The organism is Streptomyces sp. TN58 (genome assembly GCF_001941845.1).
Taxonomy (GTDB): domain Bacteria; phylum Actinomycetota; class Actinomycetes; order Streptomycetales; family Streptomycetaceae; genus Streptomyces.
On sequence record NZ_CP018870.1, the window covers coordinates 3134811 to 3250153 of the forward strand.

Annotated in this window: 99 protein-coding genes, 1 tRNA gene and 1 pseudogene (2 of these 101 cut by a window edge); 47 read left to right on the plus strand and 54 right to left on the minus strand. The window is 72.8% G+C overall.

The features are described 5' to 3' along the window. On the minus strand, positions 1-167 hold the start of the coding sequence (locus BSL84_RS14120) for an acyltransferase family protein (protein ID WP_075970461.1). 1210 nt of this gene lie to the left of the window's left edge; the window shows 167 of its 1377 coding nt (coding positions 1-167); the start codon lies at positions 165-167; the stop codon falls past the left edge of the window. Positions 168-265: 98 nt separating this feature from the next. Then, positions 266-3754 (minus strand): HelD family protein, encoded by a 3489-nt coding sequence (locus BSL84_RS14125; protein ID WP_075970462.1) that lies wholly within the window; start codon positions 3752-3754, stop codon positions 266-268. Between the two features lie 362 nt (positions 3755-4116). Here BSL84_RS14125 and BSL84_RS14130 point away from each other — a divergent pair. Next, positions 4117-4189, plus strand: a tRNA-Arg gene (locus tag BSL84_RS14130). A 76-nt stretch (positions 4190-4265) separates the two neighbouring features. Here BSL84_RS14130 and BSL84_RS14135 read toward each other — a convergent pair. From BSL84_RS14135 to BSL84_RS34740, 4 genes are all read right to left on the minus strand, one after another. Continuing rightward, positions 4266-5609, minus strand: coding sequence for an ATP-binding protein (locus BSL84_RS14135; protein ID WP_075970463.1), 1344 nt, complete (start codon positions 5607-5609; stop codon positions 4266-4268). 477 nt (positions 5610-6086) lie between these two features. Next, complete coding sequence (locus BSL84_RS14145; RefSeq protein ID WP_234308355.1) at positions 6087-6293, minus strand: hypothetical protein; 207 nt, start codon at positions 6291-6293, stop codon at positions 6087-6089. A 127-nt stretch (positions 6294-6420) separates the two neighbouring features. Then, entirely contained in the window at positions 6421-8322 is a 1902-nt protein-coding gene (locus BSL84_RS14150) for an MFS transporter (RefSeq protein WP_420718781.1), read from the minus strand. A 409-nt stretch (positions 8323-8731) separates the two neighbouring features. Then, entirely contained in the window at positions 8732-10402 is a 1671-nt protein-coding gene (locus BSL84_RS34740) for a D-alanyl-D-alanine carboxypeptidase family protein (protein WP_234363464.1), read from the minus strand. A gap of 1361 nt (positions 10403-11763) precedes the next feature. On the opposite strand from BSL84_RS34740, the gene BSL84_RS14160 reads away from it, so the two are divergent. The 3 genes from BSL84_RS14160 (at position 11764) to BSL84_RS14170 (ending at position 14108) form a co-directional block, all read left to right on the plus strand. Further along, positions 11764-12498: a GOLPH3/VPS74 family protein gene (locus BSL84_RS14160; RefSeq protein WP_030029640.1), complete on the plus strand. Its 735-nt coding sequence runs from the start codon at positions 11764-11766 to the stop codon at positions 12496-12498. A gap of 317 nt (positions 12499-12815) precedes the next feature. Beyond that, positions 12816-13700: a helix-turn-helix domain-containing protein gene (locus tag BSL84_RS14165; RefSeq protein WP_045322702.1), complete on the plus strand. Its 885-nt coding sequence runs from the start codon at positions 12816-12818 to the stop codon at positions 13698-13700. Positions 13701-13898: 198 nt separating this feature from the next. Beyond that, positions 13899-14108 carry a DUF397 domain-containing protein gene (locus BSL84_RS14170; RefSeq protein ID WP_030029643.1) on the plus strand — a complete coding sequence of 70 codons (210 nt, stop codon included), beginning with the start codon at positions 13899-13901 and terminating at the stop codon, positions 14106-14108. 156 nt (positions 14109-14264) lie between these two features. Here the strand turns inward: BSL84_RS14170 and BSL84_RS14175 are convergent, their stop codons facing one another. Next, entirely contained in the window at positions 14265-15116 is an 852-nt protein-coding gene (locus tag BSL84_RS14175) for a hypothetical protein (protein WP_030029644.1), read from the minus strand. Between the two features lie 73 nt (positions 15117-15189). Between BSL84_RS14175 and BSL84_RS14180 the strand changes: the two genes are divergently transcribed. After that, the gene (locus BSL84_RS14180; protein ID WP_107484797.1) at positions 15190-16581 is read left to right on the plus strand and encodes a PLP-dependent aminotransferase family protein; all 1392 of its coding nucleotides are present in this window, start codon (positions 15190-15192) and stop codon (positions 16579-16581) included. Here the strand turns inward: BSL84_RS14180 and BSL84_RS36985 are convergent. From BSL84_RS36985 to BSL84_RS14200, 3 genes are all read right to left on the minus strand, one after another. Next, positions 16559-17077 carry a hypothetical protein gene (locus tag BSL84_RS36985; RefSeq protein ID WP_045322716.1) on the minus strand — a complete coding sequence of 173 codons (519 nt, stop codon included), beginning with the start codon at positions 17075-17077 and terminating at the stop codon, positions 16559-16561. The two genes, BSL84_RS14180 and BSL84_RS36985, sit on opposite strands and share 23 nt — an antisense overlap. Before the next feature lie 635 nt (positions 17078-17712). Further along, entirely contained in the window at positions 17713-17976 is a 264-nt protein-coding gene (locus BSL84_RS14195) for an amphi-Trp domain-containing protein (RefSeq protein ID WP_030033284.1), read from the minus strand. A gap of 181 nt (positions 17977-18157) precedes the next feature. After that, a complete protein-coding gene (locus BSL84_RS14200; protein WP_075970465.1) occupies positions 18158-19495 on the minus strand; it encodes a diacylglycerol/lipid kinase family protein in 1338 nt (445 codons plus the stop codon). Positions 19496-19802: 307 nt separating this feature from the next. Here BSL84_RS14200 and BSL84_RS14205 point away from each other — a divergent pair, with 307 nt between their 5' ends. From BSL84_RS14205 to BSL84_RS14240, 8 genes are all read left to right on the plus strand, one after another. Beyond that, on the plus strand, positions 19803-20264 hold the full coding sequence (locus BSL84_RS14205; protein WP_075970466.1) for a hypothetical protein: 462 nt from the start codon (positions 19803-19805) through the stop codon (positions 20262-20264). Beyond that, positions 20261-20923 (plus strand): hypothetical protein, encoded by a 663-nt coding sequence (locus tag BSL84_RS14210; RefSeq protein ID WP_030027586.1) that lies wholly within the window; start codon positions 20261-20263, stop codon positions 20921-20923. The genes BSL84_RS14205 and BSL84_RS14210 overlap by 4 nt, the downstream gene beginning before the upstream one ends. Further along, positions 20920-25464: a putative T7SS-secreted protein gene (locus BSL84_RS14215; protein ID WP_075970467.1), complete on the plus strand. Its 4545-nt coding sequence runs from the start codon at positions 20920-20922 to the stop codon at positions 25462-25464. The genes BSL84_RS14210 and BSL84_RS14215 overlap by 4 nt, the downstream gene beginning before the upstream one ends. Next, positions 25461-25901, plus strand: coding sequence for a hypothetical protein (locus tag BSL84_RS14220; protein ID WP_075970468.1), 441 nt, complete (start codon positions 25461-25463; stop codon positions 25899-25901). Before BSL84_RS14215 ends, BSL84_RS14220 begins: the two co-directional genes overlap by 4 nt. Positions 25902-26040: 139 nt before the next feature. After that, on the plus strand, positions 26041-26823 hold the full coding sequence (locus BSL84_RS14225; protein WP_030027592.1) for an SDR family oxidoreductase: 783 nt from the start codon (positions 26041-26043) through the stop codon (positions 26821-26823). A 40-nt stretch (positions 26824-26863) separates the two neighbouring features. Beyond that, the gene (locus tag BSL84_RS14230) at positions 26864-29461 is read left to right on the plus strand and encodes a bifunctional FO biosynthesis protein CofGH (protein ID WP_030027594.1); all 2598 of its coding nucleotides are present in this window, start codon (positions 26864-26866) and stop codon (positions 29459-29461) included. Positions 29462-29795: 334 nt separating this feature from the next. Further along, the gene (locus tag BSL84_RS14235; RefSeq protein WP_075972095.1) at positions 29796-30920 is read left to right on the plus strand and encodes an ADP-ribosylglycohydrolase family protein; all 1125 of its coding nucleotides are present in this window, start codon (positions 29796-29798) and stop codon (positions 30918-30920) included. A gap of 96 nt (positions 30921-31016) precedes the next feature. Further along, positions 31017-31877 carry an LLM class F420-dependent oxidoreductase gene (locus BSL84_RS14240; protein ID WP_075970469.1) on the plus strand — a complete coding sequence of 287 codons (861 nt, stop codon included), beginning with the start codon at positions 31017-31019 and terminating at the stop codon, positions 31875-31877. 87 nt (positions 31878-31964) lie between these two features. Here the strand turns inward: BSL84_RS14240 and BSL84_RS36990 are convergent, their stop codons facing one another. Then, positions 31965-35927, minus strand: coding sequence for a hypothetical protein (locus tag BSL84_RS36990; protein ID WP_075970470.1), 3963 nt, complete (start codon positions 35925-35927; stop codon positions 31965-31967). A gap of 69 nt (positions 35928-35996) precedes the next feature. Then, positions 35997-36446 carry an ATP-binding protein gene (locus BSL84_RS14250; RefSeq protein WP_037660926.1) on the minus strand — a complete coding sequence of 150 codons (450 nt, stop codon included), beginning with the start codon at positions 36444-36446 and terminating at the stop codon, positions 35997-35999. Positions 36447-36574: 128 nt separating this feature from the next. Here BSL84_RS14250 and BSL84_RS14255 point away from each other — a divergent pair, with 128 nt between their 5' ends. Both BSL84_RS14255 and BSL84_RS14260 read left to right on the plus strand, forming a co-directional pair. Next, complete coding sequence (locus tag BSL84_RS14255) at positions 36575-37411, plus strand: helix-turn-helix domain-containing protein (RefSeq protein ID WP_075972096.1); 837 nt, start codon at positions 36575-36577, stop codon at positions 37409-37411. Next, complete coding sequence (locus BSL84_RS14260; RefSeq protein WP_075970471.1) at positions 37408-37656, plus strand: DUF397 domain-containing protein; 249 nt, start codon at positions 37408-37410, stop codon at positions 37654-37656. Before BSL84_RS14255 ends, BSL84_RS14260 begins: the two co-directional genes overlap by 4 nt. A gap of 12 nt (positions 37657-37668) precedes the next feature. Here the strand turns inward: BSL84_RS14260 and BSL84_RS14265 are convergent, their stop codons facing one another. Further along, on the minus strand, positions 37669-38286 hold the full coding sequence (locus tag BSL84_RS14265; protein ID WP_045322707.1) for a flavodoxin family protein: 618 nt from the start codon (positions 38284-38286) through the stop codon (positions 37669-37671). A 135-nt stretch (positions 38287-38421) separates the two neighbouring features. Between BSL84_RS14265 and BSL84_RS14270 the strand changes: the two genes are divergently transcribed. Together BSL84_RS14270 and BSL84_RS14275 are read left to right on the plus strand one after the other, a co-directional pair. After that, complete coding sequence (locus BSL84_RS14270) at positions 38422-38937, plus strand: hypothetical protein (RefSeq protein WP_075970472.1); 516 nt, start codon at positions 38422-38424, stop codon at positions 38935-38937. Positions 38938-38950: 13 nt separating this feature from the next. Continuing rightward, a complete protein-coding gene (locus BSL84_RS14275; RefSeq protein ID WP_030026875.1) occupies positions 38951-39205 on the plus strand; it encodes a hypothetical protein in 255 nt (84 codons plus the stop codon). Positions 39206-39299: 94 nt separating this feature from the next. Here the strand turns inward: BSL84_RS14275 and BSL84_RS14280 are convergent, their stop codons facing one another. Next, positions 39300-39596, minus strand: a complete 297-nt coding sequence (locus BSL84_RS14280) for a hypothetical protein (RefSeq protein WP_045322709.1) — start codon at positions 39594-39596, stop codon at positions 39300-39302. A gap of 156 nt (positions 39597-39752) precedes the next feature. Beyond that, positions 39753-41312 carry an APC family permease gene (locus BSL84_RS14285; RefSeq protein ID WP_075970473.1) on the minus strand — a complete coding sequence of 520 codons (1560 nt, stop codon included), beginning with the start codon at positions 41310-41312 and terminating at the stop codon, positions 39753-39755. Between the two features lie 346 nt (positions 41313-41658). On the opposite strand from BSL84_RS14285, the gene BSL84_RS14290 reads away from it, so the two are divergent. Further along, positions 41659-42747, plus strand: a complete 1089-nt coding sequence (locus BSL84_RS14290; RefSeq protein ID WP_075970474.1) for a DNA alkylation repair protein — start codon at positions 41659-41661, stop codon at positions 42745-42747. A gap of 31 nt (positions 42748-42778) precedes the next feature. Here the strand turns inward: BSL84_RS14290 and BSL84_RS14295 are convergent, their stop codons facing one another. From BSL84_RS14295 to BSL84_RS14320, 6 genes are all read right to left on the minus strand, one after another. Next, positions 42779-44242, minus strand: coding sequence for an aldehyde dehydrogenase family protein (locus BSL84_RS14295; protein ID WP_030026879.1), 1464 nt, complete (start codon positions 44240-44242; stop codon positions 42779-42781). Then, a complete protein-coding gene (locus BSL84_RS14300; protein ID WP_267894041.1) occupies positions 44239-46113 on the minus strand; it encodes a D-aminoacylase in 1875 nt (624 codons plus the stop codon). Before BSL84_RS14300 ends, BSL84_RS14295 begins: the two co-directional genes overlap by 4 nt. 123 nt (positions 46114-46236) lie before the next feature. Further along, complete coding sequence (locus BSL84_RS14305) at positions 46237-47358, minus strand: LLM class flavin-dependent oxidoreductase (RefSeq protein ID WP_045322712.1); 1122 nt, start codon at positions 47356-47358, stop codon at positions 46237-46239. Between the two features lie 109 nt (positions 47359-47467). Next, positions 47468-48253 carry an SDR family NAD(P)-dependent oxidoreductase gene (locus tag BSL84_RS14310; RefSeq protein ID WP_075970475.1) on the minus strand — a complete coding sequence of 262 codons (786 nt, stop codon included), beginning with the start codon at positions 48251-48253 and terminating at the stop codon, positions 47468-47470. Between the two features lie 10 nt (positions 48254-48263). Next, entirely contained in the window at positions 48264-49211 is a 948-nt protein-coding gene (locus tag BSL84_RS14315) for an LLM class F420-dependent oxidoreductase (protein WP_199838723.1), read from the minus strand. A 286-nt stretch (positions 49212-49497) separates the two neighbouring features. Then, positions 49498-50319 (minus strand): hypothetical protein, encoded by an 822-nt coding sequence (locus tag BSL84_RS14320; protein WP_075970476.1) that lies wholly within the window; start codon positions 50317-50319, stop codon positions 49498-49500. 196 nt (positions 50320-50515) lie between these two features. Between BSL84_RS14320 and BSL84_RS14325 the strand changes: the two genes are divergently transcribed. The 3 genes from BSL84_RS14325 (at position 50516) to BSL84_RS14335 (ending at position 51935) form a co-directional block, all read left to right on the plus strand. Next, complete coding sequence (locus BSL84_RS14325) at positions 50516-50959, plus strand: NUDIX hydrolase (RefSeq protein ID WP_030030377.1); 444 nt, start codon at positions 50516-50518, stop codon at positions 50957-50959. Positions 50960-51288: 329 nt separating this feature from the next. Further along, positions 51289-51471, plus strand: a complete 183-nt coding sequence (locus BSL84_RS37640) for a hypothetical protein (RefSeq protein ID WP_324616527.1) — start codon at positions 51289-51291, stop codon at positions 51469-51471. Positions 51472-51629: 158 nt separating this feature from the next. Next, positions 51630-51935: a hypothetical protein gene (locus BSL84_RS14335; RefSeq protein ID WP_075970477.1), complete on the plus strand. Its 306-nt coding sequence runs from the start codon at positions 51630-51632 to the stop codon at positions 51933-51935. Here BSL84_RS14335 and BSL84_RS14340 read toward each other — a convergent pair. Beyond that, positions 51893-52750: a trypsin-like serine peptidase gene (locus tag BSL84_RS14340; RefSeq protein WP_234308420.1), complete on the minus strand. Its 858-nt coding sequence runs from the start codon at positions 52748-52750 to the stop codon at positions 51893-51895. The two genes, BSL84_RS14335 and BSL84_RS14340, sit on opposite strands and share 43 nt — an antisense overlap. A 255-nt stretch (positions 52751-53005) precedes the next feature. Continuing rightward, complete coding sequence (locus BSL84_RS14345; protein ID WP_030033177.1) at positions 53006-54238, minus strand: amidohydrolase family protein; 1233 nt, start codon at positions 54236-54238, stop codon at positions 53006-53008. Positions 54239-54370: 132 nt separating this feature from the next. Here BSL84_RS14345 and BSL84_RS14350 point away from each other — a divergent pair, with 132 nt between their 5' ends. The 4 genes from BSL84_RS14350 to BSL84_RS14365 all read left to right on the plus strand — a co-directional run bounded on the left by BSL84_RS14350 (position 54371) and on the right by BSL84_RS14365 (position 59703). Further along, positions 54371-57529, plus strand: coding sequence for an AfsR/SARP family transcriptional regulator (locus tag BSL84_RS14350; protein WP_075970478.1), 3159 nt, complete (start codon positions 54371-54373; stop codon positions 57527-57529). A 173-nt stretch (positions 57530-57702) separates the two neighbouring features. After that, entirely contained in the window at positions 57703-57924 is a 222-nt protein-coding gene (locus BSL84_RS14355; protein ID WP_045322209.1) for a hypothetical protein, read from the plus strand. A 154-nt stretch (positions 57925-58078) separates the two neighbouring features. After that, complete coding sequence (locus tag BSL84_RS14360) at positions 58079-58810, plus strand: class I SAM-dependent DNA methyltransferase (RefSeq protein WP_075970479.1); 732 nt, start codon at positions 58079-58081, stop codon at positions 58808-58810. A 110-nt stretch (positions 58811-58920) separates the two neighbouring features. Beyond that, positions 58921-59703, plus strand: coding sequence for an LppU/SCO3897 family protein (locus tag BSL84_RS14365; RefSeq protein ID WP_075970480.1), 783 nt, complete (start codon positions 58921-58923; stop codon positions 59701-59703). A gap of 148 nt (positions 59704-59851) precedes the next feature. On the opposite strand, the gene BSL84_RS14370 is transcribed toward BSL84_RS14365, so the two are convergent. Further along, a complete protein-coding gene (locus BSL84_RS14370; protein WP_079273198.1) occupies positions 59852-61531 on the minus strand; it encodes a FadD3 family acyl-CoA ligase in 1680 nt (559 codons plus the stop codon). A gap of 96 nt (positions 61532-61627) precedes the next feature. Between BSL84_RS14370 and BSL84_RS14375 the strand changes: the two genes are divergently transcribed. Genes BSL84_RS14375 through BSL84_RS14385 form a run of 3 tightly spaced genes read left to right on the plus strand, consistent with a single transcriptional unit; the run spans position 61628 to position 64026 of the window. Then, positions 61628-62779, plus strand: coding sequence for a lipid-transfer protein (locus BSL84_RS14375; protein WP_030028813.1), 1152 nt, complete (start codon positions 61628-61630; stop codon positions 62777-62779). Positions 62780-62782: 3 nt separating this feature from the next. Further along, the gene (locus tag BSL84_RS14380) at positions 62783-63253 is read left to right on the plus strand and encodes a Zn-ribbon domain-containing OB-fold protein (protein ID WP_045322212.1); all 471 of its coding nucleotides are present in this window, start codon (positions 62783-62785) and stop codon (positions 63251-63253) included. After that, a complete protein-coding gene (locus BSL84_RS14385) occupies positions 63250-64026 on the plus strand; it encodes an enoyl-CoA hydratase/isomerase family protein (RefSeq protein WP_075970481.1) in 777 nt (258 codons plus the stop codon). The genes BSL84_RS14380 and BSL84_RS14385 overlap by 4 nt, the downstream gene beginning before the upstream one ends. An 8-nt stretch (positions 64027-64034) precedes the next feature. Here the strand turns inward: BSL84_RS14385 and BSL84_RS14390 are convergent, their stop codons facing one another. From BSL84_RS14390 to BSL84_RS14405, 4 genes are all read right to left on the minus strand, one after another. Next, the gene (locus tag BSL84_RS14390; RefSeq protein WP_075970482.1) at positions 64035-64649 is read right to left on the minus strand and encodes a hypothetical protein; all 615 of its coding nucleotides are present in this window, start codon (positions 64647-64649) and stop codon (positions 64035-64037) included. Positions 64650-64783: 134 nt separating this feature from the next. After that, positions 64784-65281: a peptidylprolyl isomerase gene (locus BSL84_RS14395; RefSeq protein WP_037662132.1), complete on the minus strand. Its 498-nt coding sequence runs from the start codon at positions 65279-65281 to the stop codon at positions 64784-64786. A 66-nt stretch (positions 65282-65347) separates the two neighbouring features. Beyond that, positions 65348-67762 (minus strand): serine/threonine-protein kinase, encoded by a 2415-nt coding sequence (locus BSL84_RS14400; RefSeq protein WP_199838724.1) that lies wholly within the window; start codon positions 67760-67762, stop codon positions 65348-65350. A 193-nt stretch (positions 67763-67955) separates the two neighbouring features. Next, positions 67956-68750, minus strand: a complete 795-nt coding sequence (locus BSL84_RS14405; RefSeq protein ID WP_030031189.1) for a VOC family protein — start codon at positions 68748-68750, stop codon at positions 67956-67958. Between the two features lie 321 nt (positions 68751-69071). Between BSL84_RS14405 and BSL84_RS14410 the strand changes: the two genes are divergently transcribed. Then, the gene (locus BSL84_RS14410; protein ID WP_030031188.1) at positions 69072-69719 is read left to right on the plus strand and encodes a TetR family transcriptional regulator; all 648 of its coding nucleotides are present in this window, start codon (positions 69072-69074) and stop codon (positions 69717-69719) included. 69 nt (positions 69720-69788) lie between these two features. Here the strand turns inward: BSL84_RS14410 and BSL84_RS14415 are convergent, their stop codons facing one another. After that, positions 69789-70271 carry a nitroreductase family deazaflavin-dependent oxidoreductase gene (locus BSL84_RS14415; protein ID WP_075970484.1) on the minus strand — a complete coding sequence of 161 codons (483 nt, stop codon included), beginning with the start codon at positions 70269-70271 and terminating at the stop codon, positions 69789-69791. After that, positions 70271-71515: an acyl-CoA dehydrogenase family protein gene (locus BSL84_RS14420; RefSeq protein WP_045322215.1), complete on the minus strand. Its 1245-nt coding sequence runs from the start codon at positions 71513-71515 to the stop codon at positions 70271-70273. Before BSL84_RS14420 ends, BSL84_RS14415 begins: the two co-directional genes overlap by 1 nt. A 154-nt stretch (positions 71516-71669) precedes the next feature. Between BSL84_RS14420 and BSL84_RS14425 the strand changes: the two genes are divergently transcribed. Further along, on the plus strand, positions 71670-72863 hold the full coding sequence (locus tag BSL84_RS14425) for a thiolase C-terminal domain-containing protein (protein ID WP_075970485.1): 1194 nt from the start codon (positions 71670-71672) through the stop codon (positions 72861-72863). A gap of 94 nt (positions 72864-72957) precedes the next feature. On the opposite strand, the gene BSL84_RS14430 is transcribed toward BSL84_RS14425, so the two are convergent. The 3 genes from BSL84_RS14430 to BSL84_RS14440 all read right to left on the minus strand — a co-directional run bounded on the left by BSL84_RS14430 (position 72958) and on the right by BSL84_RS14440 (position 74843). Continuing rightward, a complete protein-coding gene (locus BSL84_RS14430) occupies positions 72958-73176 on the minus strand; it encodes a DUF4287 domain-containing protein (RefSeq protein WP_075970486.1) in 219 nt (72 codons plus the stop codon). Between the two features lie 149 nt (positions 73177-73325). Beyond that, a complete protein-coding gene (locus tag BSL84_RS14435; RefSeq protein ID WP_075970487.1) occupies positions 73326-74252 on the minus strand; it encodes an RNA polymerase sigma-70 factor in 927 nt (308 codons plus the stop codon). Positions 74253-74369: 117 nt separating this feature from the next. Further along, on the minus strand, positions 74370-74843 hold the full coding sequence (locus tag BSL84_RS14440) for a carboxymuconolactone decarboxylase family protein (RefSeq protein WP_045322218.1): 474 nt from the start codon (positions 74841-74843) through the stop codon (positions 74370-74372). A 145-nt stretch (positions 74844-74988) separates the two neighbouring features. Between BSL84_RS14440 and BSL84_RS14445 the strand changes: the two genes are divergently transcribed. Then, positions 74989-75690, plus strand: coding sequence for a pyridoxine/pyridoxamine 5'-phosphate oxidase (locus BSL84_RS14445; protein WP_075970488.1), 702 nt, complete (start codon positions 74989-74991; stop codon positions 75688-75690). A gap of 13 nt (positions 75691-75703) precedes the next feature. Here the strand turns inward: BSL84_RS14445 and BSL84_RS14450 are convergent, their stop codons facing one another. Continuing rightward, the gene (locus tag BSL84_RS14450) at positions 75704-76141 is read right to left on the minus strand and encodes a Zn-ribbon domain-containing OB-fold protein (protein WP_075970489.1); all 438 of its coding nucleotides are present in this window, start codon (positions 76139-76141) and stop codon (positions 75704-75706) included. Continuing rightward, the gene (locus BSL84_RS14455; protein WP_030030948.1) at positions 76138-76590 is read right to left on the minus strand and encodes a hypothetical protein; all 453 of its coding nucleotides are present in this window, start codon (positions 76588-76590) and stop codon (positions 76138-76140) included. The genes BSL84_RS14450 and BSL84_RS14455 overlap by 4 nt, the downstream gene beginning before the upstream one ends. Positions 76591-76782: 192 nt before the next feature. Here BSL84_RS14455 and BSL84_RS14460 point away from each other — a divergent pair, with 192 nt between their 5' ends. The 3 genes from BSL84_RS14460 (at position 76783) to BSL84_RS14470 (ending at position 81422) form a co-directional block, all read left to right on the plus strand. Beyond that, on the plus strand, positions 76783-77964 hold the full coding sequence (locus tag BSL84_RS14460) for a flavin-containing monooxygenase (RefSeq protein WP_075970490.1): 1182 nt from the start codon (positions 76783-76785) through the stop codon (positions 77962-77964). A 215-nt stretch (positions 77965-78179) separates the two neighbouring features. After that, a complete protein-coding gene (locus tag BSL84_RS14465) occupies positions 78180-80414 on the plus strand; it encodes an acetate--CoA ligase family protein (RefSeq protein ID WP_045322222.1) in 2235 nt (744 codons plus the stop codon). A 168-nt stretch (positions 80415-80582) separates the two neighbouring features. Then, positions 80583-81422, plus strand: a complete 840-nt coding sequence (locus BSL84_RS14470; protein ID WP_075970491.1) for an enoyl-CoA hydratase/isomerase family protein — start codon at positions 80583-80585, stop codon at positions 81420-81422. Between the two features lie 8 nt (positions 81423-81430). Here the strand turns inward: BSL84_RS14470 and BSL84_RS14475 are convergent, their stop codons facing one another. Beyond that, positions 81431-82249, minus strand: a complete 819-nt coding sequence (locus tag BSL84_RS14475; protein WP_045322224.1) for a VOC family protein — start codon at positions 82247-82249, stop codon at positions 81431-81433. A gap of 217 nt (positions 82250-82466) precedes the next feature. On the opposite strand from BSL84_RS14475, the gene BSL84_RS14480 reads away from it, so the two are divergent. After that, positions 82467-83099, plus strand: coding sequence for a flavin reductase family protein (locus tag BSL84_RS14480; RefSeq protein ID WP_420718801.1), 633 nt, complete (start codon positions 82467-82469; stop codon positions 83097-83099). 101 nt (positions 83100-83200) lie between these two features. Here the strand turns inward: BSL84_RS14480 and BSL84_RS14485 are convergent, their stop codons facing one another. From BSL84_RS14485 to BSL84_RS14495, 3 genes are read right to left on the minus strand one after another with little or no spacing between them, the layout of a single operon-like run. After that, the gene (locus BSL84_RS14485) at positions 83201-84268 is read right to left on the minus strand and encodes a Zn-dependent alcohol dehydrogenase (protein WP_045322226.1); all 1068 of its coding nucleotides are present in this window, start codon (positions 84266-84268) and stop codon (positions 83201-83203) included. Continuing rightward, positions 84265-85518, minus strand: coding sequence for an acyl-CoA dehydrogenase family protein (locus BSL84_RS14490; protein ID WP_075970492.1), 1254 nt, complete (start codon positions 85516-85518; stop codon positions 84265-84267). The genes BSL84_RS14485 and BSL84_RS14490 overlap by 4 nt, the downstream gene beginning before the upstream one ends. Before the next feature lie 13 nt (positions 85519-85531). After that, positions 85532-86452, minus strand: coding sequence for an SDR family NAD(P)-dependent oxidoreductase (locus BSL84_RS14495; RefSeq protein ID WP_075970493.1), 921 nt, complete (start codon positions 86450-86452; stop codon positions 85532-85534). 132 nt (positions 86453-86584) lie between these two features. Between BSL84_RS14495 and BSL84_RS14500 the strand changes: the two genes are divergently transcribed. Then, a complete protein-coding gene (locus BSL84_RS14500) occupies positions 86585-87511 on the plus strand; it encodes a cyclase family protein (protein ID WP_045322228.1) in 927 nt (308 codons plus the stop codon). Between the two features lie 142 nt (positions 87512-87653). After that, positions 87654-88370: a hypothetical protein gene (locus BSL84_RS14505; protein WP_075970494.1), complete on the plus strand. Its 717-nt coding sequence runs from the start codon at positions 87654-87656 to the stop codon at positions 88368-88370. Positions 88371-88640: 270 nt separating this feature from the next. Here the strand turns inward: BSL84_RS14505 and BSL84_RS14510 are convergent, their stop codons facing one another. The 4 genes from BSL84_RS14510 to BSL84_RS14525 form a co-directional block, all read right to left on the minus strand. Next, entirely contained in the window at positions 88641-89129 is a 489-nt protein-coding gene (locus BSL84_RS14510; protein WP_030033341.1) for an ATP-binding protein, read from the minus strand. 325 nt (positions 89130-89454) lie between these two features. Next, a complete protein-coding gene (locus BSL84_RS14515) occupies positions 89455-90351 on the minus strand; it encodes an acyl-CoA dehydrogenase family protein (protein ID WP_075970495.1) in 897 nt (298 codons plus the stop codon). Between the two features lie 5 nt (positions 90352-90356). After that, positions 90357-91523 (minus strand): acyl-CoA dehydrogenase, encoded by a 1167-nt coding sequence (locus BSL84_RS14520; protein ID WP_030029580.1) that lies wholly within the window; start codon positions 91521-91523, stop codon positions 90357-90359. Further along, the gene (locus tag BSL84_RS14525; protein ID WP_075970496.1) at positions 91523-92761 is read right to left on the minus strand and encodes an amidohydrolase family protein; all 1239 of its coding nucleotides are present in this window, start codon (positions 92759-92761) and stop codon (positions 91523-91525) included. Before BSL84_RS14525 ends, BSL84_RS14520 begins: the two co-directional genes overlap by 1 nt. 169 nt (positions 92762-92930) lie before the next feature. Here BSL84_RS14525 and BSL84_RS14530 point away from each other — a divergent pair, with 169 nt between their 5' ends. Together BSL84_RS14530 and BSL84_RS14535 are read left to right on the plus strand one after the other, a co-directional pair. After that, the gene (locus BSL84_RS14530; protein WP_075970497.1) at positions 92931-94484 is read left to right on the plus strand and encodes a class I adenylate-forming enzyme family protein; all 1554 of its coding nucleotides are present in this window, start codon (positions 92931-92933) and stop codon (positions 94482-94484) included. 548 nt (positions 94485-95032) lie between these two features. After that, positions 95033-95500, plus strand: a complete 468-nt coding sequence (locus BSL84_RS14535; protein WP_075970498.1) for a hypothetical protein — start codon at positions 95033-95035, stop codon at positions 95498-95500. 9 nt (positions 95501-95509) lie between these two features. On the opposite strand, the pseudogene BSL84_RS36995 reads toward BSL84_RS14535, so the two are convergent. Further along, positions 95510-95716 (minus strand): annotated as a pseudogene (locus BSL84_RS36995) (NUDIX hydrolase); the annotation flags it as partial. 19 nt (positions 95717-95735) lie between these two features. Between BSL84_RS36995 and BSL84_RS14545 the strand changes: the two are divergent. Next, entirely contained in the window at positions 95736-95945 is a 210-nt protein-coding gene (locus BSL84_RS14545; RefSeq protein ID WP_053613801.1) for a hypothetical protein, read from the plus strand. 632 nt (positions 95946-96577) lie between these two features. Here BSL84_RS14545 and BSL84_RS14555 read toward each other — a convergent pair. Both BSL84_RS14555 and BSL84_RS14560 read right to left on the minus strand, forming a co-directional pair. Next, positions 96578-97831 carry a zf-HC2 domain-containing protein gene (locus tag BSL84_RS14555; RefSeq protein WP_075970500.1) on the minus strand — a complete coding sequence of 418 codons (1254 nt, stop codon included), beginning with the start codon at positions 97829-97831 and terminating at the stop codon, positions 96578-96580. Beyond that, a complete protein-coding gene (locus BSL84_RS14560; RefSeq protein ID WP_030031200.1) occupies positions 97828-98406 on the minus strand; it encodes a sigma factor in 579 nt (192 codons plus the stop codon). The genes BSL84_RS14555 and BSL84_RS14560 overlap by 4 nt, the downstream gene beginning before the upstream one ends. 301 nt (positions 98407-98707) lie before the next feature. Here BSL84_RS14560 and BSL84_RS14565 point away from each other — a divergent pair, with 301 nt between their 5' ends. Beyond that, a complete protein-coding gene (locus tag BSL84_RS14565; RefSeq protein WP_030031201.1) occupies positions 98708-99226 on the plus strand; it encodes an EF-hand domain-containing protein in 519 nt (172 codons plus the stop codon). A 361-nt stretch (positions 99227-99587) separates the two neighbouring features. Here BSL84_RS14565 and purU read toward each other — a convergent pair whose 3' ends face one another. Both purU and BSL84_RS14575 read right to left on the minus strand, forming a co-directional pair. Next, positions 99588-100472, minus strand: coding sequence for a formyltetrahydrofolate deformylase (purU, locus tag BSL84_RS14570; protein WP_030031202.1), 885 nt, complete (start codon positions 100470-100472; stop codon positions 99588-99590). 14 nt (positions 100473-100486) lie between these two features. Next, a complete protein-coding gene (locus tag BSL84_RS14575) occupies positions 100487-100933 on the minus strand; it encodes an SCO4402 family protein (RefSeq protein ID WP_030031203.1) in 447 nt (148 codons plus the stop codon). 195 nt (positions 100934-101128) lie between these two features. Here BSL84_RS14575 and BSL84_RS14580 point away from each other — a divergent pair, with 195 nt between their 5' ends. Further along, on the plus strand, positions 101129-102454 hold the full coding sequence (locus BSL84_RS14580) for an ABC transporter substrate-binding protein (RefSeq protein WP_075972099.1): 1326 nt from the start codon (positions 101129-101131) through the stop codon (positions 102452-102454). A 21-nt stretch (positions 102455-102475) separates the two neighbouring features. On the opposite strand, the gene BSL84_RS14585 is transcribed toward BSL84_RS14580, so the two are convergent. Beyond that, positions 102476-103759: a hypothetical protein gene (locus BSL84_RS14585; RefSeq protein WP_234363465.1), complete on the minus strand. Its 1284-nt coding sequence runs from the start codon at positions 103757-103759 to the stop codon at positions 102476-102478. 379 nt (positions 103760-104138) lie between these two features. After that, complete coding sequence (locus tag BSL84_RS14590; RefSeq protein WP_075970502.1) at positions 104139-105509, minus strand: transcriptional regulator; 1371 nt, start codon at positions 105507-105509, stop codon at positions 104139-104141. A 236-nt stretch (positions 105510-105745) separates the two neighbouring features. Between BSL84_RS14590 and BSL84_RS14595 the strand changes: the two genes are divergently transcribed. From BSL84_RS14595 to BSL84_RS14605, 3 genes are all read left to right on the plus strand, one after another. Next, entirely contained in the window at positions 105746-106414 is a 669-nt protein-coding gene (locus BSL84_RS14595) for a bifunctional DNA primase/polymerase (RefSeq protein WP_234308569.1), read from the plus strand. A 148-nt stretch (positions 106415-106562) separates the two neighbouring features. Then, positions 106563-107405 (plus strand): ABC transporter ATP-binding protein, encoded by an 843-nt coding sequence (locus BSL84_RS14600; protein WP_030031280.1) that lies wholly within the window; start codon positions 106563-106565, stop codon positions 107403-107405. Further along, positions 107402-109099, plus strand: a complete 1698-nt coding sequence (locus tag BSL84_RS14605) for a transporter (RefSeq protein ID WP_234308570.1) — start codon at positions 107402-107404, stop codon at positions 109097-109099. The genes BSL84_RS14600 and BSL84_RS14605 overlap by 4 nt, the downstream gene beginning before the upstream one ends. Before the next feature lie 104 nt (positions 109100-109203). Here BSL84_RS14605 and BSL84_RS14610 read toward each other — a convergent pair whose 3' ends face one another. Further along, the gene (locus BSL84_RS14610; RefSeq protein ID WP_030031613.1) at positions 109204-110079 is read right to left on the minus strand and encodes an alpha/beta fold hydrolase; all 876 of its coding nucleotides are present in this window, start codon (positions 110077-110079) and stop codon (positions 109204-109206) included. A 294-nt stretch (positions 110080-110373) separates the two neighbouring features. Then, complete coding sequence (locus tag BSL84_RS14615) at positions 110374-111066, minus strand: metal-dependent transcriptional regulator (protein ID WP_030031614.1); 693 nt, start codon at positions 111064-111066, stop codon at positions 110374-110376. 209 nt (positions 111067-111275) lie between these two features. On the opposite strand from BSL84_RS14615, the gene BSL84_RS14620 reads away from it, so the two are divergent. Then, positions 111276-112031: an SIS domain-containing protein gene (locus tag BSL84_RS14620; protein ID WP_030031615.1), complete on the plus strand. Its 756-nt coding sequence runs from the start codon at positions 111276-111278 to the stop codon at positions 112029-112031. Here the strand turns inward: BSL84_RS14620 and BSL84_RS14625 are convergent. Together BSL84_RS14625 and pdxH are read right to left on the minus strand one after the other, a co-directional pair. Further along, positions 112025-113401 (minus strand): PAS domain-containing protein, encoded by a 1377-nt coding sequence (locus BSL84_RS14625; protein ID WP_075970503.1) that lies wholly within the window; start codon positions 113399-113401, stop codon positions 112025-112027. The genes BSL84_RS14620 and BSL84_RS14625 overlap by 7 nt on opposite strands. Before the next feature lie 439 nt (positions 113402-113840). After that, positions 113841-114503, minus strand: a complete 663-nt coding sequence (gene pdxH, locus BSL84_RS14630; protein ID WP_030027764.1) for a pyridoxamine 5'-phosphate oxidase — start codon at positions 114501-114503, stop codon at positions 113841-113843. Positions 114504-114703: 200 nt separating this feature from the next. On the opposite strand from pdxH, the gene BSL84_RS14635 reads away from it, so the two are divergent. Further along, positions 114704-115343 carry the 5' portion of a citrate synthase 2 gene (locus BSL84_RS14635; RefSeq protein WP_030027765.1) on the plus strand. Its footprint extends 467 nt past the window's final position, so 640 of the gene's 1107 nt are visible here — the first part of the coding sequence; the start codon lies at positions 114704-114706; its stop codon lies beyond the right edge, outside the window.

Genomic DNA, 115343 nt, shown 5'->3' on the forward strand with positions numbered 1-115343 from the left:
CCGAAGGGCAGCATCCGCAGCACGTCGAAGTGGTGCAGTGCCACGACCAGGGCGGCGATGCCGCGCAGCGCGTCCAGCCAGCCGAGCCGGGCCGCCGGCGCGCCGGCGGCCTTGGGCGCGGCCGACGCCTCGGACGTCCGCCGGGTGAGTTGGGGTATGAGCTTCACCGCAGGGACGATATCCGACGCCCGACAGCGGGCTGCCACGTGTGGGCCGGCATCGCGGGCCGACCGGTGTCGGCCCCAGGTCCCCGCCGCCGGGTCGCTCAGTCGGAGGAGCCGAACGCGGTGGCCACGTTCTCGCCGGCCCAGCCGGCCGGAATGCGCCAGATGACATGGACGCGGAAGACGTCACGGATCGTGTCCGCGGTCCAGTCCTCGGCGGGCGGCTCGGACAGGACGAGGAAGAGCCCGTCGGCCGGCGTGGACAGCGTGTGGTTGATTTCGAGCAGCCTGGTCGCGCCCGACCGCAGGTCCGCGTAGCCGGAGCGGCCCGCGCCCAGCGCCTCGTAGAGGAAGAGGCCCTGCGGGGTGGCGCAGCTGACGTCCACGACCGGCGAGTCGGCCGGCTGGAGGTCCGCCCAGAGCAGCGACGCCTTCAGCTCGTGGCGCACCGCTTCGTGCTTGCGGCACGCGCGGTCGGTCGCGGCGGCGGCCTCCAGTGCGCGGAGGAAGCCGTCCTTCGTGGCCGCGGCCGGCGTTGCGGTGCGGCGGGTGGTGGTGTCCGCGGTGGTCATCTGCGCTTCTTCCTTCGGTTCGGGTTGCGTCGTGGCGGCGGGCACCGCTGCGGTGGAGGTCGGCGCCGCGGCCGTGCCGAAGCGCTCCGCGAGCTCCCGCCGCGCTGCCGCGAGGGGGCCCGCCCAGCCGGAAGCGGCGAGCGCAGCCGCGAGCCGGCCCCGGTCGAACGTGCCGTCCTTGAGCGCACGGTTCGTCGTCGCGGCGAGATCGCGGAGAGCTCCGAGCCGTTCCCTGTCCGGATCGCCGAACAGGTGGAGTACGTCGACCCAGTCGGCCTGGTCCCGTCGGAGGATGCGGTTGGCCATCCCCTGGAGTTCGGAGAGCCGGATCCGGGCCTCGGGCACGTCGCCGTCGCTCTCGGCCAGTTCTGCCAGCACGTCGACTGCCGCGAGGTAGCGCCCTGCCATCCGCTCCGAGACGGGCGAGCGACCGCGCTGGTCGGCGGCGAGCACCGTCTGCGTCGTCTCGTTCGCGAACACCCAGCAGTCCAGCTTCTCGCCCCGTACCGGCGGAGCCGTCCCATGGCGGACGGTGAGCACCAGCGGCCGGTCGATCACCGGGGACAGGGGCCTGACCTTGTAGCGGCCTCCCGGAGCCCGGTCCACGACCTCGACCCGGACCTCGCTGCCGATCCGGGGGAGCCCTGCGGTGCCCGCGCCTTCCGGCCGGCCGGCGGGCCCGGTCGGCGCCTGGGCGTCCCCGACGCCAGTACCGGCGCCGGCACCGGTGAGCGCGTCCGGCAGCGGCGCGGTGTGCAGGACGGTCAGGCTCTGGGTGCTGCGGGTGAGGGCCACGTACAACTGGCGGAGCCCGGCGGGACCGCGGTCGGCGATGGTGGCGGGTTCGACGACCAGGACGTGGTCGTACTCCATTCCCTTGGCCTGGGTGGCGGCCAGCACGTGCACGGCCCGGCGGTCCTGCTCCGCGATGTCGCCGCCCCCGTCGATCCGGCGGCTGATGGCGTCCAGCCAGTCCGAGTCGTCGGGGACGAGGACGGCCACGGAGCGCGGTGTGCTCCCGTCGCTGGTGTGCACGAGGCGCGCCACGTGGGCGACGGTGTCGTCGAGCAGCTTCCACGGCTCGGTCGCCACGGTCCGTACGGCGTCCGCCCCCGCCTCACGGACCGCCCGCGGATACGGCAGGGCCGGGGCGATCACCCGGGCGAGCGGGGCGACGAAGTCCATGATCTCGGCGGGGACGCGGTAGCTGGTGTCGAGCGGGGCGACGCTCCAGTCGCCGTGATCGGAGAGGAGCGCGCCGAGCAGGTCCCAGCTCGTGGGGATGTGGGCGCCCGTCGCCTGCGCGAGGTCGCCGAGGACGGTCATGGAGCCGCCCACGGCGCAGCGCCGCCGCAGGGAGCGGGCCTGCATGGGCGTGAGGTCCTGTGCCTCGTCGACGACGATGTGCCCGTAGCGCGGCGGGGTGTCGCCGCTGATCAGCACGCCGAGTTCTTCGAGGCAGACGTGGTCCTCAAGGGTCCACGGATCGGCGTCGGCGCTGACGGCGCGGGCGCGCAGCAGGGACGCCTGCTCGTCCTCGTCGAGGATGCCGTCGGCGCAGGTCCGCAGCAGGTCGGCCGAGTCGTAGAGGCTGCGCAGGGCCTCTCGGGGGCCGGGGGACGGCCAGACGCGTTCGACGAGGCGCTCGACCCGGCGGTTGCGTTCCAGGTCGCGGCGGATGTTGCCGGCCTGCCCGCGGCGCGGCGCGATGTCGGCGAGCTCCTGGAGGAGGCGGTCGACGAAGAGCCCGCGCAGGCGCTCGCGCCGCTCCCGGAAGGGGCCGTCGCCGGCGTGGGCGCGGTCGAGGAGGGCGAGCACCTCGGACTTGGGTACGCGCAGGGTCGTACTGCCCGCGGTGACGACGACGGCGGGTTCGTCGCCCTCGAAGGAGGGAGCGACGGTGAGGGCGTCGAGGGCGTCGGGACGGTAGTCGCTCTCGACGCGGCGCCGCAGCACGGCCGCCATGCGGTCGTCCGACTTCACCAGGCGCGCCTTCGGGGAGTCGGTGCCGAGGATCTCGCCCTCCCACAGCCGGTCCAGTTGGACGGCGTTGACGTCGCGGGTGCCGAGGGTGGGGAGGACCTGTCCGACGTAGTCGAGGAACCGCTGGTGGGGGCCGATGACGAGGATGTCCTGGGCTTTGAAGTGCTCGTTGTTGACGAGCCAGGTAACGCGGTGGAGGCCGACCGCCGACTTGCCGGTACCGGGGCCGCCCTGCACGACGAGGATGTCCGAGGGCGAGCCGGTGACCAGCTCCATCTGGTCACGCCGGATGGTCTCGACGATGTCGCGCATCCGTCCGCCGCGCGACCGCTGGAGTTCGCGCAGCAGGAAGTCGTCCGGCTGGAGGGCCTTGCGCCGCTGCCGCCGGACGACGTCGCCGGGGCTGGGCGCCGCCGTACGCTCCGGGGCGCGGCGCGCGTCCGCTTCCTCCGCTTCCCCCGCCGCGTCGTCGTCGGGGGCCCGCCGGGGCTCGGGCACGGCGGCGGGCACGGGCTCCGGCACGGCGGCGGCATCGGGTACGGACGAAGGCGCGGGAGCGGGCGTCGGCACGGGAGCGGGCACGGTCTCAGGCGTCGCCGGGGAGATCTCGTCGAAGTAGCTCTCCACGATCCGCTGCACGCAGCGGAGTTGACGACGCAGGACCACCTCGCCCGGCTCCTCGGGCCGGGTCTCGATCCACCGCTTCGCCAGGGGGCTGGTCCACAGCAGGACCACCGGATCGTGCTTGGCGTCGTGCACACCGCGCCGCCCGATGTACCACGGCCGGGGAGCCTCACCCGGGTCCTCCGGGGCGTCTACGCGGGAGAAGACCAGGGCTTCGTCGCCGAGCCCTCCGTACGCCTCCGCACGAGCCTCCGCCTCGGCCCGGTTGGCGATCCCGTCCTTGCCGCTCGCCGAGGCCGTCGCGGCCGAAGTCCCGTTCAGCTCGGCCAGTTTCGCGGTGTAGCAGTCGTACGCGTGGTCCACCGCCCGCTGCTCGCCGGCGAGGATCTCGTCCCGAGTGGTGGTGCTCATGTGCGTCCTCCCTGCGGTGCCGGGGGACACCGCCACGGGCGTGCGCCCGTGCCCCGCTGAAACAACTATCAGAAACCGGACGGTAACGAACGGTCAGTGGATCAGTTCCCGGTCGGGAACCCGGACGAGGCACCGCCCCCGGTCCACCGGCCCCGTACCTGCCCGTATGCGCGTACGAGCCGTTCGAACGGTCCCGGGGCCGGACCCGCTCCACCGCCGCGAAGGCGCGCCGGCCCTTCCCCGGCGCGGGGCCGGCGCCGCGATCACCGACCCGACCCGCTCCCACGGCAATCCGGGCGACCGCCACCAGCACGATCCGCTAGGCTGTCAGCGGTCACACGGCGGTTCTCGCCGAGGCCCCCGCCTTCGTAGCTCAGGGGATAGAGCACGGCTCTCCTAAAGCCGGTGTCGCAGGTTCGAATCCTGCCGAGGGCACAGTCGAGGACCCCCTGCCGGTGAACGGCAGGGGGTCCTCTGCGCGTTCGTCGCGTTCGTCGCGTTGTGCCGGGCTTCAGCGGGCGCGGCTCGTGCAGGGGCCGGGGGCCGGGGGCGTGTCCCGGCGGGCGTCGTCCCGGTCGGGGTGGGGTTCGGGCGCCGGGGGTGAGACGGGGCCCGGGAGCACGACGCGGGCCTCGGCGCCGCCCTCCGGCCGGTTGCGGAAGGCGAGGGCGGCGCCGAGGACCCGGGCCTGGCCGACGGCGATGGTCAGGCCCAGTCCGTGGCCCTTGTTCGTGCCCTCCGTGCGGAAGCGCTGCGGGCCGGTCGTGATCAGGTACTCCGGATAGCCCGGCCCGGCGTCCGTCACCGTCAGGACCGGGCCGTCCACCGTGACCGTGACCGGCGCTGCGCCGTGGCTGTGCGCGTTGGCGACGAGGTTGCCCAGGATCCGCTCCAGGCGGCGCCGGTCGGTCTCCACCCGCGGCGAGGAGAGCACCCGCAGGGCGGTGTCGGTGCCGGACGCGCGGATCGTGCGGGCCGCCAGGTCGGCCAGGTCGTACGAGTCCAGCTCCACGCGCTCGCTGCGCGTCTCCAGCCGGGAGATCTCCAGCAGGTCCTCGGTGAGCGAGCGCATCGCCTGGACCCGGTCCCGTACGAGTTCGGCCGGGCGGCCCGGCGGCAGGAGCTCGGCGGCCGCGTTCAGGCCGGTCAGCGGGGTGCGGAGCTCGTGGGCGACGTCCGCCGTGAACCGCTGTTCCGCCTCCAGCTTGCCCTGGAGGGACGAGGCCATGGTGTCCAGGGCCCGGGAGACCGCCGCGACCTCGTCCTTGTTGCGGGGCCTGTCCGCGACCCGGGCGTCCAGGTCGCCGGCGCTGATCCGGCGGGCCACCTGCGCGGTCACGTGCAGGCGCCGGGTGATCCGGGTGACGCCGGCCGCCCCGATGAGCAGGGTGGCGCCGATGGCGAGTCCCGAGGAGCCGAGGATGGCCCGGTCGAGGTCCTCGATGGTGCGCTCGGCCCCGCGGAAGTCCACGAAGACGGCGATCGCGCTGCCGTGCTCGGCGGGCGCTGCCGCCCACATCACAGGGCGCCCGCGGTGACTGCCCACGGTCGTGCCGCGCTTGCCGGCCAGCGCGAGGGCGCGCAGCTCGGGCGGGAGGCCCGAGGGGTCGATGCCCTCGCCGCGCGGCATGCGTGCGCCGTCCTCGTACGCCTCGATGGACCGCTCCAGCTTCAGCAGCGCCTTCTCGCGCGCCGTGCCCACGGTCTGGCGGGTCATGGCGCCGTGCACGAGGCAGCCGAGCAGGGCGGCGAGGCCGCAGCACATCAGGGTGATGAAGACCGTGGCCTTCCAGGTCAGGGTCGAGGTCCAGGCGGGCAGCCGCGGGCGCGGCCGCAGCCGCGCTCTGCGCTGCATTTCGTTCATGGTCAGGTCACGGTAATGCGCCCGCCCTGGCGGGCGACCGGCGGGATCCGGCCGGATCCCGCGAGATCCAGCCGGATCGCGGCCGGCCCCGCGGGCGGTGTGCGCGCCGGTGCGGGCGTCCGCGGGGGCGGGAGCCGAACGCCACCGAGGCCGCGGCCGGGACCGGCACAGGGGTCGCGGCCGGGAACGGAACCGGAAACGGAAGTGGAAACCGAGGTGGAAACGGAACCGGAACCGGCACCGGCACCGGCACCGGCACCGGCACCGGCACCGGCACCGGGAGGATAGGGGGACGGGCAGCCGGCCCGGAACAGGGCCCGGAGCAGGGCCCGGAACAGGGGCGCAACGGGAAGTCCCCGCGGGCGCCGGAAGCCCGCACGCCGCCGGGAAGGGCGTCAGGCCGCACGAAGCCCTCCCGGCCTGAGCCGGAAGGGCCGCGCCACCACGTGTGCGCCTTCCCGCGAGGGATCAGCTCAGGCCACTGCTGCGTTCGCCGATGCGGTCGCCCTGCGGAGTGCCGGCCCGCTTGAGCGCGGCCTTCGTGTGCAGTCCGCCCTTGACCTTGCTCCGTACAGGACCGTCGAAGCCGTGACCCGGGGAGCGCGGCGGCTGTGAAGCCGACTCCTGCGCCTTGGCGATGGCCGCCCGGACGTCCCGCTTCTGCTCTTTGTTCATCCCGTCGTCAACTCCCTCAGGAAGCACCCAATCGGACTACTGGGATCGTATGCAGATATACGGAGCAACGCACCCGGACCGGAACGTAAAGAATTCGGTCACCCGCACGCGACCGGCGGTCACCGGCTCAAGGAGTCGAGCCGGTCGCAGGGGCAGGGCTCTCCGGCACCCCCACCGTCGCCTCGATGACCTCCTCGGGACAGGGCGTGCCGCGGGGCAGCTGGTACTTGGCCGCCACCCGGTACTCCCCCGGCGCCGGCACCAGCAGCTCCGTCCACACGTCGCCCTCGGCGTCCGGCACCGCCTTGAACAGGCATCCGGCGGTGTTCGCGAACTCCTTCGGCACGGCCCCCCGCGCCTTCGAGTCCGCGGTCTCCTGCGGCGGCGGCACCGGCTTGCCGGCCCCGTCCACCAGCCCCAGCCACGGCGAGTGCGGGATCCGCACCAGCACCCGGCCCGCCTGCCTGACGTCGACGACGAGCTGGTCGGCGCCCGCCCGCACCACGGTCGCGGGTCCCGCCACCAGGTTCGTCGGATCGTCGACCTTGAAGAGCTGCCAGTTCGCGTCGCCCCACACCTGCTTCAGGTACGGGAGACCCGCCCGCACCAGCTTCGCCTCGTCCTCCCCGCCCGAATCGGGTTTGTCGGCCGGCAGCACCACGTAGTGCACGGCCCAGCGCTCCAGCCAGGCCCGGTAGCTGTCGGCGCTGAGCGTGTCGTCGTAGAAGAGCGGGTTGCGCTCCAGGTCGGCCTGCCGGTTCCAGCCGCGCGCGAGGTTCACGTACGAGGGGAAGGCGGAGGACTCGCGGTGGCTGCTGACGGGGACCACCTCGACCCGGCCGCGGTCGGCGCCCGCCTTCTGGAGCTGGTCCACGAGCGGGGCCAGCTCGCGGTTCCAGGCGGCCACCGGGGTGGTGCGGACGATGTCCGTGATGCTGTTGGTGGTGATCCAGGCGTTCAGGCCGACGAACGCCAGCAGCACCCCGTACCAGCGCCGCGACCGCGGGACCTCGTACGGGAGGGCCGCGAGCAGCACGGCGCCGCCGAAGAGCATCACCATCCTGGTGACGTTCGAGCCGACCTGGGAGTCGATCACCCAGGTCAGGAAGACCCCGAGGGCGTAGACGGCGGCGGCGATCCGTACCGTCTTCCAGCGCCGCGGCACCAGGAAGAAGATCAGCAGCCCGAACACGAACGGCAGCCCGGCCGAACCGATCTTCATCGGCTGCGTCCCGGAGAAGGGGAAGAGCCAGGCCGACAGCCCGACAACGGCCACCGGGGCCAGCCCCAGCGCGTACGCACCCGGGCGCCGCCGGCTCAGGAACAGCGCGGCCGCGACCACCCCGAGGAAGAGGCCCGCGACGGGGCTGGCGGCGGTCGCGAGCCCGGCGAGCGGGGCCGCCACCGCGGCCTTGCCCCAGCGCCGGTGCGCCCACTTGCGGGGCCAGCAGAAGACCGCCGCGACCGCGCCGAGGGCGAACATGGCGCCGAGCCCGAAGGTCACCCGGCCCGAGAGCGCGTTGCAGAACAGCCCGTACGCCCCGGCCAGGGCGGGCCACACCGGCTCCCGCACGGCCCCGCGGCAGCGGGTCAGGATCAGGGCGAGCAACCCGGCCGAGACGGTGCCCGCGATCATCATCGTGGTCCGTACGCCGAGCATGTGCATGAGGTACGGGGACACCACGCTGTACGAGACGGGGTGCATGCCGCCGTACCAGGCGAGGTTGTACGCCGAGTCGGGATGCCGGCCCACGAACTCGGCCCAGGCGTCCTGCGCGGCGAGGTCGCCGCCGCTGTTGGCGAAGCTGAAGAACCAGACGACGTGCAGGACGGCGGCGAACAGGGTGGCGACGGCCACCGGGTGCCGGCGGAGCGGATCGAGCACGCCGGTGCGCGTACCGGTCCGGGAAGGGGTGGCGGTACGGGTGTCCTGCTGCGGCGGCAGGGCATCGGCGCCGCGGCCCGGGCCGCCGCCGTCGGCCGACGGGATGGCTGCCTGGCGCCGGCCCTGCTGCTCAGCGGTGGTCACTGCCGCACTCCCCACACATGGATCCGCACCGGCACGCCCTGCGCGTCCCGGTCCACCCTGCCGTCAAAGTCTCTCCGAGGCCGCCTGCGGCCGCGCGGCCGCCCCGGTGGCCCTGGCCGCGCGCCCGCACCGCGGGTCGCAGCACTAGGGTCCGTATCGAGTTGCCCCGCGGCGTCGCCACGCCCGGCACGCACCCTCGGCGCACGAGCCGAATGTCCTGGTAGCTCCGCTACGAGCGGCATTCGTCCCGCACGCCGAGGGCACGCACCGAATGCCGCTCCTTGCTCCACGGGGCAACTCGATACAGACCTGCAGACGCGGACCGGCGCCCCGGGGTTGCCCGGGGCGCCGGATCAGCGCTTTCGGCGACTGCCGCGTCAGGCGGTACGCCCGTCACGCGGCACGCGCGTCAGCCGATGCGGGTCAGCTTGCTGCCGATGCCCGGCGAGGCCAGGTCGCTCTGCAGTGCCACCGGCACCTTGACCTGGCTGGCGCCCTCGCCGACGGTCAGCAGGCCCACCTCGGTACCGGCCTTCGCGGTCTGCGGCACCTTGCTGCCACCGTCCGCGAGCTTCACGTCCACGGTCAGCGATGCCCACCCGATCGCCTGCACGTCGGCGGTGGCGACGACCGGCGTCCGGCCGCCGAGCCCGTCGTCGACGTACCCCACGACCTGGCCCTTCTTCACGACGACCGCTCCGTCGAGGGCCTTCTGCGTGGCGGTCATCAGCTGCTTGCTCGCGGCGAGCACGGTGTCGATGATCGCCGGCTTGTGCTGGCCGAGGACGGCTCCGACGATCAGCTGGTTGGTGTTGCCGATCTTCTTCTGCGCGGCGAAGAGGAGGTTTCCGCCGGCCTTCGTCGTCGTACCGGTCTTGATCCCGAGCGCGCCGCTGGGCCCTGTCAGACCGTTCCAGTTGCGCCAGTTCTTCCCGGACGGGTCGACCCAGAACGGCTTCTTGGTGATGTCGAGCAACGTCTCGATCTCGACCAGCTTCAGGCCCAGCTTCACCTGGTCCTCGGCGGTGCTGACCGTGGTCGCGTCCAGACCCGAGGGGTCCGTGTACGTGGTGTTGGTCATGCCGAGTTCCTTGGCGGTGTCGTTCATCTTCTTGACGAACGCCTCCTGGGAACCGGAGTCCCAGCGCGCCAGCAGCCGCGCGATGTTGTTGGCCGACGGGATCATGAGGGCCGCGATCGCGTCGTACTCGGAGATCTTGTCGCCTTCCTTGACCGTGTCGAGCGTGGACTCGTTGTTGACGGAGTCGTTCTTCTTGCCCTCCGTCTCGGCCGTCTTGTCGACGTCGATCATCGCGCCCTGCTCACCCTTCTTGATGGGGTGGTCGCGCAGGATGATGTACGCCGTCATCGACTTGGTGACGCTGGCGATCGGCACCGGCTTCTGCTCGCCGGACTGGCCGAGCGTGCCGAGGCCGGCGGCCGCCATGTACGCCTGGCCCTCGGTGGGCCAGGGCAGCTGCGGCGCGGCGCCCTCGAAGGTGTACGAGGACTTCGCCGTCATCACGAGCTTCGGCTCGGGCAGCGGGCGTACGAGCTGCACGACGGACAGGATGACCGCCAGGAGCACGACGAGCGGTGCGTAGATCTTGATCCGGCGGACGGCGGTGCGCAGGGGGCTCGGCGGCGGGGGCGGGTTGTTCGTGAGGTCCGCCAGCATGTCGAGCGGAGGCTTCGGCGGCAGCGGCTGCTGGGTGGTCCGCTCGCTCCGGTCGCTGTGGTCGAACCGCTCGGTGGTGGTCGCCGCGGATGCCTTTGCCGGCGGGGCCGGCGGAACCGGGGCCTTCGGCGCCGCCCCGCCGTCGGCGCGCAGCGGCACGAAGGTACTGGCCTTGGGCGCGTCGGGCCGGGGCGCCGCCGGCTTCGGGGCGCGGAAGACGGCGGTGCGCTCGCTGTCTTCGGTGGATGCCCCGTCGGCAGGAGCGGAAGCGGAGGTGGAAGCGGAGGTGGAAGGGGAGGCCGGCCTCGCGGCTGCGGGCTTCGGCTTCTGCTTGTCCCCGCTGTCGGGCTTCAGCGCGTCCACCTTCGGCACGCGGAACACGGCGGTGCGCTCGCTGTCCACGGGTTCCTCGGCAGCGGGCTTCGAGGGCGCGGCCGGCGCCGGCCCCTTCGGCAGCCGCACGCCGCGGGACTTCGCCTCCCCGGACCCGGACCCGGACCCGGACCCGGTCCCGGCGGAGTCCGGCTTCACGGCACGGAACACCGCGGTGCGCTCACTGTCCGCCGACTCGTCGGCGGGAGTCTCCGCAGGCTTCGGGCTACCGGTCCCGGCGGAGCCGGGCTTCACGGCACGGAACACCGCGGTGCGCTCACTGTCCTCGACCGCGGACTTCCCCTCGCCGGAAGCGGAACCATCGCCGGACGCCCGGCCCGCGCCGCCAGAACCCAACCCGCCGGAGCCGGGACGGTCACCGTCCACATCGCCCTCGCCGGAACCGGAACCAGCCACACGGGCCTCGGCAGGGCCCCCGTCGGCCTCGCCCGACGACTCGCCCGCGTCGGCGGAGCCAGAGCGGGCGCCGTCCGCGACAGCGGACTTCGCCGCGCCGGAAGCGGAACCATTCGCCCGGGCCGCAGCAGAACCGGCACGCTCACCGGCCACCGACCCAGCAGCCGCAGGCTTCGACTCACCGGAAGCGGTATCGGCCGCACTGGACGCAGCAGCACCTGCGTCGGAGCGGACGCCGTCCGCGGCCGCGGACTTCCCTTCGCCCGAACCGGAGCCGGAACCGCCGCCGGCGGACTTCGACTCACCCGAAGCGGAACCGGGACGCTCGCCGGCCGCCGACCCGGCAGCCGCAGGCTTCGAACCGGCAGAAGCGGGACGCTCGGCTACCTCACCGGACGCCCGGCCCGCGCCGGCGGAGCCCGTGTCGGCGTCGGCCGGGGAACCGTCCGTGTCCGCGGCATCCACACCGGTGGAGCCGGAAGCGGGCTCCTCCGTGGTGGCGACCCATGCCGCGACGGCCTCGCGCAGCGCATCCCGCCCGCCGGCCTCGGCCTCAGCGTCGGCCCCGGCCACACCGGCACCGGCACCGGCCTCGGCCTCGGCCGAATCAACATCGCCGTCGGCACGGGCACCGGCACCCGCCCCGCTGTCGCCCCCGCGGGTGACCACGGGACCGTCCTCGGATGCCCTCGGCCGGAACACCGACAGCCTCGGGTCGCGCTCCGCGGACGACTCCGCCGCCCCCGGCGTTTCTTCATCTACCGACTTGTCGGGGGACTCGCCCGCCACCGCTCCTCCTCATCGCCGCCACGTTCGGCTGTCCGAATGTCTAACAGTGTCCCGTCTCGGGGGCATCGCCCCCGTGCTAGACGAGAACGACATAGCTGCGGGTTCCCCCACAAAGCGGCCACGCGCTCTCGACAGATGAATGTGAGAGGCGTCACCCTGTCACTCATCCACGCGGGGAGGCATGGATGGGCAGGAGCCGCAGAACAATTCCGGAGGAGCTTCTGCTGCTCGCCTTGGACCCGGCCACGGGTACCACGGCGCAGCCGCAGTCGCTCGACCTCGGCCTGGCCGGGGCACAGCTAGTGGAGCTGGCTCTGGCAGGACGGATAGCCCCTGATGGGGATCGTATCGCCGTGGTGATGCCACGGCCGACAGGAGATCCGACTCTGGACTCCGCACTGGAACTGCTGCGCAGGCGCGGCAGCCCGGTACGGGCCGTCCACTGGATCGGCGGGCCCCGGCTGGGGCTCCGTCAGATTTACCTCGCGCACCTTGAGCGCTGCGGCATGGTCCATGCCGTCGCGGGACAGATGTGCGGGGTGTTGCCGACGACTCGCTACCAGGCGACGGACACGGAGATCAGCCGGGAGATCCGAGCCCGGCTCGACAGTGCGATCCGCACCGGCGTACCGCCGGACCCGCGGACCGCGGCGCTCGCCGCGCTGGCCCACGCGGTCGGACTCGGCAAGCACCTGTACCCCGGCAACGAGGGGCGCTCGTCCAGGTCCCGGCTGCGGGACCTGATCAGGCACGACCCGATGGGCGGACTCGTGGCGCACGCCGTGATGGACGTCCAGAACGGTGTGGCCGCACAGCCGCGCCGGGAACGCCCACCGGCGCCGCAGGCCCGGCCCGCGGCGGGTGGCATGGCGATGCAGCCGCGTCGCACGGGTGCGATGGCCCGCGTGGCCGCGCACTGATCCACCCCAGGTGCGGACCGGACAGATCCCGGGTCCACCGTTCCACCGTTCCACCGCTCGACCTTTGCACAGCCGCACCGCACCACCCGCACCACCCGCACCACAGCTCCACCCGCACCTCAGCTGCACCGCACCACCGCACCGAACTGCCGGCGCGCGGGGTGGCGGGGCCGGTCCTCCGGCTCCGCCACCCCGCGCGTCTGTGTTTTCCCCGCCGTTCCCCAGCGGCGCCGACCGCTTCGGTGGCAGTCTGCTGAACATCAGCCACGCAGAGAGACAGCTGCTGCACTACAGAAGAAGGCGGAGGTGCCGTTCACGTGGCGTCCAATGTCAATCCCACCGTCCGACGCCGCCGACTGGGAATGGAGCTGCGCAAGCTCCGCGAGGACAAGGGCATGACGGCCGAACAGGTCGCCGAACGCCTCCTCGTCTCCCAGTCGAAGATCAGCCGACTGGAGAACGGCCGCCGTTCCATCAGCCAGCGCGACGTCCGAGACCTGTGCGACGTGTACGAGGTCGAGGACCGCCGGCTCATCGACTCCCTCATGCAGATGGCGAAGGACTCCCGCCAGCAGGGCTGGTGGCACGCCTTCGGTGACATCCCGTACAGCGTCTACATCGGGCTGGAGACGGATGCCGCCAGCCTGCGCACGTACGAGCCCCTGGTGATCCCGGGGCTGCTCCAGACCACGGAGTACGCCCAGGCCCTCGTCCGCGGCGCGTGGCCGGAGACCGCGCCGGCCGACGTGGACAAGCGCGTCCAGGTGAGGATGCACCGCCAGAAGCGGCTCTCCGAGACCGAGAACAACAACCCGGACCTCGGGCCGCTGCGCCTGTGGGCGGTCATCGACGAGGCGGCGCTGCGCCGCCACGTGGGCGACGCCCAGCTGATGATCCGACAGCTTGAGTACTTGATAGAGCAGTCGGAGCAGCCGCACGTCACGGTGCAGGTGATGCCCTTCGAGCTGGGCGCGCACCCCGGCGTGAACGGCCAGTACGCGATCCTGGAGTTCCCGGACGCGTCCGATTCGACGGTCGTCTACATCGAGGGTGTGACGAGCGACCTGTACCTGGAGAAGGCCAACGACGTCCAGAAGTACAGCGTGATGTACGAGCACCTGCGCGCCCAGGCTCTGGGTGTCGACCGGACACGGGAGTTCATCCTGGGGATCATCGACGAATATGCCGACAAAGGCGAATAGTCCTGTGACGCAAGGGACGGGCGGGATCGGGGGCGGCACCGTACACCGTCGATCCCCAGCCACAGAAGGCTTGAATGGAATATGCCACCCGGTCGGGTGAATGCTTCCTTCACCCGTCAGGAGCTGCCGGTAGCGTCGATCACGTCAGCCGGAAATGGCCGACAGGACACCGGAACTACTCGCTCACCGGAGAGAAACATGGCTATTCGCCAGGGCGCCAACGACAACTGGGTCAAGTCCTCCTACTCCGCCAACGGCGCCTGCGTCGAGGTCAAGTCCCCCGTCATGGAGGCGATCGCCGTACGCGACTCGAAGGTGCAGGACGGCCCGTCCCTCACGTTCGCGCCCGGCTCGTGGACCTCGTTCGTCACCGACGTCACCGAAGGCCGGCTGGGACGCCTCGCCTGAAGATCACCACGCGTCCCGACCGTCCCGCCTGGAGCCCTCTCGACCGGTCCGCCGTCTTGGCCGAGGGGGCTCGGCCATGCCCGCCCCGCCTCGCCCCGCCCCCGTCGGGGCACAGCCGGTTCAGCCAGCCGGTCAGCCGGTCAGCCGGTCAGCCGGTCAGCGCAACTGGTCGACGTACCGGTCGGTGCCCGGCACCGTCGGGATGAACGGGGCCACCAGTTCCACCCGCCCCAGGCCCGCCTCCGCGACCTCCGCGTCAAGCCCCCGGAAGCGGTCCCAGCAGCCCCGGGGGTCCTCCTCCAGGAACCACAGCAGCGTGAGGCGCGTGTCGACCCCCTCCACCTGCTTGACGTACGTCATCCGGTCACCGGGCAGCGGTGTCGGCCGGAATACGGTCACCATCGCCGCCGGGGAGCCGTGCAGCCGCCTCGGCAGCGCGCGCGAGCGCAGCCATTCCAGCAACTCGGCCCGCTGCTCGGGGCCTTCGGCGTCAACCACCTGCACCACCAGTCCGGCGTACGGGTGATCGAGCGCGTGGTAGTCGCGCGGGCCCGCGGCGCCGTCGCGGTAGACGGTGGCCATGTGGTCCTGGAAGGCCGTGAAGACGTGGGTCCGGTCCTGGTAGACGCGCCCGTCCCGGTTGAGCCGCTTGTTGATGCCGACGGTCCACTTCATGTGCTCGTCGTAGCGGCCCTCGGTGACCCAGTACGTCGAGATGTAGCAGCCCGCCGTGACCGGTTGGGCGACGGCCGACTTCTCGGGGTAGCGCAGCTCCTGGAGTTCCCGGGTGGCCACCCAGCGGCGGCCGGCGTACATCCAGGGCATGGCCATGGCGCCGGCGTAGTAGTGGTCGTCCTCGTACCAGCGGTTGTACGCGTACTCGTGGCCCGGGTGCGGCTCCACCATGGTGATCAGCGCATGGCCGGGGCGGACGCCGTAAGGGCCCACGGCCGCCAGGGCGGCGTAGTCGTCGACGCGGGTGCCGGAGTCCTGCTCTGCTGTCGTCATGGGAACGGTCTAGCTGATACAGCGTCAGATCGGGAGGGGGCGTACGGATCCGAGTCCACCCCCTGACACATACATGCCGTCTACAACTTCCTGCGGCTACGATGCGCTCACCCGTCTCCCGGAGGAGCCCCGTGCCCGCTGCCGCCCCCGCCTCCACCGCTTCCGCCTCCCCTGCTTCCGCCGCCGTCGCCACCGCCTCCGTCGCCGCACCGCCCGCGTTCGCCGCGCGCGCCGCCTCGGTCGAGGGCTCCCCGTACGCGAGATCCTGGCGCTCACCCAGCGGCCCGGGATCATCTCCTTCGCCGGCGGCCTCCCCGCCCCCGAACTCTTCGACACCGAGGGCCTGCGCGCCGCGTACGACGCCGCCTTCGCGCTGTCGGCGCGCCGGGCGCTCCAGTACTCGACCACCGAGGGAGCGCCGGAGCTCCGCGCCGCCGTCGCGGCGCGCGCCACGGCGCGCGGGCTGCCGGCCGGCCCGGACGACGTACTCGTCACCTCCGGCTCGCAGCAGGCCCTCGCCCTCGTCACAGCGGCTCTGGTCGAGCCGGGCGACGTGGTGCTGGTCGAGAACCCCACCTACCTCGCCGCGCTCCAGTGCTTCGGCCTGGCGGGGGCGCGGGTGGTTGCGGTGCCCTGCGACGACGAGGGCGTACTGCCGGACGCGCTGGCGGAACTCGTCGCGCGGGAGCGGCCGAAGCTGCTCTACACGATCCCCACCTTCCAAAACCCGACGGGCCGTACCCTGCCCGCTGCCCGCCGGGCGGCGGTCGCGGAGGTCGCGGCCCGCCTCGGTCTGTGGCTGGTGGAGGACGACCCGTACGGCGACCTGCGCTACGAGGGCGACGACCTCCCGTGGCTCGCCGCCCACGCGGGTGCGGAGGACCGTACGGCCCTCCTCGGCAGCTTCTCGAAGACCATGGCGCCGGGGCTGCGGCTGGGCTGGATGCGGGCGCCGGCGGCTCTGCTGCGTGCCGCGGTGGTCGCGAAGCAGGCGGCGGACCTGCACACCGCCACGGTGGACCAGCTGGCCGCGGCGCACTACCTCGCGACCGTGGACCTGGACGCGCACATATCCACCGTGCGCGGCGCGTACCGCGAGCGGCGCGACGCCCTGCAGGACGCGCTGAGCCGGACGCTGCCGGCGGACTGCGAGTGGAACCGACCCGAGGGCGGCATGTTCGTGTGGGCCCGGCTGCCGGAGGGCCACGACGCGACGGCCCTGCTGGCCACGGCCGTCGCACACGGCGTCGCCTTCGTCCCGGGCGCCCCCTTCCACACGGGCAGCCCGGACCCGCGCACGCTGCGCCTGTCCTTCACGACGCACACCCCGGCGGAGATCGCCGAGGGAGTCGGGCGCCTCGGCGCGGCGCTGGCGGAGTACGGCGGGGCACCGGGACGGAACGGCGGGGCGCCGGGCGGCGGCCGTGGCGCGTCGCGGGGCCTCAGTGCTGGAGCCCGACCTTGAGCAGCACGATGACCAGCCCGAGGAGGAGGTTGACGATGCCGGCGACCGCCATGAGGCGGCGCGAGGCGCCGGCGCGTCTGGCGGCGACGGTCGCCCAGCCGACCTGGCCCGCCAGGGCGACCAGCAGGGCCAGCCACGCGATGCCCTGCGGCCCGAGGCCGAACCAGGGGCTGACGGCCGCGGCGAGGGCCGGCGGTACGGCCGCCTCGATGATCGGGCGTTCCTCCCGGGAGGTGCGGCGGATCACTCCCCAGCTGAGCCGGCCCATCATGCGGGCGCCGAAGAGGCGGGCGAAGACGTGCGCGGCCCAGAACACCACGCCGGTGCCGAGCAGCAGCCCGATGAGTTGCAGTCGCGGGAACGAGCCGAGCGTGCCGGCGCCGACGACGACGGAGGCGGCGAGCAGGGAGCCGTAGACGGCACCGGTGTAGTCCCCCCGGACGTGTCCCCCGCCCCCCTCTGCCCCTGCCGCGTCCTCCGCGTCCTCATGGGGCAGCCGCGCCCGGCGCTTCCGCGGAGCCGCCTGGGGGCCCGCTCCCGGGGCAGCGGGCGCGGGCGCCGCTCCGGGCGCCGTCCCGGGAACCTCGGGGGCCGTCCCCGGGGCCCCGGGGGTCGGCTCTGGGGCGTCGGCGCGGCCCGACTCCGGAAACCCACCGCGACCCGGCTCCGGGGCGTCGGCGCGGCCCGGCTCTGGAGCGTCGGCGCGGCCCGACTCTGGGGCGTCGGCGCGGCCCAGCTCCGGGGACCCACCGCGGCCCGACTCCGGGGACCCAGCGCGGCCCGACTCCGGGAACTCGGCGCGGGCCGACTCCGGGGACCCACCGCGGCCCGGCCCCGGGGACCCAGCGCGGCCCGGCCCCGGGAACTCGGCGCGGGCCGACTCCGGGAACTCGGCGCGGCCCGACTCCGGGGAGCCACCACGACCCGGCTCCGGGAACCCACCACGACCCGACTCCGGGAACTCGGCGCGGGCCGGGTCCGGGACGCCTGCGGGCGCCGCCTCACGGCCCTCCCCACGGCCCTCCCCACGGGTCTCCTCACGGGCCTGCCCACGGGTCTCCTCACGAGCCGCCCGCCGGGCCTCCTCGCGAGCCTCTCGCCGGGCCTCCTCCGGTCCGCCGCCCGCGGCCACTATGACGCGGCCCCGGACCGCGCGGTGGCGGTGGATGTGCCGGTGGGCCACTTGAGCTCGATCTCCATCTCGATCTCCCCGTCGCCGACCTCGACCTCGATCTCGGTACTGAGTTCGTCGGGGATCCGCAGGCTCATCGTGCCGGGGCCGAGTTCCAGTTCGGCGTTGCCGCCACGCCGCAAGGCCTCCGCGAGGGCGGAGAGCTGATCGGCGGCCTCCAGGCGTGAAAGGGAGCTCTTCTGCTCGAACTTGAGGTCCTTCACGGCTGTCTCCTATCCGCCACGACCAGCGGGAACAGCGGGATCACCGGTCAAGGCTCGGCTCGCCGGGACCACCGGGACCACCGGGACCACCGGGATCACCAGGTCACGGACAAGGTTCATTGTGCCGCCGTACCAGGGGCCGGGCATCCCGGGGCGCTCCCCCGCGCATGCGCCGACGCCGTCACCACGCCCCCGGCCGCGACCGGTCGAAGGCCAGCGCGAGGACGTCCCGCCACTGCATCGGCGGACCGGCCGCCGGAGCGCCCGGCCGCTCCCGCGGCACCCGTACGCGTAGCGCGCCCGGGCGGATGGAGCAGGTGACGGGCGTGGGCAGGGTCAGGGCCTCCCCGTCGACGGCGACCGGGACGCTCCCGGCGTCCGACCTGATCACGACCTGCCGGGAGGTCAGGACGCGCAGGCCCGCCGCCCGTGCGCCGCGCAGCGCCACGTCGGCCGCCTGGGCGGCGTTGTTGACGCGGATCCCGACGACGCCCAGCATGCCGAGGTCGAGGCGGGCCCGGCGGGCGCCCACCGACATCGGCTCCGGGGACGAGTAGGGGTTGTTGCTGACCAGCAGCGCCTGCTGGGCTTCCAGTCGCATCTCGTCGGTCGCCGCTTCGAGGGTGCGTCCGGCGTAGCCGAGGAGCAGGTCGGGCAGGGCGTTCAGCGCCGAGTCCGCCTTGGCGTCCCGGTACTCCGGGAGCTGCACGACCTCCGCGTAGACGCCGAAGGAGGCCGTGTTCACGAAGGCGCGGCCCCCGGCGAAGCCCAGGTCGACCCTGAGCTCCTCGCCGTCCGTCAGCGCGTCCAGGCACCGGGCCGGGTCCTCGCGGTCCAGGCCGAGGTCCATGGCGAAGTGGTTCCTGGTCCCGGCGGAGACCACCAGGAACGGCAGCTCGTTCTCGGCCGCCACCTCGGCCACCCGGGCCTGGGTTCCGTCACCGCCCGCCACCCCGAGCAGGTCCGCGCCCTCGGCCACCGCCCGGCGGGCGACGGCGGCGACGTCCGTCACGACCTCCGGGTCCAGCAGCACCACGCGGGCGCCCAAGGCCTCGGCCTTCTCGACGAGGCCGAAGCGGCCGACCTTCCCGCCGCCGGACTTCGGATTCATGATCAGCACCGGCTTCCGCGGGCGTTCGGCGGGGACCGCCCGCATGCCGGCGGGCGGCCGCGCGGCACGCAGCGCCGTCCGCGCGCACACCACGGCGGCGGCCCACACCGCGATGGCGGCCAGCGCCGTGGGCCACAGGTCGGCCCGGGCGTAGACGACGAGGATGGCGACGGGGGCGGCCACGGCCAGCAACGCCCCGGCCAGCCGGACGGGTCCGCGGTGGGCGACCACCCACCAGGTCCCCATGGCGGTGAGCGCCGCGCCGGCCACGCCGACCACGACGACGACCAGCCCGCCGCGCTGACCGGCCGCCGCCAACACCACCACCGCGCCCAGCGCACAGACCAGCGCCAGCAGGGCGAACAGCCGGGCGCGCGGCGGCACGCCGGCAGGCTGCGAGTGCGACATGTCCTCACGTCCTCCGACCGGGCCCTGGCACGGCGAATCGTCCCCGCCAGGACGCCTCCCACCCGATCATCCCCCGAACACCCACCCCAGGCCCGCCGAAGCACCCGCCGCACCCATCACATTGCTCCTGCAACCGACCATCACGACCGCATCGAGCACATGAACTCGACCTCCCTGGCGCGATATGTGCGCTACCGAACAGTAAAGTTGGTCGACCTCGCACCCCCATGCAAAAGTACGTTCGATTGGACCGCGTGGGAGACACAGCTCGGCAGACAGGCTGACCAGCGGTGGGGGGAGTCTCGGGGTGGGGTTCGACGAGGAGTGGGGTCGGCTGCGCGTCGATGCCAGCCGGCGGCATGCGTCCTCAGCACCGTCCGACGAGGCCGCCGGCCCCCCTGCGGCCGACGCGCCGACGGCAGCGCGCGAGGCGGCCCTGAATCGACTGGCGGACTTCCGCAGTCGGCTCCTGCTGGTGCCGCTGGACGGCCGGGAAGGCCTGTGGACGGTCGAACTCGGCGGGCTGGACTGGATCTGCGCCTTCTCCGACGAGGAGGCCCTCGCGCGGTTCGCCGTGGCCCGCGGCGAGGGAGACCGGGAGTGGACGTACCGCCGCGTCGTCGGCGCCCGCCTGCTCGACGACGTGATCCCGGCACTCACCTTTCCCTGCGGCGTCGCCATGAACGCGGCAGGGCCGGAAGGAATGGTGCTACCGCCCCTGCGCGGAATCGTGCCGGATGCGGCGGCACTTGACGGGGCGGCAGCATGAGCGGCGACGGTTCGGACCTTGATGTCTCGAAGCAGGCCCTGGGACAGATCGCGAAGGGAATCACGGACAGCCTCTCGGAACTGAAGGAGCTCGGGTCAGTCGGAGAGGCGAGCATGGGCCGCGGCTTCTCCGAACTGAGCCTGTCCGGGGTTGAAACCGGGCACGCAGGCCTGACGTCCACCCTGGGCACCTTCTGTGAGCGCTGGGGGTGGGGGGTCCGGTCACTGGTGCAGCAGGGCAATGCCTTCGCCCTGAATGTGGGCCTTTCCGCAGGCCTGGTGCATGAACAGGACCAGTACATCCAAGGCAGCTTCAAGGTCATGGCGAACGCGGCGCTGGGCAATCCGTACGCCACCGAGAAGGACGTCATCGGCAAGGACTGGGGCGAGGTGCTCTCCGACAACCCCTACACGCAGATCCGCGACGCGGACTACGGCCGGGAGTCCTTCGGCCGTGCCACGGAGAACGGCAACGAGGCCTGGAAGACCGCGGTGCGGGACGCGAACAGCTCCGACATCTGGATGCACAACCACCTCCTCGACGCCACCGGGTTGCGCGACGACATGGACGGAGCGGTCTACGACATCGTGGGCCCGGCCCCAGAGACGGCTGAAATCATCGAAGGGTCCGAGTCCCGGCCGGGCGGTGAGGGCCGATGACGGACTGGGGCGCCCTGGTCGACAAGGGCCTGGACAAGATCGAGAACGGCGTCGACTCGGCGAAAAGGGTCATCGGCCACGGGGTGGACAGAGCCACCGACGAGATCGGCGGCGTCCTCGACCGCGTCGGTGCGCACGGGTGGGCGGACACGGTCGAGGACTTCGGCGACGACCTCGCATCCAGTATGGGCGCGTCCATCCGGGAGCAGGAGCTCGGCGAGAGCGAACAAGCCGAGGAGCTGGTCCACGGCAAGCCGTCGGCGATCCGGGCCTCGGCGACCCACCTCACCGACTTCCAGGCCGCTTTCGAGCGGGTTGGCCAGGGCATGAAGGCCCTCGACTCCGACCGGTGGAAGGGGCAGGCCGCCGACGCGTTCCGCGAGAGGTTCGCGATGCACCCGGCCGACTGGCTGCGCGCCTCGGATGCGTGCGAGGCGGCCGCCGGCGCGCTCACCCGGTACGCGGACATGGTCGAGTGGGCGCAGAAGCAGGCCCAGGAGGCCATCGCGCTGTACAAGGCCTCGGTGAAGGCGACGAAGGAGGCTCACGAGGCGCACGTCGCGAAGGAGAAGGCCTACGTAGCCGCCTCGGAGGCAGGCCGCGATCCGGGTCCGGAGCCGGTGGAAGGGGTGGACCCGGGTGCGGCCGGGCGCAAGCGAGCCAAGGAAGTGCTCAACGAGGCGCGCAGGCAGCGGGATGAGGCGGCCTCGACGGCGGAGCGGAGTCTCAACGCCGCCATGGAGCACGCTCCAGCCGAGCCGCCCCCGACGGACCGGTTGCTGGCCGGGCTCGCCGACTACGCGGGCTCGGAGGCAGTCGAACTCAACCACTTCGTGGGCGGTGTGGCCAAGGGCGCGGCGGGAACGCTGAACTTCGCACGAGGTCTGAACCCGATCGACGTGTACACCGTGACGCACCCCGCCGACTACCAGCAGAACGTCAACATGACGCTGGCGGGTCTCGTCTCGACGGCCTCGCACCCCGAACGCATCCCCGGTCCGCTGATCGACAGTTACATGGCGGACTCCAGCGAGTTCAAGGGCCGTCTCCTCCCTGATCTCCTCGGACCGAAGGGCTTCACGACAGCACGGACGGCGATGCGGTTCGCCGACAACGCAGCGGGCCGGGCAGCGAGCAAGGAGGCGGCCCAGGCCGCCGCGAAGGCGAAGGCGGAGGCCGAGGCCGCGGCTGCCGCCCGCGAGAAAGCCAAGCTGAAATGCAATGGCGACCCCGTCGACGTGGCGACCGGCCGCATGGTCCTGCCGCAGACGGACCTGACTCTGCCCGGCTCGCTGCCGCTCGTGCTCAGCCGGACCTTCGAGTCCTCGTACCGGGCGGGACGCTGGTTCGGCCCGTCCTGGGCGTCCACGATCGATCAGCGCCTGGAGATCGACGAGGAAGGCGTGATCCTCGTCCGCGAGGACGGCAGCCTGCTCGTCTACCCCCGACCCGAGCCGGGCGTGCCCGCACTGCCCGGCCACGGCCAGCAGTGGCCGCTCACACTCGACGCGGACGGCGGGTACACCGTCACCGACTCCGACTCCGGCCATGTCCGCCACTTCACGCCCGAAGGTCTCCTGACCCAGCTCGACGACCGCAACGGCGCCTGGATCACCTTCGACCACGACGAGGCGGGTACCCCGACCGCCGTCTCACACAGCGGTGGTTACGAGATACGCCTGGCCTCGTCCGACGGCCGAATTACCGGCCTTTCTTTCGCCGACGGCACCGAGGTACTCCGCTACGCGTACACGGAGGGCCACCTCACCCACGTCACCAACTCCTCCGGACGCCCCCTCCGATTCGGCTACGACGACCTCGGCCGGATCACCTCCTGGACCGACACAAACGGCAGGCAATTCGACTACGTCTACGACGACCAGCACCGCTGCATCGCCCAGTCCGGCACCAACGGCCACCTGAACGTCCGGTTCGCCTACGGGGACGGCTTCACCACCTACACCGATTCCCTCGGCCACGAGACCCGGTACCTGGTCGACGACCGTGCGCAGGTCGTCGCGGAGATCGACCCTGCGGGAGCGACCACCCGCCACACATACGACGCGTTCAACCGCCGTCTGACCCAAACGGATCCGCTGGGCCACACGACTCGCCACGTCTACGACGAACAGGGCCGTCTCGCCTCTCTGGTCCGGCCGGACGGCCGCGAGGTGCGTGCGGAGTACGACGCTCTCGGTCTGCCGGTGACGGTGTTCCACCCGGACGGCCGCATCACGCGCATGACGTACGACGCCCGCGGCAACCGCACATCCTCCACCGACCCGTTCGGAGCCACCCACCGCTACACCTACGACGCGCGCGGACACCTGGCCACGGTGACGGACCCCCTGGGGGCAGTCACGAAGGTGCGGTGCGACGCGGCAGGTCTGCCGCTGGAGATCACCGACCCGCTGGGCGGGACGACCCGCTACACGCGCGACACCTTCGGCCGCCCGACCACCGTCACCGACCCCCTCGGCCTGACCACCGTCCTGACGTGGAGCGTGGAAGGCCGGCTGCTGGGCCGCGAGATGCCGGACGGCGCCACGGAGTCCTGGACGTACGACGGAGAGGGCAACTGCACCGTCCACACCGACCCGGTCGGAGGGGTGACTCTCTCCCAATACGGCGACTTCGACCTCCTCACGTCCCGTACCGGCCCGGACGGAGTCCGCTACTCGTTCACGCACGACACCGAACTCCGTCTCACCGAAGTCACCAACCCCCAGGGGTTGACCTGGACCTACACCTATGACCAGGCGGGCCGCCTCGCATCCGAAACGGACTTCGACGGCCGCACGCTGACCTACGCATACGACGCCGCCGGCCGCCTCACATCTCGCACGAACGCGCTCGGTGCGACGACGAGCTACGGTCACGACGCCCTCTCCCGCCTTCTCCGGAAGGAGACAGCGGACGGCGTCACCTCGTACGAATACGACGTCTTCGACGGGCTCGCCCGGGCCGTCTCACCGGATGGCACCACACTGACCCTGGAGCGGGACCGGTACGGCCGTCTCGTCTCGGAGACGGTGGACGGCCGCACGCTGGCGTACGCGTACGACGCCGCGGGCCGCAGGGCCCGCCGTACCACCCCTGCGGGAGCGGTCTCGGAATGGACGTACGACGCTGCGGGCCGCCGCAGCGCCGTCAATGCGTCGGGCCGAACCCTGACCTTCGAGCGGGACGCCGCGGGCCGGGAGCGGACCCGCAACATCGGCGCTGGCATCGACCTGGTGCAGGAGTACGACCCCGTCGGACGCCTCACCGACCAGCGCCTGGTGGGCCAGGACGGCCGCACACTCCAGCGCCGCGGCTACAGCTACCGCGCCGACGGCTCCCTGACGGCGGTCGACGACGCCCTGGGCGGCCTGCGTACCTTCACTCTGGACGCTGCAGCCCGCGTCACCGGCGTCGACGCCGACAACTGGTCCGAGCGCTACGCCTACGACGACGCCGGCAACCAGACGGCTGCGGCCTGGCCGGACCGCCACCCGGGGGCGGAGGCACGGGGCGACCGCTCGTACACCGGCACCCGAATCACCCGTGCCGGCACGGTCCGGTACGAACACGACGCCCTGGGCCGCATCGTCCTCCGCCAGAAGACGCGCCTCTCCCGCAAGCCCGACAGCTGGCACTACGAGTGGGACGCCGAGGACCGCTTGTCCGGGGTCACCACCCCGGACGGGACGCGCTGGCGCTACCGCTACGACGCCCTGTCGCGCCGCACGGCCAAGCAGCGCCTGGCCCCTACCGGCGAGGTGGCGGAGGAGGTCCTGTTCACGTGGGACGGCACCACCCTCTGCGAGCAGCGGGAGGGCCCCGTCACCCTCACCTGGACCCACCACGGCCTGCATCCCCTCGCCCAGGCGGAGAGTGTCGTCGGCTCGACGGACGACCGCTTCTTCGCCATCGTGACGGACCTGATCGGCACCCCGCGGGAGCTCGTCGACGAGTCGGGCGAGATCGCCTGGCGCGCCCGCTCCACGCTCTGGGGCTCCACCACCTGGACGCGCGACGCCACGGCCTACACGCCGCTCCGCTTCCCCGGCCAGTACTACGACCCCGAGTCGGGCCTCCACCACAACTACTTCCGCACCTACGACCCCGAAACGGCCCGCTACCTCACCCCGGACCCCCTGGGCCTGGCGGGCAGCGAAAACCCTTATTGGTACGGCCCCCACCCTTACGAGTGGATCGACCCGTTCGGCCTGGCCCTATGCCACGCGAAACCAAGGTTGGAGGACGGGACCCCGAAGGAAGGGTGGCAGCACATCGATGAGCGTCACATATCCGGGACCCACTCTTCCGGGCATGGAGACCTCATGCCTCCAACCACCACAAGGGAGCAGGTTCAGGCAGCTGCGGAGAAGGTCCTTGAGAAGGGGACCCGGATATCCGAACCTGATCGCCGAATACAGACGTTCGAGAAGAGGATGGTGGTCAACGGCATGAGGGCGAGATATCGACTGGTGGTCGACTCGATGGACGGCAACCGGATCATCACCTTCTTCCCCGTAGGAAAGTCATACGTTCCATGATCATTCAATTTACGGTTCGCCCCGACCAAGGGCCCCCCAGCGGGTTCGACCTGGGAGACATGCTCTGGCGGGGAGACCTGGGCGAGGCGAACTCCGCAGGACACCACCCCGATCAGGGGATGATGATCCACCTGGCGGTCACCCAGCTGCTCGATGCGACGAGCAGCCTCCTGACAGGGGGCACCGCCACCAGCTCTTTCGTCGGCACCGACAGTTCGTTCACACTGACCTTCAAGGCGGTGCGGGCAGGTGTCAGCGTGGCATCAGCGTCGGGCAAGGTGGCAGTGGTCAGCAGAGCCGCGCTGGCGATCACCCTGCTGCGCGCGGCGGAAGAGTTGGCCGACAGCACCGCAGGGTCGTTGCCCGCCGACGACGGTGTCCTTGACGACTACACAGCCGCCCTGAATCGGTTCCGCGGCATCGCACACGCACTCTGACCGACCGTCCGGCCTCGGCCTCGGCGTCGGCGCGTCCTTGACCCGCGGGCTCCTCGTACGCACCCCTTCCCTCGCGCGTGGCGGGCGCCTAGCCTGACGCACCGTCAGGTGTGGTCGCGTCCGTCCCTGGAGGTACGTCGTGCTGTTGCGAGGGAAGACCGTCATCGTCTCCGGCGTCGGGGCCGGGCTCGGGCATCAGGTGGCCGCCGCCGTCGTGCGGGACGGCGGGAACGCCGTGCTCGGGGCGCGGACCGAGGCGAACCTCGCCAAGTGCGCCGCCGAGATCGACCCCGGCGGCGCCCGCACCGCGCACCGGCCGACCGACATCGCCGACGAGGCCCAGTGCGAGGCGCTCGCCGCCCTCGCGCGGGAGCGGTTCGGAGGCGTCGACGCCGTCGTGCACGTCGCCGCCTGGGACTCGTACTTCGGCGGGCTGGAGGACGCCGACTTCGGCACCTGGCAGCAGGTCCTCGACGTGAACCTCCTCGGGACCCTGCGCATGACCCGCGCCTGCCTGCCCGCGCTCAAGGAGCGCGGCGGATCCGTCGTCGTCATCGGGACGCAGTCCGCCGTCGCCGCGCCCAACGAGGTGCGGCAGGCCGCATACGCCGCCTCCAAGGGGGCGCTGACCTCCGCCATGTACTCCATGGCGCGCGAGCTCGGCCCGTACCGGATCCGCGTCAACACCGTGCTGCCGGGCTGGATGTGGGGGCCGCCCGTTCAGGCCTTCGTCACCTTCACCGCCCACACCGAGGGTGTCCCCGAGTCCGAGGTGCACGCCCGCCTCACCGAGCGCATGGCGCTGCCCGATCTCGCCACCGACGGGGACGTCGCCGACGCCGCCGTGTTCCTCGCCTCCGACCGCGCTCGGGCGATAACCGGCCAATCGTTGCTGGTCAACGCCGGTGAGCTGATGAGATGACGGTCTCCACGGGTGGGTCTGCGGATCGTATGCTCGCCGCATGACCACTCCGAGTGCCGCTCCGACCGAAAACGCGATGCGCCGTGCGCTGCGACGTGCCCGAGACGGCGTCGCGCTCGACGCGGCCGAGGCGGCCGTACTGCTCCAGGCGCGCGGTGAGGCCCTGACCGACCTCGCCGCCTCCGCCGCCCGCGTCCGGGACGCCGGGCTCGACGCCGCCGGCCGGCCCGGCGTCATCACGTACTCGCGCAAGGTCTTCATCCCCCTCACCCGTCTCTGCCGCGACAGGTGCCACTACTGCACCTTCGTCACCGTCCCCGGCAAGCTCCGCCGGGACGGCCACGGCATGTACCTGTCCCCCGACGAGGTCCTCGACATCGCGCGCAAGGGTGCGGCGATGGGCTGCAAGGAGGCCCTGTTCACCCTCGGCGACCGCCCCGAGGACCGCTGGCCCGAGGCCCGCGAGTGGCTTGACGCGCACGGCTACGACGACACGCTCGCCTACGTCCGCGCCATGGCGATCCGGGTCCTGGAGGAGACGGGACTCCTCCCCCACCTCAACCCCGGCGTGCTGTCGTGGTCCGAGCTGCAGCGCCTGAAGCCCGTCGCGCCGTCCATGGGCATGATGCTGGAGACCACCGCGACCCGCCTGTGGTCCGAGCCGGGCGGCCCCCACCACGGCTCCCCCGACAAGGAGCCGGCCGTACGGCTGCGCGTGCTGGAGGACGCCGGCCGCTCCAACGTCCCCTTCACCACCGGCGTCCTGATCGGCATCGGCGAGTCCTACGAGGAGCGGGCGGACGCCTTCTTCGAGCTGCGCCGCATCCAGCGCAGCTACCACGGCATCCAGGAGGTCATCGTCCAGAACTTCCGCGCCAAGCCGGACACCGCCATGCGCGGCATGCCGGACGCGGAGCTGGAGGAGCTGGCCGCGGCCATCGCCGTCGCCCGCCACATCCTGGGCCCGAGCGCCCGTATCCAGGCCCCGCCGAACCTGGTGGACGCCGAGTACGCCCTGCTCATCGGCGCGGGCATCGACGACTGGGGCGGCGTCTCGCCGCTGACGCCCGACCACGTCAACCCCGAGCGCCCCTGGCCGCACATCGAGGAGCTGGCGGCGCGGACCGCCGCCGCCGGTTTCGAGCTGCGCGAACGCCTCACCGTCTACCCGGAGTTCCTGCAGCGCGGCGAGCCCTGGCTGGACCCGCGGCTGCTGCCGCACGTACGGGCGCTGGCCGACGCGGAGACGGGCCTCGCGGACGAGTCCGCGGCCGTCGAGGGGCGGCCCTGGCAGGAGCCCGACGAGGGCTTCGCCTCCTACGGGCGGACCGGTACGGGCCGCACCGACCTGCACACCGCCATCGACACCGAGGGCCGCACCACCGACCGCCGCGAGGACTTCGACCACGTCTACGGCGACTGGGAGGCCCTGCGCGAGGCGGCCGCGCCCGGCATGGTCCCCGAGCGCATCGACACCGACGTACGGGCCGCCCTCGCGCGGGCCGCCGACGACCCGGAGAAGCTGACCGACGCCCAGGCCCTCGCCCTGCTGCACGCGGACGGGCCGGCCCTCGACGCCCTGTGCCGGATCGCGGACGACCTGCGCCGGTCCGTCGTCGGCGACGACGTCACCTACATCGTCACGCGGAACATCAACTTCACCAACGTCTGCTACACCGGCTGCCGCTTCTGCGCGTTCGCGCAGCGCCGTACGGACGCCGACGCCTACACCCTCTCCCTCGACCAGGTCGCCGACCGGGCCGCCCAGGCATGGGACGTCGGCGCGGTGGAGGTGTGCATGCAGGGCGGCATCCACCCCGACCTGCCGGGGACGGCGTACTTCGACATCGCGCGGGCGGTCAAGCAGCGGGTGCCGGGCATGCACGTGCACGCCTTCTCGCCGATGGAGGTCGTCAACGGCGCCACGCGCACGGGCATGTCCGTACGGGACTGGCTGACGGCGGCCAAGGAGGCCGGCCTGGACTCGATTCCCGGGACGGCGGCGGAGATCCTGGACGACGAGGTGCGCTGGGTCCTGACCAAGGGCAAGCTGCCGACGGCGGACTGGATCGACGTGGTCACCACCGCGCACGAGCTGGGGATCCGCTCCTCGTCCACGATGATGTACGGGCATGTGGACCAGCCGCGGCACTGGCTCGGCCACTTCCGCACGCTGGCCCGCATCCAGCAGGAGACCGGCGGCTTCACGGAGTTCGTCACGCTGCCCTTCATCCACACCAACGCGCCCGTGTACCTGGCGGGCATCGCCCGGCCCGGCCCGACGGTCCGCGACAACCGGGCGGTGACGGCGATGGCCCGCCTGCTGCTGCACCCGCACATCCCCAACATCCAGACGAGCTGGGTGAAGCTGGGGGCGGAGGGTGCGGCGGAAATGCTCCGCTCGGGGGCGAACGACCTCGGCGGGACGCTGATGGAGGAGACCATCTCCCGGATGGCCGGGTCGAGTTACGGCTCGTACAAGTCGGTTCAGGACCTGGTGGCGGTCGCGGAGGCGGCGGGCCGTCCCGCGAAGCCGCGTACGACGCTGTACGGGGAGGTGCCGCAGGAGCGGCAGCGGGCGGCCCGCGCCTCGGACGGCCACCTGCCGGAACTGCTGCCGGTACTGGGACTGGACTGAAACCGGCCGGAGGGGCTGTCACGGCCGGAGGCGTTCGTATTCCGGCCGCATGCCGTACCCCCTCCGGTTTCGATCGATCCTGTCCACTACAGTGCGGATTCGCATGCTCGCGGGTACGGGTAGGGACGCCGGGCAGCGGACGGACTGGTCAGCGGGGGGCGCGGTGCCGGGGGTGGACGACGTGATCGGTACGAACGACATCACGGACGGGGGTACGAACGGCGGTGCCCCGGCACCCGGGACGGGCTCCGTCCCGGCCGGTACGGGCACCCCCGCCCCGGCCGCAGACAGCCCGGCTCCCGCCCCCGCCGGAGGCGGGACGCTCGGGCAGGGGATCGTCACCGGCCTCTGGGGGCGGGTTCAGCAGCAGGACTTCCGCAGCCGTATCCGCGGCACCCTCCTCGGCGCGGCCCTCGGCGACGCCCTCGGCGCGCCCCTCGCCGGCCTCTCCCTCGACGCCATCCGCGCCGCGCACGGCCCCGACGGCCTGACCGGCCCCGCCGCCGCGCACGGCCGCCGCGGCCGGGTCACCGCCGCCACCCAGCTCAGCCTCTTCACCGTGGACGGGCTGATACGGGCCCACGTACGCCGGGACACCGGCACCTGGCACCCGCCGACCGACGTCCACCGCGCGTACCGCCGCTGGGCGGCCACCCAGCACGACTGGGGTCCGGACGAGCGCCGCGAGGACAACGGCTGGCTCGGGCGGGAGGAGTGGCTCTACGCCCGCCGCGACCCGGACCGCGCCTGCCTGACCGGCTTCGGCGACGACGTCCTCGCCACCCTCGACCGGCCCAAGAACCCGACCGCCCGCGGCGCGGCCGCCGCCGCCCGCTCGGCGCCCTTCGGGCTGCTGGTCGGCTGGGAGCCCGCCCTCGTCCTCCAGCTGAGCGTCGAGTGCGCCGCGCAGAGCCACGGGCATCCGACCGCCCACCTCTCGGCCGGCGCCCTCGCCGTGATCGTCCACGGTCTGACCCGCGGCGACTCCCTGGACGCCGCCGTCCAGCGCACCCTGGGGCTGCTGGGGGCCCGTCCCGGGCACCAGCCCGTCACCGACGCCCTCCAGCGGGCCATGTCGGCGGTCACCCAGGGCCCGCCCGGCCCCGACGCCGTGGAAGCGCTCTCCCCCGGCGACGCCGCGCCCGAGGCGCGCGACGCCACGCACGCCCTCGCCGTCGCCGTCTACTGCGCCCTCGTCGCCGAGGACGTCGCCCACGGCCTGCGCCTCGCGGTCAACCACGGCGGTGACTCCGTCTCCGCCGGCGCCCTCTGCGGGGCGCTGCTGGGCGCGCTCCACGGCGAGACGGCCCTGCCGCCCGCCTGGCTCGCCGAGCTCGAAGGCCGCGCCACGCTCCTCGAACTGTGCGACGACTTCGCCTTGGAGATGACGCAGGGGCCCACCCTCCACAGCCCCTCGGGCTCCTCCCCCGGCTGGCTCGCCCGCTACCCGCGCGGCTGACGCCGACCCACCTCGACCTGACGCACCCTCAACAACGGCGGCCGCAGACCGTACCGTGGCGTTCCCACGTCCCGGCCGCCGGAGGTGCCAGCACACATGCGGATCGCCACGACCGTCTTCCTCACCGACCGCACCGTCTCCCCCGTCCGTCTCGCCCGCAGCCTGGAGGAGCGCGGCTTCTCTGGCCTCTACCTGCCGGAACACACCCACATCCCCGTCTCCCGGGAGACCGCCGCGCCCATGGGCGGCGAACTCCCCGAGATGTACGGCCGCACCCTCGACCCCTTCGTCGCCCTCGGCCAGGCCGCCGCGGTCACCGAGCGCCTGCACCTGGGCACCGGCATCACCCTGGTCGCCCAGCACGACCCGATCGTCCTCGCGAAGCAGGTCGCGACCCTCGACCACCTCTCCGGAGGGCGCTTCACCCTGGGCGTCGGCTACGGCTGGAACGTGGAGGAGGCCGCCGACCACGGCGTCGAGTGGCGCACCCGCCGCGACCTGGTCCGCGACCGGATGGCCCTGATGCGCGCCCTGTGGGCGCCGGAGCCGGCGGCGTACGTGGGCCAGTACTGCTCCGTGCAGGCCAGCAGCGCCCATCCCAAGCCGGTCCAGGCCTCGCGCGAACTGGGCCCCGGCTCGCCGCTGCACGGCCCACGCACCCTGATCGGCGGCGCGGCCGGCCCGAAGCTGTTCGCCGCCGTCGCCGACCACGCCGACGGCTGGCTCCCGATCGGCGGCGGCGGCCTGTCCGAGTCCCTTCCGGTGCTCCGCCAGGTCTGGGAGACCGCCGGACGTGATCCGAAGTCCCTCCAGGTCGTCCCGTACGCCGTCCGCCCGACCCCGGGCAAGCTCGCCCACTACGCCGACCTCGGCATCGAGGAGGTCGTCCTCCAGCTCCCCTCGGAGCCCGAGCCGGACATCCTGCGGGCCTTGGACGACTTCGCCCGGTACCTCTGACCCGGCGACCCGGTTCACGTACAGCGGCGGGGCCCGCCCGATCGTTGCGATCGGACGGGCCCCGGTGGTTTCACTCTGCCGCGGTCCTCAGGACGTGAACCAGCCGTTCAGATCGGCGATCACGTGGACGGAGCCGGAGTTGTTGAAGAACGTCACCCGGCCGTCCACCACCGGTACGACCACCAGGTTGGAGACGGTCTGCCCGGCCGTGTAGTTGAGGTTCGACACGCCCGGCCGTCCGGTCCCGTGCGGGTGGACGATCAGATGGCCCGCGTCGGTCGGGCCGGTGACCGTGACGTTCAGGACGACCGCGGTCACCCCCGTGAGCGGTACGCCCTCGACTCCGGCCACCTGGAGGCTGACGATGCTGCCCCCGCCGACGGCTCCGGCGCGGGCGCCGGTCCCGTCACGGGTGTCGAGGAGGCGGACCGGCGCGCCGGCCGAGAACGCCGAACCGGTCGCCGCGTAGTAGCCGGTGACGTCGGCGATGAGGTCCACCGAACCGGAGTTGTTGCGCAGGTCGACCTTGCCGTTGACCACGGGGACCGTCACCAGGTTCGGCACGATCTGCCCAGGCGTGAAGTTGAGGTTCGACACCCCCGGTGCGGCCTGCCCGTTCGGGTAGACCGTGACGTGCCCGGCCTCGGTCGGCTGGACCGCGGTCACGTTCATCACCACGGCCGTCACCCCCGTCGCCGGGACGCCCTTCACACCGGCCACCTGCAAGGTGACGACGCCGCCCGGACCGACCCGCTCCTTCTTCGCACCCGTGCCGTCGCGGGTGTCGAGGAACCGTGCCGGCGTGAGGGGGTTCAGCGCGGAGCCGGCCCCGGCCTTGTCGGTGTAGTAGCCGGTGACGTCGGCGATCAGGTCCACCGAGCCGGAGTTGTTGCGCAGGTCGACCTTCCCGTTCACCACGGCCACCGTCACCAGGTTCGGCACGATCTGCCCGGGCGCGAAGTTGAGGTTCGACACCGACGGTCTGGGCTGCCCGTTCGGGTAGACCATCACGTGCCCGGCCTCGGTCGGCTGGACCGCGGTCACGTTCATCACCACGGCCGTCACCCCCGTCGCCGGGATGCCCTTCACGCCGGCCACCTGCAGGGTGACGACGCCGCCCGGGCCGACCCGCTGCTTCGCCGCACCCGTACCGTCACGGGTGTCCAGGAACCGGGCCGGGCCGTGCGGCACGAACCGGCTCTTGGTGGCGGTCGTCGGCGCCGTCACCGTGTACGCCTTGGTGATCCGGTGGCCGATGTACGGCCCGACGTCGTACAGCCCCGGCTTCAGCCCGGTGGTGTCGACCAGCACCTTCATCGAGGTGCCGTCCGGGCTCACCGACAGCGGCTTGAGGTAGGGGCCCTGTTCGTACTGCGTACCGCTGGGCATGAGCATCAGCTCCATGCCGAGGTTGAGGTCCGCCCCGTGGACGACCGCCTGGTTCCACGTTCCGGCGGGACCGGTGGCGGGGCTGATCCCGGACACCCACGGGTTGGGCTGCTGCCCGCCGCACCCGGTGACGCAGGATCCGTTCATGGTGAACTCGATCGGCGGGGCGGCCCTGCCGGCGCTCAGCATCAGGACGGCCTGGCCGGCCTTCGCGTCGCTCTCGGTGGAGCACAGGCCGTACCCGTCACACCCGTACTTGGACGTGGTGCCGGTTCCCTCCCACACGTCGGGGCCCAGCAGGCTCCGTTCGGGGGAGGCCGCGACGGCGAGGTCGTTGGACGTGAACCGCCCGCCGACGCCGAAGGTCTGCGAGGGCTTCATGTCCAGGACCGCGCAGTAGGCGGTGGAGCTCTCCGTCAGCACCCCGCTGCGGTACGGGAAGCCCGCCACCGAGATCCGGTTCGCGGTGCACTCCGGCACCCAGCCCGTGGACGTGGCGACCTTCCAGGTGTCGACGTCGGCGTGGACCGGCTTGCCCGCGTAGCCGGTGGTGTGGACGATCGCGACGTACGACGTGGATCCCGTGGCCCGGCAGGCGGTGGTGTACTGCCGGCACCTGAACGTGCCACCGGCGTCCACCACCTGCACCGTCGCCGCGGGGGCGTCCTTGCCGCCGGCCGTCCGGGCGCCCAGCCAGAACTTGTCGGTGGCCGCACCGCTCACCCGCACGCAGCGGGCGTCGAGCACCGAGGTCAGGTCGAAGGACACGGCCTGGCCGCCGACCTTCGTCGACGCCGGGACGGCGCATTTCGCCGTGGCCGAGATGTCGCGCCGGGCCAGCTTGTAGGTCTCCGCGGCCTGCCCGACCAACATGACGGTGTACGGAGTGCCGGATGCGAGGGGGCACGCGGTGAAGGGGCCGCCGATGCAGGCGACGTTGCCCGCGGGGTCGGCGGCGTAGAAGGTCCCCGACCCCTGGTTGAGCGGGGCGGAGTAGGCGAGCACCTCGGCGGCCGCGTGCTGGTCGGCCGGCAGGCTCAGGCAGGACTGTCGTCCGCCCGAGGTGAGCGACACCTGCGCGCCCGCCGTCGCGTCGAAGCCGGTCTGCGGCCAGGCCGCGCATCCGGCGGCCTCGCCGGTCCGGTGGACCGCCAGCGCGTACGCCTGCGACGGGGCACCGGTCATCACGGCCCGGAACGGCGCGGTCCCGGCCAGCTTGCAGACCGGGTGATAGCCGGAGTACTCGCACTGCTTGGAGCCGGACGCGTCGTACACGACGACGGCTGCGGCCTGCCCGCCGGCAGGCGTCCGGTCGAGCAGGTAGACGCCCTTCCCGGACGCGGTCGGCAGGGTCAGGCACAGCTTCTGCCCCGGTCCGCCGAAGGTGCCGGTCACCGGCCCGGCGACGAGCCCGTTGTCGTGGGTGGCGGTGCAGCCGCGGGTCTCCTTGGCGGAGTGGAAGGCCATGCCGAAGGCGGCGGGGGCTTCCGGCTTGGGAGTGACCGCCCAGGTGTGGTCGCCTGCGGGCAGATCGCATCCGCCGTACTGGCAGGGGCTGGGCATCGCGGCGCCCGCCGTGTTGTACAGCGTGCCGGTGGGAGCGGTACCGGACGCCACCGGTCCGAAGGAGTGCCAGGCGGGCTGGACGACCCGCAGGGTGCGGCAACGCACCGTGGAGCCCAGGTCCGGGGAGACACCGAACGCCTGCGGCTCCACGACCGCGCAGCCCTCCGGCTTCGACAGACGCGCCAGGGTGACGTCGTAGGCCGCCTGGCCCGCCCCGAGGGCGCTGAGCGCCGTCATCCGGAACGGCGCGGTGCCGGTGAGCTTGCAGTCGAGGGCGACGCTGCCCGTGTTCTGCCAGTCGCGTACGCCGGCACAGATCTGCTTGCCGGTCGCGTCGTGGACGATGTGGTGGATGTCCTTGGAGGACGAGTAGCTGCGCAGTACGTCGTTCGCGGCCAGGTCCAGCGCGTAGCAGTCACCCGCCGAGCCGGCCGGCAGGGAGCCCTGGAACACCTTGGGGGCGCCGAGGGTGCGGTCCGCGGGAGCGACCGTCTCACAGGTGGTGGAGGAGACCAGCGGCAGGTACGAGGCCCAGACCTGGGTCTGGGAGCCGGTGCCGTTCTCCACCTTCATCGTGTAGGTGCCCGCCTGGGTGGCGGGGCAGCGGACCGCTCCGTACGCGTAGTCCCCCGAACCCAGCACGTGCTCGCACGTCACGGCGGTGCCGGTGGGCGACACCAGCTTGGGCCGGATGATCCCGGGCGACGTGACGACCTGGAGGACGACCACGTCCGGCGCGGGCAGGGTGAGGGAGAAGGACGCCGTCGTGTTCGGCTCCACCGCGCAGTTGACGATCGTGCTCGGCTGCAGGGCCGTCGGGCAGGCGCCTGCCGCCTGGCCGCTCTGCTGGAGCGAGCGCACGACGGCCTCGCGCTCGGCCGCCGGATCGGTCTTCGGCGCCGTGGCTTCGGGCCCCGACACGGGAGCGGCGACGGCAGCGGGGGCGAGGGCGGGCGGCGGTGTCGCCGCGGCGGCGGATCCGCTCTGGCCGGTGAACGACGCCAGGAGGCCCAGCAGCAGGGCCCCGGACGCGACGGCGGCCCTGCCCTTCCCCGGTCTCTCGCGTCTTCTTCTGCCCGACGGCAGCAGTCTCAATGGAGCCCCCAGCTCAGCATGTCCCTGTCCGGTGAATGTCACGACGGGCAGGCGGAGCTTATATCCCCTCTACACGAGCCCCGCAGGGGGGCATCGCCGACGGGTCAGCTCCGCCCAGACCGTCTTGCCGACGAGGCGGTCCGAGACGCCCCAGTCGCCTGCGACGGCGTCCACGATGCGCAGGCCGTAGCCGGACTCCGCCCCGTACGCGTGCGGCTGCACGGCCGGGCGGCGGTCGCCGCGGGCGTCGGAGACCTCGACGCGCAGGACGTCCTCCAGCAGCGTCAGCTTCAGCTCGAAGTCCCGACCCGGGACGCGTCCGTGCCGGACGGCGTTGGCGGCGAGCTCGGCCACGAGCAGCCCGGCGTCCGCGGACAGGGCGGTGGATTCGGGGAAGCCCCACGCGTCGAGCTCGACGAGGGCCAGCTGCCGGGCGAGCCGGGCCCCGCGACGGGTGGCGGTGAAACGCTGAGTGAACACGCGTACGAGGGTCCGGGCGTGGCCGGAAGGTGCGGTCATGCCGCCAACATCCCGCCCGACCAGGGTCGTTCAACACCACCCACACTCGTACAAACCAACTGTACGAGTCCACTCCCTGGACAGGCGTGGTCACCGTCCGTGAGGCTTCCTCCGGGGAGGTGACCGCCATGGTGAGTGCCGACGACAGCGGTGACGGCGAGGTCGAGCCGGACGACAACCTGCGCTGCTTCGGCGAGACGGTCAAGGCCTCCCGCAAACGCGCCGGCCTGACCCAGGAGCAACTGGCTCCGCTGATCGGTTACTCGGTCCAGTACGTCGGCTCGGTGGAGCAGGGCCGCCGCCACCCGTCGCAGAAGTTCGTGAACAAGACGGAAGCGGTCCTGGACACCTTCGGCGTCATCGACATCGCCGCGAAGCAGCTGACGCGGCGGCGCGGCCTGGCGACGTGGTTCCGGCGGTGGGCGGAGCTGGAGGAGGTGGCCGTCACCCTCAATACGTACGAGTGCCGGTCCGTACCGGGCCTGCTCCAACCGGAGTCCTACGCCCGCGCCCTCATCGACAACGTCCCGCCGCTGGCCACCCCCGAGGAGGCGGAGGCCCGTGTCGCGGTCCGCCTGGAGCGGCAGAAGCTGCTGCACCGCACCCCGTACGCGCTCTTCAGCTTCGTCATCGAGCAGGCGCTGATCGAGCGGCGCACGGGCGGGCCGCAGGTCACGCGGGAGCTGATCGACCGCCTCCTGGAGTGGGGGGAGCTCCCCAACGTCGACATCCAGGTCATGCCGCTCGTCCAGCCGGTGCACGCGGGCACCGACGGCCCCTTCCGACTCCTGGAAACCGATGAACACGAGTGGCTGGGCTACAGCGAGGGACAGAAGACGGGCCAGGTCATCACCGACCCGAAAGCCATCAGCGTGCTCCACCAGCGGTATGCCAAACTTCGCATCCAGGCCCTCAATCCTGCTGACAGCACGGGCCTGTTGATGCGAATGCGAGGTTCCCTGTGAACAGCTCCGACTTGCGGTGGTTCAAGAGCAGCTACAGCGGGAGCCAGGGCGACAGCTGCGTCGAGGTCGCCCTCTCCTGGCACAAGTCCACGTACAGCGGAAGCGAGGGCGACGACTGCGTCGAGGTCGCCGCCTGCCCCGGTGCCGTGCACGTCCGGGACTCCAAGGTGACGGCCGGCCCCGAACTGGCCGTCACCCCGGGTGTCTGGACCGCGTTCCTGGGCGGCGTCACCGCCACCCGCTGAACGGCGGCGCGGCTACCGCTCCCCGGTCTCCTCCTCGCCGGGGAACCGGGCGAGCGGGGCCTCGCGCTCGAAGAACGTCTTGGCGCGGGTCAGTGCGCGCTCGTCGTCCCGGACCTGGCCGGGGCGGGAGCCGTTGCCGAGCAGGACGCCGCCGAAGCGCATGCCGAGGTAGGCGGCGGTGTTGTTGAGGCTGGTGATCAGCCCGTCGGCGGTGGCCTCGTTCTCCTCGGCCATCACCGTGACACCCCACAGCGTGCCGCCCGCCATCCGCTTCTTGAAGTCCAGGCCGGGGACGCCCAGCCAGCCGGACCAGTAGTCGAGATAGCGCTTGGTGTTCGCGGAGACCGTGTACCAGTACAGGGGCGAGGCGATCACGATGTCGGTGGCCTCCAGGGTGAGCCGGCGCAGCTCCTCTTCGCGCTCGGTCACGGGCCAGGTCCCGTCCTCGTGCCGGCCGTCCTGGAAGTCGGGCAGCGGGTCCTGCGCGAGGTCCACCCAGCGCTGCGGAACGCCGGCGGGCAGCTGCTCGGCCGCGGCCCGGGCGAGTATTTCGGTGTTGCCGTCCGGGCGCGAGCTGCCGAGGACGAAGAGGAAGGAGCGGTCGGCGTCGGTAAGTCTGTCGGTCGTCATGTGGCATGCAACTTCCGCTGTTTGCGGAGCCATTCCGTCCGCGTGCGGGCGGCCGGGCCGGGCGAAATCCCCTCGACGGCGGGACCGGCTGCCGGGGACCATGACGGCCGGACGGATCGAGGGGACGGAACGGGCATGTCCGCAGCACGGCAACAGGACGAGGACCACTGGGATGCGCTACCGGCGGGGATTCGCGCGCAGGTCGACGGGTACGTCCTCCAGGACTCTCTTCTGCCGGCCGTCAAGCTCGTGTGGGACGCCGGGCGCGCCCACGGCATCGGCCTGCACGAGGCCGAGATGGTGGTCCACGAGCGGTACGTCTTCCACGGCGACCGGATCGCCCGTACCCCCGAGAGTCCGCTGGACCTGGAGTCCCTGACCGTCCTCACGAGCGGCCTGCCGGGACGGGTGGCGGCGATCGAGGCCGTCTGGGACGGGGACACGGTCCACGGCTGGTTCGTGAACCTCCTGGCGATCACCGACGACCCCGCCGGGGAACGGCACCTGGCCACCGTCCACAACCGCCGGGACCGCGACCCGGCCGAGGCCGCCACCGAGGCGGGCCGCGCCCTGGCGGACCACCTCGCCGTGCCGTTCCACTTCCCCGACCCGGACGACCCGGGCTACGACGCCCCACGATGGCGGCCCTGAGAGGACCGACCCCGTGCCCGGACAGCGCAGGCGCAAGCAGAGGCGGCAGCGGCACGACGAGCGGCACCGGCCGGAGAACGTCCCCGGCCGGTGGGAGCCGCTGTTCGAGTCGCAGGAGCATGCGGAGTTGCGGGACTTCCTACGCAGCCTCCGGGCCGCCGGCACCGTCGCCGACCCGGCGCACATCCGGATCGACACGTTCTGCGGCCGCCTCAACCACCCGACGGCCTACCGGGTGAGCGTCTACGTCCCCGACCCGGCCGCCTGATCGAGCGTCACGTGCGGTGCATGCCCGCCGGCCACCGGCCGGCGCCCGGCGTGCGGCGTGCGGCTCCCGTACCTGCGGCGGAACCGGGCCGGGGTCAGCCGACCTTCGGGGTCTTCGGCAGTCCGGCGTCCAGGGCCGAGCCGGCGCCTCCGAGTGAGCTGTCGGTCGCCTGCGTGGCGGAGCCGACCGCGCCCTGGGTCACCGCGACCGCCGTCTTCGCGTCCTGGACGGTCTGCGCGGGGTGGTCGGCGATGTCGACGACCCGGCCGACGAGCGGCGCCGCCCCGGTCGCCGCGGACGGCTCGTCGGCGGCGTGCGCGGCGGGGACGAGTGCGAGGGCTGCGCCGCCGGACAGGACCAGGGCGGCAAGGGTGCGCTTGATGGCAGTCATGCCCGGCCCAACGACCCCGCCACCCCGGGGTCACCACCCGCCCCCCACTTTGGAGTGACGGCAGGAACCGTCGGCGGGAACGCCGGCGGCCCCGGATCGGGGGAATCGGTCCGGGGCCGCGGGGATGACTCGGCGGGATGGTCGGGCTCGGGTGGGTCAGTCCTGGACCACCAGGGCCGGGGTGGACTTCGTCAGGACCTCGCCGCGGAAGAAGGCGGGGCTGCGGCGCTCGGTGACGAACATGATCACCAGGCCGAGGGCGAGCAGGCCGACGCCGATGATGAACACGCTGCCGACGCCGAGGACGGTGGAACCGGATCCGTAGGCCGGGTCCCACATGTCGAAGAGCGTCTTGCAGAAGACCGCGGCCAGGAGGACTCCGCCGAGGACCGGGAAGACGCCCTTGAAGAACAGGTCGCGGGAGGAGCGGCGCAGCTCGGCGCGGAAGTACCAGGCGCAGGCGAAGGCGGTCAGCGAGTAGTAGAAGCAGATCATCAGGCCGAGCGCGAAGATCGTGTCGGTCAGGACGTTCTCGCTGACCAGGGTCATCACCGTGTAGAAGAGCCCGGTGGCGACGCCCGCCATGACGGTGGCGCGGCCCGGGGTCTTGAAGCGCGGGTGGACCTTGGCGTAGGAGGGCGGCAGCGCCTCGTACGTCGACATCGCGAGGACCGTGCGGGCCACCGGGATGAAGGTGGTCTGGAGGGAGGCCGCGGCGGAGGCCAGGACGGCGACGAAGAGCAGGACGCCGAGGACCGGGCCCATCACGGGGCCGGCGAGGGCCGCGAAGACGTTGTCGGAGGTCTCCTCGTTGGCGAGGCCGAGGCCTTCGCCGCCCGAGCCGACGGCCATCTGGGCGGCGACGCCGGTGGCGAGGTAGGAGCCGACGAGGACGACCATCGCGATGAGCGAGGCGCGGCCGGGGGTCTTGGCGGAGCCGGTGGTCTCCTCGTTGGTGGCCAGGCACGCGTCCCAGCCCCAGTACATGAAGATCGAGAGGGAGAGTCCGGCGGTGAAGGCGGCCATGGACTCGACCGCGAAGGGGTTCATCCAGGACCAGGAGAAGTCCAGGCCGGTGTCGAAGGTGCCGGCGGAGGCCTTCTGGAGGGCCATGGCGACGAAGACGGCGAGTACGACGAGCTGGAGGCCGACGAGTGCGTACTGGACGCCCTTGGTGGCGGTCATGCCGCGGTAGCTGATGGCGGTCGCGAGGGCGACCAGGGTCAGGCAGGTGGCGATGTGGACGAGCTTGTTGTCGTCCAGGGCGGCGATCGACGGGTTGTTCGTGATCTCGCCGGCCAGCAGCCAGAAGTAGGAGGTGGCGACGCCCGCGAGGTTGGAGAGGACGATGATCGTGGCGATCACCAGGCCCCAGCCGCACATCCAGCCGATGCGCGGGCCGAAGGCCTTGACGGTCCAGGTGAAGGAGGTGCCGCAGTCCGGCACGGCCTTGTTGAGCTCGCGGTAGGCGAAGGCGACCAGGAGCATCGGGAGGAAGCCGGCGAGGAAGATCGCGGGCATCTGCATGCCGACCTCGCCGGCGGTGGAGCCGAGGGTCGAGGTCAGGCAGTAGACGGGGGCGACGGTGGAGATGCCGATGACGGCGCTGCCCACGAGCCCGACGGACCCCTTGCCGAGGCCCTTGCCGCGAACGTCGCCGTCGGCCACGCCGCTTACCGTGTCTCCGGCCTGAGGCCGAACGTCCAGCTGAGTCATGGGTCAGGACGTTAGATGGTGCGTATTCCACATCTGGAGGATTGAACTCCGGAAGCGAACAGGCCCTGACGCCTTGGAATCCTGAGGGTCGAGCCCTTCCCCGGCGCTCAATGCAAGGGCGACCCAGCCGTCCGGCCCTCAATCAGCAGGCGCGACGAAGAGGCTTTCATCATGCGGAAACCGCAGCCATGCCCGATTTGCGCCATTCCAAACTTTCCGTCGTGACTTTGCGGTGACCTGCGGTAACGCGGTATGCGGCAGACCGGGACGCGGTGTACGGCCGGGGTCGGCCGGGGTCGGCCGGGGGGTTGGCCGCCCTGCTGCCGTGATCGGCGAGACTGTCCCCATGCCCACGGCCGATGAGCTCCTCAGCGCGGACACCGTCACCACCCTCGCCCGCCTCCTCGCGCGCGCCGGCGGCCGCCCGTCCGCGCCCGCCCTGACCGCCCGCGCCACCGCCCTGGACGGGCTGACGTACAGCGGCAGGGTCGCCGCCGTGCGCGACGCGGTCCTCGCCGACCTCCCCGAGGACTGGCCGGCCTTCGAGGCCGTCGTGCGCGCCGCCCTCACCGAGCCCGGCTTCGAGGGCTGGATGACCTTCCCCGTCAACGAGGCTGTCGCCGTCCGCGGGCTGCAGGTGTTCGAGCCCGGGCTGGAGCTGCTGCACGCCCTCACCCCCCGGCTGACCGCCGAATCCGCCGTACGCCCCTTCCTGCGCGCCGACCCCGACCGCGCCCTGGCCGTCATACGGAAGTGGACGGACGACCCGGACCCGCACGTGCGGCGCCTGGCCAGCGAGGGGACCCGCCCCCGGCTGCCGTGGGCCCCGCAGCTCCCCGCCTTCGTCGCCGACCCTCGCCCCGCCCTGCCGGTGCTGGACGCCCTCTACCTCGACGAGTCCGAGTACGTCCGCCGCTCCGTCTCCAACCACCTCAACGACATCAGCCGGGACCACCCCCTCCTCGCCGTGGAGACCGCGGCCCGCTGGCTGGCCGCGCCCGCCGACACTACGGACCGCGTCGTCCGGCACGGCCTGCGCACCCTGGTCAAGGCCGGCCGGCCCGAGGCGCTGACCCTCCTCGGGCACGCCCCGGACGTACCGGTCACCGTGCGCGGGCCGGTGGTGACCACCCCACGGGTGGCCGTCGGCGAGTACCTCGTCTTCGACTACGCCGTCACCAACACCGGCGAGCTCCCGGCCGAGCTGGTGATCGACTACGTCGTGCACCACACGAAGGCGAACGGCACCCGCACCCCGAAGGTCTTCAAGCTCCTCACCCGCCCGCTGGCCCCCGGCGAAACCCTCGGCGGCACCAAGCGGCACTCCTTCAAGCCGATCACCACCCGCCGCTACCACTCCGGCGAACACCTGGTGCAGCTCCAGGTCAACGGCCGCGTCCGCGGGGAGGCCGTCTTCTCCCTGGACGCCGGCTGACCCGCGCGACCGGCTCCCGCCCGGCCGCGGGCTACGTCGTCCAGACGATCGACTGGATCTCGCTGTAGGCGTGCAGGGCGTACGAGCCGACGTCACGGCCGACCCCGCTGCGCTTGAAGCCGCCGAAGGGGGCCTCCATGTTGCGCCCGACGGTGTTCACGCCGACCCCGCCCGCGCGCAGCCGCCGCGCCACGCGGAAGGCGCGTGCCGCGTCGCCGGACCACACGTAGGACAGCAGCCCGAAGTCGCTGTCGTCGGCCAGCCGGACCGCTTCGTCCTCGCCGCCGTCGAAGGGGACGACCACGACGACCGGGCCGAAGATCTCCTCGCGGACCACCCGCATGTCGTTCGTGCAGTCCACGAGCAGGGTCGGCGCCACGTAGAAGCCGCGGCCGTCCCCGACCACGGGGCGCTCGCCGCCGTACGCGATCCGTGCGCCCTCCTTCCGGCCCAGCTCGACGTACGACTCCACGCGGTCGCGGTGCGCCGCCGAGATGACCGGGCCGACGACCGTCCCGGCCGCCGCCGGGTCGCCGACCTTCATGAAGGCGAGGTAGCCGGTGAGCTTGTCCACCAGCTGTCGGTAGACCGACCGGTGGACGATCACGCGCGTGGGGGCGGTGCAGATCTGCCCGGAGTAGAAGGAGAAGGTGGTGCCGATCCCCGAGACCGCCGCGTCCAGGTCGGCGTCCTCGAAGACGATCGCCGCACCCTTGCCGCCGAGTTCCATCAGCTGCCGCTTCATCGTCCGGCCGCAGACCTCGGCGATGCGCTGCCCGACGGCCGTCGAGCCGGTGAAGGACACCATGTCCACGTCCGGCGAGTCGACGGCGGCCTCGCCGACCGCCACCGACTGGCCGTTCACCACGTTGACGACGCCCGCCGGGACGCCGGCCTCGTGCAGTGCCTCGGCCATCCTGAACACCGACAGCGGGTCCTGCGGGGCGGGCTTGACCACCACCGTGTTGCCCATGGCCAGGGCCGGGGCCACCTTGCCGGCCGGGTTCGCCCACGGGTTGTTGTAGGAGGTGATGCAGGTGACGACGCCGACCGGCCGGCGGACCTCCAGCGCGCCCAGGATGCTCGCCCCTCCCATCGGGCCGGCCTCGGTGACCTGGGGCGGCAGCCCCTTCTCGACCGGCTCCAGGGCGCCCTTGGCGTACCGGCGGAAGCGTGCGACGCCGACGCCGACCTGCATGCCCCGCGCGATGCCGGTCGGGGCGCCCGTCTCGGCGCGGGCCAGCGCCGACCACGGTTCGAACTCGCGCTGCATGATGTCCGCGGCCCGGTCGAGGATCGCCGCCCGTTCCTGCGGGGTGGTGCGCGACCAGCTGCCGAAGGCGTCGGCCGCGGCTCGGGCGGCGTCGGCGACCTGTTCGCGGGAGGCCTCCGGTGCGAGTCCGACCACCGACTCGTCGGCCGGGTTGACCACCTCGTAGTGGCCGCCGGCCGGCTCCACCCACTCGCCGCCGATGTAAAGGGGTTGTGTGTTCACCTGGTGCTCACCGTCCGGGTGTCGCGGCCCGAGCGCAGCACGACGCCGGGGACGGCGCCCGTGATCTGATCGTCGCGGATGGTCTCCACGCCGTTGACCCGTACCGAGACGACGCCGATGGCGCGCGCGTCCAGGCGGGGGCTGTCGCCGGGCAGGTCGTGGACGAGGGTGGCCGGTCCCGCCTCGATGCGGTCGGGGTCGAAGAGGACCAGGTCGGCGTGGTAGCCCTCGGCGAGCCGGCCGCGCTCGCGCAGGCCGAACAACCGGGCCGGGTCGTCGGTGAGCATCCGTACGGCCTGTTCCAGCGGCAGGAGCTTGCGGCCGCGCAGGCAGTCGCCGAGGAAGCGGGTTGTGTACGGGGCTCCGCACATCCGGTCCAGGTGCGCGCCGGCGTCGGAGCCGCCCAGCATGACGTCCTCGTGCTGCCAGGTCTCGGCGCGCAGGGCCCAGGTCGCCGGGTCGTTGTCGGTGGGCATGGGCCAGAGCACGGTGCGCAGGTCGTCGTTGGCGCAGATCTCGACGAGGCACTGGAAGGGGTCCTGGCCGCGTTCGGCGGCGATGTCGTCGACGACCCGTCCGGTGAGTCCTTCGTTCTCCTTGCTGTAGGTGTCGCCGATGACGTACCGGCCGAAGTTCGCCAGGCGGCGGAAGACTCCGGCTTCCTTGCTGTCGGCGCGGCGCAGCATCTCGGCGCGGACGTCCGGGTCGCGGAGCCTGACGATCCGTTCGGGGACGGGCAGGCCGAGGACGTCGCCCCATCCGGGGATGAGGTTCAGTGCGCAGAAGGTGCCGAGGGACATGTTCATGGGGGTGAGGATCGGCATGGTGAGGGCGACGATGCGGCCGCCGGCCTTGCGGGCGCGTTCGCTGGGGACCAGCTGGCGCGGGACGCGTTCGGGGACGGCCGCGTCGATGGTGAGGACGTTCCAGTTCAGGGGCCTGCCGGCGGCGGCGCTCATGTCGACGAGGAGGTCGATCTCCTCGTCGGCGAACTGGTCGAGGCAGCCGGCGACGATCGCTTCGAGCTGGGTGCCCTCGTGTTCGGCGACGGCGCGGGACAGCGCGAGCAGTTCGGCGGCCTTGGCGTGCCGGGAGGCGACGGGGGCGCCCGCGCCGTCGGAGTGGGTGGCGGACTGGGTGGTGGACAGGCCCCAGGCACCGGCGTCCATGGCGTCGTGGAGGAGGTCGAGCATCTGCCGCATCTGCTCGGGGGTGGGCTGTCCGCCGACGGCCGCCTCGCCCATGACGTGGCGGCGCAGGGCGCAGTGGCCGACCATGAAGCCGGCGTTGACGGCGATTCGCCCTTCCAGGGCGTCGAGGTACTCGCCGAAGGTGGACCAGGTCCAGTCGACGCCCTCCTCCAGGGCCGCCAGGGCCATGCCCTCGACCTTGCTCATCATGCGGCGTGTGTAGTCGGCGTCCTCGGGGCGGTCCGGGTTGAGCGGGGCGAGGGTGAAGCCGCAGTTCCCGCCGGCGATGGTGGTGACGCCGTGGTTCATGGAGGGGGTGGCGTACGGGTCCCAGAAGAGCTGGGCGTCGTAGTGCGTGTGCGGGTCGACGAAGCCGGGGGTGAGCACGAGGCCGGTGGCGTCCTCACTGGTGCGGGCCTCCTCGGTGACGGTGCCGGGTGCGGCGATGACGGCGATGCGGCCGTCGCGTATGCCGAGGTCCGCGACGCGGGCGGGGGCGCCGGTGCCGTCCACGACGGTCGCGCCCTTGATCAGGTGGTCGAGCATGGCGTCCTCTCTGCCGGTGTTCGCGCGTTGCGGCCCGTCTCGTGGGGCTCCGCCCGCCTTCAGCCCCGTCGGCGTTTGAGGCGCGGGTCCGGGCAGAGCCCGGTGCCCGGCGGAGCCGGGTTGCCGGGGAGCCACCCCAGACCCCGCGCCTCGAACGCCGGCGAGGCTGGGTGTGCCCCGGCCGGTGGCCGCCCAGCCGGGGCGGGTGCGGGACGGCGGTCCGGGAAGACGCCGTCCCCGTGGATGCCCCCGCAGGGGTCAGGCGGACTGACGGAAGCGGGTCGTGCGGTGGACCGGGTCCGTGTCGATGTGCGGGATCACGTGCTCGCCGATCAGCTTGATCGTGGTCATCGTGTCCTCGTACCCGACGCCGGTCGGCAGGCCGAAGGAGAGCTGGTCGGCACCCGCCTGCTCCCAGCGCTTGCACTGGGCCCGCACCTCCGAGGGGTCGCCGCAGATGAGGAGTTCCTCGGCGATCAGCAGCTCGATGATCTCCGCGTTGTACTCCGGCAGGGTCTCGGGCCACTGGGGGATCGCCTCGGGCCGCGGGAAGGTGTCGTGGTAGCGGAAGACCAGTGACTGGAAGCGGTTCATGTGGGCGTTGACGGCGATCTCGACGGCCTTGTCGTGGGTCTCGGCGCAGATCGCGGTGGAGGTGACCATCACGTTGTCGTTGACGAAGGCGCCGATGGCCTTCGCCTCCCTGACGGCCGTCTTGTACTGGTCGAGCACCCACTCCATGTCGGAGACCTTCTGCACGCTGAAGCCCAGCACGCCGAGGCCCTTCCTGGCCGCCATCGCGTAGGAGGAGGGCGAGCCGGCGGCGTACCACATGGCCGGGTGGGCCTTGCCGTACGGCTTGGGGAAGACCTTCCGCGGCGGCAGCGACCAGTGCTTGCCCTGGAATCCCTCGTACTCCTCCTGGAGGAACATCTTGGGGAATTCCGCGATGGTCTCCTCCCAGATCTCCTTGGTGGCGTTCATGTCCTCGATGCCCGGCAGGAAGCCGAGTATCTCGTGGCTGCCGGCGCCGCGGCCGGTGCCGAACTCGAAGCGGCCCCTGGAGAGGTGGTCGAGCATGGCGACCTTCTCGGCCACCTTGACGGGGTGGTTCACGGGGGCGAGCGGGTTGAAGATGCCGGAGCCGAGGTGGATGCGCTCGGTGGCGTGCGCGAGGTAGCCGAGGAACACCTCGTTCGCCGACAGGTGCGAGTACTCCTCCAGGAAGTGGTGCTCGGAGGCCCAGGCGTACTTGAAGCCGGACTTGTCGGCCTGGATGACGTACTCGGTCTCCTCGACCAGCGCCTTGTGCTCTGCCTCGGGGTCGACCCTGGACCGCGCCTCAGGCACGTATCCCTGCACGAAGAGCCCGAATTCCAAGGGGTTCACCGTCCTTCGGTTTCTGACGTTGCGTCAGATTTGATGTCCTGACTGTTCCACCGCCGGACCCGGAGCGTCAATACCTGACGCTCCATCAGCTCCGCTGCGGCTACAGGACGCTGACGCCCGCCATCCAGCCGCCGTCGATGACGAACGGCTGGCCGGTGATGTACGAGGAGTCGTCTCCGGTCAGGAACAGCGCCAGCCGGGCCACCTCCTCCGGCTGCCCCACCCGCCCCATCGGCACCACGCGCCGGTAGAGCTCCGCCATCGCGTCCCGGGCCTCGTCGGTCATGTTCTCCGGGTCCAGCAGGCCCGGATTGGCCATCGGGGTGTCCACCGCGCCCGGGCACATCGCGTTGACCCGGATCCCCTTGGCGGCCAGTTCCAGCGCGGCCACCCGGGTCAGGCCCAGGATCGCGGCCTTGGTCGCGGCGTAGGTGCCGACGTAGGCCATGCCCGTCAGGCCGGTGTAGGAGGAGGTGTTGACGATGGTGCCGCCGCCGGCCGCCTCGATCTCGGGCGCCACCGTCTTGATCCCGAGGAAGGCGCCGACCTGGTTGACCTGGACCACCTGCTGGAACTCCTCCAGCGGGGTCGAGGTCAGCTCGTTGAAACGCAGGATGCCCGCGTTGTTGACCAGGCCGTCGATCCGGCCGAAGGCCTCCTTCGCGGCGGCGACGGCCGCCGCCCAGTCCTCCTCCCGGCTCACGTCCATCCGTACGTACCGGGCCCGGTCCTCGCCGATCTCCTTGGCCACGGCCGCGCCCTGCCCGTCCAGTACGTCGCCGAGGAGCACCTTGGCCCCCTCGGCGGCGAAGAGGCGGGCCTCCCGCTCGCCCTGGCCGCGCGCCGCACCGGTGACGATGACGACGCGCCCTTCCAGCTTGCCCATGCCGTATCCCCTAGCCGTTGAGGTGGGGGGCCACTTCGGCCCCGAAGGCGGTGATCTGGTCGACGAGTTCGGCGCGGTCGCGGCTGCGGAAGCGGACCTGGATCTGGTCCACGCCGATGGCCCCGTACTCCCTCAGGGACTCCGCGATCGCCTCCGGCTTGCCGGTGAGGGTGCGGCGGCCGGTGTCCCAGCCGGGCTCGCCGACGTACAGCGCCTCGGTGATCGCACCGACCTCGAAGGGCCCTTCCACCCCGGCCTCGGCGCGCAGCGCGCGGATCCGGGCGATCTGCGCCGGGAGCCGGTCGCGCGGGTCGCCCTGCGGGAGCCAGCCGTCCCCGCGGACCGCGGCCCGGCGGACGGCGGCGGGCGAGGAGCCGCCCACCCAGACGGGTATCCGCTCCTGGGCGGGCCGGGGCAGCTGCCCGAGGTCCCTGAAGGAGAACAGCTCGCCCTCGAACTCCGGGTACTCCTCGGGCCCGAGCGCCGCCCGCAGCGCGTCCAGGGTCTCGTCGAGGACGGGTCCGCGGCGCGCGAAGTCCACGCCGAGGACATCGAACTCCTCCCGCACGTGCCCGGCGCCGACGCCGAGGACCAGCCGGCCGCCGGAGAGGTGGTCGAGGGTCGCGTACTGCTTGGCGCTGACCAGCGGGTGGCGCAGGCCGAGGACGGCCACGTGGCTCAGCAGCCGCACGCGCTCGGTGATCCCGGCGAGGAAGGACAGCGTGGCGACCGGGTCGTACCAGACGGTGCTCATGGGCCCCGCGAGCCGCCGCGGGATCGCCACGTGGTCGCAGGTGGCCACGTACCCGAAGCCGGACCGGTCGGCGGCCCGCGCGATCTCGGCGAGATCGGCGGCGGTCGCCGACGCCTCCCAGGGTTCGGCGTAGATGGTGCTCTGCGACTGGACCGGGAGCTGCATCCCGTAGACCAGCCGGCCTTCCTCGAACACGCGCGCCATGGCGGACCCGCCTCGCCTTCGTCTGCCGATCGTCATATCGGTGCCGGGCCATCGTGATACCTGACGGCCCGTCAGACAAGAGGCAGTGGACATTCGGCGGGACGGCCAGCGCCGATGCCGGCCGGTTCCTCTACGCGCCCTCCTGGGCACGGTCGAGGCGGACCGCGCTCGGCCCGGCACGGCGGAGCACCTGGCCGCCCTGCCGGGCGTCGCCACCACCTCCCCCAAGCGGTGGGAGGGCGAGCCGGTCCGCGTCCTGGGTCTCGGCGACTGGGCGGCGGGGCCGTCAGAAGCCCTCCGGGCCCATCGCGATGACCGGCTTCGCCGCCGGGTCCAGCATCTGGAGGACCTTCCGCATGGCGTCCTTCGGGATGCCGACGCAGCCCTGGGAGGGGCCGTCGTGGTCCACGTGGAGCCAGATGTTGCCGCCCTTCTCCTCACCGTCCGGCATGACCGGGTCCAGCGGGGAACGGCCCGGCCGGCGGTTGAAGTCGATGGCCACGACGTAGTCGAAGGACCCCACCAGCGACTCCCCGTTCACCCCGCGCCCCGTGGCGACGAAGCCCCGGTCCTCGTCGTACGGGAGGCGCGTGCCCGGCGGCGCCGACAGCAGGCCGCCCGCGTCGGTCAGCGTGAACACGCCCTGCGGCGAGGTCAGGTCCCCGTACGTGCGGTCCTCGGACCACCCCCGGGCCCCGTTGCGCGCCGGCCAGCTCTCGACCTTGACCCAGTCGGTCCCGGCGTCCGGCCGGGTGTAGAAGGCGGCCGTGGACTCGGAGGAGTCCGCCGCCCTGCCGGTGACGAGGATCAGCTGCCGGGACTCGGCCGGGATCCTCGCCAGGGTCTGCGCGCTGATCCCGGTCAGGCCCTGGAGGGGCGAACGTACCGGCAGATCGGCCGCCGTCCGGTCCGCGGGCTGCGGGCGGGAGTCCGTGCGGGCCTGCGCCGCGCCCGCGGCTCTGTCGGAGTCCTGGGCGACGTACACCCATCCGGCCGTGAGGGTCACCAGGCCGAGGGTGGCGGCGAGGAGCGCGCGACGGGCCGTACGGCGGGACGTACGGCATGACGTACGGGCGGGGCGGGAGCGTGCTCGGGCGTGCTTGCTCATTCAACCGACCGTACCTCAACACACCATCAGTCCCGGTTTGTCCGCGATGTGTGCTGCGCGCGCCACGCCGGGCGCCGGATCGATCACCGGACCGGCGTTCGACGCCGTTCGGCCCCCGCGGGGCGGGCTCGGCCGAGGGGGACGAAGGGGACGCAAGCCCGGTCCCCGGAGCCGATCATCGACGTACCCTGAATCGATGAGGCGAACCCCACGTCACGCGGCGCGCGTTGTCATCCTGTCCCCCACCGGCTCGGTGTTCCTCTTCCGCGAGAACAACGTGGAGGTGGGCATCCACTGGCTTCCGCCCGGCGGCGGGATCGACCCCGGCGAGAGCCCCGAGGACTGCGTGCGGCGCGAGCTGCGCGAGGAGACCGGCTGGACCGACCTGGAGCCGGAACGGCTGCTGTGCACCTGGGAGCACGACTTCACCCACCAGGGCATACCGGTACGCCAGCACGAGCACATCTACGTCACCACGGGCCCGCACCGCGAACCGGTCCTGGAGGCGCCCGGCATCCACTGGCAGTGGCTCTCGGCCCGGCGCCTGGCCACCCTCGGCGAACCGGTCTGGCCGCCCCGCCTCTCGGACCTCCTCACGAACCCTCCGGCAGAGCCCGTCCACCTGGGCCTGCTGGCCTGAGCCGGGCGCCGACCGGGGCGGGAGGCGTCGCGCGCGTTCACCACCAGGTGGCCGCACCCCATGGGCCCGTGCGCCGGCGCCACGACCTGCCGGATCCGCCGTCCCCTCACGGCGCGGGGCCGGGAGGACCAGGCCTGTGTCGAGTTGCCCCGTGGAGCAAGGAGCGGCGTTCGGTGCGTGCCCTCGGCGTGCGGGACGAATGTCCTCGTAGCGGAGCTACCAGGGCATTCGGCTCGTGCGCCGAGGGTGCGTGCCGGGCGTCGCGACGCCGCGGGGCAACTCGATACAGGCCCTAGGGTGTAGGGCGCCTACCGGAAGAGGATGTCTCGATGACCACCGCCCCGGGGCCCGCCCACGGTGTCCCCCCGATGCCCGAGCGCAACATCCCCGCGTTGCGGGCGGCGATCGCCGCCCATGCCCCCCAACTCCTGGACGACTTCGAGGCCGACTGGCGGGCGAAGGTCGCCGACACCTACGACATGGGAGCGGCACCGGCATTCCTGGCCCGCTGATGGGGCGAGTACGCCCTCGCCAGGGACCCGCACCTGGACCACCACGTGCGTGATCTGGAACAGCGCGCGGCCGAGTGCGCGGACCCGGACAAGGCCAAGGCCCTGCTGGAGGAAGCTTCACGCATCCACCACCACGTGGCCGCGCTCGGACCCGGCGAGTGAGCGCGGAGCCCACCGGTCCCCCCTGGGCCACGGACTGGACCAAGTCGGCTGCCGAATACCGGGACACACTGCCCGCCGACGTGCGGGACCTGATCATCGATGCGGTCACCGAGCTGAAGACGCCACAGCACCCTTACCGCGACGACCGTCTCGACACGACGAAGGTGAGCATCGAGCCGGTCCGCTCCACCGAACCCCGCGGCGCCCACATGCTCGACTTCGACCGAGGCCACGGCTGGCTGCCGTTCGGGCACGCGCCTCAGCGGGACGGCGGGGCCGTCTGGGCGGTGGCTTCGGCGTAGAGGGAGGACGCGTACTCGCCGAGGATCGTGCTGGTCGAGACGTCGTCGGTGTCGCCGCCCGTGAGGATGCCGACGATCTTGCCGTCGCGGGCGATCCACGCGCTTCCGCTGGTGCCGCCGGGGAAGTCCGCGCAGTCGAAGCGCTGCTGGGTCGCGCTCTCGCGTACGGCGGTCGCGGTGCAGGTACGGGGGATCTTGCGGTCGGCGGGGTAGCCGGTGACGGTGACCTCCTCGCCGGCCCGGCCGGAGGTGTCCAGCACGGCCGCGCCGGTCACGTCCTCGATGGCACGGCCCTGGGCGTCGGGGGCGAGTGTGGCGAAGGCGAGGTCGTAGTCGTCGTCCGTGCCCTCCGCCCAGCGGTCGTCCTCGAAGACCTTCTCGATCTTCCACGTGCCGTACGGGGCCGTGTCGTTGGCGTAGGCCGGGGCGAAGACGGCGGTGCCCCCGCCCTGGTCCCCCGCGAGCAGGCAGTGCCCGGCGGTGATGATGAGGTTGCGGCCGGGGCTCTGCACGACGGTGGCGGTGCAGAAGTGGTCGCTGTCCAGGCCGTTGGTGAACAGGGCCCCGGTGAAGGCGGCGGGCCCGCCGGGCGGGGGCGTCACGGCCGGCGGCAGGGTGGTCCCGGGCGACGAGGACAGCTGGGGTTCCCGCACGTGGGAGCGTGACGGGGCCGGCGCCGGGAGGGAGGACTGCGCGGCCTTCGCCCGCGCGGGCGCGGTCGCCTCGGGGGGCGGCGCGAGCTTCGCGACCGCCGCGGAAGCCCCCACGGCCGCCACCGCGCACAGGACCGCCGTCACGACGTTCCGCTTGTCCACCGGCATGATGATCCTTCCGCTTTGCCCTGCGAAGCATGCCTTGGCCCGGGGGCCGGGTGCAAGGCGCGGGGCGACCCCTGCGTAGCCGGACCGTCACCGCCGGCAGGCAGCACGGATCCGCCAACTCAAGGCAGGTGAAGGAGCTTTCGTGCCGAGCCGACCGTCATCGCCCCGGTTCTCGCCGCCCCGCCGCCGCAGGGGGCCGCACGGGCCGGCCTCCACGGCCCGTGCGGCCCTCGCGCCGGCCGGCTGCCGTCAGGCCGCCGAGCCCGGTCCCGCCCAGAGGCCGTCCGGGGTCAGGCCGAGCAGGTCGATCGCGTTGCCGCGCACGATGCGGTCCACCACGTCCGGGGCCAGGTGGCCCATCTGCGCTTCTCCGACCTCGCGGGACTTCGGCCAGGTCGAGTCGGAGTGGGGGTAGTCGGTCTCGTAGAGGACGTTGCCCACCCCGATCGAGTCGAGGTTCCGCAGGCCGAAGGCGTCGTCGAAGAAGCAGCCGAAGACGTGCCCGGCGAACAGCTCCGACGGTGGACGGAGGACCTTCTCCGCGACCCCGCCCCAGCCGCGGTTCTCCTCCCAGACGACGTCCGCGCGCTCAAGGATGTACGGAATCCAGCCGATCTGGCCCTCCGCGTACATGATCTTCAGGTTGGGGAAGCGTTCGAACTTGCCACTCATCAGCCAGTCGACCATGGAGAAACAGCAGTTGGCGAAGGTGATGGTGGAGCCGACCGCCGGCGGGGCGTCCGCCGAGGTGGACGGCATGCGGGAGGAGGAGCCGATGTGCATGGCGATGACCGTGCCGGTCTCGTCGCACGCCTGGAGGAAGGGGTCCCATTCGTCGGTGTGGATCGACGGCAGGCCCAGGTGCGGGGGTATCTCCGAGAAGGCGACCGCGCGCACGCCCCGGGCCGCGTTGCGGCGGACCTCGGCGGCGGCGAGGCGGGCGTCCCAGAGCGGGATCAGGGTGAGCGGGATCAGGCGGCCCCGGGCGTCGGGGCCGCACCACTCCTCCACCATCCAGTCGTTGTAGGCGCGTACGCCGAGCAGTCCCAGCTCGCGGTCCTGGGCCTCGGTGAAGGTCTGACCGCAGAAGCGCGGGAACGTGGGGAAGCAGAGGGCCGACTGGACGTGGTTGACGTCCATGTCGGCGAGCCGGTCGGGAACCGAGAAGGATCCGGGGCGCATCTGCTCGTAGGTGATGACTTCCAGCTTGATCTCGTCACGGTCGTACCCGACGGCGGTGTCGAGGCGGGTGAGCGGCCGGTGCAGATCCTCGTACACCCACCAGTCGCCGATCGGGCCGTCGTCGCCCCTGGCCCCCATGACGGGGGCGAACTTGCCGCCGAGGAAGGTCATCTCCTTCAGCGGGGCGCGTACGACGCGGGGGCCGATGTCCTGATACCTGGACGGGAGCCGGTCCCGCCAGACGTTGGGGGGCTCAACCGTGTGGTCGTCCACCGAGATGATCTTCGGGAAGGTCTCCATGGCCAATACGGTAGCGCTGATCTGACGAACCGTCAGCTAGTTGGTCCGTGATCGGTCATGGACGGGCTGACGGGTACACACGAGACAAGGCAGACTGGCCCTTACACCGACGGAAGGCAGGGGGGACGACAGATGGACGGCGTACCGGCCATCCCGCACCCGCGGAACCACCCGGAGGTCCGTACGGCTGCCGCCGCAGCAGAAACCGGTCCCGCGGCCGCCGTCCGCGCCGCCGCAGACCCGGCACGATCCGGCACCACCACCCCCGCCGGCCCGGCGACCCCCGCCGCACCCGCCGGCCCCGCCGCACCCGCCGGCCCCGCCTTCGCCGCCGGACCCTCCACCACCGCCGGAGGCGACACGGCCGCGGGCGGCACCGGCGCAGGCGAGTCCCGGTTCGCCGTCCTCGGGCCCGTCCGGGCCTGGCGCGGCGCCGAGGCCCTGCCCTCCGGCACCCCCCAGCAGCGGGCCCTGCTCGCCGTGCTCCTGCTCCGCGAGGGCCGCACGGCCACCGCCCCCGAACTGATCGACGCCATCTGGGGCGAGGACCCGCCGCAGCAGGCCCTGGCCACCATCCGCACCTACGCCTCCCGCCTGCGCAAGGTCGTCACCCCCGGCCTGCTCGTCACCGAGTCCGGCGGGTACGCCATCCGGCTGCGCTCCGCCGCCACCCTCGACCTCGGCGTCGCCCGCGGCCTCGCCGCCGACGCCGAGACCGCCCGCGCCGCCGGGGACCGCTCCCTCGCCCGCACCCTCCTGACCCGGGCCCTCGACCTCTGGGAGGGCGAGCCCCTCGCCGGCGTCCCCGGCCCGCACGCCGAGACCGAGCGCACCCGCCTGGCCGAATGGCGCCTGCAACTGCTGGAGACCCGCCTCGACCTCGACCTGGAGGTCGGCCACCACGCCGAGGCCGTCTCCGAGCTGACCGCCCTCACCGCCGCCCACCCGCTGCGCGAGCGGCTGCGCGAACTACTCATGCTCGCCCTCTACCGCAGTGGCCGGCAGGCCGAGGCCCTGGCCGTCTACGCCGATACCCGACGCCTGCTCGCGGACGAACTCGGCGTCGATCCGCGCCCCGAACTGGCCGCCCTCCAGCAGCGCATCCTGAACGCCGACACCGACCTGGCCCGCGCCGAGGACCCCGCCCCCGCCGCCGCGACCGCCCACGTCAGGCCCGCCCAACTGCCCGCGACCGTGCCCGACTTCACAGGTCGCTCCGGCTTCGTCGACGAGCTCGGCACCCTCCTCTCCGGCGGCGCCCAGGACCAGGTCATGGCCGTCTCCGCGCTCGCCGGGATCGGCGGCGTCGGCAAGACCACCCTCGCCGTGCACGTCGCGCACGCCGCCCGCCCGCACTTCCCCGACGGCCAGCTCTACGTCGACCTCCAGGGCACCGAGGCCCGCCCCGCCGAACCGGAGGCCGTCCTCGGCTCCTTCCTGCGCGCGCTCGGCACCCCCGACACCGCCATCCCCGACTCCCCCGCCGACCGTGCCGCGCTCTACCGCTCCACCCTCGACGGCCGCCGCGTCCTGGTGCTCCTCGACAACGCCCGCGACGCCGCCCAGGTCCGCCCGCTCCTGCCGGGCACCGCCGGCTGCGCCGCCCTCGTCACCAGCCGGGTCCGCATGGCGGGCCTCGCCGGGGCCCATCTCGTCGACCTCGACGTGATGAGCCCCGAGGAGGCCCTCCAGCTGTTCACCCGCATCGTCGGCGAGGAGCGCGTGCGCGCCGAACGCCAGGCCGCCCTCGACGTCGTCGGCGCCTGCGGCTTCCTGCCGCTCGCCATCCGCATCGCCGCCTCCCGGCTCGCGGCCCGCCGCACCTGGACCGTCTCCGTCCTCGCCGCCAAGCTCGCCGACGAACGCCGCCGCCTCGACGAGCTCCAGTCCGGCGACCTCGCCGTCAAAGCCACCTTCGAGCTCGGCTACGGCCAGCTGGAACCGGCCCAGCAGCGCGCCTTCCGCCTCCTCGGCCTCGCCGACGGCCCCGACATCTCCCTGTCCGCGGCCGCCGCCGTACTCGACCTGCCCGAGTACGACACCGAGGACCTGCTGGAGGCCCTGGTCGACTGCTCCCTCCTGGAATCCGCCGCCCCCGGCCGCTACCGCTTCCACGACCTCGTACGCCTCTACGCGCGTGCCTGCGCCGAACGCGACGAGCAGCCCCCGAGCGGGCGCGACGCGGCCCTGGACCGCCTCCTGGACTTCTACCTGGCCACCGCCTCCGGGGTGTACGCCCTGGAGCGCCCCGGCGACCGGCTGCCCGCGCACCTGTCCGACACCCACTACCCGGGCCTGGTCTTCGCCGAGCCGCGCGCCGCCCTGGACTGGCTGTACACCGAGGCCGGCCCCCTGCTGGCGTGCGTACGGCAGGCGTCCGTACGGGGCGGCGACTCACCCGTCCTGCGCCGGGGCGTGGACCTGCTGTGGGCCGCCAAGGACCTCGCCGAGTCGGGCGCCAACTCCAAGCAGTACGAGTCGGCCGCCACCGCCCTGCGCGACGCCGCCCGGGCCGCCAAGGACCCGTACGCCGAGGGCCGCGCCCGTACCACCCTCACCAACGTCCACCTGGTCGCCGGCCGCTTCGCCGAGGCCGACGACGAGGCCCGCCAGGCGACGGCCCTGGCCCGCGAGGCCGGCGACCCGCTGCCCAGCTGCTGGGCGCCCAACGACCGCGGCATCATCGCCCTCTACGAGGGACGCCACGCGGACGGCGAGCGGTACCTGCTGCAGGCAATCCGCAACTTCCGCGCCGACGGCAACAACGTCGGCGAGGCCAGCGCGCTGTGCAACCTCTCCCGGATCCACGTCGAGCTGGGCCGCCTCACCAGCGCCATAGACCTCGCCCAGCAGGGCATCGCCATCTACGACCGGATGGGGCTGTCACTGCGCCTGGCCAACGGCCGCTACGCGCTCGGCATCGCCCTCACCCAGGCGGGCCGGCTCGGCGAGGCGCTGGCGCAGCTCACCGAGGCCCTGGCCCTCTTCCACGACAACCGGCAGCCGCTGTGGGAGGGCGTGACCCACTTCCGGCTCGCCGTCGCCCATCTCGCGGCGCGCCGGCCGACGCTGGCCGCCGCGCACGCCGAGCAGGCCATCGCGCTGCGCGGCATCGGCGGGGAGTGGCGGCGCGCCACCGTGCTGACCGTGCTGGGCAAGGCGCTGCGCCGGCTGGGGCAGACGGACCGGGCCCGGGCGTGCTGGCGGGACGCGGAGGCCGTGTTCCAGCAGCTCGGTTCGGCCGAGCTGGCCGAGGTGCAGGCCCTGCTGGCCACGGAAATCGCGGCCTGACCTGCATGGACGCGGGCTGAACGAGGCGTTCATCGTTCGTTTATCGCCGAACGGCACGATAGGTGCATCGACCCGGTGCGTCGGGGGACATCCGGGCCGGTTGGAAGGATTGCCCGTTCGGCGGTCATCGGGGGAATCGCCGAACGGGTCCCACCCATCCATCAGGAGAGCCGATGACGACGAACGAGAACCTTCTGCCGAACGACGGCGGCGTCAAGCCGCTCGACAATCACGCCTCGGGCGTCGAAATCGAGACTCTGGACAATCACGCGTCGGGCATCGAGATCAAGCCGCCGACCGAGGACAAGCCGACGGGCGAGGACAAGCCGGCCGGTGAGGCCGCGGGCGAGGAGATCCAGACGCTGGACAACCACGCGTCCGGTCCGCGCCCGTAGCGAACGCACGACGGACGGGGGAGCCCACGGGGGAGTACGGGGCTCGGGGGGAGCAACGGGGGAACGGCGGTCGCGGTGGCCCGGAGGGGAGCCACCGCGACCGCCGCACCCGTATGCCCGGCCGGAAGCGGCGGGCCCGGCATAGGCTGGGGGCGTGTTCTCCTCCCACGGGCCGAGCGTCCGCGAACTGGCAGTGCAGGGCCTCTCCTCCGTGGAGCGGGGTTACGACCTGCTCGCGCCGAAGTTCGACCACACCCCCTTCCGCACCCCTGACCGGATGCTCGACGCGGTCGAGGAGACCCTTGCCCGGCAGCGGGAGGGCGGCTTCGGCTCCGGCCTGGACGTGTGCTGCGGCACGGGCGCCGGGATCGGCATGCTGCGGAGGCTGTGCCGGGACCGGGTCACCGGGGTGGACCTCAGCGCGGGCATGCTCGCCGAGGCCGGGCGGGCGCACGCGGGCGACGACCGCGTGGACTTCGTACGGGCCGACGCGCGAGCCCTTCCGGCCGGGCTCGCAGGCCGCTACGACCTGGCCGTCAGCTTCGGGGCCTTCGGCCACTTCCTGCCCGCCGAGCGGCCCGCGCTCTTCTCCGGGGTGCACGCGGCGCTGCGCGAGGGCGGCGTCTTCGCCTTCCCGATCGGCGCCCCGATCCCGGTCAGCTCACCGGTGTGGTGGGCGGTGGCCGCCTTCGACGCCGTGATGCGTGTGCGCAACGCGGTGTGGTGGCCGCCGTTCGTCATGTACTACCGGACCTTCCCGCTGGGCGGGGTGCGGGCGGACCTGCGGGCGGCGGGCTTCACGGTGGAGACGGTTCCGCTGGAGCGGTTCGGCCGGCTTCCCGGCGGCGCCCCGCGCTGGCGCCTGGTCCTGGCCCGCCGGTCGTAGGGGATCGCCGGGGCTTGGCGGAACGCCTGCGTCACCATCAGGACACCGGGCACAATCCGTGAGGAACCGTCAGGCAGCCCGCGCAGCACCCTCATTCACTGGAGCAGCCGGTGTCGTCACAGGAAATGCTCGTCACGATCACCCCCCAGCAGGCCGCCTACGGAGTGATCCTCCCCGTGGAACTGCCGACCGGTACGGTCCGGCTGCGCATACCGCCCTGCCGGCACGGGGACCTCGTCAAGGTCCGTGTCGGTGCCGAGGAGATGCGCTTACGCGTCCACGTCTCCGGAGCGGGCGCGGCCTGGATCGCGGGCGCCGGGGGCATCGCTCCCCCGTCGGCCGGCGCCGCCCCGACGGCCGTGCAGCAGCCCGCCCCGGCCCCGCAGACGGGTGGCGGGCGCGGCTGCCTGGCGGGGCTCGCCGTCGCCGCGGTCCTGGTCATCGGCTTCTTCGTGCTGAGCGACGGCGACGACGGCTCGGACGCCAAGCCCTCCGCCGATTCCACGCCCACCTGGTCCCCGTCGCCGCCCTCGCCGTCGCCCCCGGAGGCCTCCGAGACCCCGTACGACTCCGAACCGAGCGCCGAAACGAGCACCGAACCGAGCGCCGAGCCGAGCCCCGAGCCCACCCCCTTCGACCGCGGCACCTGCCTCAACGGACAGCTCCCTGACTCCACGACGCCCCGCAGCGTCAGCGGCGTCGAGGAGGTCCCCTGCTCGGCGTCCGACGCCCACTACCGGGTGATCGAGAACATCCCCGGCACCTCGGACCTGAACAGCTGCAACGACAATCCGAAGACCCAGTACGCCTTCTCCTACCGCTACATGCGCGGCTCCCTCGTCCTCAACCAGTACGTCTACTGCCTGGTCGGCATAGGCTCCTACGCCCGCTGACCCAAGGGCGCGCGACGCGGGACAATCGGGTTCGTGGTCATGCACTGCACGTGGCCTGGTCCGGGCTGTGTGCCTACGACCTCCCGCCGGCAGCGTGAAGCAGTCGGTCAGCGACGCCTGACGCTCCGGGGGCTGGCCGTCGGCGGGGTCAGGTGCGGGCGCGGAGTTCGCGTTTGAGGATCTTGCCGCTCGCGTTGCGGGGGAGGTCGGGGACGAACTCGACCGCCCGGGGGACCTTGTAGTTGGCCATCTCGCGCCGGGACCAGGCGATCAGGTCGTCGGCGGTGAGGGTGGAGCCGGGGCGGCGGACGGCGTAGGCCTTGCCGACCTCGCCGAGGCGCGGGTCTGGGATGCCGACGACCGCGACGTCGGCGATGTCCGGGTGCAGGCCGAGGAGTTGCTCGATCTCCGCCGGGTAGGCGTTGAAGCCGCCGACGATGAACATGTCCTTGATCCGGTCGGTGATGCGCAGGTTGCCGCGCTCGTCCAGCACGCCCACGTCGCCGGTGAGCAGCCAGCCGTCCGGGGTGATCGCCGCCGCCGTGCCGTCGGGGTCCTCGAAGTACCCCTGCATGACGTTGTGGCCGCGGACGGCGATCTCGCCGGCGGTGCCGGCCGGAAGGGGCCATCCGGCGCCGTCCAGGATCGCCACCTCGGTGTCCGGGATGGCCCGGCCCGAGGTGGCGGAGACGGTCTCGGCGGGGTCGCCCCGGCGGCACATGGTGACGATGCCGCCCGCCTCGGAGAGGCCGTAGGCGGTGAGGACGGTGGCGATGCCCAGTTCGCCGCGCAGCCGCTCGACGAGCCGGAGCGGGACCACGGCGGCGCCGGTGACGACCAGGCGGAGGGCGGACAGGTCGTGGTGGCCGCGCTGGGGGTGGTCCAGGAGGGACTGGTGCAGGGTGGGCGGCCCGGGGAGTACGGAGATCCGCTCGGCGGCGACGTTGGCGAGGACGGTGTCGACGTTGAAGACGGGCTGCGGGACCATCGTCGCCCCGCGCATCAGGCAGGCGATGATCCCGGCCTTGTAGCCGAAGGTGTGGAAGAAGGGGTTCACGATCAGGTAGCGGTCGCCCTCCCGCAGCCCGGCGAGTTCGCTCCACACGGCGTAGCAGCGCAGGGACTGGGCGTGGGTGATGACCGCACCTTTGGGGCTGCCGGTGGTGCCGGAGGTGAAGATGATGTCGGAGGGGGCGTCGGGGCTGACGGCCTCGGCGCGCTCGCGGACCGCCTCCGCCGTGATCCGGTCCCCGCCGGCGAGGAAGTCCTTCCAGGTGCGGAAGGTGTCGGGGGCGTCCTCGGCGAGGACGACGACCTCCTCCAGGTGCGGCAGCCCCGGCAGGGGCCCGCGGCCGGGCCCTTCGGCGGCGGCCCGGCGCAGCGAGGCGACGTAGGAGGTGCCGAGGAAGGTGCCGGTCACGAAGAGCAGCCGGGCCCGGCTGCGCCGGAGGACGTACGCCGCTTCCGTGCCCTTGAAGCGGGTGTTGAGGGGGACCAGGACGGCGCCCGCGGAGACGGCGCCGAGGGCGGAGACGATCCAGTCCAGGGTGTTGGGGGCCCAGACGGCGACCCGGTCGCCCGGTTCGGCGCCGGCGGCGACGCAGGCCGCCGCGGCCCGCTCGACGCGCTCCCCGAGCTGCGCGTAACTGATCCGGGTGCGCCCGTCGACGACGGCCTCGCGGTCGGCGTACCGTGCCGCCGCCGACCGGACGAGCCCCGCGACGGTGCGCCAGCGCAGGTCTCCGCGCGGGTCCTCGAAAGCGCCTCCTCCCACGCCTGCGCCCGCACCTTCACCCGCGGCGTCTTCGCGCAGCCCGTCGTCGCCCATTGCGTGCCACCCTCCCGCGAACCCAGTAGCTGACTATCCGTCAGATTAGCTGTAGCCTTCGCGGCTGTCAGCACTGGCGCGCACCCGGAGGTGGCGATGGCGGCAACGCTCAAGGACGCTACGGCGATAGTCGGCATCGGCCAGACCGCCTTTGCCAGACACCTGCCGCAGTCCGAGAAGGAACTGGCCTGCCGGGCGATCCTGGCGGCCCTGGCCGACGCGGGCATCGACCCGTCCGAGGTCGACGCCTTCTCCTCCTACACGATGGAGGAGACCGACGAGGTGGAGGTCGCCAAGGCCATCGGCGCCGGCGACGTCACCTTCTTCTCCAGGATCGGCTACGGCGGCGGCGGTTCCTGCGCCACCGTCGGCCACCTCGCCTCCGCAGTAGCCACCGGCCAGGCCACCGTCGGCGTCGCCTGGCGCTCCCGCAAACGCGGCTCCGGCCCCCGCCCGTGGAAGAACACCGCCGTCCAACTGCCCACCCCGGGCCAGTGGACCCGGCCCTTCGGCCTGCTCCGCCCCGCCGACGAGATCGCCATGCTGGCCCGCCGCTACATGCACGAGTACGGCGCCACCCGCGACCACTTCTTCAACGTGGCGATGGCCTGCCGCAACCGCGCCAACGAGAACCCCGCCGCGATGATGTACGAACGCCCGCTGACCCGCGAGATGTACATGACCTCCCGCATGATCAGCGACCCGCTCTGCCTCTTCGACAACTGCCTGGAGACCGACGGCGCACTCGCCTGCGTCGTCGTCTCCGCCGAACGGGCCCGCGACTGCCGCCACCGGCCCGTCTACGTCCACTCCGCCGCCCAGGGCCTGCCCTCCCAACACCACGGCATGGTCAACTACTGGAACGACGACCCCCTGTCCGGACCCGCCTGGACCGCGGCCCGCCACCTGTGGAAGCAGGCCGACTTCGGCCCCCAGGACGTGGACGTCGCCCAGATCTACGACGCCTTCACCCCGCTCATCCCGCTCTCCCTGGAGGGCTACGGCTTCTGCGGGCGCGGCGAGGGCGCCGCCTTCACCGAGGGCGGCGCCCTGGAGCTCGGCGGCCGGCTCCCCCTCAACACCGGAGGCGGCGGACTCAGCGAGGCCTACGTGCACGGCTTCAACCTGATCAACGAGGGCGTCAAACAGCTGCGCGGCGTCTCCACCGCCCAGGTGCCGGACGCCGCGACCTGCCTGGTCACGGCCGGCGAAGGCGTCCCCACGTCCGCGATCCTGCTGAGGAGCTGACCGATGACCACCACGTCCGAAGCGGCCGCGGCCCCCGGGACGGGGGGCCTGCTCCTGCCCGTCCCCGACGAGGACGGCGCCCCCTTCTGGGAGTACGCCGCCCGCGGCGAACTGCGCGTCCAGGCCTGCACCGGCTGCGGCCGGCTGCGCTTCCCGCCCCGCCCCTGCTGCCCGCACTGCCGGTCCTTCGACAGCGAGTGGCGCCGCATGAGCGGCCGAGGCCGCATCTGGTCCTACGTCCGGCCCCACCCGCCGCTGCTGCCCGCCTACGCCGCACAGGCCCCGTACAACGTGATCCTCGTCGAGCTCGCCGACGCCCCCCACATCCGGCTCGCCGGAAACCTGGTGGCCTGCGCCGACGCCCCGCTCGACTCCGTCGACCCGGCCCGGCTGCGCATCGGCGCCCGCGTCCACGTGGCCTTCACCGAGCTGGGCGGGATCACCGTGCCGCGCTGGCTCCTGGAGAGGTCATGACCCTGCGCGTCGAACGCGACAAGGCCACCGGGGTCGCGGTCGTCACCCTGGACCGGGAGCACCGGCACAACGCCGTCGACCTGGCCACCGCCGCCGCACTGGGCGAGGCGTGGCGGGAGCTCCGGTTCGCCGGGGAGGTACGGGCGGTCGTGCTCACCGGCGCCGGACCGGCCGCCTTCTGCACCGGCATCGACCGAGGCGTCGACGTGCCGCAGCCCGCCTCCCCCTACTCGGCCGACGACCCGCTCATCGCGATCGGCCCCAAGTCCTGCGACCTGTGGAAACCGGTGGTCACCGCCGTCAACGGCATGGCCTGCGGCGGGGCCTTCTACCTCCTGGGCGAGTCGGAGTTCCTCATCGCCTCCGAGACGGCCACCTTCTTCGACCCGCACACCGCCTACGGGATGGTCAGCGCCTACGAGGCCGTCTACATGGCGCAGCGCATGCCCTTCGGCGAGGCCGCCCGGATGTCGCTGATGGGCACGGCCGAACGGCTCTCCGCCCGCCGGGCCCACGAGATCGGCCTGGTCTCGGAGCTGACCGAGCCGGACGGGCTGCTCCCGGCGGCCCTGCGGGCGGCGCAGACCCTGGCCGGCTTCCCGACGGAGGCCGTCCAGGGCACCGTACGGGCCCTGTGGTCGGCGAAGCAGGCCGCGCTCCAGCAGGCCCTGGCGCAGGCCCCGGCGCTGATCGCCCTGGGGAACCTGCCGCCGGACCGCCAGGCGGACCTGTTCGCGAACCGCCGCCCCGGAACGGAGTTCCGGCTGCGCTGACGCGCCCGTCAGCGGGGCTTGCGGGACTTGCTCACGCCGGGCTTCGGCGTGCTCGTGCTCCCGCTCGTGGAACCGCCGGACGTGGAGCGGGGGGTGGGGGTGCGCGTGGCGGCCGGACCGGAGCTTCGGGTGGTGGGCTTGCCGAGCCGGCAGTTCCTGACGTCCGCCGCGCGCGACGGGTCGTCGAGGGGCACGTCGACCGTGCGGGTCTCGCGGGCCGCCAGGTCCACCCGTACGACCTCGGTGTCCACCGCGGCGCCCGCGGCACCCTCCCGGTGGAGGTCGACCTCGATGGTGGCCCTGCGGTCGAGCCGCGAGGTGAAGCGGAGCGTGGTGGCGGGCCTGTCGCGGCCGGTGCAGGTGACCACGACCACGGTGGCCGGGTCGCCGTCGGGGCTCGCGGAGGCGGAGGCGGTGCGCGCCGCGGAGGCCGTGCTGCCGTTCCCGTGACTGCGGCTCTTCTTCTTGCTCTTTGAGCTGGAGCAGCCGCCTCCACTGCTGCTGCCCTTGCTGCCGCTCTTGCTCTTCCCGCCGCTGCTGCCGCCGTGCGACGAGAACCCCGTCAGTGCGAACACGACGGCGACGAGCACCGCGGTGAACCTGATCCGACGTCCGGACATCATGATGCGACCCCTCCCCCTGGGACAGACGGCCGGTCACGCTACCAGGCGGTCCGGTGGGCACCGCCCGGAGATACGGCGGCGGCCCCGGCCCCCGGGAGGGGGCGGGGCCGACCGGCCGTGCAGGCGGGTGGTGATCAGGCGGCGTCGACGACGCCGGAGGCCGCGATCTCGACCTTGCCCTTGGGGGCGCCGGACTGGGAGCCCAGGGCCTCGATCTTGTCGACGAGCTCCTGGCCCGAGACGACCTCGCCGAAGACGACGTGCTTGCCGTCGAGCCACGAGGTGACGACCGTGGTGATGAAGAACTGCGAGCCGTTGGTGTTGCGGCCGGCGTTCGCCATCGACAGCAGGTACGGGCGGTCGTGCTTCAGCTGGAAGTTCTCGTCCTCGAACTTCTCGCCGTAGATGGACTTGCCGCCGGTGCCGTTGTGGTTGGTGAAGTCACCGCCCTGGAGCATGAACTGCGGAATGATGCGGTGGAAGCCGGAGCCCGCGTAGCCGAAACCGTTCTGGCCGGTGGCCAGCTCACGGAAGTTGCGCGCCGTCTTCGGGACGACGTCGTCGTACAGCTTGAAGACGATGCGGCCCGCGGACTCGCCGTTGATGTTGATGTCGAAGTAGACGTTGCTCATGGGGTCCATCCTGTCACTCCCGGTGCGGTGTGCTGCCCGGCGGGGCCGAACCCGGCCCCGGTCGGGTCACCCGCTCGTACGGGTGCCCGTGCCCTTCGCCGCGTCCAGCGCGTACACGCAGCGGTCCTTGCTGCACGCGTACACCACCCCGGCCTCGGCGACCGGGGCGCCGGCGATCTCGCCGCCGGTGGCCAGCTTCCAGCGCAGTTGGCCGCCCGCCGCGTCCAGGGTGTACAGGCAGTGGTCGGCCGATCCGAAGTGCACCCGGCCGTCCGCGACCGCGGGGAGGCCGGTGATCTCGCCGCCCGCCGCGAACCGCCACTTCGGGGTGCCGGTGACCGCGTCGAGCGTGTACAGCGCGCTGCCCGCCCCCAGGTGCACGTTGCCGCCGACCACCAGCACCGGGTCGGAGGACTGCCGCGACTCCGTCGCGATCCGCCAGCGGTCCTGGCCGGTGGCCGCGTCGAGGGCGTAGACGGTTCCCAGGTAGTCGGCGAGGTAGACCCCGCCGCCCGTGACGGCCGCGCCCGGCGCGAACGCCGGCGGGGCCAGGAAGACCGCGGGGGCCTCGAAGTGCCAGCGGACCCGGCCCGAGGCCCGGTCCACCGACAGCACCCGGGTGCCGGCGGCGACGTACACGTTGCCGTCGGGGGCGGGCGTGACCCGGACGGGCACGTTCCCGCAGGAACCCGCGTCACCGACCGGGTACGACCAGGACTCGCGGCCGCTGCGGGCGTCCAGGGCGCGCAGCCGCGCGTCCTGCCACACGTACACGGTGCCGTCGTGGAGGACGGGGGCCGCCTCCGGCGTCTCGAAGTCGCTCTGCGCGCCGGTCAGCTCCCACAGCTTGTGGCCGTTGGACGCCTCCCAGGCCTGTACGCCGCCGCCGCGGGTGGCGGTGACGACCGTGCCGCGCTCGGCGCGCAGCGCGTACACCCAGGCGTCGGTGGACAGCCGCCACCGCTCGGAGCCGTCGGAGCCGTCGAGCGCGTACAGGGAAGGCCCGTCGGAGGCGTGGATGCGGCCGTCGGCGACCGCCATGGACCAGGCGACGTCACGGGTCTTGAACTGGCGGCGGCCACTGGCCACGTCCAGCGCGTGCACCTCGAAGGACGTCACGTACAGCAGGTTGCCGGCGACGGTCGGGGTGCCCCAGACCTCGTTGGACATGCGGAAGCGCCACGGCCGCCAGCGGCCGCTGTCCGGGGCCGGGCCGGAGCCCGGTACGGGCGGCGCGGCCGGCCCGGTCGCATGCGCGGGGACGGACCCGTCGGGCGAGCGGACCCAGCCGGTCGCCGAGTCCGCCGCGGCGGAGTGCGCCGCGGACGCCGCGGACGCGGTGGCCGTCGCGAACGGGCCGGGCCCGATCGGCACCGGCGAGCCGCCCAGGCGTACGGGCTCACCCGACGGCACCGGGGACCGCGGCGGGTGGTGCGGGCGCTGCGGCACGGCCTGGCCGGTACGCGGGTCCACCCAGCCTTCGGCGCCGCGCGGGCGGCGGTGCGTCGCCTGCTCGGACACCGGACCGCGGCCCCTCGCGCCGCCGCCGTCGCGGCCGGGCGCGGGCACGGCCGCGGCGGGCGTACGGTTCCCGGCGCGCCGGGCCTCGATCAGGGCGACGGCCCGGCCGGGCAGCCACGCCGACGCGGTGCCGCTGTCGTCGCCGCCGTCGAACAGGTGCGGGGCCAGCTGGGCCTGCAGGTCGGCCGGGGTGGGCCGCAGCGAGGCGTCCATCTGCATGCAGGACTCGATCAGCGGCCGCAGCTCCTCGGGGAGCCCTTCCAGGTTCGGGCCCTCGCGCAGCAGCATGAAGACCGTCTCCACCGGGTTCGCCCCGTGGTAGGGCGGGTGCCCGGTCGCGGCGAAGACCAGCGTGGAGCCGAGCGAGAAGACGTCGCTGGCGCCCTTGACGCTGCGCGAGTCCTTCGCCTGCTCGGGCGACATGTAGGCGGGGGTGCCGACGGCGACGTTCGTCATGGTCAGTCGGGTGTTCGAGACACCGCTCGCGATACCGAAGTCGATCACGCGCGGGCCGTCCTCGACGACGAGCACGTTGGACGGCTTCAGGTCGCGGTGGACGAGGCCGGCGCCGTGGATGGACTGCAGGGCCTCGGCGATACCGGCGGCGAGCCAGCGCACGGCCTGGGCGGGCATGGGCCCGCACTCGTTGACGATCTCCTCCAGGGACGGCGCCGGGACGTACGCGGTGGCCAGCCACGGCACGGCGGCCCGCGGGTCGGCGTCGACGACGGCCGCCGTGTAGAAGCCGGACACGGCCCGCGCGGCCTCCACCTCGCGGGTGAAGCGGACGCGGAAGAGCTGGTCCTCGGCGAGCTCCGTGCGCACCGTCTTGATCGCGACCCGCCGTCCGGACGCGGACCGTGCGAGATAGACCAGCCCCATGCCGCCGGCGCCGAGCCGTCCCAGCACCTCGAAGGGGCCGATCCGTCTCGGGTCGTGCTGCGTCAGCTGCTCCACCACTCGCCTCCACACCTCCCCGTACGGGCCACTCACCGGGCCCGCTCCCACCGGCACGGGGACCTGCCCCGTGCAGCGTCTCATTCCGGGGCGCAGCCCGGGTCGCGCAACCCGATTCTGTCAGGCCCGGGCCGGGTCCGGCCCCGGCACGGCGGGCAGGCCGGTGTGATCTGCCCGGCGATCCGTCCGCGGGCGGCTAGCCGTCCGCCGTCGTGCGGGGTTCCGAGAGGAGCCCGAAGACCGCCCCCTGATTGTCCGCGACGACCGCGATCCGGCCGTAGGGGGTGTCGAAGGGGTCCGCGGTGACCCGGCCGCCGAGGCGCTGCACCGTGGCCACGGACCGGTCGCAGTCCGGGACGGCGAAGTAGACGAGGAAGTGCGCGGGCATGATCTCCGGGAAGGCGTCCGTGATCAGGCTGCGGCCCAGGACGGCGGTGTCCGTGCCGGGCGCCTTGCCTGGCGGCGACCAGATGCGGTAGTCGACGCCGGCGTCGTCCTGGTCCTGGGGGACGTAGCCGAAGACCTTCGCGTAGAAGACGTCCACGGCGTCCCGGGCCCGGGTGTAGACCTCGCTCCAGCAGTACGTGTACGGCTCCTGCTGGGCCTCGAAGCCGTGGTGGGTGCCGGGCTGCCACAGCCCGAAGACGGCCCCGCCGGGGTCGGCGGCCATCGCGGCGGTGCCGTAGGGGCCGACCGGCATGGGGTCCATCACCATCTGGCCGCCTGCGGCGCGGATGCGCTGGGCGCAGGCGTAGGCGTCGTTGGTGTAGAGGTAGACGCCCCAGACCGTGGGCATCCGGCCGTCGGGCTTGGGGGCGAGGGCGGCGACGTTGCGGCCCCGGCTGTAGGCCTGCGTGTAGTGGCCGTACTCGGCGCCCGCGCTGTCCGCGTAGGTCCACCCGAAGAGCTCGCCGTAGAACCGCTTGCCCGCCTCGACGTCAGGAAGCGAGGCGTCCACCCAGCAGGGTGCGCCTTCCACGAATGCGGCCATGGGCCCGGTTCCTTCCGCTCTGCGGGGATGTGTACCCTCCCACCCTCTCCCAGCCATGATCCGTCCGAAAACTTGTCCACAGCCTGTTGATAAGACTATTCGGGGGAAACCTCCCGGAACCCGGGCGACACGCCCGGGCCGGACGGCGGCCGCAGCCGGGCCGCGAACACGCGCCGCAGCCGGGTCGTGACCATGCGCCGAACCGGCCTGAATCCGCCTCCGCGGCCACCGCAGAACCCCGTCCACCCAGGCCAGGGAGCCCGTAACCCCATTTGCAGGCGGCCGAATAGCGCGCAGATCACCCCTCGGTAAGCTGACGGCATGACAGGACAAGTACGCACCGTCGACGGGCGTGTCGCCGGCCGGCGCGGCCAGGCGACGCGGCAGAAGCTGCTCGACTGCCTCAGCGAGATGCTCAGCTCCTCGCCGTACCGCGACGTCAAGGTGATCGACGTCGCCCGCAAGGCCGGCACCTCCCCCGCGACCTTCTACCAGTACTTCCCGGACGTCGAGGGCGCCGTCCTGGAGATCGCCGAGCAAATGGCCACCGAGGGCGCGCAGTTGACGTCACTGGTCGAAGGACGGACCTGGGTCGGCAAGTCCGGGTGGTCAGCCGCCGAAGAACTCGTCGACGGCTTCCTGGAGTTCTGGCGTCGCAACGACGCGATCCTGCGCGTGGTCGACCTCGGCGCGGCAGAGGGCGACAAGCGGTTCTACAAGATCCGCATGAAGATCCTGAACTCGGTCACCAACTCCCTCACGGAATCCGTGAAGGAGCTCCAGGCCAAGGGCAAGGTCGACAAGGACGTCAGCCCCGCCGCGATGGCCGGTTCGCTGGTCGCGATGCTGGCCGCGGTCGCCTCGCACCAGAAGGGCTTCCAGACCTGGGGGGTCAAGCAGGCCGAGCTCAAGCCGAACCTCGCCCTGCTCGTCCACCTCGGCATCACCGGCAAGAAGCCGACCAGGTAGGGGCGGGCCCACACCGGGTCCGCCACCCCGGCCGGCTCCGCGCCGGTGCCACCCCCCACCCCGCCGGGATCAGCGGCGCTCCAGGCGGAACAGCCGGATCTCCCGCTCGATGCGCGCCTGGTACGTCGCGTACGGCGGCCAGAAACCCAGCACCGCCCGCCACGCCTCCGCGCGCTCCTCACCCGTCAGCAGCCGGGCCCGTACGGCTATGTCCTCGCCCTGCCAGCTCACGTCCGCGTCCGGGTGCTTGAGCAGGTTCCCGGTCCAGGCCGGATGCCCGGGCCGGCCGAAGTTGGATCCGATCAGGATCCAGCTCCTCCCCCCGTCCTCCGGCATGCACGCCAGGGGCGTGGTGCGCGGCTCGCCGGTCCGCGCGCCCTTGGCGGTGAGGATCACGCCCGGCAGCATCCGGGCGCTCAGCAGGACCCTGCCGCGGGTGAGCTTGTGCACCGCCTTGTCCATGGCGGGGATGAAGTGCGGGGCGATCTTGGCGAACAGCGTGGTCGAGGAGACCTTCTGCATCAGCTTGACGCCGGGAGCCACACGGGCCATCAGACGGTCACCTTCTCCTGTGCGGGCGGGGCGGCGGCGGACGCGGCGGCCAGGGCCGGGGCGGACGCGGGGGCCGGGGCGAACAGGCCCGCCCGGTCCGCGGCGTGCGCCCGCAGCCGGTGCACCGGACCGAACAGCAGCTCGTCGGAGGCCGCCCGCTTGAAGTAGAGGTGCGCGTCGTGCTCCCAGGTGAAGCCGATGCCCCCGTGCAGCTGGATCGCCTCCCCGGCCGTCAGCCGCAGCGCCTCCAGCGCCTGCGCGAGCGCGAGTCCGCCCTGGTCCGGGTCCCACGCCGCGTAGTAGGCCGCCGAGCGGGCCGCCTGGACCTGCACGTACAGGTCGGCGAGCCGGTGCTTGACCGCCTGGAAGGACCCGATGGCCCGGCCGAACTGCTCGCGCTGGCGCACGTACTCCACGGTGCGCGCGAGCGCCTGGCCGGCCGCGCCGGCCGCCTCGGCGGCGAGCACGGCGGAGGCGGGGCGCCCGACGGCGGCGAGGGCCCCCGGTACGTCGGCCTCCTCCCCAGCGGCGCCCAGCAATTCCGCGGGGACGTCACGGAGTTGGATCCGGGCCTGCGGGCGGGTCTCGTCGAGCACGGTCTGCCGGGACCGTACGAGGCCGGGCGCGTCCTCCCTTACGAGGAACAGCAGCGTACGGCTGCGCGCGAAGCCGCCGGTGTGCGCGGCGACCAGCAGCAGGGACGCGCTGTGCCCGTCGAGCGCCTGGGCGGCCTCCCCGTACAGCCGCCAGCCGTCGCCGGCCGCGTCGGGACGGGCCTGGACCCCGCCGGCCCGGCCGCCGCCGGACCAGCCGCCCGCGCAGTCCTCACCGGTCAGCGCGAGGGCGGTGGCGAGCACCGGGCCGGGAACGGCGAGGGCGGCGGTCAGCCCGCCCGACGCCAGCGGCGGGAGCAGCGCGGAGCGCTGGGCGGCGGTGCCGAGGGCGGCGATCAGCGGCGCGCAGAGCACGGCGGTGGCCAGCAGCGGCGAAGGCAGCAGCGCCCGCCCGGTCTCCTCGCAGGCCAGGGCCAGGTCGGCGGGGCCGCAGCCGGCCCCGCCGTACTCCTCGGCCACGGCGAGGCCCGGCAGCCCGAGCTGCCGGGAGAGCTGCTGCCACAGCTCGCGGTCGTATCCGGCAGCGGTGCGGACGGCGGCCTTGACCTCGTCGGGGCCGCAGCGTTTGGCCAGGATCTCGCGCAGGGTACGCCGTATCTCGTCCTGCTCCGCGGTGAAGGCGGCATCCATCGTCGGGCTCCTCCCCGTATCTGACGGGCCGTCATGTTAGGGCGGCGGGCGACAGATGCCCAGGGGGTGGCGGGAGGTGGTTGCGTGAGGACGGGCGCCGCCGGGGATCGGGGAGGCCTGGCATCTGACGACACGTCAGATGTACGGTCCTCGCATGCCTGGACTCACACCCGCAACCGCCCCCCGTCCCGCCCGGCGGGTCGCGGTGGTCGGCGTCGCCCTCTCGGACTGCGGCCGCGTGGACGGCCCCACCCCCTACGCCCTGCACGCACAGGCCGCCCGGCGCGCCCTCGCCGACTCCGGCCTCGACCGCTCCGTCATCGACGGCTTCGCCTCGGCCGGCCTCGGCACGCTCGCACCGGTCGAGGTGGCCGAGTACCTGGGGCTGCGACCCACCTGGGTCGACTCCACCTCCGTCGGCGGCTCGACGTGGGAGGTCATGGCCGCGCACGCGGCGGACGCGATCGCCGCGGGCCACGCCGAGGCCGTGCTGCTGGTCTACGGATCCACCGCCCGCGCCGACATCAAGGCCCGGCGCCGCACCTCGAACCTCTCCTTCGGCGCCCGCGGACCGCTGCAGTTCGAGGTCCCGTACGGCCACACGCTGATCTCCAAGTACGCCATGGCCGCCCGCCGCCACATGCACCAGTACGGGACGACCCTGGAACAGCTCGCCTCCGTCGCCGTACAGGCCCGGGCGAACGCGGCGACGAACCCCGACGCGATGTTCCGCGACCCGATCACCGTCGAGGACGTCCTGGGCGGCGAGATTATCGCCGACCCGTTCACGAAGCTGCACTGCTGCATCCGCTCGGACGGCGGCTGCGCGGTGCTCCTGGCCGCGGAGGACTACGTGGCAGACAGCGCGAAGGCGCCGGTGTGGGTGCTGGGCTCGGGCACCGCCGTCTCCCACACCACCATGTCGGAGTGGGAGGACTTCACCGTCTCCCCCGCCGCCGTCTCGGGCCGCATCGCCTTCGAACGGGCGGGCCTCACCCCGGCGGACGTGGACCTCGCGGAGATCTACGACGCCTTCACGTACATGACCCTGGTGACCCTGGAGGATCTCGGCTTCTGCGCGAAGGGCGAGGGCGGGGCCTTCGTGGAGAAGGGCCGCCTGCTGCGCGACGGGGAACTCCCGGTCAACACGGACGGCGGAGGCCTGTCGGCCTGCCACCCGGGCATGCGGGGCCTGTTCCTGCTGGTGGAGGCGGTGCGGCAACTCCGCGGCGAGGCCGGGGCGGGCCAGGTCACCAAACCCGGCGGCGCCCTCCCCCAGGTCGCCCTTACGTCAGGCACAGGCGGCTGGTTCTGCTCCTCGGGCACGGTACTCCTGGGCCGCGGGTAGGACGGGGACCGGCGGGGCGGGGCTGGGGCTTCGGGGGGCGGGGTCCCGCACCACCGCCGCGCCTTCCACTCCCGCCCCGGCGGCCCCGCCACCGCTACTCGCGCTCCGCGCCCCGCCGGGCCAGCGTGTCGGCCACCAGGGCGTTCGCGTGGCCGTGGCCCAGGCCGTGTTCCGTCTTGAGCCAGGCGACGAGCTCCATGTGCTTGGTCAGCGGCGAGGAGCCGATGAGGTCCTTCCACTCGGCGATCGGTCGGCCGTACTTCTTCTCGATCGACGGGAAGTAGCCGGCAGGGCCCTTCACGGTGTCGGCCATGGTGTGTCTCCTTCGTTGCGGTGCCGTCGTAAGGAAGACCGCTGACAGGGCGGAAACCGAGCGGCGAGCGCGAGTGACCCGCATCACACCATCGGCCTGCGCACCCCGACGACCCGACGACCCGCCGACCCGCCGGTCCCGCCGTGCCGTCAGGCCCTCAGGCCTCGGCGGGCTTCCTTCAGTTCGCGGGCGACGGCCCACGGGTCGGCGACCGGGCCGACGTGGGTGAGCTTGTCGGGGTTGGTCAGGCCGCGGATGGTTCCGATCCGCCCGTCGCGCACGTCCAGGGCCATGAGGTGGACCACCTTGCCCGCGCGGTCGCGGAAGATCGCGCCGGGCTCGCCGTTGATGTCGTGCGGTTCGCACGTCACGTCGATGCGCATCAGCCACGGGTAGACCGAGGCCAGCAGGCGCGCGACGTTCGGTGCACCCGTGACGGCCCTGGCCAGCTGCGGGGCGTTGCCGCCCGCGTCGCCGACGAGCTGCACGTCCGCGGCGAGCAGGTCCTGGAGGCCTTCGACGTCGCCGTCCTTCAGGGCGTCGAAGAACCGCGTCGCCAGTTCCCGCCGCTCCTGGCGGTCGGCCGCGAACCGCGGCCGACCCGCCTCCATGTGCCGGCGCGCCCGTACCAGCAGCTGGCGGCACGCCGCTTCCGAGCGCCCGACCGCCGCGGCGACGTCGTCGAAGCCGAAGGCGAAGACCTCCCGCAGGACGAACACCGCCCGCTCCAGCGGGCTGAGCCGTTCCAGCAGCACCAGTGCCGCGATGGACACCGAGTCGGCCAGTTCCACCGCGCGCGCGGGATCCTCGTACGGGTCGCTGAGCAGCGGTTCGGGGAACCAGGTGCCGGGGTACTGCTCGCGCCGCACGCGCGCGGAGCGCAGTACGTCGATCGAGATGCGTGTGACCGTCGCCGACAGGAAGGCTTTGGGCGAGGTGGGGCGGGTCGCCGTGGCGGCGTAGCGCAGCCAGGTCTCCTGTACGGCGTCCTCGGCTTCGCCGACGCTGCTCAGGATCCGGTAGGCGATCGAGAACAGCAGGGGCCGCAGTTCCTCGAATTCCTCGACCTTGCTCACGCCTGGTCCCCCTCGTTGTGAAGTCCTGCGGCCCGGCCGTGCTCAGCGGCTCGGACCCCTCCGATGATCATGCGGGCCGGCGGCGGCCCGGAACGGGGCGGGTCCCCCGGCGCCCCCTCAGTGGAGCTGCCCGGGTTCGTATCCGCCGGCCGGCTGCTGGGCGATGACGTTCAGCCTGTTGGCCAGGTTCATGAAGGAGATCAGCAGGGTGAGGGCGGTGAGCTGTTCCTGGTCGTAGTGCTTGGCGGCGTTCGTCCACACCTCGTCGCCCACGCCGCCTGCGGCGTCCGCGATCCGGGTGCCCTGTTCGGCCAGTTCCAGGGCGGCCCGTTCGGCGTCGGTGAAGACGGTGGCCTCGCGCCACGCCGCCACGAGGTGCAGCCGTACCGGGGACTCGCCGGCCGCGGCGGCGTCCTTGGTGTGCATGTCGATGCAGAAGGCGCAGCCGTTGATCTGGCTGACGCGCAGTGCCACGAGCTCCTGGGTGGCGGCCGGCAGCGGCGATTCCTTGATCAGCTTTCCGGCCGTCATGAGGTGCTTGAGGGCCTTGCCGGCGGTCGGGTCGGCGAAGTAGTCGAGTCGCGTGTCCATGGTGTGCTCCTCCGTCGTCGTCAGTGGCTGCACTCCCGAGACGAGATGGCAGGGCGTCCTGTGACACGGGTGGCGGTCATGGTGGATGTGACCTGCGTCTCCCCCGCTGCGGCCGGGCGGCTCGGTCCCGATTAGCCTGGGCGTCATGAGCAGCGAAGGCCGTGACGGCGGTGCGGGCGGCGGGATCGGTGGCGAGGAGTTCCGGGGTGTCCTGCACGCCCTGCGCGTGTGGGACGTCCCGCTTCCGGGGTTCGACACGGGGGCGGCGCCCGGCGAGCCCGTGGCGCTGTTCCGGGAGTGGTTCGTGCATGCCGCGCGGGCCGGGCAGCCGGAGCCGCACACGATGAGCCTGGCCACGGTGGACGGCGAGGGTCGGCCCGACGTACGGACGCTGATGCTGCACGACGTCGACGGGCGGGGTTGGCACTTCGCCTCGCACGCCACGAGCGCAAAGGGCGTGCAGTTGGCCGCGCGGCCGGAGGCGGCGCTCGGGTTCTACTGGCCGTCGGTGGGCCGGCAGGTGCGGGTGCGGGGCGCGGTCACGGCGTGCGGCCCGGAGGAGAGCCGGGCGGACCTGGCGGTCCGTTCGCGCGGTGCGCTCGCGGCCGCGCTCACGGGGCGGCAGAGCGAGGTGCTGGGTTCCGTGGAGGAGCTGGCGCGGGCCTCGGCGGCTGCTTGGGAGCGGGCCGGTGTGGAGCCGGATGCGCCGGCTCCGACCTGGACGCGGTACGTGCTGGCCCCGGCCGAGGTGGAGTTCTTCCAGGGGGATGCCGCCCGCCGGCACACCCGCCTGCGCTACCGGCGGGGCGCCGACGGGGCCTGGGCCCGCGAGCTGCTCTGGCCCTGAGGGGGCGGTGGCCTCAGGCTTCCCGAGCCGGGGGCTCGGGCCGGAAGACCGCCACCCACACCCCGTCCGCGGCTTCGCGGAGGGCGGCCTTCAGCGGCATGCCGATGCGCAGGTGTGCCGCGTCGCAGTCCACCACCTCGGTCATCATGCGGGGGCCTTCGGCCAGGTCGACGACGGCGGCGGTGTAGGGGACGCGGGCGCCGAAGGGCGGCAGGTCGTTGCGGTGGATCACCGACCATGTGTAGAGGGTGGCCCGGCCGCTCGCCGTCTCCCAGACGACCCGGTCCTCGTCGGCCCAGCAGTGGGGGCAGAACTCGCGCGGGTAGTGGTGGGCCCGTCCGCAGTCGCCGCACCTGCGCAACAGGAGCCGGCCCTGTGCGGCGGCCTCCCAGTAGGGGCGGGTGAAGTCGTCGGCCTCGGGGAGGTCGTGGCGTACGGGCCTGCCGCTCACAGGAAGAGTCCGATCGCCGCGTCGAGGGACCAGGTCTGCCAGGACATGGCGAGGAGCGCGACGAGTGAGATGAGCGCCATCATCGCGTTCTGGCCCTGCTCGGCCCAGTCGTGGATCATCAGCACCAGGTAGAGGAGGTTCAGCAGGAGGCCTCCGGCCAGTGCGACGGGGGTCAGGAAGCCGAGGACCAGGCCGAGGCCGAGGGCCAGTTCGGCGTAGACGACGATGTACGCCATCGCCTTCGGCCGTGGGGCGACGACCAGCTGGAAGCCGCCCTTGACGAAGGTCCACCGGTGCTTGTTCGCGACGTCGGCGGCCCACGCGATGCCGGTGCCGCGTTCGAACCAGCCCTTCTTGTCCTTGTGCCGCCAGCTCTCCAGCCACCACAGGCCGAGGCCTATCCGGAGCACGGCGAGCCATTCGGCCCCACTGAGCCAGACGGTCTGCATCGGCAGCCCCCATCCCTCGACCCACTGATCTGACGGTACGTCAGTTCAGCGGATGGGGAGCGATCCCGCAAGGGTCCGGCCGGCCACGGCTTCCACGCGGCGGGGCCGGTGAACCCGGCCGTGACCGATCCGCAATCGGATCCCTCCTTGTCTGAGACCCATCAACCCAGCGTGGCGATACGATCACACCTCATGCCCGCAGTCCCCACACCAGCCGTCGACATGACCACCCAGCCCCGCCCCGTGTACGTGATCGGGGCCGGCCCCGGCGGCCTCGCCGCCGCCGCCGCGCTGCGCGCCCGCGGCGTCCGCGCGGTGGTCGTCGAGAAGTCCGACGCCGTCGGCGCGTCCTGGCGGCGCCACTACGACCGGCTGCACCTGCACACCACCCGCCGGCTGTCCGCCCTCCCGGGGCTGGCGATGCCGCGCCGGTTCGGCCGCTGGGTGTCCCGCGACAACGTCGTGCGCTACCTGGAGAAGTACGCCGAGTTCCACGAGCTGGAGCTCGTCACCGGCGTCGAGGTGACCCGCATCGAGCGCGGCCCCGAGGAGGAAGGCGGCTGGACCCTGCACGCCAGCGGCGGGCGGGTGCTGACCGCGGCGGCCGTCGTCGTCGCCACCGGCTTCAACCACACGCCCAGGCTGCCCGACTGGCCGGGCGCCCAGTCGTACGGCGGGCGGCTGCTGCACGCCGCCGACTACCGCAACCCCCGGCCCTACACCGGCCAGGACGTGCTCGTCGTCGGGGTCGGCAACACCGGCGCCGAGATCGCCGCCGACCTCGCGGAGGGCGGCGCGGCCCGGGTGCGGCTCGCCGTGCGTACCGCCCCGCACATCATGCGCCGCTCCACCGCCGGCTGGCCCGCCCAGCGCAGCGGGATCCTCGTGCGGCGCCTGCCGGTGCGACTCGTGGACCGGCTGGGCGCGCTCGTGGCGAAGGCCTCGGTCCCGGACCTGTCGGCGTACGGGCTCCCGCGTCCCGCCACCGGTCTGTACAGCAGGGTCCGACAGGGCGCGATCCCGGTGCAGGACGTGGGCCTGGTCGACGCGGTGCGCGCCGGGCGGGTGGAGCCGGTGGCCGCCGTGGAGGCCTTCGACGGGGCGGAGGTGGTACTCGCGGACGGCTCGCGCATCACCCCGGACGCGGTGATCGCGGCCACCGGGTACAGCCGACGGCTGGAGGGGCTGGTCGGCCACCTCGGGGTGCTGGACGAGCGCGGCCGGCCCCGCGCGCACGGCTCCCGCACCTGCGAGGAGGCGCCCGGCCTGTACTTCACGGGCTTCAGCAACCCCATCAGCGGCATGTTCCGCGAGATGGCCCTGGACGCGGAGAGGATCGCCAGGGCGGTGGCACGGCGGACGGACGGCCGCTGAGCGGGCCGTGAACCGGCCCGCCCCCTGAGGCGTGGGCGATCTCGGCCGGAAGTGCACTCTGGACCGGATCCGGCGGTGTCTGCCACCGTTCACCACACCACCTCCACCAGCTTTCCCGCGCAGCCCTGTTCCTGACGGCACGTCAGTTCAGTAATCTGACTACACGTCAGTTATCGAGTTCCATCGAGGTTCATCGAGCAGGAGCGGGCGGAACGATGCTTGGATCTACTCACGGCACCCTCACCACCGACTTCCGCGCACGAGTCGAGGCCTGCGGGGAGACCCCCCGGGCGGCCGTCCACTCCTCGGCGGCCCCCTCCGCCGACGACGCGGTCCCCGTGGACGTCAGCGGACGGCCGCTGCACGCCGACGTACCCGACCTGGACCGGTTCTTCCGACCCGAGTCCGTCGCCGTCGTCGGCGCCTCCGACGCCGAGGGCAGACCCAACACCGGCATCACCCGCCAGCTCATCGCCTGGGCGGAACGCGTCGGTGCCCGGATCCACCCCGTGCACCCCACCCGCCCCGCCGTCTTCGGGCTGGCCTGCCACGCCTCCGTGGCCGACCTGCCCGAACAGGTGGACCTCGCCGTCCTGCTGGTGTCCGACCCGCTGCCCGTCATCGAGGAACTGGCCGACACCAAGGTGAGGTTCGCCGTCGCCTTCGCCTCCGGATTCGCGGAGACCGGAGACGCCGGAGCCGCCGCCCAGGAACGCCTCGGCGCCGCCGTCCGGCGCTCCGGCCTGCGCCTGCTGGGCCCCAACACCAACCTCAACGCCTTCCAGGCCTTCCGCGACGACCTCGACGGCCCGGCGATCGCCCTGATCACCCAGTCCGGCCACCAGGGCCGTCCCGTCTACACCCTCCAGGAACTGGGCATCCGGCTGTCCCACTGGGCACCCACCGGCAACGAGGCCGACCTGGAGACCTCCGACTTCATCTCCTACTTCGCCGAGCAGCCCGAGGTCGGCGCCATCGCCTGCTACGTCGAGGGCCTCAAGGACGGCCGGTCCTTCCTCCTCGCCGCCGACCGGGCCGCCCGCAACGGCGTCCCCGTCGTCGCCGTCAAGGTCGGCCGCACCGAGACCGGCGCCCGCACGGCCGCCTCCCACACCGGGAAGCTGACCGGCGCCGACACCGTCGTCGACGCCGCCATGCGCCAGTTCGGCGTCATCCGCGTCGACGGCCTCGACGAACTCCAGGACACCGCCGCCCTCCTCGCCCGCGCCCGCAGGCCCAGGGCCGACGGCGTCGTCGTGTACTCCATCTCCGGCGGCACCGGCGCCCACTTCTCCGACCTGGCCACCGAGGCGGGCCTGACCCTGCCCACCCTCTCGCAGGCCAAGCAGGACGAGCTCCACCAGTGGATCCCGCCCTACCTCAGCGTCGCCAACCCCGTCGACAACGGCGGCCACCCGGTCGGCGACTGGCGCGGCCGGAAGATCATCGACGCGATCCTCGCCGACCCGTCGGTCGGCGTCCTGATCTGCCCGATCACCGGCCCCTTCCCGCCGATGAGCGACCGGCTCGCCCAGGACCTGGCGGACGCGGCAGAGCAGACCGACAAGCTGATCTGCGTGATCTGGGGATCCCCCGTCGGCACCGAGGACGCCTACCGCACCACCCTCCTCGGATCGTCCCGCGTGGCCACCTTCCGTACCTTCGGCAACTGCATCACCGCCGTGCGCGCCTACCTCGGCCACCACCGCTTCACCACCGGCTACCGCTCCCCCTTCGAGGACGCACCCCGCCTGCCCTCCCCCTCGTACCGCAAGGCGCAGGCCCTGATGCGGCCGGGACAGCAGCTCAGCGAGCACGCAGCGAAGCAGCTCCTGCGCGCCTACGGGATACGCGTGCCCCGCGAGCAGCTGGTGACGAGCGCGGCAGCGGCGGTCCGCGCGGCCGGGCTGGTCGGCTACCCGGTGGTGATGAAGGCCTCCGGCCCGCAGCTGGGCCACAAGACGGAACTCGGCCTCGTGAAGATCGGCCTGACCTCCGCGAGCCAGATCCGCGACGCGTACCGGGAGCTGACCGACATCGCACGCTACGAGAACGTCCCGCTCGACGGGATCCTGGTCTGCCAGATGGTGGAGCGGGGCGTGGAGATGGTCGTCGGGGTCACCCATGACGACCTCTTCGGCCCGACCGTGACCGTCGGGCTGGGCGGCGTCCTCGTCGAGGTCCTGCACGACGCGGCGGTCCGCGTCCCGCCGTTCGGCGAGGAACAGGCCCGCGCGATGCTCGCGGAGCTGCGCGGCCATGCCCTCCTGGAGGGCGTCCGGGGCGCGCCACCGGCCGACGTGGACGCGCTGGTGGAGGTCGTCCTGCGGGTCCAGCGGATGGCCCTGGAGCTCGGCGACGAACTCGCCGAGCTGGACGTCAACCCCCTGATGGTCCTCCCCCGGGGCCAGGGCGCGGTCGCCCTGGACGCCCTGGCCGTCTGCCGCTGAGGCCGCGCTCACCGCCGCCGGGCTCCGCCCGGCCCCTGGTCCTCCTACGCCGGCCGGGGTGAACATCCGACCCCGCCGGCGTCTGAGGCGTGGGGGCCCGGGAGCGGCGCCCCCGCCACTGCGCCGCACCCACCGCACCCCGCCCGCCCCGAACGGGAGTCACCCCGCATGCCCACCGCCCCCGAGGACACCGTCCTGCACCGCACCGAGAACAACGTCCGCTGGATCACCCTCAACCGCCCCGAGGCGATGAACGCCCTCACCTGGGCGCAGCGCGAACAGGTCATCGCCCTGCTCGACGACGCCTCCGCCGACCCCGCCGTCCGCGCCGTCGTCCTCACCGCCACCGGCAAGGGGTTCTGCGCCGGCGCCGACCTGCGCGGCGGCCCCGGCTCGGCCGCAACCGGCGCAACCGGCGCAACCGGCGCAACCGGCGGAGACCGTGTCGCCGGCGACGTGGCCCGCATGATCCGGCTCGGCGCGCAGCGCCTGATCACCGCGGTCCTCGACTGCGAGAAACCGGTACTCGCCGCCGTCAACGGCACGGCCGCCGGCATCGGTGCGCACCTCGCCCTCGCCTGCGACCTCGTGATCGCCGCCGAAGGGGCCCGCTTCATCGAGGTGTTCGTCCGCCGCGGCCTGGTCCCCGACGGCGGCGGGGCGTACCTGCTGCCGCGCCTGGTCGGCCCGCAGAAGGCGAAGGAGCTGATGTTCTTCGGCGACGCGGTCCCGGCGGGCGAGGCGGCTCGGCTCGGCCTGGTCAACAAGGTGGTCGCGGCCGGGGAGCTGGAGGCCGCCGCCCGGGAGTGGGCCGAGCGGCTGGCCCAGGGCCCCACACGGGCCCTGGCCATGACGAAGCAGCTGGTCAACGCCTCTCTGGACGGCGACCGCGCGGCCGCGCTGGCCGCCGAGGCCAGCGCTCAGGAGATCAACATGACCACCGCCGACGCGAACGAGGGCGTGGCGAGCTTCGTGGAACGCCGCACGCCCAAGTACCTCGGCCGCTGATCCCCGCCCTACATGCCCGGGTCGGGCCTCAGCAGTGCGAACACCGCGCCGGCGGGGTCCGCGAGCCAGGCGATCCGCCCGACGTCCGGTACGTCGGCGGCCGGCATGAGGACGGTCCCGCCGTTCTCCCGGGCCCGTCCGACGGTGGCGTCGACGTCCGCCACGTGGAAGTAGGGCACCCAGCGCGCCTCCTGCCCGTCGCCCTCGCCGGAACCCGTACCCGCGCCCGTACCCGCGCCTTCGCCGAGCGGGGCGACCCCGCCGAAGGAGGCGTCCTCCTGGTCGCCGTCGGCGGTGCTCAGGACCCGGTACGTCATCCCGGGCGCCTGCATCTCGGCGTGCCGCCAGCCGAACAGTCCGGCGTAGAAGGCGATGTCCGCGACCGGGTCCGGTACGTGGAGTTCCGCCCACACCAGGGTGTTCTCGGCGGAGGCGACGTCGAAGCCGGCCGTGTTCCCAGGCTGCCAGCAGGCGAACTCGGCGCCCTGCGGGTCGGTGAACTGAGCCAGCCACCCCTCTCCCATGACGTCCATGGGCTCCATCCGCACCGTCCCGCCGCCGGCCCGGACGGCCTCGGTGGTGGCCTGGATGTCGGGGGTCATGAAGTGGTGCATCCAGGCCGACCGGGCGCCCTCCTCGGTGAGGGGTCCGAGCGCGGCGACGGTCTTCCCGTCCTGCCGGAAGAAGCCGTACCCGCCGGCCTCGGGGCCCGCGGAGGCGAACTCCCAGCCGAAGACCGCCCCGTAGAAGGAGGCGGCCGCGCCGGTGTCGGGGCTGCCGAGGTCGAGCCAGTTGGGTGATCCGGTACGGAAGTCGGTGCCGAGCATGGTGGTCCCTCCCGGGGTACGGCGGCGTACGGGTGCGCTGCCACGATGCCGAGCCTCCTCCCCGGGGCGGGGGTACGGGCCCGCCCACCCGCCCGGTTTCACCCGCGCGGGTGCACCCCCGGCCGGCCCGCCCGGTGCGGCGGCCCGGGCCGCCGCCGCACACGGCCGTGCCCCGGCCCTTCACATCTGACGGTCCGTCAGTTTCAATCGGGGTGTGATGGGACATGCAGGGATGGCGGCCACCGTCGTCCGATACCTGAGATCAGCCGGCGCCCCCGCCTCCGCCACGGCGCGGCGGGACGCCGAGTCCGTCGACGTCCTGCCGCGGCCCGACCTGCGGGCCGTCGGCGAGGACGAGCGCGCGCCGGTCAGCCCCGCCGAATTCCGGGCGGTGCTGGGAAACTTCGCGAGCGGGGTCACCGTCATCACCGCGCCGCCCGGACAGGACGAGGAAGGGCCGGCCGGCTTCGCCTGCCAGTCCTTCGCCTCGCTGTCCCTGGATCCGCCCCTGGTCACCTTCATGGTGGCCCGTACGTCCACGACCTGGCCGCGGATCGCCCGCGCCGGGGTGTTCTGCGTCAACATCCTCGGGGCCGAACAGGGCGAGCTGTGCCGGTCCTTCGCCGTCAGCGGCGCGGACAAGTTCTCCGGGGTGGCCCACACCCCGGCCCCCGTCACCGGATCGCCGCAGCTCGACGCCGTACCCGCCTGGATCGACTGCCGGATCCACGCCGTCCACACCGGCGGGGACCACCTCATCGTCGTGGGCCGGGTCGTGGCCATGGGCGCGGCCGGCGAAGGCGATCCGCTCCTCTTCCACAAGGGCCGCTTCGGCCGCCTCGCCGACTGAGAGCCGCCGGCCGAACGCCGCCCGCTGAAGGGCTTCCGCACGGCCGCCTGCCGGCCCGCCCTCCGGGGGCGGACCGGCGGTCGTCGTACCGGACGGATCCGTCAGAAGGTGAGCACCCCGCGGGCCACCCGCCCGTGGTGGGCGTCGCCGACGGCCTTGGCGAAGTCCTCGACCGGGTAGACCTCCGTCACCAGCTCGTCCAGCAGCAGCCTGCCCTCCCGGTAGAGCTGCGCGTACAGGGCGATGTCGCGCTGCGGGCGCGAGGATCCGTACCGGCAACCCATGATCGTCTTGTCGAGGTACATGGACGAGACGAGGAAGGACGCCTCCTCCTTGAAGCCCGGCACGCCCAGCAGTACCGCCTGGCCGTGCCGGTCGAGGAGGTCGACGGCCTGGCGGATCAGCCTGACGTCGCCCACGCACTCGAAGACGTGGTCGGCGCCGGTCGGCAGGACCTCGCGGACCGCCGCCGACGAGTCGGCGGCCGCGGACGCGTCGATGAAGTGCGTGGCCCCGAACCGCCGCGCCACCGCCTCCTTCGCCGGGTTCGCGTCCACCGCCACGATCGTCGCGGCGCCGGCGATCCGGGCGCCCTGGAGGACGTTCAGGCCGATACCGCCGGTGCCGATGACGACCACCGTCTCGCCGTGGTCGACACGTGCCCGGTTGAGGACCGCCCCCACTCCGGTCAGGACCCCGCAGCCGATGAGCGCCGCCGACGTCAGCGGGATGTCGGCCGGGATCCTCACCGCCTGCACGGCCTTGACGATCGTCCGCTCCGCGAAGGCGGAGTTCGACGCGAACTGGAAGAGGGGCTTGCCGTCCCGTGAGAAGGGCTGCCCCGGCATCCCGATCGCCTTGCGGCACATCGTCGGCCGGCCCCGGTCGCAGTCCGCGCACGCCCCGCAGTTGGCCAGGGTGGACAGCGACACGTGATCGCCGGGCGCCACATGCGTGACCCCCTCGCCGACGGCCTCCACCACCCCGGCGCCCTCGTGCCCCAGCACCACCGGCGGCGGGAACGGGATCGTCCCGTCCATCACCGACAGGTCGCTGTGGCACAGCCCCGCCGCCCGGATCGCGACCAGCACCTCCCCCGGCCCCGGATCCCGGATCTCCAGGTCGTCGACCACCCGGGCCTGCTTGCCGTCGAACACGACGCCTCTCACCTGGACTCCTTCGGCAGGCCGAGCACGCGCTCGGCGATGATGTTGCGCTGGATCTCGTCCGAACCGCCGTAGATCGTGTCGGCGCGGGTGAACAGGAACAGCCGCTGCTCCTCGTCGAGCCCCAGCTCGTACGGCAGGTCCGGCGCCCACGCCGCGGGTCCGGCCGCGGCCGCGGCCCCCCGGACCTCCACCGCCAGTTCCCCGAGCCGCCGGTGCCAGCCGCCCCAGAGCAGCTTGGCGACGCTCGGCGCGCCCGGATCGCCCTGCGCGCCCAGGGTCCGCAGCGCGTTCCACCGCATGGTGCGCAGCTCCGCCCACTGCCGTACGAGGCGGTCGCGGATGACCGGGTCGGCGGGCGCCGCGGGAGCCGTCGCCGAGGGCGCCCCCGCAGTCGCACCCGAAGCCGCCGTAGCCGAGGCCGCGTACAGCGCGAGGACCCGTTCCAGCTCGGCGGCGAAGCCGATCTGCTGGACCAGTGTCGACACGCCCCGCTCCAGGGCGAGCAGGCCCATGGCCACGGTCCAGCCGTCGCCCGGCGCGCCCACGACGTCCGCCGCCACCGCCCCGTCGAAGAAGACCTCGTTGAACTCCGAGGTCCCCGACATCTGCCGGATCGGCCGGACCTCCACGCGGCCCGGCTGGTCCATCCGTACGAGGAGGAAGGACAGCCCGCGGTGGCGCCGCGAGCCGGGCTCGGTGCGGGCCAGGACGAAGCACCAGTCGGCGTCGTGGGCGAGGGAGGTCCAGATCTTCTGCCCGGTGACGCGGAACAGCCCGTCGGCCGGGTCGCGCACTCCGGTCGTACGGATGCCCGCGAGGTCGGAGCCGGCGCCCGGCTCGCTGTACCCCTGGCACCACAGCTCCTCGCCGCGCGCGATGGCGGGCAGGTGGCGGCGCTGCTGCTCCTGACTGCCGTGGGCGAGGAGGGTGGGCGCGAGGAGGTTCTCCCCGATGTGCCCGACCCGGCCGGGGGCGCGCAGCGCCGCGTACTCCTCGGCCCACACCACCTGTCCGGTCAGCGACAGCCGGCGCTGCCCGTAGGCGCCGTCCGGGGCCTGCCAGCCCTGTCCGATCCAGCCGCCGCGGCCCAGCTCCCGCTCCCACGCCCGCCGGAGCTCCACCTCCTCGTGCTCGCCGCCCGGCCCGCCGAGGCCGACGGCGCGCGCGTAGGGGCCCGTCAGGTGCTCCGCCAGCCACGCCCGGGCCCGGGTGCGCAGCTCCTCGTCCTCGGCGCCGAAGCTGAAGTCCATGCCGCTCCCCCCGTCAGGCGTTGGGGCGGTCCTTGGCGGCCGCCGCCTTCGCCATGGACTCCAGCTGCGCCAGCATCGGCATCGGGTCGGTGCCGACGGTTCCGGGCAGGAAGTCGGCGATCTTCTCCGGGGTCCAGGAACCCTCGGCGTATCCGGCGCGCAGTTCGCGCGGCTGCGCCCACACGGCGATCTTCGGGCCGGCGATCGTGTAGACCTGCCCGGTGATGCGCTCGCCGCCGACGGCGACGGCCTTGTCGGAGAGCAGGTAGGTGACGAGCGCGGCGACGTCCTCGGGTTCGCCGATCTCCTTGAGCTCCATGGGGACGTTGGCCGACATGCGGGTGCGGGCGACGGGTGCGACGGCGTTGGCGGTGACCCCGTACTTGGCCAGGCCCAGTGCGGCGGAGCGGACGAGGGAGATGATCCCGCCCTTGGCGGCGCTGTAGTTGGCCTGGGCGACGGAGCCCTGGTGGTTGCCGCTGGTGAAGCCGATCAGGGTGCCGGAGCCCTGGCGGCGCATGACGGCGGAGGCGGCGCGGAAGACGGTGAACGTGCCTTTGAGGTGGGTGGCGACCACCGGGTCCCACTCCTCCTCGGACATGTTGAAGAGCATCCGCTCGCGCAGGATGCCGGCCACGCAGACGACCCCGTCGATGCGCCCGTACCGGGCGAGCGCGGTGTCGACGATGCGCTGCCCGCCCGCCATGGTGGACATGTCGTCGGCGACGGCGACGGCGTCCCCGCCGGCGGCCTGGATCTCCTTCACGACGCCGTCGGCGATCTCGCTCGTGGGCTCTCCGCCCTCGATGCCGACGCCGTAGTCGTTGACGACGACCTTGGCGCCCTCGGCGGCCGCGGCGAGTGCCACCGCCCGCCCGATGCCCCGGCCGGCGCCGGTGACGGCGACGACCCTGCCTGCCAAGAAGTTCCCCACGTCGGCCCCTTCCCGCGTTTTCTGACGGACCGTTAGATTCTATGGGCAGTCGGACGCGGCTGCACAAGCCCCCGTCAACGCCATCCGCATCCTCAACCGCATTCGCATCCACGCGAGGAGCTGTCGACGCCCATGACCCTGCCCGCCGAGTTCCACGACATCGCCAAGCGCGTCAACAACTGGGGCCGCTGGGGCGCCGACGACGAGGTCGGCACTCTGAACCTGATCACCGACGAGGTCGTACGGGGTGCGGCCGCCGCGATCCGCAGCGGCCGGCGCGTCCCCCTGGCCCTGCCCCTCAAGGAGGACGGCGTCCAGGTCGGCATGATCCCCGGCCGGATCAACCCGCTGCACACGATGGTGCAGATCAACCAGGAGCTCTTCGGCCCGGGCACGGTGGCGTGCAGCGACGACGCCGTCAGCATGGGCCTCCAGGCGGGCACCCACTGGGACGCCCTCACCCACGTCTCGCACTCGGGCCGGATCTACAACGGCCGCCCCGCCGGCACCATCACCGCCCACGGCCGGGCCGAGTTCAGCGGCATCGACAAGGCCGCCCCGATCGTCTCGCGCGGGGTCCTCCTCGACGTGGCCCGCGCGAAGGGCCTGGACCGCCTGCCCGGCGACCACGCGGTGACGCCGGCGGACCTGGCGGAGGCGGAGGAGTTCGGCCGGGTCACCGTCCGCCCCGGCGACATAGTCCTGGTCCGCACCGGGCAGATCCAGGTCTACCTGGCGGGCGACCGGCACGGCTACGGCTTCCCGTCCCCCGGGCTGTCCGTCCGTACGCCGGAGTGGTTCCACGCGCGGGACGTGGCGGCCGTCGCGAACGACACCCTGACCTTCGAGATCTTCCCGCCGGAGATCGAGAACCTGTGGCTGCCGGTCCACGCCCTCGACCTCGTGGAGATGGGCATGCACCAGGGCCAGAACTGGAACCTCGAAAAACTGTCCACAGCCTGTGCAGAAGAGAACCGCTACGCCTTCCTCCTCTCCGCCATGCCCGAGCCCTTCGTGGGCGGCACCGGCACCCCCGTCGCCCCGGTGGCCATCCTCTGAGACCCGTCCGTGCAGGTGGCGAGGGGTGCGGCCACCCCGGCGGCCCGAGCGCCACACCGGGTGGAACCATGTTGTGTCCATGACGCGTCACCGTTCTCGCGTCACCCCCCGCTCCTCACCACCCTCAGCACTGGAGAAGCGCATGACCAACCCGTACCAGGCGTCCCCGCCCCCGCCCCCGCCGCCCTTCACCCCCGTCCCGCCGCGGCGCTCAGGCGGAAAGTTCGTCACCTTCCTGGTCCTGGCCCTGGTCGTCGGCGGCGCCTACGGCGCCTCCAAGGTGCTGGGCGCGGACGACGGCAAGTCGTCCACGTCCACCTCCGCCTCCGCGTCCCCCTCCGCCAAGCCCACGGCGAAGGACCCCGGGTCCCCCGAGTCCTCCTCCGACACCTCCAGCGCGTGGAAGGTCGGCGACTGCGGCGGCCCCGACCTGTCGAAGGGCGCCGACGCCTACAAGCGGACCTCCTGCTCCGACTCCGGCGCCACCTTCAAGGCCATCGACATCAAGGAAGCCAGCATCCTGCCGGGCTCGATCCAGTGCCCGCCGGGCACCGACGTGATGATCGAGGTGAGCATCTCCTACAACGGCGGCAAGTCGAGCGGCATCCCCACCAACACCGTCTGCGGCCGCAACGTCTCCAACGACCACCCCGGCGACGCGGGCGCCGGCGGCGGCCAGCTCGTCAAGGGCGACTGCGTGACCTCCCAGGCCAAGGAGGTTCCGTGCGGCAGCTCGGGCGCACTCAAGGTCCTCGGCCTGGTCAAGACGAAGGAGGAGTGCCCCTCCGGCACCACCGACCCCATCCGTCTGACCATCTCGATCGGCCGCCCCTACGACGTGATCTGCACCGACGGCTGACGACCGCACGGCCGGACCCGCGTACGACGACCGGCCCGCGTGCGGGGGGCCGGACCGCCTGCGGGGGCCGGACCGCCTGCCCAGGGCCCGCCTGCGCCCCGCCGCCCGCCCGTGTGATGCGGGTGGCGGCGGCGCGCGTGCACGCCCCGAGCGCGGCACGGCAGCCGCCACCCCGCGACCCGCACTCGTCAAGGCGTGTCCTTGGCGTCCCCTCGCGTCGAATCGCTCCACACCAGGGTGATCAACACGTGACGAACCGTCAACACCTCGTTAGAGGTACACGCGCGGTTCCCGCACCGAAGTGTGAACTTCCGACGTGCGGCACGAGGCGTCCGCCGAGGCGCCGCTCGTCGCGGCATCCGACTCGGCCTTGCACGCGCGGTCGATCTCGCACCAGATCCGCTTGCCCGCGCCCTCGCGCTGCCAGCCCCACCGGTCGGCCAGGCCGTCCACCAGCTCCAGACCGCGCCCGCCGGTGTCCTCCCCGCACGCCTGCCGGCGGGCCGGCGCCCGGTCGCTCGCGTCGGCCACCTCCACACGCACCCCCGGCCCCCCGAACAGCATGCGCAGCACGGCCGGACAGCCCGTGTGCACGACCGCGTTCGTGACCAGCTCGGAGATCAGCAGGATCAGTGTCTCCGCGAGCGGCTCGTCGTCCCCTATGCCCGATCCCGCCAGCCGCGACCGCGCCCAGCGGCGGGCCCGGCCGACTTCGGCGGGATCCGCGCCAACCTCCAGCTGAACCTGAAGCACCTGCACCGCTCACACCATCCGAACCGGCGGACACTTCGCCTCACGACGGGGCGGGATCACCGACCGTGACCCCCTTGCGTAGCAGCATGGTTGACGTACAGTCACCGGAACAAGCGCTTCGGGCATATTCCCGCGCGAAGGAGTAGGCGTGGTGCATACTGTGCGACGCTCACGCCGCTCAACCGCTCGCATTCGTGGGAGCGTACCGGAGTAGCCCCCCGACTCCAGGCCGTAATGCCGCGGACTCAGGACACAAAGCGATATCGACTCTCCGTAATCGGACATGCGTCCCGCGCCGTTGTCCCCGCACCCCTCCCCGCGCCCGTGCCGGTCATCCCGCCGAGGCCAGCAGCTCCGCCGCCAGCAGCTCCTCGGCCTCGGCCGCGGTCCGCCACTGCTCGGCCCGCACCCAGGCCCGCTTCAGGTACAGGTGCACGTCCGCCTCCCACGTGAAGCCCATACCGCCGTGCGCCTGCAGGCAGTCGCGGGCGCCCCGGACGGCGGCCTCGTCCGCCAGCAGCTTCGCCGCCGCCACCTCTCCCGGCCCGCCCGTCACCGCCGCCGCGTACACCGCCGTACGGGCCACCTCCGCCCGCACCAGCATCCGCGCGCACAGGTGCTTCACCGCCTGGAACGCCCCGATCGGCTGCCCGAACTGCTCGCGCTCACCCGCGTACCGCACCGCCAGCTCCACCGTCCGCAGCGCGCTCCCGACCTGGAGCGCGGCCGTCAGCAGCGCCCCCTCCGTCGCGTACGCGCCGGCGTCCCCGCGCGACGCGACCCGGTGCAGCGGCGTCAGCGGGTCCGCCGAGCGCACCGGCTCGCCGTCAGGGAGGACGGCCGCGCCGAGCACGGCGTCGGCCTCCCCCAGGTGCGTGACCAGGTCCCCGCCCAGGTCGAAGGCGGTCACCACCGCGGTCCCCGCCGCGGCTCCCGGCACCACCCCGGCGGCCAGGTGCGTCGCCACCAGCGGCCCCGGCACCAGTGCCCGCCCCGCCTCCTCGAAGACGAGCACCGCCTCGGGCAGCCCCAGCCCCACACCGCCCTCGGACTCCGGGAGCCGCAGCGCGAAGAAGCCCGCCTCGCCCAGCTCCCGCCACAGCCCGCGGTCCACGGCGACGCCCGAGTCCACGGAGGCGCGCAGCGCCTCCCGCCCGTACCGGCCCTCCAGCAGGCCCCGTACGCCCGCGCGCAGCGCCCGCTGGTCCTCCGTCGGCTGGAAGTCCATCCCGCTCACCGGCCCTTCGGGAGGCCGAGGATCCGCTCGGCGACGATGTTCCGCTGAATTTGCGAGGTGCCCGCCGCGATCGTGTACGAGAGGGAGGACAGCCGGTCCAGGGTCCACTCCTCCTCCAGGGTCAGCGACGCCGCCCCCAGGACCTCGGCGGCCGTGTCGTACAGCTCCTGGCGGGCGTGGGAGTAGGCGAGCTTGAAGACCGAGCCGCCGATGCCGGGGACCCCGCCCGGGGACCGCTGCGCCTCGCTCACGTTCCACTGGGTCAGCCGCCACAGCGCGCCGAACTCGCCGTACAGCCTGCCGAGACGGCGCCGCAGCGCCGGATCGTCCCAGCGGCCGTTCGCCTTCGCCGTACGGGCCAGCTCGCGCAGGGTCCGGCGGCAGGCGACGACCTCGCCGACGAAGGCGGTGCCCCGTTCGAAGGAGAGGGTGACCATGGTGACGCGCCAGCCGTCGTTCTCCGCGCCGACCCGGTCGGCGACCGGGACCCGTACCTCGTCGAGGAACACCTCGGCGAACTCCGTCGACCCGGCGAGCGTGCGCAGCGGCCGTACGGTCACGCCCGGCGCGTCCATCCGCATGGCCAGCCAGGAGATCCCGCGGTGCTTGGGGAACTCGGCGCTGACGGGCTGCGTGCGTACGAGCAGTTCGCACCAGTCGGCGACCTCCGCGTGCGAGGTCCAGATCTTCGAGCCGGTGACGACGTAGTCGTCGCCGTCGCGGACCGCGCGGGTGCGCAGGGAGGCCAGGTCGGAGCCTGCGCCCGGTTCGCTGAAGCCCTGGCACCACACCTCGTCGCCGCGCAGTACGGGCGGCAGCCAGCGCGCGCGCTGTGCGGCCGTGCCCTCGGCGGCGATGGTCGGGCCGGCGTGCAGCAGTCCGACGAAGTTCGCGCCGACGTACGGGGCGCCGGCGCGTTCGGTCTCCTCCAGGAAGATCAGGTGCTGGGTCGGGGTGGCGCCGCGGCCGCCCGCCTCGGCGGGCCAGTGCAGGCCGGCGTACCCGGCCTCGTACAGCCTGCGCTGCCAGCCCAGGTCGTAGGCGCGGCGGCCCGGCCAGTCGTCCGGGGTGGGCCGGGCGGGGAGCTCGGGGAGGGTCTTGGCGAGCCACTCGCGCAGCCGTGCCCGGAAGTCCCGCTCCTCGTCGGTGTACGCCAGGTCCATCAGCGGCCCGCGCCCGTGCTCTTGCTCCGGCCCAGCTCACGGCCCCGGTTCCGGTCCAGATCGAGACCGAGCATGCGGATGGCGTTGCCGCGCATCAGCTTGTAGACGGTCTCCTCGTCCAGTCCCCGCACGTGGTCGAGGGCGACCTCCTTGGTGTGCGGGAAGGTCGAGTCCACGTGCGGGTAGTCGGTCTCGAAGGTGGCGTTGTCGCGGCCGACGACGTCCAGCGAGGCGATGCCGTGCTTGTCGCGGAAGAAGCAGCAGAAGATCTGCCGGTAGTAGTAGGTCGAGGGCGGTTCGGGGATCAGGTCGCGCACCCCGCCCCACGCCCGGTGCTCCTCCCACACGTCGTCCGCGCGCTCCAGGGCGTACGGGATCCAGCCCATCTGCCCCTCGCTGTAGGCCAGCTTGAGCGTCGGGAACTTCACCAGGACGCCGCTGAAGAGGAAGTCCATCATCGAGGCCATCGCGTTGTTGAAGCTGAGCGACGCCTGCACGGCGGGCGGGGCGTCCGGGGAGGCCGCGGGCATCTGCGAGCTGGAGCCGATGTGCATGTTGACGACCGTGCCGGTCTCCTGGCAGGCGGCGAAGAAGGGGTCCCAGTAGCCGGAGTGGATCGACGGCAGGCCGAGGTGGGTGGGGATCTCGGAGAAGGTCACCGCGCGGACGCCGCGCGCCGCGTTGCGCCGGATCTCGGCCACCGCCAGGTCGATGTCCCACAGCGGGATGATGCACAGCGGGATCAGCCGGCCGCCGCTGTCGCCGCACCACTCCTCGACCATCCAGTCGTTGTAGGCGCGTACGCAGGCGAGGGCGACCTCCTTGTCGTGCGCCTCGGCGAAGGTCTGCCCGCAGAAGCGGGGGAAGGTCGGGAAGCACAGGGACGCCTCGACATGGTTGAGGTCCATGTCGGCGAGGCGCGCCTTGGGGTCCCAGCACCCCTGGCGCATCTCCTCGCGGGTGATCCCCTCCAGCGTCATGTCGTCGCGGTCGAAGCCGACGGCGGCGATGTTGCGCTTGTACGGGAACTTCAGGTCCTCGTAGATCCACCAGTCGGTCGGCGGGCCGTCCGGGTCCATGGTGATCACGTACCTGCCGCCGGTGTACCGGAGCTCGCCGATGCCGGCGGTGAGCGCCTTGGGGCCGCGGTCGCGGTACCTGGCGGGCAGCCAGACGTCGAACAGGTGCGCGGGTTCGATCACATGGTCGTCGACGCTGATGATCCGAGGCAGTTCCATGGGCTCCCCAATCCGGTGCCAGTACCAGTGCCGGTGCCGTGTCGATCTGATGGATCGTCAGAAACAAGCTAGCCCCGCCACCCCTGGACCGACAAGCGCCGGCGCCCTACGCTCTGCGCCAGATCTGACTAACCGTCAGTTATTGGCCGAGGAGAGGTCTGGGATCGGTATGACGGACACCGCGACCGCGACAGAACTGAGCCGCTCCCGCACCCTGTGGGAACTGATCACCCGCCGGGCCGCACTCACCCCGGACACCACCGCCCTCATCGAGGCCGCCGAAGACCCGGCCGCCGACCGCACCCTCACCTTCGGAGAACTGCGCGACCGCTCCGAACGCGTCGCCGCAGGCCTGTACGACATGGGTGTGCGCCCCGGCACCGTCGTCGCCTGGCAGCTCCCCACCCGCATCGAGACCGTCCTGCTCACCGTCGCCCTCGCCCGGCTCGGCGCCGTCCAGACCCCCGTCATCCCCTTCTACCGCGACCGCGAGGTCGGCTTCGCCCTGCGCGAGGCCAAGGCCGACTTCTTCGCGACACCCGGCGTGTGGCGCGGCCACGACTACCCCGCCATGGCCCGGCGGCTCGGGGCGCGCGGCGTCTTCGACGCGTACGACACCCTCCCCGACGGCGACCCGGACGTACTGCCCCCGCCGCCCGCCTACGGCACCGACGTCCGCTGGATCTACTGGACCTCCGGCACCACCTCCGACCCCAAGGGCGTCCTGCACACCGACCGCTCCCTCATCGCCGGCGGCTCCTGCCTCGCGCACGCCCTGCACCTGACCCCGTCCGACGTCGGCTCGATGGCCTTCCCCTACGCCCACATAGCCGGCCCGGACTACACCGTGATGCTGCTGCTCTACGGCTTCCCCGCGGTCCTCTTCGAGAAGTTCGCGATGCCGGACGCCCTGGACGGATACCGCCGCCACGGGGTCACCGTCGCCGGCGGGTCCACCGCCTTCTACTCCATGTTCCTCACGGAACAGCGCAAGGCCCCGGACGTCCCCCTCATCCCCACCCTCCGCCTCCTCGCCGGCGGCGGCGCCCCCAAACCGCCCGAGGTCTACCACGCGGTGATACGCGAACTGGGCTGTCAGCTCACCCACGGATACGGCATGACCGAAGTCCCCATGATCACCATGGGCGCCCCGGACGACACCCCCGAACACCTCGCCACCACCGAGGGCCGCCCCCCGCAGGGCATGTCCATCCGCATCACCACACCCGACGGCACCCCGCTCCCCGCGGAGACCGACGGAGAGGTGCGCCTGCGCGGGGAGGCCGTCTGCCAGGGCTACCTGAACCGGGACCAGTCGGCCGAGGTCTTCGACCACGACGGCTACCTGATCACCGGCGACCTCGGCCACCTGACCAGGGACGGCTACCTGGTCCTCACCGGCCGCAGCAAGGACGTCATCATCCGCAAGGGCGAGAACATCTCGGCCAAGGAGATCGAGGACCTCCTCCACCGCCTCCCGGGCGTCGCGGACGTGGCCGTCATCGGCCTCCCGGACCAGACCCGCGGCGAACGCGTCTGCGCGGTCGTCGAACAACCCGAGGGAGCGGCCCCCCTCACCCTCCCCCAGCTCACGGCCTACCTCCGCGCGGAGGGCCTGGCGACCCACAAACTCCCCGAGCAACTGGAACTCCTCGACGCCCTCCCCCGCAACGAAGCCCTGCGCAAGGTCCTCAAGTACAAGCTCCGGGAGCGGTACGCGTAGAGCGGGGTGGGGGGGCGGGGGAACAGGGCGGGAGCTATCGGATCGGCGACGGACGGGCGCCGGAACTCCCCCAGACCGGGACCCACCCGGACGGCACCACACAGCACGAGGCGGTGCGGAGGGCGGGAGCCACCCGGACGGCATCAGAGCCGTCCTGGGGGTTTCCCGTCAGTCCCATCGTCTCTCCGCGTCGGACCGGCCCCTCAAGGGCGCTCCCTACGGTCGCGTCGCTACGCGATGTCGCTGCGCTCCACCCTTGACCGCCCGCCCCGCCCCGGAAATACGAGGACAGCCGGGAACCCCCAAAGGAACGGGCCGGTCTCAGCTTTCAGGGACGGGGCGTCGGCCCTGCGCGGGCGGAGCCCGGGGCGCGTCCAATCGCTACGCGCTCCTGACGGACGGCGTCAGCGAGCCCCGTGGGCTGGACATAAGCCGCCATCGATCGCTACGCGCTTCTCGATCACGCGTCCGCAGACCGTCCGAGGCGGGGCCTTCGTCCCTCTTGCGGGCGATGGTAGACAGGGCAGTTTCGAAGTAGTTTCAAGTTCATGAGCGCAGACAACGCTGCCGTGAACTTCTCCGAGCTGGTCAACAAGAACAAACAGACGCTGGCACGGTTGAAGGAATCACCACGGCTTCTGCTGCACCGTAGAGACGGTGAGGATCTGGTCCTCACCACGGCTGCCAAGGCTGAGCAGGACCAAACCGTGGTGTCGGCTGCCTCGCGGATGCTGTCAGCCATGGCGAGGCGAGAGCCCGGCAGCATGGAGTTGCTCCTCGACATACTGCCGGAGGCATTTCCCTGGGTCCGCTTCCTTCCCGAACCAGATGTCCATGCCTTCGCTGTCGAACTGGTCGACACCATGCGTGCTGCGGACTCGATCGGCAACAACGCGTCCGTCGCCCAAATGCTCACCGCTTGGCAGCACACGGCGGAGGTCCATTCCGACCCTGTTCTCTTGGCCGCACTGAACCAGGACCACGGAACGGACTACGGCCCGGTACCCCACCCGTAGTGGGACGGCTCAACGGATGACAGGCCCGCGACCGGCGCGCCAGTCGTCGATGCGCTTGCGGATGCTGGGCACCATCTGGAGATCGTCCGTGTCCTCGGGCGGAAACCAGGCGACCTCAAGTGACTCGTCGGACGTCCGGAGGGTTCCTCCCATGGGTCGGGCGAGAAGACAGATGGAGAACTCCTGCCGCACTTCCCCGTCGTCGTAGGCGAAGACACCTTGAAGCGAGAAGCCGATGAGTGACCGATACGAGTACGTACCGCATCGACTCCTGCGCCACCCCGTCCGCGACATCGCCTCTGGCGTAGAGGGTGAGCTGATGGCCGTGATCAATGAGAATGTTTCAGACTCGGGCCGTGAGCACTGGGTCGAGCTGGCCTACATCCGTGGGGCATCCGGCCGCGAGTTCACCACGTCCGTCTCCAACGTCGAGCCCGCCGGCTGAGCTCGATCGGATGTGTCGCACCCCAAACCCATCCGAGCCGCAGACGCCGAACTCCATTCGTGGGTGGCGGTCTGTGCGGCTTATGCCCAGCCCAAGGGACTCGCAGGCGCCGTCCGTAAGGAGCGCGTAGCGATTGGGGGCGGCCTATGTCCGGCCACAGGGGCTCGCAGGCGCCGTCTGCCAGGAGCGCGTAGCGATAAGACGCGCCCGGGCTCCGCCCGCGCAGGGCAATCGCCCCGTCTCTGAAAAGGAACACCCGGCCCGTTCCTTTGGGGGCTTCCCGGCAGTCTTTCGGATTTCCGTGGCGGGACGGGCGGTCAAGGGTGGCCGAAGACCATCGCGAAGCGACGCGACGAAGGAGCGCCCTTGACGGGCCGGCCCGACGCGGAGAGACGATGGGACTGACGGGAAACCCCTAAACCCTCCCTGATCCCGCCCGAGTGGATCGACCTCACCGAAGCCCCCCGCCCGGCAAGCCACCGGCCTCCGCGCCACCGCCGCCGGCGGCGGGTGGGCAACCACCCGCCGCCGGCGGCGGGTGGGCAACCACCGACCCGGGGCGGCGGAGCCGCGGGGGTGGGGTCGCCGAGTGCGTTGGCGCCCGTACTCGCACCCCCGGCCCCCCGCACCCCCTACAGGCGGCTCAGGGAGGCCGCCGCGAAGAGGACGTCGCGGATCGCCTCGCGGTCGCCGTGTTGGCCTACCGCCGCGTCCTCCGGCGAGATGTGGCCGGCCGCCAGCTGGCAGAACTCAAGGCCGTCCAGGGCGATCTCCGCCACCGTGCGTTCCGCCGACGGTTTCGCGCCGGGCGAGTCCAGGGCGATGTCCCAGCCGCCGCCACCCGCGCCCTCGATCTCCAGGTGCAGGGTCCGCCCGGGCGCTCCCGCCGCGACCAGGCCGCGCGCCGGGGCCGCCAGGCCCGCGCGGCGCCGCTGGGCGAGCGCACCCGGCAGCAGTCGCGCCGCCAGGTCGATCATCCGGTGCAGGTGCGGCCCGGACGGCGGCTCGTACGGGTAGTCCACCGCGTCGGCGATGTCCCACGCGTGCACCCAGCACTCGAAGGCGCGCTCCAGGAAGGCGTCACCGAGCGGCAGGGCGAAACTGCCGTAGTCCACGGCGAGTTCGGCGACGCCGCGACCGGCGAAGGAGACCGTACGAACCAGGGTGTGGCCCTGTTGCCGCCACGGCTCGCGTACCTGGCGCGTCGCCGGATACGACGACGCGCCCCAGAAGTGCTCCGTCCGCACGGTCGGACCGCCCGGCGGCGCGTCCGCTCCCAGCGGGTCGTCCAGTCCGAGCGCGGTGGCGATCAGCCCGTCGACCGTCATGAGGTGGCCGATCACGCCCGCCACCGTGGTCCGGTGCGAGCGGTGCCGTTCCTCCTCGAACCACTTCAGGCGTACCGGGGTGTGCCACTCGGAGTCGCCGAAGTCCTGGAGCAGGGCGTCGAGGCGCGCGGTCTCGGTGTCGTACGGGCTCGCCCACCCCGGCACCGGGATGCGGGCCGGGCGCTTGCCGAGGCAGTCCTCCAGCACGCGCGAGCGCAGCAGCGGTTTGAGGTCGAGGGTCTCCTCCGGGTGCAGCAGCCCGACCGCGTCGCGCAGCCGCAGCGCCTCCTCCGCGCAGGGCGCGCACTCGGTGAGGTGGTCCTCCACCGCCCGGGTCTCCTCGGCCGAGCAGGCGGCCAGCGCCCACGCGCCGAGCAGGGACTTCAGTACGGCGTGGGAGGGCGGCGGCGGTGCGGGTTCCGTCGGCAGCGGCAGGGGCAGGGGCCTCGGCGCGTGTCCCGGGTCGAGGTCGTCGGCGGCCCCGCGCGGGCCCGGTATCCGGGCCTGGCCGCCCGGCCGCTCGTATCCGTCGTCGGGCGACTGGGCGGGGCCGTTCATCGGGGTGTTCCGTATTCGCGCGGGCCGTAACCGGGCTGGGTGGCGTCCTCCGGCGGGAGGGCGTTGGCGGTCGACAGCAGCTGGAGCCCGAGCCGCAGCCTGCGGCGCGCCTCGTCCTCGCTGATCCGGAGGTCGGCGGCGGCCTGGCGGTAGTCGCGGCGTTTGAAGTACGCGAGTTCCAGCGCGGCCCGCAGCGGCGCGGGCATGGACGTCACGATGTAGTCCGCGCGGGCGGCGGCGTTGGCGGTGCGCACCTTCTGTTCCAGCTCCTCGCGGGAGCCCCGGCCCAGTTCGGCCTGGCGCAGTCGGGCCACCGCCTGGCCCTGGGTGATCCGGGCGACCCAGGAGCGCATGGAGCCCTGTTTGGGGTCGTAGGCGTCCGGGTTCTCCCAGATGTAGCCGAAGACTTCGCGGGTGATGCGGTCCGCCGCCTTCTCGTCGCCCAGGACGCGGTGCGCCAGGCTGTGCACGAGCGAGGCGAAGCGGTCGTAGAGCTCACCGAGCGCGGCGGCCTCGCCGCGGGCCAGGCGCTGCTGCATGCGGCGGTCCCAGCGCGGTGGTACGTCCTTCGGCATAAGTGCCCCCAGCCGTGTGTCGACGCAACGAATGTAGTGGGCACATGGCGGATCGCGCCTGTTTTGGCGGAAGCTCCCCTCCGAAGTAGGCCCTGCGTGATAGGGGCGTCGCACGGCGTGAACGGTGGTGCGGCCGAGGGCACATGGGTACACGCGTACGCGCCCCGCCGCGCTCCCCGTGCGCGGGTTCGATGCGGCCACCTGCTTGACCGCTTCGCTTAACGTGCAGGCCAACTAGGCCGTACGCTCCTGCCTTGTCTTGATCTGAACCCCACGCACACGTGAAGGTGGAACGCCGCATATGGACAGCGCAGAATACGAGCGCAAGATCGCCGCCCGATTCGCCACCTTCGACCAGGACGGATCCGGCTTCATCGACCGGGAGGACTTCAGCGCGGCCGCCAAGGCCGTCCTGGCCGAATTCGGTACCGCCGCACGGTCGGAGAAGGGCCAGGCCGTCTTCGGCGGCGCCGAGGCGTTCTGGCAGGGAATGGCGGGAATCGCGGACGTCGACGGGGACCAGCGGGTCTCCCGCGAGGAGTTCATCACCGGGGCGGCCAAGCGGCTGCGGGACAACCCGCAGCGGTTCGCGGAGATCGCACGGCCGTTCCTGCGGGCCGTGATCGCGGTGGCGGACGAGGACGGCCTCGGCGCGACGCCGTCGGCCGCGGCCCGGGTGCTGCGTGTCCTCGGGACCGCGCCCGAGCCGGCCGAGCAGGTGGCGCTGGGCCTCGACACCGACGGCGACGGCCGCATCTCGGAGGACGAGATCCTGGCGGCCTTCGCCTCGTACTGCGGTGTGGAGGCCCCGGACGCGTGACGCCGGCGGCAGGCTCGCACGGATCCGGGTGACGGGCGGGCCGGGCGGGTGCCGCGCTGGATGACCGTCACCCGCCGAGCCTGCTGCGCGGATCCGGGGTCGCAGCTCAGGGCGCCCCGGCGGCGCCCTGTCCTGCCGGACGGGCACGTACCCGGCGCGGCAGCCGGAGCCTCGCCACGGGGCCGGGCAGGGACGGGAGGACGGGCCGGTGCCACGCGCCGCAGGCGCGCCGCACCGCGCTTCAGGCCGCCGCCCGGCCGGGCCCCGTACGACCAGGACCGGCCCCCGGGCGGCCCGTACGACCACAGGACCGCCCGAAGCCGGGCCCGTACGGTCAGGACCCGCCCGGGCGGGGCCGGGGTCAGGCGAAGACGACCGTGCGGGAGCCGTTGAGCAGTACGCGGTGCTCGCTGTGCCACTTCACCGCGCGCGCGAGCGCCTGGCACTCCACGTCGCGTCCGATCGCGACCAGCTGGTCCGGGGTGACCTCGTGGCCCACCCGCTCGACCTCCTGCTCGATGATCGGCCCCTCGTCGAGGTCCGCCGTCACGTAGTGCGCGGTGGCGCCGATCAGCTTCACTCCGCGCGCGTGCGCCTGGTGGTACGGCTTCGCGCCCTTGAAGCTCGGCAGGAACGAGTGGTGGATGTTGATGATCCGCCCGCTCAGCTCCTGGCACAGGGTGTCGGACAGCACCTGCATGTACCGCGCCAGCACCACCAGCTCGACGTTCTCGGCGCGCACCAGTTCCAGCAGCTGCGCCTCGGCCTGGGCCTTGGTGTCCTTGGTCACGGGGATGTGCACGAACGGCACGTCGTACGAGGCGACCAGTTCGGCGAAGTCGGTGTGGTTGGAGACCACGGCCGCGATCTCGACCGGCAGGGCCCCGATCCGGGAGCGGAACAGCAGGTCGTTGAGGCAGTGCCCGAACTTGGACACCATCAGGATGATCCGCATGCGCTCCTCGGAGCGGTGGATCTCCCAGTCCATCTTGAAGGACTCGCCGATCGCGGCGAAGCTCGCCCGCAGCTTCTCCACCGTCACCGTGGGCTCGGCCTCGAAGTGCACCCGCATGAAGAAGAGCCCGGTCTCCCGGTCTCCGAACTGCTGGCTGTCCACGATGTTGCAGCCGGTCATGAACAGGTAGCTCGACACGGCGTGCACGATGCCCTGCTTGTCGGGGCAGGACACGGTCAGGACGTACTGGGGCTGCTGCTGGGCCTGGGCCTCGTTGTGCGGGTCGCTCATGACCGCACAGCCTTTCACACCGCGCGGGTGAGGATCTTCAGGACTTCCAGCGAGGTGGGACGTACGTCCGGGTCGTCCCCGTCGGCCTGCGCGAGCCGTACGTGCGCCTCGCGCGCGGCGCGGACCGCCTCGGGCCACGCGTGGTGCTCCAGGTAGACGGAGACGGGGGCGTCGGGGCCGACCTGGTGGAGGATCCGGAGCACGCGCAGCACGGCGAGGTCGACGAGGGCCGCTTCCTGCGAGTCGCGGAAGATCGTGCCGACGTACTTCTCCGCCGACCAGCTGTCGAGCCAGGTGTCCTCGACGAGCCGGTACACGGCGTCGGTGACGTCGCCGTACCCTTCGGCGCCGGCGAGCCAGGTGTCCTCGTGGAAGGCCGGATCGGAAAGCATGTGCAGCGCCGAGCGCACGTTGCTGCGCCAGCGCCACCACGGCATGTCGTTCAGGGGCATGCCGCCCATGGTGGAGGAGCGGCCGCCGCGTTTGGAAGAGTTCTTCGAACCTTGGGCGAATGTCACGCTTTCGATCGTACGTTCCTGGTCAGAGGGATCTTGAAGCGCCCGAGGGGACCGAGCCCCCGTAGTTCACCGCGGTGTCACCGGATGTTGCGACCGTCTCACTCGGCAGTTACCTGTGGGGCGGAATGGTGCATGGACATGACCATCTCGCGATGTGCAGCATCCCTCCCGCGCACTCTCGTGGCCACGGCGACGGGTGTCTGCCTGCTGGCCGGGTGCGGGGCGCTACCCGGGGGCTCGGGGGGCTCGGGGGGCTCGGGGGGCTCGGGGGGCTCCGGGAGGACGATCACCGTCATGACCTTCGCGCCGGAGGGGACCCAGGCCACCAACATGCCGGGCATGACCGGGATGGCCAAGGCCTACGAGCGCTGGGCGAACACCAGGGGCGGCCTCAACGGTCACAGGCTCCGCGTGCTGACCTGCAACGAGAAGAACACGCCCGGCGGTGCCGCCGACTGCGCCCGCCAGGCTGTCGCCGAGAACGCCGTCGCTGTCGTCGGCTCCTACAGCCAGCACGGCCGCGCCTTCATGGCCCCGCTGGAGGCGGAGGGCATCCCCTTCGTCGGCGGCTACGGAGTCTCCTCCGAGGAGTTCCAGTCGCCGCTCTCCTACCCGGTCAACGGCGGCCAGCCCGTCCTGATCGCCGGCGCCGGCCACCAGCTGAGCCGCGCCTGCGACCAGGTGGCCCTGGTACGGCCCGACACCCTCGCCGGCGACACCCTGCCGGTCATGCTCAACGCGGGGCTGCGCGCCAACAAGATGGCCGACGCCGCCGACATCCTGGCCGCGGAGGACTCCGCCGACTTCAAGCCGCAGGCGGGCGAGGCCATCGCGCACACCACCGGCACCGGCACCGGCAAGGAGAGGGAGGGCAAGGCGAGGGGCTGCGTCACCGCGGTCCTCGGCGAGCGCACCGAGACGTTCTTCGACGCCTTCCGCCGCACCGAGCCGCAGCGCAGCAAGCCGCAGATCTCCTCGGTGCTGGGCAGTGTCAGCCAGTCCCTGGTGGACCGCACGGGCGGCCGGGAGAGCCCCTTCGAGGGCGCCTACGTGACGAGCTGGTACCCGGTGGCCTCCGATCCCCTCTGGGAGCCGATGCGCAGGGTCGTCGCCGACTTCGCCTTCGGCGACGACACCGTAGACCCCGACGACAGCGGGGTGCAGACCACCTGGATCGCGTACACGGTGCTGGGCGAGATCATGAACCGCTTCGGCAAGGAGGAGAGCATCGACGCCCGCAGGATCAGGCGGTCGCTGAACGAGGCCCGGCCGGTGCGGACCGCCGGCCTGACCCCGGACCTGAGCTGGCGCTCCGAGGACATGCGGGCCGTCGCCGGCTTCCCCCGCATCGTCAACGGCCGGGTCACCTTCCAGGTCGTGCGCGACGGGCGGCTCGTGGCGCAGCCGGGCGAGCAGCCCATGGACATGACGCCGACGCTGGTACAGGCGCCGCGCACGGCCTGACGGGGCCTCGCGGCCGCTGGTTCACAGCTGGGACTTGTCGCGCTTGGTGAGTCCGTACTTGGCCGCGATCGTGTTCCACATGGTCGCGGCCGATTCCTTGGCCTTGGTCGCCTCGCCGCTCGACTTGTTGCCCTCGGAGGCGTTCTTGGTGGCTTTCGCCTTGCCGTCCTTGCACTTGTCGTCGTCCACGTCGTCCGCCCAGGCGGCGTAGCTGTTGTCGGCGTCCGCAGAGGCCTGCCAGGCCTTGGTCAGGGCGGCGGACAGCCTGGCGTGGTTGGGGAGCTTGTCGACCTTCAACTCCTGCAGGCGGGTGATCAGTTCCTCGCGCTGGCGGGCCGCGGCGCGCAGGTCCGAGGACGCCTGGTCGAGGTTGGAACAGCCCTTGATGTCCTCCACGGCCTTGATCACCGAGGCGCGGCTGTCGTTGCTGTCCGCGAGGAGCTTGTCCAACTGGACGGCCTGCGGGCGGGCCGGGTCGACGGGTGCCTCGCCGGCGGGCGCGGCGGAGCCGGCGCTCGCGGTCGGCGCGACGGGCACGGCGCCGGGGTCGTTGTTCTGGGGCTTGCCGTCGCCGAGCAGCGAGCCGACGCCGAGGCCGACGACGGCGAGGCCGACGACGACGGCGCCGATGATCGCGGGCGAGACCTTGCGGGACGGCTCCTCCGGCGGGGGCGGGGCCGGGGCGTACTGCGGGTGCGCGTGCGCGTGCGGTGGTACGGGGGCCTGCGCGCGCGGCGGGTAGGGGCGCTGCGGCGGCCGGCCGCGCAGGACGGGCTCCTGTACGGGCGGCAGGTGCTGGGTCTGGCCGGCGGAGTCGTCGCCGCGGAAGAGACCGTCGAAGCCCTCGACGGCGGAGGCGCCGGGGGATGCCGGGACCGGGGGGATGTACTGGGTGGCGGCCTCGTCGTGCCCGGGCGCGGCGGGGCCGGCCGGTACGGGCGGTATGTACTGCGTCGCGGCCTCGTCGTGCCCGGGGACGGCGGCGCCGGCCGGTACGGGCGGTATGTACTGCGTCGCCGCTTCGCCGGGCCCGGGAGCGGCGGGGACCGGCGGGATGTACTGGGTGGCGGCCTCGGGCAGCGGCGGGTAGCCGTAGCCGTGCGGTGCGCCGGGGCCCTCGTAGCCGGGACCGACCACGTGTCCGACCGCGGGCCCGGACTCGCCTTCCGGTGCGGGGTAGGCCTGCGGGTAGCCGTAGGCGGCCCCGGGGTGCGGCTGCTCCGGGTACGCCGGGTACCCGGACGCCGGGTCCGGATTCCACGGGGCACCGGGCTGCGGTGCGCCCCCTTGTCCGCTCTGCGTCACCAGGACTCCCTCTCCGACTCACCAGACGTACGGAACCGTCCGGCAACGCTACCTGCTCACGGGACGCAGCGGGGGCGGCGGAGCCCCGGCACACGGCCACCGCCACGGCCGCGGCCCCGCCGCCCCACCCAGCCCCGCCGGCGTTTGAGGCACGGGCCCCGCGGCGGAGCCCCGGCACACACCCGACCACCACCGCCCCACCCAGCCCCGCCGCCCCACCCAGCCCCGCCGGCGTTTAAGGCGCGGGCCCCGCGGCGGAGCCCCGGCACACACCCGACCACCACCGCCCCACCCAGCCCCGCCGGCGATTGAGGCGCGGGCTCCGGGGCGGAGCCCCGGCATACGGGCCGGCCCGCCGGGGCACAGGCGCGGGGGGCCGTCAGGCGACCCGGGCGGCGAATTCGCGGACCGCCGCCTCCTCCCGGTACGGCTCCAGGCGGGTCCGGAAGTCGTGCAGGTACTCCGCGCCGCGGTTCGAGCGCAGCCCGTCCAGCAGTTCCGCCGCCTGCGTGGCCGTCCGGCAGGCTTGTTCCACCTCCCGCTGCTGCACCTGCGCCGACGCCAGCAGCAGCAGCCCGATGGCCCGGCGGCGGGCCTTGCCCGCCGGGAGGGCGCGCAGGGCCTCCTGCGCCTGCCGGGCCGCCGCGTCCCCCTGCCCCAGGTCCCGGTGGCAGTGGGCCAGCTCGTCCGCGAGGTACGCCTCGTCGAAGTGGCGGATCCACACCGGGTCGTCGCCCGACTCCGGCTCCGCCCGCTCCAGCGCGCTCACCGCCCGCGCGGACAGCACGCCCGTCGCCCGGCCGTCGCCGAGCAGCGCGTGCCCGCGCGCCTCGGCGGCGTAGTACATGGCCTCGACCCGCGGCGTGACCTGCCCGCGCGTCCCCTCCTGGGCGGCCCGCGCCAACTGGGCGATCTCCCGCGGGTTGCCGAGCTCGGCGGCGAGGTGGCTCATGGACGCCGCCAGCACGTAGCCGCCGTACGCCCGGTCGCCGGCCGCCTGGGCCAGCCGCAGCGCCTGGATGTAGTAGCGCTGCGCCAGGCCCGGCTGGCCCGTGTCGACCGCCATGTAGCCGGCGAGTTCGGTCAGCCGGGCCACCGCCGCGAAGAGGGCCCGCCCGACGGCTTCCCGGTAGGAGCCGCCGATCAGGCCGGACACCACCGAGTTGAGGTAGTGCACGACCACCGGCCGTACGTGGCCGCTGCCGAAGCGGTGGTCGAGGTCCTTGAGGGCGTCGGTGGTCGCCAGTACCGCCTCGACGTCCGGCATGCCGACCCGCGAACCGCCGCTGCGGGCGACCTGGGTGTCGGCGCCGGTGATGAGCCAGTCGCGGCTCGGTTCGACGAGCGCCGAGGCGGCCACGCTGGAACCGACGAGGAAGTCGCGGCGGCCGACGTCGCTGCGCCACAGCTCGCAGACCTGCTCGATGGCGCCGATGACGGTCGGGGAGAACTGCAGGCCGACGCCGGAGGCGAGGTTCTTGCCGTTGGCCATGCCGATCTCGTCGATGGTGACGGTCCGGCCTAGTTTGCGCCCCAGCGCCTCGGCGATGATTCCCGGTGCCCGGCCGCGCGGCTGCTGGCCGCGCAGCCAGCGGGCCACGGAGGTCTTGTCGTAGCGGAGATCGAGGCCGTGTTCGGCCCCGCACATGTTCACACGCCGGGCGAGCCCGGCATTGGAGCACCCGGCTTCCTGGATGAGCGCCTGCAGCCGTTCGTTCGGCTGGCGGGCGACGAGAGGCCTGGCTGCCATGAAAACCCCCTGCTGACCGCGGGTGTGATCCGTTGGAATGATCACTTCCCGCCTGATGTGCGGAGAATCTTCCGCTCTGCGTCGTGTCGCTACCCAGCAACAGCGCCCCGGCCTCCTACGCGCCCCCGCGCATGCATCAGTGCGCCCCGCATGCAGGATCGATGCTCCGCGCGCGTGCGGGTTTACGCCCGTAACCCCCGGTGACCCGGGCAGTTGTGATGGGCGTGGAAGAGACCATGGGAGTCACGGAGACCGCACCCATCCCCAAGCAGCGCGGCGAGCAGCTGCTGGACCATGCCGTGCGGTACGCGGAAGAACGGCACTGGGATGTCTTCGCCGGCACCTGGTTGGAGCCCGGGGACGGCCGGGAGCTGTGCTCCTGCGGGGCCGCGGACTGCCCGGCGCCGGGCGCGCACCCGGCGGTGAAGGACTGGGCGGCGCACGCCACCGGCAGCGCGGTGCAGGTGCGCCGGGTGTGGGGCAAGCACCCGCAGGCGTCGATCCTGCTGCCGACGGGCCGGACCTTCGACGCGCTGGACGTGCCGGAATCGGCCGGCTTCCTGGCGCTGGCCCGGCTGGAGCGGATGCAGCGCACGCTCGGGCCGGTCACGCTGACGCCCGATCACCGGATGCTGTTCTTCGTCCTGCCGGGCGCCGGCGCCAAGGTCGCGGACCTCGTGCGCAAGCTGGGCTGGACGCCGTCCGCGATCGACCTGGCCGCCCGTGGCGAGGGCGAGTACGTCGCCGCGCCGCCCACCCGTTTCGGCGGACGGGGCGCGGTGCAGTGGGCGCGCCGGCCCACTCCCGCGAACCGGTGGCTGCCGGACACGGAGGAGCTGATCGACGCGCTGGCGTACGCGTGCGGCAGCGAGGCGGCGGCGGAACGCAGGCGGCGCCAGGGCTGACCCCGGGCTGACCTCGGCTGACTCGGGCTGACCCCGCGCGATGACAAGCCGACCGGGAACTCATGACATACGTAACTGCTGAGGCCTGCGCCCCTCCTCCTATCGTGAAGGAGGAACGACCAAGGGGGACGCGATGAGAGGCAGCCGCATGCCGGACCGGGACGACGCGACGGGTGGAACGGACAGGACGGACGGTGCGCGCACCGCGCCGTCCGCCGTGCGTGTGGAAGGTCTGTGGAAGCGGTTCGGCGAGCAGGTCGCCGTCGCCGGCATCGACCTGGAGCTGCCCGCGGGGAAGTTCATCGGCCTGGTGGGACCGAACGGCGCGGGCAAGACGACCACGCTGTCGATGGTGACCGGCCTGCTGCGGCCCGACATGGGGCGGGTCGTCGTCGCGGGGCACGACGTGTGGGCCGACCCGGCCGAGGTGAAGGCGCGGATCGGCGTACTGCCCGAGGGGCTGCGGCTCTTCGAGCGGCTGTCGGGACGCGAACTGCTCGGCTACATGGGCCGCCTGCGCGGACTGCCGGGCGACGAGACCGACAAGCGGGCGACGCAGCTGCTGGACATCCTCGACCTCGCCGGGTCGCAGCACAAGCTGGTCGTCGACTACTCGACCGGCATGCGGAAGAAGATCGGGCTGGCCGCGGCGCTGCTGCACAACCCCGAAGTGCTCTTCCTGGACGAGCCTTTCGAGGGCGTCGACCCGGTGTCGGCCCAGACCATCCGCGGGGTGCTGGAACGTTACACCGCGTCCGGTGCGACGGTCGTCTTCTCCTCCCACGTGATGGAGCTCGTCGAGTCGCTGTGCGACTGGGTGGCCGTGATGGCCGCCGGCCGGATCCGCGCCGCGGGCCCGCTGGCCGACGTACGGGGCTCCGCGCCCTCCCTGCAGGCCGCCTTCCTCGAACTGGTCGGCGCGCACGGGCGGGACACCTCCGGGGACGCGCTGGACTGGCTCGGCGGCAACTCCGCGGCGGTCACCCGATGAGCGCTCCCGCCACCTCGGCCGGGGCGTCCGGCGCCCCCGGCGCACCCTCGGGCGTGTCCGGCGCGGCCGGGATCGCCGCGGGCCGGGCCGCCTCCGCGGCGCCGCTCGCGCTCACCCCGATCTTCGTCCGCATCAAGCTCTCGCTGCTGCGCAACGGCCTGAAGGGTTCCTCGAAGCGCAAGGCCGCCTACTTCTCGACGCTGGCCTTCGCGCTGCTGGTCGGCGGCTTCATGACGCTCGGCCTGGGCCTGCTGCGCGGCCACGCGCAGGCGGGCACCGCGGTCGTGCTGCTGGCCGCGATCCTGGCGCTCGGCTGGGCCTTCATGCCGCTGTTCTTCCCCACGGGGGACGAGACGCTGGACCCGAGCCGGCTGGTGATGCTGCCGCTGCGGCCGCGTCCTCTCGTCACGGCCCTGCTGGCGTCGTCGCTCGTCGGCATCGGGCCGCTGTTCACGCTGTGCCTGGCGGTCGGTTCGGTCGTGGCCGTCGCGCGCGGCGCGGCCGGCGCTGTGGCCGCGGTGGTGGCCGTACCGCTCCTGCTGCTCGGCTGCGTGATCCTCGCGCGGGCCGTGGCGACGGCCAACGTACGGCTGCTGACCAGCCGTAAGGGCCGTGACCTGGCGCTGCTCAGCGGTCTGGTCATCGCGGTGGGCGCGCAGCTCGCCAACTTCGCCAGCCAGAGCCTCTTCCAGTCCGGCGGCCTGGCGACGCTGGAGCCCGTCTCGGCGGTGGTGCGGTGGCTGCCGCCGGCGACCGCCGTCGGCATGGTGGACTCCGCGAGCGAGGGCGCGTACGGCCGGGCGGCCGCCCAGCTGGTCCTGACGCTGGCCGCACTGGCCGGCCTGCTGTGGTCCTGGGAGCGCAGCCTGACCCGGCTGATGGTGACGGCGGACGGCTCCACGATCTCGGCCTCGGGGCCGGTCAAGGACCGCGGCGGCGCCGGCGGCGGCTTCTGGTCGCTGCTGCCCTCGGGCCGGACGGGCGCCTCCATGCAGCGTGCCCTGCGCTACGTCGTACGGGACCCCAAGACGAAGTCGGCCTGGGTGACCGCGCTGGCGATCGGCCTGATCGTGCCCGTCTTCAACGCGCTGCAGGGAACCGGGTCGGTCTACCTCGGCAGCTTCGGCGCGGGCATGCTCGGCGTGCAGATGTACAACCAGTTCGGGCAGGACACCTCCGCCTTCTGGATGGTCGCGCAGACCATCTCCGGCCCCCGCGACGCGTACGTGGAGCTGCGCGCCCGTGCCCTGGCGCTGGGCCTGGTCACCCTCCCGTACACGGTCCTGGTGACGGTGGTCACCGCCGCGCTGCTGGACGACTGGCAGGGCTTCCCCGCGGCCGTGGGCGTGGCCCTGGCGCTGCTGGGCTCGATGCTGTGCACCGGGGCCCTGGCCTCGGCCCGCTTCCCGTACTCCATCCCGACGGAGGGCGCGTTCAAGAACGTCGCCCCGGGGCAGGGCGGGCTCGCCTGGGGCGGGATCCTCGGCGGGATGCTGGTGTCGGCGTTGGTGTGCGCGCCGGTGATCGCCCTGGCGGTGTGGCTGAACACGGCCGGGAACCGGGACGTGTCCTGGATCCTGCTCCCGGTCGGCGTGGCCTGGGGCTGGCTTGCGGCCTGGGTGGGCCTGCGCCTCGCGGCGCCGACGGTGGCGCGCAAGCTGCCGGAGATCCTCTCGGCGGTGAGCAAGGGCTGACGGCCCGGGACGCGGCCGGAGGGGCCGGCTTCCGCACCTCACGGGGGGGGTGCGGAAGCCGGCCTGTCCGGCTGCGGGCGGGTGGCCGGGGTCGGGGGTTGGGGTCAGGGGGCGGGGGCCGGGATGTCGTCCAGGAAGGGCTCCAGGACGGCGCGCCAGGCGGCCGGTTGGTCGTAGTGGAGGTAGTGGCCGGCGTCCGGGATCTCCGCGTAGCGGCCGGCGGGGAGGACGCGGACCATCTCCTGGGCCTCGGCGCGGCCCAGTTCCCCGTCGAGGCCGCGAACGACCAGCGTCGGGCAGCGGACCTGGGCCAGCTCCTCCCAGTGGGCGTCGTGGACCCACGTCTCGCGGGCCGTCAGCATCTGGCGGCGGGAGAAGAGCGGCCGCCAGCCGTCCGCGGACTGGTGCATGACCTCGGCGAAGAAGGCGCCGCGGCCGGGGTCGGGGCGCTCCACTCGGGGGTCGTCCGCGCCGAACCAGCGGCGGGCCGCGTCCTGGGTGGGGAAGGGGAGCGGCCAGAGGCGGAACCAGTCCTCCCACTCGCGTTGGGAGGCCGCGCCGAGGGCCGAGGCGCGCATGTCGCAGATGACGAGGGCCGCAACCAGGTCCGGGCGGCGAGCGGCGAGCTGCCAGGCGGTGAGGGCGCCCATGGAGTGGCCGATGAGGGTGACGGGGGCGAGGTCGAGCTGCTCGACGGCTGCTTCCGCGTCGGCGACGAAGGCCTCGCGGCCCAGGGTGGTGTGCGGGGCGGCTCCGGGGGGCGGGCGGTCGCTGTGGCCGTGGCCGCGCTGGTCCAGGGCGACGACGCGGCGGCGCTCGCCGAGCCAGTGGGCGGTGCCGGCCCAGTGGGAGGCGCGGCCCATCAGCCCGTGCAGTAACAGGACGCCGGGGCGGGAGTCTGCTTCGGGGACCGGTTCTCGGAACTGCCAGGCGGCAAGACGGACGCCTTCGGCCCCTGTCACATCGATGCGCTGTACCACCGCAGATGCACCCCCTTCGCTCCCCGCCAGACTATCGAACCCCTATTCGAAAACGGGGTTCTCGCCCACAACACCGCTCTTTCGAGTGACCTTGCTCAAGGATTGGCCGCCGCTGCCGATGGAGATCCTTTCAACAGGGAGGCGGGCCGCTCGGGGAAGACGGTCCGTTGGGGAAGACCTTGAGAGCTCGGGGCTCCAGGTCACACAGGGGAGGACCGGTCCCGGCGCCGCGAGGCGCCGGGACCGCCCACACAACGGCCGATCACCGAGAAGTCGGGCCTGCGGGCCGAAGGATCAGCGCTTGGCCACGAACACGTGCGAGGCGATGTCGGCCTCCAGCTCGGCGGCCTCACCACCGCTGCCGACCAGCACACCCCCCGGGGACTCGGTCACGCTCACCACCGAGCCGGGCTGCACGCCCGCCCGCCGCAGCGTGTACATCAGCTGGGCGTCCGTCTGGATCGGCTCCCCGATGCGCCGCACGACCACCGTCTTGCCCTCCGTGCCCGGGTCGAGCTCGGACAGGCTGATCATGCCGTCCTCCAGGAACTGCTCGGCCTCGGCCTTCTCGCCCAGCTCCTCAAGCCCCGGGATCGGGTTCCCGTACGGCGACTCGGTCGGGTGGCGCAGCAGCTCCAGCACCCGCCGCTCCACCGCCTCGCTCATCACGTGCTCCCACCGGCAGGCCTCGGCGTGCACCTGCTCCCACTCCAGACCGATGACGTCGACGAGCAGGCACTCGGCGAGCCGGTGCTTGCGCATCACGCGCGTCGCCAGCCGCCGGCCCTCGTCCGTCAGCTCCAGGTGCCGGTCCGTGGCCACGGCCACCAGGCCGTCGCGCTCCATGCGCGCCACCGTCTGGCTCACCGTCGGCCCGCTCTGGTCCAGCCTCTCGGCGATCCGGGCGCGCATGGGGACCACGCCTTCCTCTTCCAGCTCAAGGATGGTGCGGAGATACATCTCCGTGGTATCGATCAGTCCGGACATTCGTGCCCCTCGGATTGCGTGCGCTGGCCCTGTCCCCAATTCTGACGCATCGGGCGGACAACCGTCCCGTGCCATGGGCCGAGAACGGCCCCCGGACGTCCCCCGGCCCGCCGGGCCCGGGACGGACGCCGTATTGACACGCCCTTGGTCCAGACCGCACGGTGAGCGGCGACACGGACGCACCCCACCTCCGGAAGGGCCTTCGGCGTATGAGCGAGAGCAAGCTGGCCGGTCAGTTCTTCGACGCCGCCATCGGCCTCCTGGAGCGGGTCCGGGACGAGGAGGCCCCGCGCATCGCCGAGGCCGGCACCCTCATCGCCGACGCCGTCGCCGCCGGCAACCGGCTCTTCGCCTTCGGCGCCGGCCACTCCTCACTGCCCGCCCAGGACGTCGTCTACCGGGCCGGCGGCCTGGCCCTGATGAACTTCCTCGCCGTACCCGGCACCGCCGGCGTCGACGTCATGCCCGCCACCCTCGGCAGCGCACTGGAACGCGTCGACGGCCTCGCCGGCGCCGTCCTCGACAGCAGCCCCGCCTCCGACGGCGACGTCCTGGTGATCATCTCCCTGTCCGGGCGCAACGCCCTGCCCGTCGAGATGGCCATGAACGCCCGCGCCGTCGGCCTCAAGGTCATCGGCGTCACCTCGGTCGCCTACGCCACCGGCACCCGCTCACGGCACGTCTCGGGCACCTTCCTCAAGGACCACTGCGACATCGTCCTCGACAGCAAGATCGCCGTCGGTGACGCCGAGCTCAGCATCGACGGAATCGACGCCCCCTTCGCTCCCGCCTCCACGGTCGTCACCAGCGCGATCATGCAGGCGGTCATGGCCACCGCCGCCGGTGAACTCGCCGCCCGCGGCATGGAACCCCCGCTCCTGCGCTCGGGCAACGTCGACGGCGGCCACGAATGGAACGGCCGCGTCATGCAGGAGTACGGCGACCGGATCTTCTTCCGTCACTGAGGGGCCGCCCCGGCGCCGGCACCCGGGCCCGGACCGTGGCCCGCCGCCCCGGCGCCCGCGGCCCCGGCGCCCGCCGCCGCCAGGTCCAGGTCCGCCGCCACGCGCGCCGCGACCTCCTCCGCGTACGCGGCGTCCGCACGCTCGAACGCCGGCCGCGACGGCCCGCGCAGGAACGTCAGCACCCCCAGGGTCCGCCCCCGGCTGCGCAGCACCGCGCACAGCCCGTGCGCCGCGCCCTCGGGCCACTGCCGGGCCCGCGCCCACTCCGCGTCCGCCTCCCCGCGCGGGCCGCTGGTACGCACCGAGCCGATCCGGTCCAGCGCCTGCAGCGCCGGGTGCCCGGCCGCGTACCGCACGGGGATCGAGCCGGGCCCCGGCAGCGCGGGCGGCGACGCGGCACACCGTACGAGCCTGCGCCGCTCGGTGTCGGCCGCCGGGGCCAGTACGTCCAGCAGCGCGTGCTCGGCGAAGCCCGCGAGCGCGAAGTCCAGGCGCACACCGGCCGCCTCCGCCGGGTCCTCGCACTCGGCGGCGGCCCGCCCCGCCCGGTGCAGCTGATGGGACCGGAACCGTGCCTGCGCGGTGTCGAGCTGCTCCTGCCGGGCCTCGGTGACGTCCTGGAGCAGCCAGCCGACACCCAGCGGCACCGGCTCCTCCGCGAGCGGCGAAGCCAGCCGCAGGAACCCGCAGCGCCAGCACCGGCGCCGTACGCCCTCCGCCGTGCGCACCGACACCCACATCTCCACGGGCGCCGGCGGCGCCCCCTCCGCGAGCACGTGCTGCAGCGCACCCTCCAGCTCCTCCACCCCCTGGGCCAGCAGCTCTCCGAGGGGCCGGCCGAGCAGGGCGGTGCGGCCGGTCCCGAAGGCCCGCGCGGCGTGCACGTTGACCACCGCGGGCCGCAGGTCGACGTCCACGAGGACGACGCCCCAGGAGGCGTCCTCCATCAGGGCCTCGCTCAACGCGATGGACCGCTCCAGGTCGATCTGCGCGTGCACCTCGCTGAAGGCGCAGTACACCCCCGCGGGCGAGCCGTCTGCGCCCGGCACCCCGGCGGACTGCGTCCGCACGAGAACGCGCCCGCCGTCCTTGGTGAGCAGGGCGAACTCGTGGACCTGGCGCCCGGGCACCTGCTGGGCGGACATCAGTCTGTCCTGCACGTCCTGCGCGTCGGCGGCCCGTACCGCCCAGCCCTCGAAGCCCTTGCGCCCCACGGCCTCCGCGGCCGACCAGCCCAGGATCCGCTCGGCCTCACGGTTCCAGTGGGTGATCACGCCGTCGGAGTCGAAGGCGCACAGCGCGGCGTCCATCCCGTCCAGCAGCGCGGCGAGCAGGTCGTCGGTGGTCTCGTCACGTCCGGAAGCACTCACCTGGAACCCCCAGCAGGTGTTCGCGTATGCGGCACGTCAGATCATTGAACTCGAACGTGACCCACACCACACCGGTTTCGCCGGATTGGGGACGCGAAATCCGGTCAGGGTCCGCGCCCCTCCCCCTCCGTGGCCGCACGACCACCCGCCGGGAGCGGGAAACAAATCGGTTGTGGCCGCCGGTCTGCCTGCCTAGGCTCTGAGACACACTGAAAGGAGGTGATCCCGGAAATGTACGAACTCCGGACGCGTGAGGTGGCTGCGGGCTAGGGCCCGTCGTCAGTAGCGCACCCAGTGCGGTGCCCGGCGGATCGCCCGGCGCCAATCCCAAGCAGTCACCCGACCCGCGGGCTCGCCGGTACGTCCGGCCGGCTCCTCTCACTGCAGGAGAGGAACCCGAGCCCGCGGGTCGTCTGCGTTTACCGCCGCGGACACTCCGTTAAGGGCAGAGCCTCTCCAGGCGCCACTTGCCGCCTTCCAGCACGTAGTGCAGCCGGTCGTGCAGCCGGTTCTCGTGCCCCTGCCAGAACTCGACCTCCTGCGGCACCACCCGCAGCCCGCCCCACTCCGGCGGGACGGGGACCTGCTCGCCCTCCGGATAGCGCTCCGTGAGCTCGGCGTAGCGGCGGTCCAGCTCCTCGCGGGAGCCGATCACGCTCGACTGCTCGCTGGCCCACGCGCCCAGCTGCGAGCCGTGCGGCCGGGACCGGAAGTACGCCGCCGTCTCGTCGCGGCCGATACGGGACGCCGTGCCGGTGACGATCACCTGGCGGGCGATCGGGTGCCAGGGGAACAGCAGCGCGACCTGCGGGTTCGCGGCGAGCTCCCGGCCCTTGCGGGACGCGTAGTTGGTGAAGAAGACGAAGCCCCTGCTGTCGAACTGCTTCAGCAGCACCGTGCGCGAGCTGGGCCGCCCGTCGGGGGTGGCCGTCGAGACGACCATGGCGTTCGGTTCGAAGAGGTGCGAGTCGGCCGCCTGCTGGAACCACCGGGCGAACTGCTCCATGGGGTCCTCGGCGAGGCTCACCTCGTGGACGATCTCCGAGCGGTACTGCTTGCGCATCATGGCGGGGTCAATGTCCTGATCGGTCACGCCAGCCATCCTGCCGCAGGTGGACCGGTGACGGTGTGCCGTATGTCACGCTTCCGCAGCCGGGGCGGAGCCGCCAAAATCTTGGGGCCGGTCCGAAGGCCCCCGCACGGGTGACCATCGGCCGTGCCGGGCATCAACGGGGATGACCGCGCCGGACCGCGAGTCACGCCGGGAGCCGCGCGTGTTCGCACTATCTGAGGAGCCGCCTGATGTCCGACTTCGTACCCGGGCTCGAAGGGGTCGTCGCGTTCGAGACGGAGATCGCCGAACCCGACAAGGAAGGCGGATCGCTCCGCTACCGGGGTGTCGACATCGAAGACCTCGTCGGCCACGTCTCCTTCGGGAACGTCTGGGGACTGCTGGTCGACGGTGCTTTCAACCCCGGCCTGCCGGCCGCCGAGCCCTTCCCCATCCCGGTCCACTCCGGGGACATCCGCGTCGACGTGCAGTCCGCGCTCGCGATGCTCGCCCCCGTGTGGGGCCTGAAACCGCTCCTGGACATCGACGTGCAGACCGCCCGCGACGACCTCGCGCGCGCGGCCGTCATGGCGCTCTCGTACGTCGCCCAGTCCGCCCGCGGCCAGGGCCTGCCCATGGTCCCGCAGCGCGAGATCGACAAGGCCGAGTCCGTCGTCGAGCGCTTCATGATCCGCTGGCGCGGTGAGCCGGACCCCAAGCACGTCAAGGCCGTCGACGCCTACTGGACCTCCGCCGCCGAGCACGGCATGAACGCCTCCACCTTCACCGCACGCGTCATCGCCTCCACCGGCGCCGACGTGGCCGCCGCGCTCTCCGGCGCCGTCGGCGCCATGTCGGGCCCGCTGCACGGCGGCGCGCCGTCCCGCGTGC

Bases quoted from the DNA above. Each gene is read 5' to 3' on its own strand.
- BSL84_RS14535 (WP_075970498.1), top strand. From the start codon at position 95,033: ATGAGCGCAGACAACGCTGCCGTGAACTTCTCCGAGCTGGTCAACAAG.
- BSL84_RS14555 (WP_075970500.1), bottom strand. From the start codon at position 97,831: ATGAACGGCCCCGCCCAGTCGCCCGACGACGGATACGAGCGGCCGGGC.
- BSL84_RS14500 (WP_045322228.1), top strand. From the start codon at position 86,585: ATGACCCTGCCCGCCGAGTTCCACGACATCGCCAAGCGCGTCAACAAC.
- BSL84_RS14355 (WP_045322209.1), top strand. From the start codon at position 57,703: ATGACGACGAACGAGAACCTTCTGCCGAACGACGGCGGCGTCAAGCCG.
- BSL84_RS14595 (WP_234308569.1), top strand. From the start codon at position 105,746: ATGGGAGTCACGGAGACCGCACCCATCCCCAAGCAGCGCGGCGAGCAG.
- BSL84_RS14470 (WP_075970491.1), top strand. From the start codon at position 80,583: ATGCCCACCGCCCCCGAGGACACCGTCCTGCACCGCACCGAGAACAAC.
- BSL84_RS14430 (WP_075970486.1), bottom strand. From the start codon at position 73,176: ATGGCCGACACCGTGAAGGGCCCTGCCGGCTACTTCCCGTCGATCGAG.
- BSL84_RS14170 (WP_030029643.1), top strand. From the start codon at position 13,899: ATGGCTATTCGCCAGGGCGCCAACGACAACTGGGTCAAGTCCTCCTAC.
- BSL84_RS14160 (WP_030029640.1), top strand. From the start codon at position 11,764: ATGGGCAGGAGCCGCAGAACAATTCCGGAGGAGCTTCTGCTGCTCGCC.
- BSL84_RS14475 (WP_045322224.1), bottom strand. From the start codon at position 82,249: ATGCTCGGCACCGACTTCCGTACCGGATCACCCAACTGGCTCGACCTC.
- BSL84_RS14180 (WP_107484797.1), top strand. From the start codon at position 15,190: ATGCCGTCTACAACTTCCTGCGGCTACGATGCGCTCACCCGTCTCCCG.
- BSL84_RS14565 (WP_030031201.1), top strand. From the start codon at position 98,708: ATGGACAGCGCAGAATACGAGCGCAAGATCGCCGCCCGATTCGCCACC.
- BSL84_RS14375 (WP_030028813.1), top strand. From the start codon at position 61,628: ATGGCGGCAACGCTCAAGGACGCTACGGCGATAGTCGGCATCGGCCAG.
- BSL84_RS14285 (WP_075970473.1), bottom strand. From the start codon at position 41,312: ATGACTCAGCTGGACGTTCGGCCTCAGGCCGGAGACACGGTAAGCGGC.
- BSL84_RS14530 (WP_075970497.1), top strand. From the start codon at position 92,931: ATGACGGACACCGCGACCGCGACAGAACTGAGCCGCTCCCGCACCCTG.
- BSL84_RS14135 (WP_075970463.1), bottom strand. From the start codon at position 5,609: ATGCAGCGCAGAGCGCGGCTGCGGCCGCGCCCGCGGCTGCCCGCCTGG.
- BSL84_RS14425 (WP_075970485.1), top strand. From the start codon at position 71,670: ATGCCTGGACTCACACCCGCAACCGCCCCCCGTCCCGCCCGGCGGGTC.
- BSL84_RS14455 (WP_030030948.1), bottom strand. From the start codon at position 76,590: ATGCAGACCGTCTGGCTCAGTGGGGCCGAATGGCTCGCCGTGCTCCGG.
- BSL84_RS14490 (WP_075970492.1), bottom strand. From the start codon at position 85,518: ATGGACTTCAGCTTCGGCGCCGAGGACGAGGAGCTGCGCACCCGGGCC.
- BSL84_RS14520 (WP_030029580.1), bottom strand. From the start codon at position 91,523: ATGGACCTGGCGTACACCGACGAGGAGCGGGACTTCCGGGCACGGCTG.
- BSL84_RS14620 (WP_030031615.1), top strand. From the start codon at position 111,276: ATGAGCGAGAGCAAGCTGGCCGGTCAGTTCTTCGACGCCGCCATCGGC.
- BSL84_RS14270 (WP_075970472.1), top strand. From the start codon at position 38,422: ATGTCCGCAGCACGGCAACAGGACGAGGACCACTGGGATGCGCTACCG.
- BSL84_RS14175 (WP_030029644.1), bottom strand. From the start codon at position 15,116: ATGACGACAGCAGAGCAGGACTCCGGCACCCGCGTCGACGACTACGCC.
- BSL84_RS14580 (WP_075972099.1), top strand. From the start codon at position 101,129: ATGACCATCTCGCGATGTGCAGCATCCCTCCCGCGCACTCTCGTGGCC.
- BSL84_RS14440 (WP_045322218.1), bottom strand. From the start codon at position 74,843: ATGGACACGCGACTCGACTACTTCGCCGACCCGACCGCCGGCAAGGCC.
- BSL84_RS14600 (WP_030031280.1), top strand. From the start codon at position 106,563: ATGCCGGACCGGGACGACGCGACGGGTGGAACGGACAGGACGGACGGT.
- BSL84_RS14445 (WP_075970488.1), top strand. From the start codon at position 74,989: ATGAGCAGCGAAGGCCGTGACGGCGGTGCGGGCGGCGGGATCGGTGGC.
- BSL84_RS14615 (WP_030031614.1), bottom strand. From the start codon at position 111,066: ATGTCCGGACTGATCGATACCACGGAGATGTATCTCCGCACCATCCTT.
- BSL84_RS14145 (WP_234308355.1), bottom strand. From the start codon at position 6,293: ATGAACAAAGAGCAGAAGCGGGACGTCCGGGCGGCCATCGCCAAGGCG.
- BSL84_RS37640 (WP_324616527.1), top strand. From the start codon at position 51,289: ATGACCACCGCCCCGGGGCCCGCCCACGGTGTCCCCCCGATGCCCGAG.
- BSL84_RS14395 (WP_037662132.1), bottom strand. From the start codon at position 65,281: ATGAGCAACGTCTACTTCGACATCAACATCAACGGCGAGTCCGCGGGC.
- BSL84_RS14290 (WP_075970474.1), top strand. From the start codon at position 41,659: ATGCCCACGGCCGATGAGCTCCTCAGCGCGGACACCGTCACCACCCTC.
- BSL84_RS14410 (WP_030031188.1), top strand. From the start codon at position 69,072: ATGACAGGACAAGTACGCACCGTCGACGGGCGTGTCGCCGGCCGGCGC.
- BSL84_RS14380 (WP_045322212.1), top strand. From the start codon at position 62,783: ATGACCACCACGTCCGAAGCGGCCGCGGCCCCCGGGACGGGGGGCCTG.
- BSL84_RS14240 (WP_075970469.1), top strand. From the start codon at position 31,017: ATGCGGATCGCCACGACCGTCTTCCTCACCGACCGCACCGTCTCCCCC.
- BSL84_RS14525 (WP_075970496.1), bottom strand. From the start codon at position 92,761: ATGGAACTGCCTCGGATCATCAGCGTCGACGACCATGTGATCGAACCC.
- BSL84_RS14560 (WP_030031200.1), bottom strand. From the start codon at position 98,406: ATGCCGAAGGACGTACCACCGCGCTGGGACCGCCGCATGCAGCAGCGC.
- BSL84_RS14460 (WP_075970490.1), top strand. From the start codon at position 76,783: ATGCCCGCAGTCCCCACACCAGCCGTCGACATGACCACCCAGCCCCGC.
- BSL84_RS14480 (WP_420718801.1), top strand. From the start codon at position 82,467: ATGGGACATGCAGGGATGGCGGCCACCGTCGTCCGATACCTGAGATCA.
- BSL84_RS14515 (WP_075970495.1), bottom strand. From the start codon at position 90,351: ATGGACTTCCAGCCGACGGAGGACCAGCGGGCGCTGCGCGCGGGCGTA.
- BSL84_RS14590 (WP_075970502.1), bottom strand. From the start codon at position 105,509: ATGGCAGCCAGGCCTCTCGTCGCCCGCCAGCCGAACGAACGGCTGCAG.
- BSL84_RS14125 (WP_075970462.1), bottom strand. From the start codon at position 3,754: ATGAGCACCACCACTCGGGACGAGATCCTCGCCGGCGAGCAGCGGGCG.
- BSL84_RS14215 (WP_075970467.1), top strand. From the start codon at position 20,920: ATGACGGACTGGGGCGCCCTGGTCGACAAGGGCCTGGACAAGATCGAG.
- BSL84_RS14465 (WP_045322222.1), top strand. From the start codon at position 78,180: ATGCTTGGATCTACTCACGGCACCCTCACCACCGACTTCCGCGCACGA.
- BSL84_RS14200 (WP_075970465.1), bottom strand. From the start codon at position 19,495: ATGTCGCACTCGCAGCCTGCCGGCGTGCCGCCGCGCGCCCGGCTGTTC.
- BSL84_RS14255 (WP_075972096.1), top strand. From the start codon at position 36,575: ATGGTGAGTGCCGACGACAGCGGTGACGGCGAGGTCGAGCCGGACGAC.
- BSL84_RS14405 (WP_030031189.1), bottom strand. From the start codon at position 68,750: ATGGCCGCATTCGTGGAAGGCGCACCCTGCTGGGTGGACGCCTCGCTT.
- BSL84_RS14415 (WP_075970484.1), bottom strand. From the start codon at position 70,271: ATGGCCCGTGTGGCTCCCGGCGTCAAGCTGATGCAGAAGGTCTCCTCG.
- BSL84_RS14420 (WP_045322215.1), bottom strand. From the start codon at position 71,515: ATGGATGCCGCCTTCACCGCGGAGCAGGACGAGATACGGCGTACCCTG.
- BSL84_RS14220 (WP_075970468.1), top strand. From the start codon at position 25,461: ATGATCATTCAATTTACGGTTCGCCCCGACCAAGGGCCCCCCAGCGGG.
- BSL84_RS14345 (WP_030033177.1), bottom strand. From the start codon at position 54,238: ATGGAGACCTTCCCGAAGATCATCTCGGTGGACGACCACACGGTTGAG.
- pdxH (WP_030027764.1), bottom strand. From the start codon at position 114,503: ATGGCTGGCGTGACCGATCAGGACATTGACCCCGCCATGATGCGCAAG.
- purU (WP_030031202.1), bottom strand. From the start codon at position 100,472: ATGAGCGACCCGCACAACGAGGCCCAGGCCCAGCAGCAGCCCCAGTAC.
- BSL84_RS14545 (WP_053613801.1), top strand. From the start codon at position 95,736: ATGAGTGACCGATACGAGTACGTACCGCATCGACTCCTGCGCCACCCC.
- BSL84_RS14210 (WP_030027586.1), top strand. From the start codon at position 20,261: ATGAGCGGCGACGGTTCGGACCTTGATGTCTCGAAGCAGGCCCTGGGA.
- BSL84_RS14575 (WP_030031203.1), bottom strand. From the start codon at position 100,933: ATGGGCGGCATGCCCCTGAACGACATGCCGTGGTGGCGCTGGCGCAGC.
- BSL84_RS14250 (WP_037660926.1), bottom strand. From the start codon at position 36,446: ATGACCGCACCTTCCGGCCACGCCCGGACCCTCGTACGCGTGTTCACT.
- BSL84_RS14605 (WP_234308570.1), top strand. From the start codon at position 107,402: ATGAGCGCTCCCGCCACCTCGGCCGGGGCGTCCGGCGCCCCCGGCGCA.
- BSL84_RS14505 (WP_075970494.1), top strand. From the start codon at position 87,654: ATGACCAACCCGTACCAGGCGTCCCCGCCCCCGCCCCCGCCGCCCTTC.
- BSL84_RS14385 (WP_075970481.1), top strand. From the start codon at position 63,250: ATGACCCTGCGCGTCGAACGCGACAAGGCCACCGGGGTCGCGGTCGTC.
- BSL84_RS14320 (WP_075970476.1), bottom strand. From the start codon at position 50,319: ATGAGCAAGCACGCCCGAGCACGCTCCCGCCCCGCCCGTACGTCATGC.
- BSL84_RS14390 (WP_075970482.1), bottom strand. From the start codon at position 64,649: ATGATGTCCGGACGTCGGATCAGGTTCACCGCGGTGCTCGTCGCCGTC.
- BSL84_RS14265 (WP_045322707.1), bottom strand. From the start codon at position 38,286: ATGACGACCGACAGACTTACCGACGCCGACCGCTCCTTCCTCTTCGTC.
- BSL84_RS14310 (WP_075970475.1), bottom strand. From the start codon at position 48,253: ATGGGCAAGCTGGAAGGGCGCGTCGTCATCGTCACCGGTGCGGCGCGC.
- BSL84_RS14370 (WP_079273198.1), bottom strand. From the start codon at position 61,531: ATGGGCGACGACGGGCTGCGCGAAGACGCCGCGGGTGAAGGTGCGGGC.
- BSL84_RS14280 (WP_045322709.1), bottom strand. From the start codon at position 39,596: ATGACTGCCATCAAGCGCACCCTTGCCGCCCTGGTCCTGTCCGGCGGC.
- BSL84_RS14350 (WP_075970478.1), top strand. From the start codon at position 54,371: ATGGACGGCGTACCGGCCATCCCGCACCCGCGGAACCACCCGGAGGTC.
- BSL84_RS14325 (WP_030030377.1), top strand. From the start codon at position 50,516: ATGAGGCGAACCCCACGTCACGCGGCGCGCGTTGTCATCCTGTCCCCC.
- BSL84_RS14230 (WP_030027594.1), top strand. From the start codon at position 26,864: ATGACCACTCCGAGTGCCGCTCCGACCGAAAACGCGATGCGCCGTGCG.
- BSL84_RS14315 (WP_199838723.1), bottom strand. From the start codon at position 49,211: ATGGCGCGCGTGTTCGAGGAAGGCCGGCTGGTCTACGGGATGCAGCTC.